The organism is Streptomyces sp. Ac-502, from assembly GCF_045222935.1.
In the GTDB taxonomy this organism is placed as follows: Bacteria; Actinomycetota; Actinomycetes; order Streptomycetales; family Streptomycetaceae; genus Streptomyces; species Streptomyces monomycini.
In genome coordinates this window covers 6,027,533-6,139,994 of sequence record NZ_JBHFFO010000001.1, presented here as the reverse complement: position 1 = coordinate 6,139,994, position 112,462 = coordinate 6,027,533, and the positions used below count along the sequence as shown (strand labels likewise).

106 protein-coding genes, 1 tRNA gene, 11 pseudogenes and 1 riboswitch (2 of these 119 cut by a window edge) are annotated in these 112,462 nt (G+C 71.4%); of the genes and pseudogenes, 73 read left to right on the top strand and 45 right to left on the bottom strand.

Translation table 11 applies throughout. From position 1 onward, the window contains the following. The 20 genes from ACEXOX_RS27975 to ACEXOX_RS27880 all read left to right on the top strand — a co-directional run. Window positions 1–777, top strand: partial view of an AAA family ATPase gene (locus ACEXOX_RS27975; RefSeq protein WP_406523931.1) — the 3' portion only. 336 nt of this gene lie to the left of the window's left edge; only the last 777 of its 1,113 coding nucleotides appear in the window; its start codon lies off the left edge, out of view; the stop codon is at window positions 775–777. Window positions 778–846: 69 nt separating this feature from the next. After that, the gene (locus ACEXOX_RS27970) at window positions 847–1,995 is read left to right on the top strand and encodes a PD-(D/E)XK nuclease family protein (protein WP_406523930.1); all 1,149 of its coding nucleotides are present in this window, start codon (window positions 847–849) and stop codon (window positions 1,993–1,995) included. A gap of 90 nt (window positions 1,996–2,085) precedes the next feature. Beyond that, window positions 2,086–2,652 (top strand): hypothetical protein, encoded by a 567-nt coding sequence (locus ACEXOX_RS27965; protein WP_406523929.1) that lies wholly within the window; start codon window positions 2,086–2,088, stop codon window positions 2,650–2,652. A 487-nt stretch (window positions 2,653–3,139) separates the two neighbouring features. Then, on the top strand, window positions 3,140–3,736 hold the full coding sequence (locus ACEXOX_RS27960; RefSeq protein ID WP_406523928.1) for a hypothetical protein: 597 nt from the start codon (window positions 3,140–3,142) through the stop codon (window positions 3,734–3,736). 17 nt (window positions 3,737–3,753) lie between these two features. After that, window positions 3,754–4,212 carry a hypothetical protein gene (locus tag ACEXOX_RS27955; protein ID WP_406523927.1) on the top strand — a complete coding sequence of 153 codons (459 nt, stop codon included), beginning with the start codon at window positions 3,754–3,756 and terminating at the stop codon, window positions 4,210–4,212. A 128-nt stretch (window positions 4,213–4,340) separates the two neighbouring features. Further along, window positions 4,341–4,685 carry a hypothetical protein gene (locus ACEXOX_RS27950; RefSeq protein ID WP_406523926.1) on the top strand — a complete coding sequence of 115 codons (345 nt, stop codon included), beginning with the start codon at window positions 4,341–4,343 and terminating at the stop codon, window positions 4,683–4,685. A gap of 77 nt (window positions 4,686–4,762) precedes the next feature. Beyond that, a complete protein-coding gene (locus ACEXOX_RS27945; protein WP_406523925.1) occupies window positions 4,763–5,068 on the top strand; it encodes a hypothetical protein in 306 nt (101 codons plus the stop codon). A 66-nt stretch (window positions 5,069–5,134) separates the two neighbouring features. Next, window positions 5,135–5,467 (top strand): hypothetical protein, encoded by a 333-nt coding sequence (locus ACEXOX_RS27940; protein WP_406523924.1) that lies wholly within the window; start codon window positions 5,135–5,137, stop codon window positions 5,465–5,467. Between the two features lie 679 nt (window positions 5,468–6,146). Then, complete coding sequence (locus ACEXOX_RS27935; RefSeq protein WP_406523923.1) at window positions 6,147–6,386, top strand: hypothetical protein; 240 nt, start codon at window positions 6,147–6,149, stop codon at window positions 6,384–6,386. Window positions 6,387–6,584: 198 nt separating this feature from the next. Beyond that, window positions 6,585–7,013, top strand: a complete 429-nt coding sequence (locus ACEXOX_RS27930; RefSeq protein ID WP_406523922.1) for a hypothetical protein — start codon at window positions 6,585–6,587, stop codon at window positions 7,011–7,013. A 20-nt stretch (window positions 7,014–7,033) separates the two neighbouring features. Further along, on the top strand, window positions 7,034–7,510 hold the full coding sequence (locus ACEXOX_RS27925) for a hypothetical protein (protein ID WP_406523921.1): 477 nt from the start codon (window positions 7,034–7,036) through the stop codon (window positions 7,508–7,510). After that, window positions 7,507–8,031, top strand: a complete 525-nt coding sequence (locus tag ACEXOX_RS27920) for a hypothetical protein (RefSeq protein WP_406523920.1) — start codon at window positions 7,507–7,509, stop codon at window positions 8,029–8,031. The genes ACEXOX_RS27925 and ACEXOX_RS27920 overlap by 4 nt, the downstream gene beginning before the upstream one ends. A 620-nt stretch (window positions 8,032–8,651) precedes the next feature. Next, window positions 8,652–8,843 (top strand): hypothetical protein, encoded by a 192-nt coding sequence (locus tag ACEXOX_RS27915; protein ID WP_406523919.1) that lies wholly within the window; start codon window positions 8,652–8,654, stop codon window positions 8,841–8,843. Between the two features lie 141 nt (window positions 8,844–8,984). Continuing rightward, a complete protein-coding gene (locus ACEXOX_RS27910) occupies window positions 8,985–10,082 on the top strand; it encodes an N-6 DNA methylase (protein WP_406523918.1) in 1,098 nt (365 codons plus the stop codon). Beyond that, a complete protein-coding gene (locus ACEXOX_RS27905) occupies window positions 10,079–10,729 on the top strand; it encodes a phosphoadenosine phosphosulfate reductase (RefSeq protein ID WP_406523917.1) in 651 nt (216 codons plus the stop codon). Before ACEXOX_RS27910 ends, ACEXOX_RS27905 begins: the two co-directional genes overlap by 4 nt. After that, complete coding sequence (locus ACEXOX_RS27900) at window positions 10,672–10,869, top strand: hypothetical protein (protein ID WP_406523916.1); 198 nt, start codon at window positions 10,672–10,674, stop codon at window positions 10,867–10,869. Before ACEXOX_RS27905 ends, ACEXOX_RS27900 begins: the two co-directional genes overlap by 58 nt. Before the next feature lie 109 nt (window positions 10,870–10,978). Continuing rightward, window positions 10,979–11,707: a hypothetical protein gene (locus tag ACEXOX_RS27895; RefSeq protein WP_406523915.1), complete on the top strand. Its 729-nt coding sequence runs from the start codon at window positions 10,979–10,981 to the stop codon at window positions 11,705–11,707. Window positions 11,708–11,764: 57 nt separating this feature from the next. Then, a complete protein-coding gene (locus ACEXOX_RS27890) occupies window positions 11,765–12,721 on the top strand; it encodes a ParB/RepB/Spo0J family partition protein (protein ID WP_406523914.1) in 957 nt (318 codons plus the stop codon). Between the two features lie 83 nt (window positions 12,722–12,804). Next, complete coding sequence (locus ACEXOX_RS27885) at window positions 12,805–13,305, top strand: hypothetical protein (protein WP_406523913.1); 501 nt, start codon at window positions 12,805–12,807, stop codon at window positions 13,303–13,305. 117 nt (window positions 13,306–13,422) lie between these two features. Further along, window positions 13,423–14,295, top strand: a complete 873-nt coding sequence (locus tag ACEXOX_RS27880) for a YgjP-like metallopeptidase domain-containing protein (protein ID WP_406523912.1) — start codon at window positions 13,423–13,425, stop codon at window positions 14,293–14,295. Between the two features lie 455 nt (window positions 14,296–14,750). Here ACEXOX_RS27880 and ACEXOX_RS27875 read toward each other — a convergent pair. Continuing rightward, window positions 14,751–14,824, bottom strand: a tRNA-Thr gene (locus ACEXOX_RS27875). 177 nt (window positions 14,825–15,001) lie between these two features. Here ACEXOX_RS27875 and ACEXOX_RS27870 point away from each other — a divergent pair. The 3 genes and pseudogenes from ACEXOX_RS27870 (at window position 15,002) to ACEXOX_RS27860 (ending at window position 17,531) form a co-directional block, all read left to right on the top strand. Beyond that, entirely contained in the window at window positions 15,002–16,138 is a 1,137-nt protein-coding gene (locus ACEXOX_RS27870) for an ABC transporter ATP-binding protein (protein WP_406523911.1), read from the top strand. Window positions 16,139–16,356: 218 nt separating this feature from the next. Next, a complete protein-coding gene (locus ACEXOX_RS27865; protein WP_406523910.1) occupies window positions 16,357–16,776 on the top strand; it encodes a hypothetical protein in 420 nt (139 codons plus the stop codon). A gap of 30 nt (window positions 16,777–16,806) precedes the next feature. Then, window positions 16,807–17,531: pseudogene (locus tag ACEXOX_RS27860) on the top strand (NDP-sugar synthase). A gap of 247 nt (window positions 17,532–17,778) precedes the next feature. On the opposite strand, the pseudogene ACEXOX_RS27855 reads toward ACEXOX_RS27860, so the two are convergent. From ACEXOX_RS27855 to ACEXOX_RS27830, 6 genes and pseudogenes are all read right to left on the bottom strand, one after another. Then, window positions 17,779–19,475 (bottom strand): annotated as a pseudogene (locus tag ACEXOX_RS27855) (DoxX family membrane protein). A 325-nt stretch (window positions 19,476–19,800) separates the two neighbouring features. Then, window positions 19,801–20,757: a 23S rRNA (guanosine(2251)-2'-O)-methyltransferase RlmB gene (gene rlmB / locus ACEXOX_RS27850; RefSeq protein ID WP_030022525.1), complete on the bottom strand. Its 957-nt coding sequence runs from the start codon at window positions 20,755–20,757 to the stop codon at window positions 19,801–19,803. 338 nt (window positions 20,758–21,095) lie between these two features. After that, on the bottom strand, window positions 21,096–22,490 hold the full coding sequence (cysS, locus tag ACEXOX_RS27845; protein ID WP_406523909.1) for a cysteine--tRNA ligase: 1,395 nt from the start codon (window positions 22,488–22,490) through the stop codon (window positions 21,096–21,098). 354 nt (window positions 22,491–22,844) lie between these two features. Continuing rightward, on the bottom strand, window positions 22,845–23,357 hold the full coding sequence (gene ispF / locus ACEXOX_RS27840) for a 2-C-methyl-D-erythritol 2,4-cyclodiphosphate synthase (protein WP_406523908.1): 513 nt from the start codon (window positions 23,355–23,357) through the stop codon (window positions 22,845–22,847). Continuing rightward, window positions 23,344–24,129 (bottom strand): 2-C-methyl-D-erythritol 4-phosphate cytidylyltransferase, encoded by a 786-nt coding sequence (ispD, locus tag ACEXOX_RS27835; protein ID WP_406523907.1) that lies wholly within the window; start codon window positions 24,127–24,129, stop codon window positions 23,344–23,346. The genes ispF and ispD overlap by 14 nt, the downstream gene beginning before the upstream one ends. Before the next feature lie 444 nt (window positions 24,130–24,573). Then, window positions 24,574–25,056 carry a CarD family transcriptional regulator gene (locus ACEXOX_RS27830; RefSeq protein WP_003953493.1) on the bottom strand — a complete coding sequence of 161 codons (483 nt, stop codon included), beginning with the start codon at window positions 25,054–25,056 and terminating at the stop codon, window positions 24,574–24,576. A gap of 839 nt (window positions 25,057–25,895) precedes the next feature. Here ACEXOX_RS27830 and ACEXOX_RS27825 point away from each other — a divergent pair. Beyond that, on the top strand, window positions 25,896–26,579 hold the full coding sequence (locus tag ACEXOX_RS27825) for a DUF461 domain-containing protein (protein ID WP_406523906.1): 684 nt from the start codon (window positions 25,896–25,898) through the stop codon (window positions 26,577–26,579). A 306-nt stretch (window positions 26,580–26,885) separates the two neighbouring features. Here the strand turns inward: ACEXOX_RS27825 and ACEXOX_RS27820 are convergent, their stop codons facing one another. After that, on the bottom strand, window positions 26,886–27,566 hold the full coding sequence (locus ACEXOX_RS27820; protein WP_018540121.1) for a response regulator transcription factor: 681 nt from the start codon (window positions 27,564–27,566) through the stop codon (window positions 26,886–26,888). Further along, window positions 27,563–28,836, bottom strand: a pseudogene (locus ACEXOX_RS27815) (sensor histidine kinase). The gene ACEXOX_RS27820 and the pseudogene ACEXOX_RS27815 overlap by 4 nt, the downstream one beginning before the upstream one ends. A gap of 235 nt (window positions 28,837–29,071) precedes the next feature. On the opposite strand from ACEXOX_RS27815, the gene phoU reads away from it, so the two are divergent. Continuing rightward, on the top strand, window positions 29,072–29,749 hold the full coding sequence (phoU, locus tag ACEXOX_RS27810) for a phosphate signaling complex protein PhoU (RefSeq protein WP_406523905.1): 678 nt from the start codon (window positions 29,072–29,074) through the stop codon (window positions 29,747–29,749). A 600-nt stretch (window positions 29,750–30,349) separates the two neighbouring features. On the opposite strand, the gene ACEXOX_RS27805 is transcribed toward phoU, so the two are convergent. Beyond that, entirely contained in the window at window positions 30,350–31,111 is a 762-nt protein-coding gene (locus tag ACEXOX_RS27805; protein ID WP_406523904.1) for a phosphoglyceromutase, read from the bottom strand. 384 nt (window positions 31,112–31,495) lie between these two features. On the opposite strand from ACEXOX_RS27805, the gene ACEXOX_RS27800 reads away from it, so the two are divergent. Beyond that, window positions 31,496–32,650: an alpha/beta hydrolase family protein gene (locus ACEXOX_RS27800; RefSeq protein WP_406523903.1), complete on the top strand. Its 1,155-nt coding sequence runs from the start codon at window positions 31,496–31,498 to the stop codon at window positions 32,648–32,650. A 15-nt stretch (window positions 32,651–32,665) separates the two neighbouring features. On the opposite strand, the pseudogene ACEXOX_RS27795 reads toward ACEXOX_RS27800, so the two are convergent. Both ACEXOX_RS27795 and mshA read right to left on the bottom strand, forming a co-directional pair. Further along, a pseudogene (locus ACEXOX_RS27795) lies at window positions 32,666–33,162 on the bottom strand (YbjN domain-containing protein). After that, window positions 33,155–34,554, bottom strand: a pseudogene (mshA, locus tag ACEXOX_RS27790) (D-inositol-3-phosphate glycosyltransferase). The pseudogenes ACEXOX_RS27795 and mshA overlap by 8 nt, the downstream one beginning before the upstream one ends. Before the next feature lie 283 nt (window positions 34,555–34,837). Between mshA and ACEXOX_RS27785 the strand changes: the two are divergent. Continuing rightward, on the top strand, window positions 34,838–35,650 hold the full coding sequence (locus tag ACEXOX_RS27785) for a class I SAM-dependent methyltransferase (RefSeq protein ID WP_406523902.1): 813 nt from the start codon (window positions 34,838–34,840) through the stop codon (window positions 35,648–35,650). A 118-nt stretch (window positions 35,651–35,768) separates the two neighbouring features. On the opposite strand, the gene ACEXOX_RS27780 is transcribed toward ACEXOX_RS27785, so the two are convergent. From ACEXOX_RS27780 to mshD, 8 genes are all read right to left on the bottom strand, one after another. Further along, window positions 35,769–36,191: an Hsp20/alpha crystallin family protein gene (locus tag ACEXOX_RS27780; RefSeq protein WP_406526491.1), complete on the bottom strand. Its 423-nt coding sequence runs from the start codon at window positions 36,189–36,191 to the stop codon at window positions 35,769–35,771. A gap of 156 nt (window positions 36,192–36,347) precedes the next feature. Then, window positions 36,348–36,782, bottom strand: a complete 435-nt coding sequence (locus ACEXOX_RS27775; protein WP_406526490.1) for an NUDIX hydrolase — start codon at window positions 36,780–36,782, stop codon at window positions 36,348–36,350. Window positions 36,783–36,790: 8 nt separating this feature from the next. Next, window positions 36,791–37,900 (bottom strand): CHAD domain-containing protein, encoded by a 1,110-nt coding sequence (locus tag ACEXOX_RS27770; protein ID WP_406523901.1) that lies wholly within the window; start codon window positions 37,898–37,900, stop codon window positions 36,791–36,793. A gap of 18 nt (window positions 37,901–37,918) precedes the next feature. After that, window positions 37,919–40,201 carry an RNA degradosome polyphosphate kinase gene (locus ACEXOX_RS27765; RefSeq protein ID WP_406523900.1) on the bottom strand — a complete coding sequence of 761 codons (2,283 nt, stop codon included), beginning with the start codon at window positions 40,199–40,201 and terminating at the stop codon, window positions 37,919–37,921. Between the two features lie 325 nt (window positions 40,202–40,526). Then, a complete protein-coding gene (locus ACEXOX_RS27760; RefSeq protein WP_406523899.1) occupies window positions 40,527–40,721 on the bottom strand; it encodes an ATP-binding protein in 195 nt (64 codons plus the stop codon). 23 nt (window positions 40,722–40,744) lie between these two features. Beyond that, the gene (locus ACEXOX_RS27755) at window positions 40,745–40,933 is read right to left on the bottom strand and encodes a hypothetical protein (protein ID WP_406523898.1); all 189 of its coding nucleotides are present in this window, start codon (window positions 40,931–40,933) and stop codon (window positions 40,745–40,747) included. Window positions 40,934–40,996: 63 nt separating this feature from the next. Then, the gene (locus ACEXOX_RS27750; protein WP_406523897.1) at window positions 40,997–41,878 is read right to left on the bottom strand and encodes an MEDS domain-containing protein; all 882 of its coding nucleotides are present in this window, start codon (window positions 41,876–41,878) and stop codon (window positions 40,997–40,999) included. Between the two features lie 351 nt (window positions 41,879–42,229). Beyond that, window positions 42,230–43,177 carry a mycothiol synthase gene (mshD, locus tag ACEXOX_RS27745; RefSeq protein ID WP_406523896.1) on the bottom strand — a complete coding sequence of 316 codons (948 nt, stop codon included), beginning with the start codon at window positions 43,175–43,177 and terminating at the stop codon, window positions 42,230–42,232. Window positions 43,178–43,311: 134 nt separating this feature from the next. On the opposite strand from mshD, the pseudogene ACEXOX_RS27740 reads away from it, so the two are divergent. Both ACEXOX_RS27740 and ACEXOX_RS27735 read left to right on the top strand, forming a co-directional pair. Beyond that, a pseudogene (locus ACEXOX_RS27740) lies at window positions 43,312–45,164 on the top strand (bifunctional metallophosphatase/5'-nucleotidase). Window positions 45,165–45,344: 180 nt separating this feature from the next. Continuing rightward, window positions 45,345–45,872, top strand: a complete 528-nt coding sequence (locus ACEXOX_RS27735) for a DUF3574 domain-containing protein (protein ID WP_406523895.1) — start codon at window positions 45,345–45,347, stop codon at window positions 45,870–45,872. A gap of 37 nt (window positions 45,873–45,909) precedes the next feature. On the opposite strand, the gene ACEXOX_RS27730 is transcribed toward ACEXOX_RS27735, so the two are convergent. Beyond that, the gene (locus tag ACEXOX_RS27730; RefSeq protein ID WP_406523894.1) at window positions 45,910–46,134 is read right to left on the bottom strand and encodes a DUF4287 domain-containing protein; all 225 of its coding nucleotides are present in this window, start codon (window positions 46,132–46,134) and stop codon (window positions 45,910–45,912) included. A 125-nt stretch (window positions 46,135–46,259) separates the two neighbouring features. After that, the gene (locus ACEXOX_RS27725) at window positions 46,260–47,114 is read right to left on the bottom strand and encodes an NAD(P)H-binding protein (protein ID WP_406523893.1); all 855 of its coding nucleotides are present in this window, start codon (window positions 47,112–47,114) and stop codon (window positions 46,260–46,262) included. Between the two features lie 366 nt (window positions 47,115–47,480). On the opposite strand from ACEXOX_RS27725, the gene ACEXOX_RS27720 reads away from it, so the two are divergent. Next, window positions 47,481–48,839: a DUF2993 domain-containing protein gene (locus tag ACEXOX_RS27720; protein ID WP_406523892.1), complete on the top strand. Its 1,359-nt coding sequence runs from the start codon at window positions 47,481–47,483 to the stop codon at window positions 48,837–48,839. 52 nt (window positions 48,840–48,891) lie between these two features. On the opposite strand, the pseudogene ACEXOX_RS27715 reads toward ACEXOX_RS27720, so the two are convergent. The 6 genes and pseudogenes from ACEXOX_RS27715 to ACEXOX_RS27690 form a co-directional block, all read right to left on the bottom strand. Then, a pseudogene (locus ACEXOX_RS27715) lies at window positions 48,892–50,270 on the bottom strand (sensor histidine kinase). Window positions 50,271–50,389: 119 nt separating this feature from the next. Continuing rightward, window positions 50,390–51,127: a response regulator transcription factor gene (locus tag ACEXOX_RS27710; RefSeq protein ID WP_406523891.1), complete on the bottom strand. Its 738-nt coding sequence runs from the start codon at window positions 51,125–51,127 to the stop codon at window positions 50,390–50,392. 169 nt (window positions 51,128–51,296) lie between these two features. Then, window positions 51,297–51,596: a hypothetical protein gene (locus ACEXOX_RS27705; RefSeq protein ID WP_406523890.1), complete on the bottom strand. Its 300-nt coding sequence runs from the start codon at window positions 51,594–51,596 to the stop codon at window positions 51,297–51,299. A 49-nt stretch (window positions 51,597–51,645) separates the two neighbouring features. Next, window positions 51,646–52,785, bottom strand: coding sequence for a S1C family serine protease (locus tag ACEXOX_RS27700; RefSeq protein ID WP_406523889.1), 1,140 nt, complete (start codon window positions 52,783–52,785; stop codon window positions 51,646–51,648). 88 nt (window positions 52,786–52,873) lie between these two features. After that, window positions 52,874–53,944, bottom strand: a complete 1,071-nt coding sequence (locus tag ACEXOX_RS27695) for a LacI family DNA-binding transcriptional regulator (protein ID WP_406523888.1) — start codon at window positions 53,942–53,944, stop codon at window positions 52,874–52,876. Then, window positions 53,932–54,807, bottom strand: coding sequence for a response regulator transcription factor (locus ACEXOX_RS27690; protein ID WP_406523887.1), 876 nt, complete (start codon window positions 54,805–54,807; stop codon window positions 53,932–53,934). Before ACEXOX_RS27690 ends, ACEXOX_RS27695 begins: the two co-directional genes overlap by 13 nt. Window positions 54,808–55,098: 291 nt before the next feature. Here ACEXOX_RS27690 and ACEXOX_RS27685 point away from each other — a divergent pair, with 291 nt between their 5' ends. Continuing rightward, window positions 55,099–55,956: an alpha/beta hydrolase gene (locus tag ACEXOX_RS27685; protein ID WP_406523886.1), complete on the top strand. Its 858-nt coding sequence runs from the start codon at window positions 55,099–55,101 to the stop codon at window positions 55,954–55,956. A gap of 64 nt (window positions 55,957–56,020) precedes the next feature. Here ACEXOX_RS27685 and ACEXOX_RS27680 read toward each other — a convergent pair whose 3' ends face one another. Both ACEXOX_RS27680 and ACEXOX_RS27675 read right to left on the bottom strand, forming a co-directional pair. Next, the gene (locus tag ACEXOX_RS27680; RefSeq protein ID WP_406526489.1) at window positions 56,021–57,928 is read right to left on the bottom strand and encodes an ABC transporter ATP-binding protein; all 1,908 of its coding nucleotides are present in this window, start codon (window positions 57,926–57,928) and stop codon (window positions 56,021–56,023) included. 59 nt (window positions 57,929–57,987) lie between these two features. Beyond that, window positions 57,988–59,721: an ABC transporter ATP-binding protein gene (locus ACEXOX_RS27675; RefSeq protein ID WP_406523885.1), complete on the bottom strand. Its 1,734-nt coding sequence runs from the start codon at window positions 59,719–59,721 to the stop codon at window positions 57,988–57,990. Window positions 59,722–59,907: 186 nt separating this feature from the next. Between ACEXOX_RS27675 and ACEXOX_RS27670 the strand changes: the two genes are divergently transcribed. The 7 genes from ACEXOX_RS27670 (at window position 59,908) to ACEXOX_RS27640 (ending at window position 65,418) form a co-directional block, all read left to right on the top strand. Beyond that, window positions 59,908–60,171, top strand: a complete 264-nt coding sequence (locus ACEXOX_RS27670) for a MoaD/ThiS family protein (protein WP_242440569.1) — start codon at window positions 59,908–59,910, stop codon at window positions 60,169–60,171. A gap of 8 nt (window positions 60,172–60,179) precedes the next feature. After that, on the top strand, window positions 60,180–61,850 hold the full coding sequence (locus tag ACEXOX_RS27665) for a hypothetical protein (RefSeq protein WP_406523884.1): 1,671 nt from the start codon (window positions 60,180–60,182) through the stop codon (window positions 61,848–61,850). A 737-nt stretch (window positions 61,851–62,587) separates the two neighbouring features. Continuing rightward, a complete protein-coding gene (locus ACEXOX_RS27660) occupies window positions 62,588–63,298 on the top strand; it encodes a DUF2993 domain-containing protein (protein WP_030021042.1) in 711 nt (236 codons plus the stop codon). Window positions 63,299–63,553: 255 nt separating this feature from the next. After that, complete coding sequence (locus ACEXOX_RS27655) at window positions 63,554–63,661, top strand: putative leader peptide (RefSeq protein WP_360125604.1); 108 nt, start codon at window positions 63,554–63,556, stop codon at window positions 63,659–63,661. A gap of 136 nt (window positions 63,662–63,797) precedes the next feature. Beyond that, window positions 63,798–64,643, top strand: coding sequence for a sulfurtransferase (locus ACEXOX_RS27650; protein WP_406523883.1), 846 nt, complete (start codon window positions 63,798–63,800; stop codon window positions 64,641–64,643). 56 nt (window positions 64,644–64,699) lie between these two features. Continuing rightward, on the top strand, window positions 64,700–64,987 hold the full coding sequence (locus ACEXOX_RS27645; RefSeq protein ID WP_030021044.1) for a DUF1416 domain-containing protein: 288 nt from the start codon (window positions 64,700–64,702) through the stop codon (window positions 64,985–64,987). A 119-nt stretch (window positions 64,988–65,106) separates the two neighbouring features. Continuing rightward, on the top strand, window positions 65,107–65,418 hold the full coding sequence (locus tag ACEXOX_RS27640) for a DUF3099 domain-containing protein (RefSeq protein WP_406523882.1): 312 nt from the start codon (window positions 65,107–65,109) through the stop codon (window positions 65,416–65,418). Between the two features lie 45 nt (window positions 65,419–65,463). On the opposite strand, the gene ACEXOX_RS27635 is transcribed toward ACEXOX_RS27640, so the two are convergent. Together ACEXOX_RS27635 and ACEXOX_RS27630 are read right to left on the bottom strand one after the other, a co-directional pair. Beyond that, on the bottom strand, window positions 65,464–65,829 hold the full coding sequence (locus tag ACEXOX_RS27635; protein WP_406523881.1) for a DsrE family protein: 366 nt from the start codon (window positions 65,827–65,829) through the stop codon (window positions 65,464–65,466). A 212-nt stretch (window positions 65,830–66,041) separates the two neighbouring features. Beyond that, a complete protein-coding gene (locus tag ACEXOX_RS27630) occupies window positions 66,042–66,335 on the bottom strand; it encodes a hypothetical protein (RefSeq protein WP_406523880.1) in 294 nt (97 codons plus the stop codon). Here ACEXOX_RS27630 and ACEXOX_RS27625 point away from each other — a divergent pair. From ACEXOX_RS27625 to ACEXOX_RS27590, 8 genes are all read left to right on the top strand, one after another. Further along, the gene (locus ACEXOX_RS27625) at window positions 66,321–67,235 is read left to right on the top strand and encodes a hypothetical protein (RefSeq protein WP_406523879.1); all 915 of its coding nucleotides are present in this window, start codon (window positions 66,321–66,323) and stop codon (window positions 67,233–67,235) included. The two genes, ACEXOX_RS27630 and ACEXOX_RS27625, sit on opposite strands and share 15 nt — an antisense overlap. Before the next feature lie 61 nt (window positions 67,236–67,296). After that, complete coding sequence (locus ACEXOX_RS27620; RefSeq protein WP_406523878.1) at window positions 67,297–68,055, top strand: hypothetical protein; 759 nt, start codon at window positions 67,297–67,299, stop codon at window positions 68,053–68,055. A 286-nt stretch (window positions 68,056–68,341) separates the two neighbouring features. Beyond that, complete coding sequence (locus ACEXOX_RS27615; RefSeq protein ID WP_030021049.1) at window positions 68,342–68,905, top strand: FABP family protein; 564 nt, start codon at window positions 68,342–68,344, stop codon at window positions 68,903–68,905. A 27-nt stretch (window positions 68,906–68,932) separates the two neighbouring features. Then, window positions 68,933–69,057: riboswitch (cobalamin riboswitch) on the top strand. A 101-nt stretch (window positions 69,058–69,158) separates the two neighbouring features. Beyond that, window positions 69,159–70,271, top strand: a complete 1,113-nt coding sequence (locus ACEXOX_RS27610) for a FecCD family ABC transporter permease (RefSeq protein ID WP_406523877.1) — start codon at window positions 69,159–69,161, stop codon at window positions 70,269–70,271. Window positions 70,272–70,356: 85 nt separating this feature from the next. Then, the gene (locus tag ACEXOX_RS27605) at window positions 70,357–71,151 is read left to right on the top strand and encodes an ABC transporter ATP-binding protein (RefSeq protein WP_406523876.1); all 795 of its coding nucleotides are present in this window, start codon (window positions 70,357–70,359) and stop codon (window positions 71,149–71,151) included. Between the two features lie 8 nt (window positions 71,152–71,159). Further along, a complete protein-coding gene (locus ACEXOX_RS27600; RefSeq protein WP_406523875.1) occupies window positions 71,160–72,215 on the top strand; it encodes an ABC transporter substrate-binding protein in 1,056 nt (351 codons plus the stop codon). Between the two features lie 21 nt (window positions 72,216–72,236). Next, entirely contained in the window at window positions 72,237–72,740 is a 504-nt protein-coding gene (locus ACEXOX_RS27595; protein ID WP_406523874.1) for a Fur family transcriptional regulator, read from the top strand. Between the two features lie 19 nt (window positions 72,741–72,759). Next, complete coding sequence (locus ACEXOX_RS27590; RefSeq protein ID WP_406523873.1) at window positions 72,760–73,740, top strand: YgfZ/GcvT domain-containing protein; 981 nt, start codon at window positions 72,760–72,762, stop codon at window positions 73,738–73,740. Between the two features lie 97 nt (window positions 73,741–73,837). Here ACEXOX_RS27590 and dtd read toward each other — a convergent pair whose 3' ends face one another. Then, window positions 73,838–74,263 carry a D-aminoacyl-tRNA deacylase gene (gene dtd / locus ACEXOX_RS27585; protein ID WP_406523872.1) on the bottom strand — a complete coding sequence of 142 codons (426 nt, stop codon included), beginning with the start codon at window positions 74,261–74,263 and terminating at the stop codon, window positions 73,838–73,840. Window positions 74,264–74,446: 183 nt separating this feature from the next. Between dtd and ACEXOX_RS27580 the strand changes: the two genes are divergently transcribed. The 5 genes from ACEXOX_RS27580 to ACEXOX_RS27560 all read left to right on the top strand — a co-directional run bounded on the left by ACEXOX_RS27580 (window position 74,447) and on the right by ACEXOX_RS27560 (window position 78,908). Further along, complete coding sequence (locus ACEXOX_RS27580) at window positions 74,447–75,115, top strand: ABC transporter substrate-binding protein (protein WP_406523871.1); 669 nt, start codon at window positions 74,447–74,449, stop codon at window positions 75,113–75,115. 54 nt (window positions 75,116–75,169) lie between these two features. Next, on the top strand, window positions 75,170–76,150 hold the full coding sequence (locus ACEXOX_RS27575; RefSeq protein WP_406523870.1) for an asparaginase: 981 nt from the start codon (window positions 75,170–75,172) through the stop codon (window positions 76,148–76,150). A gap of 160 nt (window positions 76,151–76,310) precedes the next feature. Continuing rightward, the gene (locus tag ACEXOX_RS27570; RefSeq protein ID WP_406523869.1) at window positions 76,311–77,552 is read left to right on the top strand and encodes a GNAT family N-acetyltransferase; all 1,242 of its coding nucleotides are present in this window, start codon (window positions 76,311–76,313) and stop codon (window positions 77,550–77,552) included. 134 nt (window positions 77,553–77,686) lie between these two features. After that, a complete protein-coding gene (locus tag ACEXOX_RS27565; protein WP_406523868.1) occupies window positions 77,687–78,118 on the top strand; it encodes an ankyrin repeat domain-containing protein in 432 nt (143 codons plus the stop codon). Window positions 78,119–78,341: 223 nt separating this feature from the next. Beyond that, window positions 78,342–78,908, top strand: coding sequence for an NADPH-dependent FMN reductase (locus tag ACEXOX_RS27560; protein ID WP_406523867.1), 567 nt, complete (start codon window positions 78,342–78,344; stop codon window positions 78,906–78,908). Between the two features lie 173 nt (window positions 78,909–79,081). Here the strand turns inward: ACEXOX_RS27560 and ACEXOX_RS27555 are convergent, their stop codons facing one another. Then, complete coding sequence (locus ACEXOX_RS27555) at window positions 79,082–80,443, bottom strand: carotenoid oxygenase family protein (protein ID WP_406523866.1); 1,362 nt, start codon at window positions 80,441–80,443, stop codon at window positions 79,082–79,084. Between the two features lie 377 nt (window positions 80,444–80,820). On the opposite strand from ACEXOX_RS27555, the gene ACEXOX_RS27550 reads away from it, so the two are divergent. Beyond that, on the top strand, window positions 80,821–81,720 hold the full coding sequence (locus ACEXOX_RS27550) for a putative protein N(5)-glutamine methyltransferase (protein ID WP_406523865.1): 900 nt from the start codon (window positions 80,821–80,823) through the stop codon (window positions 81,718–81,720). A gap of 135 nt (window positions 81,721–81,855) precedes the next feature. On the opposite strand, the gene ACEXOX_RS27545 is transcribed toward ACEXOX_RS27550, so the two are convergent. Continuing rightward, window positions 81,856–82,581, bottom strand: coding sequence for a DUF5710 domain-containing protein (locus ACEXOX_RS27545; protein ID WP_406523864.1), 726 nt, complete (start codon window positions 82,579–82,581; stop codon window positions 81,856–81,858). A 405-nt stretch (window positions 82,582–82,986) separates the two neighbouring features. On the opposite strand from ACEXOX_RS27545, the gene ACEXOX_RS27540 reads away from it, so the two are divergent. Further along, entirely contained in the window at window positions 82,987–83,343 is a 357-nt protein-coding gene (locus tag ACEXOX_RS27540) for an SRPBCC family protein (protein WP_406523863.1), read from the top strand. Between the two features lie 108 nt (window positions 83,344–83,451). After that, window positions 83,452–84,378: a phosphotransferase family protein gene (locus tag ACEXOX_RS27535; RefSeq protein WP_406523862.1), complete on the top strand. Its 927-nt coding sequence runs from the start codon at window positions 83,452–83,454 to the stop codon at window positions 84,376–84,378. A gap of 134 nt (window positions 84,379–84,512) precedes the next feature. Here ACEXOX_RS27535 and ACEXOX_RS27530 read toward each other — a convergent pair whose 3' ends face one another. Further along, on the bottom strand, window positions 84,513–85,553 hold the full coding sequence (locus tag ACEXOX_RS27530) for a hypothetical protein (RefSeq protein ID WP_406523861.1): 1,041 nt from the start codon (window positions 85,551–85,553) through the stop codon (window positions 84,513–84,515). Between the two features lie 840 nt (window positions 85,554–86,393). Between ACEXOX_RS27530 and ACEXOX_RS27525 the strand changes: the two genes are divergently transcribed. From ACEXOX_RS27525 to ACEXOX_RS27515, 3 genes are all read left to right on the top strand, one after another. Further along, window positions 86,394–86,828 (top strand): helix-turn-helix domain-containing protein, encoded by a 435-nt coding sequence (locus ACEXOX_RS27525; RefSeq protein ID WP_406523860.1) that lies wholly within the window; start codon window positions 86,394–86,396, stop codon window positions 86,826–86,828. A gap of 34 nt (window positions 86,829–86,862) precedes the next feature. Next, window positions 86,863–87,468, top strand: coding sequence for a hypothetical protein (locus tag ACEXOX_RS27520; protein WP_406523859.1), 606 nt, complete (start codon window positions 86,863–86,865; stop codon window positions 87,466–87,468). Window positions 87,469–87,565: 97 nt separating this feature from the next. After that, complete coding sequence (locus ACEXOX_RS27515; protein WP_030021070.1) at window positions 87,566–87,907, top strand: DUF2516 family protein; 342 nt, start codon at window positions 87,566–87,568, stop codon at window positions 87,905–87,907. 90 nt (window positions 87,908–87,997) lie between these two features. On the opposite strand, the gene ACEXOX_RS27510 is transcribed toward ACEXOX_RS27515, so the two are convergent. Continuing rightward, window positions 87,998–89,425, bottom strand: a complete 1,428-nt coding sequence (locus ACEXOX_RS27510; protein WP_406523858.1) for a PP2C family protein-serine/threonine phosphatase — start codon at window positions 89,423–89,425, stop codon at window positions 87,998–88,000. 415 nt (window positions 89,426–89,840) lie between these two features. Further along, window positions 89,841–90,866: an NlpC/P60 family protein gene (locus ACEXOX_RS27505; RefSeq protein ID WP_406526488.1), complete on the bottom strand. Its 1,026-nt coding sequence runs from the start codon at window positions 90,864–90,866 to the stop codon at window positions 89,841–89,843. 682 nt (window positions 90,867–91,548) lie between these two features. On the opposite strand from ACEXOX_RS27505, the gene pstS reads away from it, so the two are divergent. From pstS to pstB, 4 genes and pseudogenes are all read left to right on the top strand, one after another. Further along, window positions 91,549–92,676 carry a phosphate ABC transporter substrate-binding protein PstS gene (gene pstS, locus ACEXOX_RS27500; RefSeq protein ID WP_406523857.1) on the top strand — a complete coding sequence of 376 codons (1,128 nt, stop codon included), beginning with the start codon at window positions 91,549–91,551 and terminating at the stop codon, window positions 92,674–92,676. Between the two features lie 95 nt (window positions 92,677–92,771). Then, window positions 92,772–93,772: pseudogene (gene pstC, locus ACEXOX_RS27495) on the top strand (phosphate ABC transporter permease subunit PstC). Continuing rightward, window positions 93,769–94,848 (top strand): phosphate ABC transporter permease PstA, encoded by a 1,080-nt coding sequence (gene pstA / locus ACEXOX_RS27490; protein ID WP_406523856.1) that lies wholly within the window; start codon window positions 93,769–93,771, stop codon window positions 94,846–94,848. Before pstC ends, pstA begins: the two are co-directional and overlap by 4 nt. Before the next feature lie 33 nt (window positions 94,849–94,881). Further along, complete coding sequence (gene pstB / locus ACEXOX_RS27485) at window positions 94,882–95,661, top strand: phosphate ABC transporter ATP-binding protein PstB (protein ID WP_030021076.1); 780 nt, start codon at window positions 94,882–94,884, stop codon at window positions 95,659–95,661. Between the two features lie 150 nt (window positions 95,662–95,811). Here pstB and ACEXOX_RS27480 read toward each other — a convergent pair whose 3' ends face one another. Together ACEXOX_RS27480 and ACEXOX_RS27475 are read right to left on the bottom strand one after the other, a co-directional pair. Continuing rightward, window positions 95,812–96,810: an anion permease gene (locus ACEXOX_RS27480; protein WP_406523855.1), complete on the bottom strand. Its 999-nt coding sequence runs from the start codon at window positions 96,808–96,810 to the stop codon at window positions 95,812–95,814. Window positions 96,811–96,816: 6 nt separating this feature from the next. Then, complete coding sequence (locus ACEXOX_RS27475) at window positions 96,817–97,437, bottom strand: DUF47 domain-containing protein (protein WP_030021078.1); 621 nt, start codon at window positions 97,435–97,437, stop codon at window positions 96,817–96,819. Between the two features lie 194 nt (window positions 97,438–97,631). On the opposite strand from ACEXOX_RS27475, the gene ACEXOX_RS27470 reads away from it, so the two are divergent. Further along, window positions 97,632–98,033 carry a metal-sensitive transcriptional regulator gene (locus tag ACEXOX_RS27470; protein ID WP_406523854.1) on the top strand — a complete coding sequence of 134 codons (402 nt, stop codon included), beginning with the start codon at window positions 97,632–97,634 and terminating at the stop codon, window positions 98,031–98,033. 58 nt (window positions 98,034–98,091) lie between these two features. On the opposite strand, the gene ACEXOX_RS27465 is transcribed toward ACEXOX_RS27470, so the two are convergent. Both ACEXOX_RS27465 and ACEXOX_RS27460 read right to left on the bottom strand, forming a co-directional pair. After that, on the bottom strand, window positions 98,092–98,286 hold the full coding sequence (locus tag ACEXOX_RS27465) for a hypothetical protein (RefSeq protein ID WP_406523853.1): 195 nt from the start codon (window positions 98,284–98,286) through the stop codon (window positions 98,092–98,094). 230 nt (window positions 98,287–98,516) lie between these two features. Further along, on the bottom strand, window positions 98,517–99,503 hold the full coding sequence (locus tag ACEXOX_RS27460; protein WP_406523852.1) for a hypothetical protein: 987 nt from the start codon (window positions 99,501–99,503) through the stop codon (window positions 98,517–98,519). A gap of 145 nt (window positions 99,504–99,648) precedes the next feature. Between ACEXOX_RS27460 and ACEXOX_RS27455 the strand changes: the two genes are divergently transcribed. After that, window positions 99,649–99,831 carry a hypothetical protein gene (locus tag ACEXOX_RS27455; protein WP_406523851.1) on the top strand — a complete coding sequence of 61 codons (183 nt, stop codon included), beginning with the start codon at window positions 99,649–99,651 and terminating at the stop codon, window positions 99,829–99,831. 186 nt (window positions 99,832–100,017) lie between these two features. Next, window positions 100,018–101,607, top strand: a complete 1,590-nt coding sequence (locus tag ACEXOX_RS27450; RefSeq protein WP_406523850.1) for an FAD-binding oxidoreductase — start codon at window positions 100,018–100,020, stop codon at window positions 101,605–101,607. Window positions 101,608–101,898: 291 nt separating this feature from the next. On the opposite strand, the gene ACEXOX_RS27445 is transcribed toward ACEXOX_RS27450, so the two are convergent. The 3 genes from ACEXOX_RS27445 to ACEXOX_RS27435 form a co-directional block, all read right to left on the bottom strand. Further along, on the bottom strand, window positions 101,899–102,543 hold the full coding sequence (locus ACEXOX_RS27445) for a phosphatase PAP2 family protein (protein ID WP_406523849.1): 645 nt from the start codon (window positions 102,541–102,543) through the stop codon (window positions 101,899–101,901). Between the two features lie 209 nt (window positions 102,544–102,752). Further along, a complete protein-coding gene (locus ACEXOX_RS27440; protein WP_406523848.1) occupies window positions 102,753–103,757 on the bottom strand; it encodes an NlpC/P60 family protein in 1,005 nt (334 codons plus the stop codon). A gap of 136 nt (window positions 103,758–103,893) precedes the next feature. Beyond that, window positions 103,894–104,325, bottom strand: a complete 432-nt coding sequence (locus tag ACEXOX_RS27435; protein ID WP_406523847.1) for an ATP-binding protein — start codon at window positions 104,323–104,325, stop codon at window positions 103,894–103,896. A 3-nt stretch (window positions 104,326–104,328) separates the two neighbouring features. Between ACEXOX_RS27435 and ACEXOX_RS27430 the strand changes: the two are divergent. The 9 genes and pseudogenes from ACEXOX_RS27430 to ACEXOX_RS27390 form a co-directional block, all read left to right on the top strand. Further along, window positions 104,329–105,212 (top strand): annotated as a pseudogene (locus ACEXOX_RS27430) (helix-turn-helix domain-containing protein). A gap of 9 nt (window positions 105,213–105,221) precedes the next feature. Then, window positions 105,222–105,410: a DUF397 domain-containing protein gene (locus ACEXOX_RS27425; protein WP_406523846.1), complete on the top strand. Its 189-nt coding sequence runs from the start codon at window positions 105,222–105,224 to the stop codon at window positions 105,408–105,410. Beyond that, on the top strand, window positions 105,407–105,682 hold the full coding sequence (locus ACEXOX_RS27420) for a DUF397 domain-containing protein (RefSeq protein WP_406523845.1): 276 nt from the start codon (window positions 105,407–105,409) through the stop codon (window positions 105,680–105,682). Before ACEXOX_RS27425 ends, ACEXOX_RS27420 begins: the two co-directional genes overlap by 4 nt. A gap of 236 nt (window positions 105,683–105,918) precedes the next feature. Continuing rightward, window positions 105,919–106,227 carry a hypothetical protein gene (locus ACEXOX_RS27415; protein ID WP_030021086.1) on the top strand — a complete coding sequence of 103 codons (309 nt, stop codon included), beginning with the start codon at window positions 105,919–105,921 and terminating at the stop codon, window positions 106,225–106,227. 595 nt (window positions 106,228–106,822) lie between these two features. Beyond that, window positions 106,823–107,668, top strand: a complete 846-nt coding sequence (locus ACEXOX_RS27410) for a hypothetical protein (protein ID WP_406523844.1) — start codon at window positions 106,823–106,825, stop codon at window positions 107,666–107,668. Continuing rightward, a pseudogene (locus tag ACEXOX_RS27405) lies at window positions 107,658–109,048 on the top strand (hypothetical protein). Before ACEXOX_RS27410 ends, ACEXOX_RS27405 begins: the two are co-directional and overlap by 11 nt. After that, window positions 109,045–110,606: pseudogene (locus tag ACEXOX_RS27400) on the top strand (SCO6880 family protein). The pseudogenes ACEXOX_RS27405 and ACEXOX_RS27400 overlap by 4 nt, the downstream one beginning before the upstream one ends. A gap of 28 nt (window positions 110,607–110,634) precedes the next feature. Next, window positions 110,635–112,059: an ATP-binding protein gene (locus tag ACEXOX_RS27395; RefSeq protein ID WP_406523843.1), complete on the top strand. Its 1,425-nt coding sequence runs from the start codon at window positions 110,635–110,637 to the stop codon at window positions 112,057–112,059. A gap of 137 nt (window positions 112,060–112,196) precedes the next feature. After that, a protein-coding gene (locus ACEXOX_RS27390; RefSeq protein WP_406526487.1) for a type VI secretion protein crosses the window boundary here: on the top strand, window positions 112,197–112,462 show its 5' portion. It continues 1,351 nt past the right edge of the window; only the first 266 of its 1,617 coding nucleotides appear in the window; its start codon is at window positions 112,197–112,199; its stop codon lies off the right edge, out of view.

Here is a 112,462-nt window from a genome sequence, read left to right as displayed (position 1 = left end):
CTGCTGTGGCGGATGCTCGTGAACTGGACGCAGGACCGCGGCCGGCGCAGCAGGACCGGGCAGAAGAAGCTGCGCTTCGACCCGGACGCGGAGATCAAGCCGGGCATGAACCTGTGGAACGACGCGACGGAGCGGTGGAACCGGGTGATGTACCTGGTGCGCACCATGCCCGGCATCGTGCTCCTGCTGGCGCGCGGCAAGGAAGTGCAGGCCATCGACGGCGCGGGAGAACCTATCCCGAACACGAAGACGTGGCGTGTCGAGGGCCAGAAGTCGCTGGCGTTCGACGCCACCGTCTGGGTGCGGCTGCTGCGCGGGGATGATCACGCCTACGTGGTGGGCGCCCGCTCCCTGAAGTTCCAGGTGCCTCGCGAGGGCAAGCCCAAGGCGGTGCCGCAGTTCTCGGTCGAGTCGCTGGTCTTCGACCTCATGGGCTGCGGCCCCCACTCGGCGCCGCGCCAGGCACCGCAGTTGACCGGAGACCTTGCTCAGCCGTGGATCGCGAGGGTGCAGGAGACGGCTGAGAAGAACGGCATTCCGGGACTCCAGGAGCTGTGGAAGAAGGTCGGGGCGGACAAGTCCCTCAGCCGGGACGAGATCAACGTGGTGCGTCACGCGATCACTCAGCAGGTAGCGGCGTTGAAGAACCCGCCGAAGATCGAGGACCCGACGAGCGATGCGGCCAGACTGCGCGCCGCGGCCCTCGCCGAGCAGGACGAGCAGGGTGAACCGGAGCCGGATCCATTCGATGAGGACCCGTACGCCCCCGCCACCTGACCTTCCCCCTCTCGTACGCGCCAGGCCCGCCGTCGCGGGCGGGCCCGGCGTGCCCTCTTGGAGAACCGCGTGACTGCAACACTGACCGAACCAGCCCCGGTGTCGATCTGGGATGCCGCTACCGCCGTCGACGCCCGGCGCCCCCGGTCACAGCAACAACAGCTCGGCGCATCCGACACCGTGTGCCAGCGTCGTGCCGGATACGTCGTACACCAGGTGCCGCCCACGGACGCACCGGACAAGAAGGCCGCGATCCTCGGCACCTATATCCACGCCGGTCTGCTGGAGTCCGCCCGCACCGAATACGGCTGGCTGGTGGAACGTACGGTCGCCGACGGCCGGATCCGCGGGCACATCGATGTCGTGCAGCTGGATGACGCGACGGCCGCTCGCTTGCCGAAGCGGCACCGGCCTGTCCAGCCGGCGGAGGTGCTGACGGTGGAGGACGTGAAGACGAAGTCGAGCCGTGTGTGGGACCGAGTGGTGCGGTACGGGCCGACGGCTGCTGAGGTGCGGCAGGTCCTGCTGTACGCCGATCTGCTGCGCACGGTCGGTTTCGCTGATGTGCCGGGGCAGCGGTACCTGCACCGAATAGGGCCGGTGGACGTGCAGCGGATCCGCTTTCGCTTCGTGTGCCGGGACACCGGCGAAGAACACATCGACGAGTTCGACTTCGACCCGTGGCTGGCGGACGAGGCCCGGTGGTGGGTGGACCGGGTGCTGGAAGCGGACACTCCCGAGGAACTATCCCGCGATCATGATGGTCCGGGTTTGCCGACGAAGACGCTGTGCGATTACTGCCCGTGGGCGTCGGCGTGCTGGCCGGGGGCGGCTCCGGGCAGCCCGGTGCAGACGGTCTTGGTGCACGATGACGAGGACCGGGCGGCTGCGCTGGCGGAGTACGTCCGCCACCGTGAGCGGGAGAGCACATCGAAGAAGCGCAAGCAAGTGCTGCGGGCGATGCTCGACGACTCACCCGAGGGCTGCTACGGGGACAACGCGCTGAGCTGGGGCGGCGGTAACCCGAAGGAGGAGCCCGACGTTCAGGCGTTGGTCGACACATTCGAGCACGCCGGGCTGACGGTTCCCATGGTTCCGGACGTGGACGGCATGGTGGCCGTGGCCCGTCGTGCCGGCGTGGCGGTGCCGATGCGTAACGCGGCGGGGCAGAAAACTCCGCGCACCATCAACGTCACGCGATCCCGCAAACGCCTCTGACGCCCTCTTGTGCGGCCCCGCACGTGCGGTGCGGGGTCCGCCTCCCCTTCTGATCTTTTCGAGCCTTGCGCTGCCTTGGAGGCATGTTCCGTGACCATTCTGCGCCGCCACCTGAGTTCTGGGTTCACGGTGTTGCCCAACAGCACCCTGAACGATGAGCGGCTGAGTTTTCGGGCGCGGGGCATCTTGGGTTGGCTGATATCGAAGCCGGACAACTGGCAGGTGCGGATCACGGCAATCGCGGCTGCGGGGAAAGAAGGCCGGGAGGCCGTAGCGGAGGCGGTGCGGGAGCTGAAGAGGCTCGGCTACTACCGGGTGGTGACCGATCGGGGGCCGGATGGGCGGTTGTCGCGGTTCACCGAGGTGTACGACACAGCGCAGGACTGGGCGGCTGAGGAATACGAGCGGCTGGAGGCACGCCGGTTGTCCAGGAAGCTGTCCAAGAAGCTGGAGTCCGAGGCGCAGAGCCCGTCGGAGACCGAAGACGGGTTTCCGGGGGTCGGTTCACCGGTGGCCGGTGAACCGGAGGCGGGCGCGTCGGGGGTTCTAAGTAGTAACCACAACCAACACCTTCAGAAAGAAATCCCCCTACCCCCGCGGCTGTCGCCGCAGGGGAGCCATTGCCCGTCGGCGGCGAAGAGCCAGTGCCCGCGGTGAAGCAGGGGCCGGGGCGGGCGTGTGCTGCTCATCCGGATGCTCCGGGGCGTTCGTGTCGAGGGTGCGGGACGAGTCCCCGCGCCCAGCGTGAGGCGGAGAAACGGGCAGAGAGGGAGCGGGTCAAACGGGCTGAGCGGGCGGCGAATGAGGGCACGTTGGCGGAGGTTCGGAGCCGGCCGGGTGGAGACGGCTTGTCGGAGGTGGCTCGGCGCCGGATCGAAGAGATGCGCAGGGCGCGGCAGCGGATGGTGGACCAGGGCTCAGGGGTGGGGGCGACATCGACCAGGAAATAGGTCGCCGCTTATGATGCCGATAGGGCTGCTAGCCACCCGCTTAACCACCTCAGGGCAGTTCGGGCGAACGCCCACAGGCTGCGCGCCCAACACCCATCCCCTACGGCGAGCTCAGCGCGCGCCGAGGGCGCAAGCAACACCACGCACGTCCACTAGGCGCCTTAATAGGCCGCATCATTAGATGAAGGGAAGGCATGGCGAACGCTTCCGTTCCCGCATCGGACGCCCCACGGGAGCGGGCCGAGCCGAAGGCAGGGAACTCCGGGTTCACGGCGGAGCTGCGGGACGAAGACCGGCAGATGGCCGTGCATGGGTTCTTCGCCCCGGCCGAGCTGCTGGAGTTCATCGATCTCGTCGACGCCAGCGCACGCACCGCGTGGGCGGCACACCACTTCGGGCACCCCACCGCTCCTCGCCGGATGCGGCGCGTGGAAGGCGAACCTGACGCTGGGGCCTCCACCTGCTGGACTCCCGGCTCGGGTGGGTTCACGTACGAGGTACAGACACCTTCGGGCACTCGTGCCGGGCACCTGTCGTGGAGAGAAGTGCATGTCCAGGTCACCGAGCGACTGACGCCGGTGCGCTACGGAGCCCTGCGCCAAGCGGTCGAGGCGGAGCAGGCCCACGCGGCCGCATATACGACATGCCCCCTTCCTTACCGGACGGCCGAAGCGTGGAACGACCTCTTCTACCGCTCATGGTCGCGCCGTTCGGCCGCCCTCTCTTTGCGCTCGACGGCCGCGCTGAACGCCATCGTGCCAGCCGCCGTGGCCCACCCGTCCCTCTTCTGACGCCCAAGGAAAATTACGTGATCACCCCCACCAAGCCGTCCACCTGGATCGACCTCGTACCGTGCGCCACCAGGGACGGGTACGTGCCCGACGCTTCGCTGGTCGACTCGCCCGGTGACCTCATCGCCTCAAGCACTCCGCTGATGCAGGACTGCGCGGACTCCTGTCCGTTCATCTCCCGGTGCTACGAGCGGGTACGCCCGGAAGCCGGCCGGTTCGACGGCGTGTGCGCGGCCCGGTTGTGGATCAACGGAAGGGTGGTCGCGAAGGCCGAGGGCGCTCCGGCGCTAGGCAAACTGCCCTCGCGAGCTGGTAGTTGCGGTACGAGCGGCGGGGTGGCCGGTCACGGGCGAGTGGGGGAGCCTTTGTGCGGAAAGTGCCGGGAGGTGGCACTGCGCGCTCAGGTGCGCTCCGCCGGCCCAGCGAGCATTCGCAAGCGGTCGCGGAGCAAGGGTTCCGCCACGGCGGCAGTGTGACCGAAGCGCGCGGCGGGTGACGTCGCTGGGTTCCGACCTGGTCGTCCTCGATTGACACCCCCACAAGGCATAGTAGAATTTAGTTATGACAGGGAGGGAAAACCCACCTGCTGAACGAAAGGCTCCCCGTGAACGCACCCACACCCGACCCGCTGACCGTCCTGGCAACCGCCACCAACTACGGCCTCACCGAGCACCAGGCGGAAGCCGCGCTCCTACTGGCGGCGAACTACTTCGTGGACACCTGGCAGTTGCACGCCAACGCAACCGGCCAGGACCACACCGACGGATCGGCCATGGAGCGGTGGGCGCAGCAATTCTCGCCCTCCCACCGCCGAGCCGTACTGGAGGAATCCATCACCGTCGCCCTCACCGCCAGCACTGAGCCCTTCCCGGAGCCCCGCTGCGCATCCCCCGCCCCTCGACGACTGCGCGTCATGCGCACCAGCCGACCCCGCGTACACATCCGCTGACCGCCACTGACGCACCACGGCCCGCCCCAACCGGAGCGGGCCGCGTCATGCGCCACTCACCCGAAAGAGAAACAGGCATGGGATCCGCCACCTTCTACACCACCGCCTCCGGACCGACCCTCGAAGCCGCCTTCGAGCAGGCGCGCCAGGAAGCTGCCTTCGAGTACGGCCGCGGTGGTTACACCGGAACGATCGCCGAAAAGGACGAGGCCACACTCATCGACACAGCCCTGCTCACCGAAGACGACGCCATGAAGCGCGCGTCCGGCCTGATCGACATCGGCGACCCGCGGGTGGAAGGCAAGTGGGGTCCGGCCGGGGCTTTGCCGATCCGCGCCGACGGTGAAGGCACATGGCTGTTCTCCGGGTGGGCCTCTTGCTGACACACCACCGCCGGCCGCGCACGCCGTCAGCAACCCGCCACTCCTTGGAAGGACTCCCCACCCCTGATGCTGCCTAGACACCTCCCGCTGCTGGCGGTTGCCGACGTGATCAGCAGCCTCGGCCTGAACTCGCGGCAGATCCGCCACGCCGCCACGGCCATGGAACACATCGTGCAGCGGGCCTTTACACGGCGGGCCGGAGCCAAGCGCCCACTCTCTTACGAGGAATTCGCGGACACGGTGCCCGAATGCCACTGGGTCGTGATGTTCGAAGTCTGCGCGCTCATCCACCTCGAACGCTTCGCGGAGGCTTACGCACTGACCAGCGCAGCACGCGCCCTCCACCGCTCCTCCGAGCCGATTGCCGACCCGTCACCAGGACACGCAACCGCCGCGTAGAGAAGGAACGACCCATGACCGACAACACCTCCCTGCAACGCACCCTGATAACCACTTCCCGCATCCTGGCCGACTTCTCTCATCCCGAACCGCACCTCGCACTCGCCAACCACCGCGCACTGCTGCACTTGTGGGGCCAGCTTCCCCCTACCGCCGATGCCGGTTGCTGCTGGTCGCCTCGTGGGCCGCTCGCGATACTGCGGCCGTACGGGGCACGTTCCACGAGGACCGTTTCGCGCACGAATTGATCGACGCCACGCGTAAGTGGGCGGTCACCAACCAGGACGGCTCTCTGGACCAGTTCTGCAACGGCATATACCCCGCTTTCTACGCCTGCACCTGGTTGACCAGTGAGGCGAACAACGAGCTCTCCCTCCTGGTCTTCCTGTCCCTGGCCGTGCTCCTGTCCGCGGGCGACTCCGGGGGAACCTGTGAAATCCGGCGATGCCGTCTGGCTGCGTCACACCGATGGCCGTTACGTCCGCGACGCCGCGGGCCTGCCAGTGACCTTCGGAATCACGGAAGTCGACACCTGCGCTGCCAGCACCTGGTACCGACTGACCACCGACCACCCGACCGCTCACAAGATCTTCAGCGGCTGGTACACCCGCCACCGCATCACCCCTGATCAGGGGCACAGTGCAATGGGTACCGGAGTCACCTGCGAAGGCCGCAAGCGGTGGTCGAGGGGGACTTCCAGCGCGGTGACTTCGCGAAGTACCGCGGCACTTGGTACGAGGTTCTGCGGGTCCACAACACGTCGGTGACGATTCCGCACCTTCACCTCCACATCAGCGGAGGCGTCGTGCGCGCCGGGGATGTCCGGCCCGGCTGGACATGGACGGCGCCGTACGCCGGGCTCGCCGGCCGCATGTCCGAGGAGGAGATGCGGCAGCACCAGGAGTCACCAGTCCCCTGAGTTCGCAACTCTGCGTAGTTGACCTACCCCTCATGCATAGTAGAATTTAGCTAGCGGGTGAGGGGGCGACACCCCCTCACCCTCCACACCATCCAAGGAGACACCGATCGTGCAGCTCGACATACATCCCAGCCAAGCCCGGCGGGACACCCGCGTCCTCGACTCCTACCTGGTGGGCCTCGATCCCACCCCCGCAACTTGGTCTCGGCCATCGTCGCCTTCGCCCGTATCGACGAACTCGGCTGGGCCGCCCGCTCCGGCTACCCCGGCTCCGACGTCCAGTGGCCCGTCCACTGCATGGTCTGCGGCTGGCAGGGCGAACGCTTCTACAGCCACCTGCGGCGCGCCAGGCCCCTCAAGCGCCACCAAAAGTGCGCACCCGTGTCCGACCACGCCCGAGCCCTCAACGCCCTGAACTCGCACTCGACAAGCGACTGTCCCTGCCGCACCCCTCACCCCACCAGGGAAGAAGACGTGGCCAGCCTGATCAAAATCGCCGACCACGCGCGGCGCGACTCCGACGCCCGCCGCCTCCTGGCCGCCCTCAAGCACCTCCTCGACCCATGCCCCGCCACGGCTTCGCGCGCCGCAGCCGCCAAGGCGTACGCCACCACAGCCCAGAAGTGACCAGAATCGGAAGAGAGCACATGACCGACCCCGCCCCCTACAAGCCCGGTGACCGCGTCTGCGCGGCGTACGACGCCCATGACGGCCCCGCCATCGTCTACAACCGCTTCGTGATCGAGGTCGGCCCCCGCGAGGAGTACGGCCACCGAGTATGGATCGATCTGCCGGAGGACGCCGTCGGGGGAACCGTCGGCACCTACCACACCAGCATCGCCAACTTCACCCTGATGGACATCCCACTCCACCTCCAAGCCCCACTTCAGATCGGCGCCAACACCCACTGGCACGCCGACCACGCCGCGCCCGGCTCCACCCGGCCGACCTGGCCACGCGGACGCCACCAGGCCCGCGTGGACGTTCCGCTCACTCGCGACGAGCGGGAAAAGCACGCGGCGTTCGCTGCCCTCTACTCCGAGCACTGGATACGGCACGACCCCGCCGGCTTCGGCCTGTGGCTGTCACGCATGGTGTCCGAAGCATGGGGAGACGACCGGTGAAGCGCACGTCCCAGCAGGCGGAGCCGTTCCTCGGTGCGTGGCGCATCGTCTTCCATGAACCCACCCGCGACAGCGGCACGTCGTCGTACCTGCTGTCCTCCCGTACGGCCAGCACCGAAGCAGCCGCCAGGGCGACCGCGAGCCGGTGGCACCGAACGGCAGCCGCAGGAACAGCCGGGCAGCGCCTCACTCAGATGGTGATCTGCGAGGTGACCTTCAGGCCCAGCACCTCGTGCCGGGGATGCGCTCTGGCCTGGGCAGCCCGCGCGGACGCTGGCACAGTCGAGCCATCGGAACTCCGGCTGCTGATCGAGGGACATGAGGCGAAAGCGGTCGGATTCGGCAATTCCGTGGCTGACGTGATCGCCTCCGCCAGCCCCGAAGGCGCCTGGGACGTGAAGCCCTACCGGGATCCGTTCGGCCGGGTGAACTGGGCGGACGTTCGAGCCGACATCAGCAAGGCGGCAATGAGCACGCTGCGGCAGACGCCCTACGGGCTGCTCTGGCTCGACCAGGGCTGATTTCGGGGCTCGATCGCTTGACCGCGTCGCCATCCATAGTAGAAAACGTTCTACGTGGGTGATGCTGCCACGGCGGCCCGCCTGGTTCGGCGGGCCGCCGCCCGATTGGAGAAACACCATGTCCGACAGCATCAGCAAGCTCCGCACGGAGAAGAATCCGGCCCGTACGACGATCACCGATCCACCCACGCTCGCCCCGCGCACTCCGGCACGGACGGGGCGCGCACGCCTGATCACAGCCGCTGCGGAGGCCCGGCCATCTGCGCGAGGCCGGTACGGGACTTGGCGCATGTGCATTCGCCGGCCCGAGGACAGCCTCGCGGAATGGCACTACCTGTTCTCCACGAAGCGCGCTCACACGTTCGGCCAGGCGCATCGTCTGGCGTACGAGCTGCACTCCGAGCTCATGGAGCGGCAGGGGCGTCCGCCACTCGGCAAGGGGTGGCGCTCGGCGCATGGACGTTCACCCCGGCTGTGCGATCACGTGAGCGCGCGGTGGCGTGGGCTGCCCTCATGGATGCGGCGGAGATGGAGCCGGACTGCGGCTGGCAGCCGACAGCGACGATCCACTGTGGCGTCACCGGCTCCGAGATCTGCACCATTCCCACCGGAAGCAGGTCGTGGCGTTCGGCAATAACTGCACCCAACTCTTCGCCTCGGCGGTCGGTACGCGTGCCGACTGGGACCTGGAGCCGTACCGGGACCGGTGCGGGCGGATCGACTGCTCCACGGTGGCCGCAGTGATTGAGGAGCACGCGGATTTCACCACGCGGGTCACTCCATATGGCGTGCTGTGGGTCGGCCGCGAATAACTCGTCGCAGTCGTACCGCAGTTGACCACCCCCTTAACATAGTAGAATTTAGCTAGAAGGTTGAGGGGGAAGCCTCGACCCTGGCCCGTCCCGCACCCGCGGGGCGGGCCGCCGCATTCTCACCATCCCGACAGGACCCTCATGACGCAGCAGCTCGACCTCTTCGCCGACCTCCAGCCGGCCCCCGCGCGGCCGCAGCCCAAGGCCCCGGTGACCTTCGCCGCCAAGCCCAGCCGCAGCACCGCTCCGTCTTCACCCGCGCCGCGGCCAGCCAAGAAGCAGCCCAGCACACCGGCACGTCCGCGCACCATCAGCGTCTGCCCCGCGAGCGACCCGCATGCCCAGGCCATGCAGGTCGGCGAAGCCGTCGCCGGAGCTTGGCATCGACAGCACGGCGGCAACCACACACACGTACCGATCGGCATCGTGGCCGCCCTCAGCCTGATCGGCCAAAAAGATCCGAACGGGCCCGATCTCGCGACGCAGATCCTCAGCCTGAATGACACAAACCTGATCGGCATGTACCGCGAGATCTGGTCCACCCACTGGATCCGGCGCCCCGACCTCATCGACCGGGCCCGCATCCTCCACGAGTGGCTGAACGACACGGACATCGACAAGAACCGCATATCCGCCGTTCGCGCCGTCACGGAAGCGGCCCTGAAGAATGGCCTGCTCACCCTGACCGGGTACGCCGACCCGTACCTGCGCTCCATGACCGACGTGCTCTCGCCCGTGATGATGCTGCTGCGGAGCCGTGGCGCTCAACAGGGACTCGGCGAGTTCCACACCCCGGCTTCCGTCGCGGGAGCCATGGCTGAAGTCGTGAACTTCAGCGCCGTCGTGGACTTTTTGGTGGCTGCCCCCGAGGCAGGCCGCCCGCGGCCAGGCCAGCACATTCACGACCCGGCCGGCGGCAGCGGCGGCCTGCTGCGTGCCGCAGCACAGAACCTGCGCGAGAAGGGCCTGGACCCCGCCGACTTCCAGTGGTCGATGTGCGATATCGACGAGATCGCTGCCGCCTGCGCAGCCGTCAACGCCATCGTCTGGGGCCTCGGCCCCCGCGTCACCGTGGCCTGCGCCGACACCCTGGCCAACCCCAGGGCCATCGAGGAAGCCGCCCGGCACGCCCGAGCCGTGATCGAACACCGCGACTCCATCCTGGGCAAGGCGAAGATCATTGCCTCGGTCCGGCAGGCGCAGCAGCTCCTCGACCAGGCCCCGGAGTGCGCCGCGTGAACGTGATCAGCTACGGCGGTGGAGTGCAGAGCACTGCCCTCATGGTCCTGGCTGCCCGCCGCGAGATCCCGTACCGCACTCTGCTGTTCGCGAACGTGGGTGACGACAGTGAAGATCCAGCGACGCTGGAGTATGTACGGCATGTCGCGAGACCGTACGCGTCAGCCAGCGGTCTTGACCTGCACGTCCTGCACCGCACACTGCGCGCCGGCGGAACGGAGACGCTGTGGGGGCGGATGATGCGGAAGGGCTCTCGCGCGCTGCCCATACCCGTCCGGATGTCCAACGGCGCGCCTGGCACGCGGGGTTGCACTCGGGATTTCAAGATCCACGTCACGGGCAGGTGGCTCAAGGCGAATGGCGCGGCATCCGGCAATCCGGCGACGGTCGCCGTCGGCATCTCGCTCGATGAGATCGCGCGGGCGGCCAACCGGCGGGTTGAGCCGTACGAGCGGCTGGCCTACCCGCTGCTCGATCTCAAGCTCCGTCGGGTCGACTGCCAGCAGATCATTTCGGATGCGGGCCTGCCGATGCCGCCGAAGAGCGCGTGCTGGTTCTGCCCGCTGAAGTCGCTGGGGGCTGGAAGGAGATGCGTCGCGACCGTCCGGGGCTGTTCCTGCGTGCCTGCTGCCTGGAGGAGTCGCTGAACGAGACGCGGCTGTGGGGCGGCATGGGCGACGCGGTGTTTCTGACCCGTACCGGCCGGCCTCTGCTCGAAGCGGTCGAGGCAGCGCAGGAGGAGCTGCCCTTTGATGTGGGCTGCGACTCCGGCTGGTGCATGACCTAACCCCCGCCTGACGTGCATCTTCGCAGTTGACGCCCCCACTAGCCATAGTAGAATTTAGCTATTGGGTTGAGGGACAACCACAACCCCACACCTCTTGGAGACAGCCACCATGACCACCGAAACCACCCAGAACCCCGACACCGACACCGACACCGACACCGACACCGACACCGACCAGGACACCACCACCATCGAGACCGCCCCCTTCGACATCTCCCTCATCGACCTCTACCTCCTGGCCGACCTGATCATCGAGAAGCTCGGCGACGGCTGGCACAAGGTCGACGACTCCATCGACCCGGAAACGATCCACTTCGCCCACCAGGACGGCCGCACCTTCGGCATCCGCCGCCTGTGGAACGGTTCCGCCGCCCAGACGTTCGCGCGCGGCCCCGAGAAGGCCGGCCCGCACTACAACGCCGCCTGCCACTTCACCACGGCCGAAGCACCCCTCGACACCCTCCTCGACACCCTCCACCTGCGACTCTTCCCCGTCTTCCAAGGCCACCGTGCGAAGCTCCGGTACGACGGCACCCGCATCCCCGTCACCACCGCCGACGAGCCCGCGCCGCAGCAGTCCGCCCAGCCGAAGACACCCGCCGCACCGACCGGCGAGCCGGCCGCGAGGAAGACCACCGTGAAGAAGTCGCCCGCGAAGAAGCCCGCGCCGACCAAGCCCGCGCCCAAGGCCGCCGCTAAGAAGCCCTCCCCGACCGGCACGGGGAAGCCCGCCGCGAAGCGTCCGGCGAAGAAGGCCAGCACAGCTGCACGCCCCAAGGCCGCCGCGGCACAGCCCAAGCGCACGGCCAAGCCGAAGGCCGTACCGGCCGCCGCCTGACCCGCACGCACAGGGGCGGGCGCCACCGCCCGCCCCTCTTCTCACCAGGGACCTCCCATGACAACCACGACCACCCTCACCGCACCGGACAGCGCCGACACCAGCACGGCGCAGCCCGCCTTCGAAGGACGCTTCGCCTGGGTCGACCCCTACGAACTCGTCGTCGACCCGTACAACCACCGCCAGCACCGCTCGGACGACGAGCCGGACGGGACCGAACCTGATCCTGCCCTGATCGCCTCCGTGGAAGAGGTCGGCGTGCAGAGCCTTCTCCTCCTGCGTCCACAGACCGGGGACAACGAAGGCAAGCTCGGCATCATCTTCGGGCAGCGTCGCTGCAAGGCAGCGATCATCGCCGCCGACAAGGCCAAGGACGAGGGCCGCGCCTACATGCTCGTTCCTGCCCTGATCCGCGACGACCTTCGCGGCGTCGATGACGAGGCGCTGACCCTGTCGGTCATCGAGAACAAGCACCGCCGGGACGCGCACGCCCGCGACTACGTCGAAGCCGCCCGGCAACTGTCCCTGATGCCGCTGCCCCAAGCGGTCAAGGAGCGACATGCGCGCGCGCTCGGCCTGTCCGCCGCCGAGCTCACCGCCGCCGACAAGGCGTCGAAGCTGGACGACAAGAATCTCAGCGCCGCGGTCGCTCACGACTTCGACCTGGTGGAGCTGGCCGATTTCCAGGAAGTCGCGCACATCAGCAACGCCCGCAGTCGCCTCGAAGCGGCGAAGGCCCGGGACCGCAACGACGGCGCAGGCACGCGCGGCCACTGGGCCCACGCACTCCAGTGCCTCAAGGACGAGGCGGCCGAGAAGGCCAAGCGCATCCAGCTCAAGCAGGACCTCGCCGCCGCCGGCATCAAGCTAGTGGACTGGGACTGGCGGTGGCACGAGACCCCCATGCGCCCCCTCAAGGATCTGGTAACCCCCTCGGAACAGCCATCACCGCCGACCAGCACGCCCGGTGCCCCGGACACGCCGCCACCCTCAACCCGTTCAAGCCCACGGTGACTTGGCTGTGCACCGACTGGCGAGCCCGCCAGCACAAGCTGAGCCCCGAAGCGTCCGGGACGGCAGCACCGGACGCCGCGGAAATGGCGGAGAAGCGACGCAGAACCATCCGCTACAACGCGGCCTGGCGCCAAGCCCGCCCTGTACGGCAGGAGTTCATCGCGAATCTGTGCACCCGGCCCGGCGACGCGACCGACGAAATTTGGAAGTTCACCCTCAGCACCATCACCGGCACCTCCGCCATGTACTCCCAGTACATCGCACGCCACCGCACCGACCTCATCTCGGCCTTCCTGAAGATCAAAGACCCCAACCACGACAGCGAGCCGTGGCGGCGAGTCGAAGACCCCTTCGGGCCGCTCATCGCCCGTACCGGAGCGACCGGACGCTGGAGGCTGCTCTTCGCCCAGGTCGCCGCGGTGTACGAGCATCAGGCCATGTCCGATCAGGCGTGGCGGAACCCGGTCAGCAAGGACACCACCAACTGGCTGGCCTTCCTCCAGCGCCAGAAGTACGCACTCAGCGACATCGAAGCCGAAGTGCTCGACTCCGCACGCGAACGGCCGTCCAGTTCCGCTGCCTGACCAACTCCAGCGCAGCACATCACCACACCCCGCCCACTGCAAACCCCCGACCCCGCCCTCGCCCATAGTAGAAAACCGCCAAGAAGGCGGGGGGCGCCGGGCCAGCCCGAAAGAACCATGCCTCAGCACCAGCGCACCCTCCTCGTCGGCGGCGCCACCGTAACCGTGCGAACCAGTAACCGCACCACCCTCGGCCTCGACGTCACGAAAGCGGGCGGCATCGTCGTCCGCGGCCCCCACCACACCACCGACGCCGAAGCAACCGCCCTCGTCGAACGCCGCCGCCGATGGATCTACCGACAGCTCAATCACCTCGCCGAGACCTCCCCCCACGCCCCCGTACGGCACCTCGCCGACGGAGAGCAGTTCACCCTCCTCGGCCGCCGGCACCGATTCCGCATCGTCCCCGACGACGCACTGACCACCCCCGCCACACGGCAGGAAGACACCGAATCAGGTGCCACCGTCCTCATGCGCCGCACCACAGCCATAAGCCTGGACAAAGCACGGCGAGAGCTCATCAATCTCCACGTCAAAACCACACAGGAATGGCTAAAAATCTACGGCCCGCATATCACCCGATACGCCAACACAACAGACATGACACTCAGTGCATCCTCCCGCCTCCGCACCACATGGGCCCGACACCACCCCGACCGCGGCCTCACCCTCCACTGGGCCACCGCCCAACTACCTACCCCCTTCTCCGCGAACTCCTCCACCGCACCCTCAACCTCCACACCGTCGCCGACACCCACCAGCTCGACCGCGAGCTGCGCAACCTCTGGCTCGGCGACCTCACCCACCGCCCCCTCCCGCTCCCCCAGTCGGCCCCGAACGCCGCCTGCCCCGCCTGCTCCACACCTCCCGGCGCCCTGCACGCCGACCACTGCGACATCGCCCGCTGCGCCCTCACCGGCCGCCAGCGCGACACCTGTCACCCTGCAAACGTCTGCAACACCACCTGGACCGGCCAGTACCCCGGCATAGCCGAATGCACCGAATACGGCTTCTACTACCGCCACGGCCCCAACGGCTACGAACCCTGCAACGCCGACGCCCCGGACGCTCACCACGACCTCAACCGCCTCTACGCCGAATGCCGCTGGGACATCGCCACCCAGCGCATGGTCCTCCCGGTGTGACCTGACTCCACGAGAGCCCTCACCTGCTCGCCCCTGACCTTGGGGGCGCGCGGCTTTCCTCAGCCGTCCGCGAATGCCCTCAAGAGGCACTGACACGGCGCGACTCTCAAGACCCAGCAGGCTGCCGGACCGCGCTTGCTAGCTCGACAGAGGCCCAGAAGAGCGGGACCACGGCTCCCCCGCACCCGGATTTCGCGCTGTCCACGGTTTGTCCACGGACGGGCTTCAGAGAGCAAAAACGCCCCTCCGGAAGACCTTCCGGAGGGGCGTTCTCAGTGCGTTTTACCTGGTCAACCCTAGAGCCCCCTGTCGGATTCGAACCGACGACCTACGCTTTACAAGAGCGTTGCTCTGACCAGCTGAGCTAAGGAGGCGCGCCTGGTGCAGTGTACCCAGGCTCGCAGCCTACCTGGCGCCGCTGTTTCGTGACCCGCGGGCTACTGACACCGGGCGTCGGCCCGGGTACCGTCACGGGCAGTCCACAGCAGTGGACTACACCACTCCTTTTACTCGGATCGTCCGGCACGTTCCTGCCGGTGAAGGGACACATCATGGCCACGGTCACGTACGACCAGGCGACCCGGATCTACCCGGGTTCCGACAAGCCCGCCGTCGACAAGCTGAACATCGAGATCGAGGACGGCGAGTTCCTCGTCCTGGTCGGCCCCTCCGGGTGCGGCAAGTCCACGTCGCTGCGGATGCTGGCGGGGCTGGAGGACGTCAACGACGGCGCGATCCGGATCGGGGAGCGGGACGTCACCCACCTGCCGCCCAAGGACCGGGACATCGCCATGGTGTTCCAGAACTACGCGCTCTACCCGCACATGTCCGTCGCCGACAACATGGGCTTCGCGCTCAAGATCGCCGGTGTGAACAAGGCGGAGATCCGGCAGAAGGTCGAGGACGCGGCGAAGATCCTGGACCTGACCGAGTACCTGGGGCGCAAGCCGAAGGCGCTCTCCGGTGGTCAGCGGCAGCGTGTCGCGATGGGCCGGGCGATCGTCCGGGAGCCGCAGGTGTTCCTCATGGACGAGCCGCTGTCCAACCTGGACGCCAAGCTGCGCGTGCAGACCCGTACGCAGATCGCCGGCCTGCAGCGCCGTCTCGGGATCACGACGGTCTACGTCACCCACGACCAGGTCGAGGCCATGACGATGGGCGACCGGGTCGCCGTCCTCAAGGACGGGCTGCTCCAGCAGATCGACTCGCCGCGCAACATGTACGACCGGCCCAACAACCTCTTCGTCGCGGGCTTCATCGGCTCACCGGCGATGAACCTGGTCGAGGTGCCGATCACGGACGGCGGTGTGAAGTTCGGCAACAGCGTGGTGCCGGTCAGCCGGGAGGCGCTGGCCGCCGCTGCCGACAGGGGCGACCGTACGGTCACCGTCGGCGTCCGGCCCGAGCACTTCGACATCGTCGAGCAGAACGGCGGTGCCGCGAAGTCCCTCTCCAAGGAGACCGCGGACGCCCCGCCGGGCCTGGCCGTCACCGTGAACGTCGTCGAGGAGCTCGGCGCCGACGGGTACGTGTACGGGTCCGCGGTCGTCGGTGACGAGCACAAGGACCTGGTCGTCCGTGTCAACGGGCGGCAGGTGCCGGAGAAGGGCACCGAGCTGCACGTCGTACCGCGGCCGGGTGAGACGCACGTCTTCTCGACGTCGACGGGTGAGCGGCTGAGCGACTGAGCGTTTGAGCGACTGAGCGGGTACGGCGGTGCCGGTCCTTCGGGGCCGGTGCCGCCGTTTTCCGTACGGGTCACCGTACTCACTGTGTCGACAAATACCCCGGCAGAGCCGTCATTTCGAGCATGTACGTCAACATCGCGCACGCACTTCGGAGGAGAAGGTCCCTCGATTCGGTGACTAAATGTCGCCAAATCATCACTACTCGCTACCATCGCCCCGTGAACTCCGCAGCCCGCCGTATCGGCCGAACCCTCGCCCTTGTCCTTCCCGTCGTGCTCGTCCTGTCCGGGACGCTCGCGGTCACCCGCGTCCCGTGGGCATCGCCGGCTACGGACTCGAAGATGCTGACCGCGTCCTCCGAGAACGCCTCCACCAAGGCGGGCTCCCGGGCGCCGCAGGACGTGCTCCGCGACCGGCTCCTGGTGGAACTCCAGGAGAAGAACCCCGGTGTCGCGCTGACCCACCTCCAGGAGGAGACCACCAAGCGCCCCTCCCTGGCCAAGCACTGCGTGGCCATCGCGCGCGCCCTCGGCCGTGCCGCGGTCGCCAAGTACGGCGGTGCCGCGCACCGTGCGCAGGCCTGGTCCCGGCCGGTCTGTGACACCTCGTTCGCCACCGGCGTCGCCTCTGTCCAGTGAGCCCGGCTCGCACCGCATAGGGTGCGATCCATGACAGCACCGTGCCCGCACCCCACGCAGGCCGTGATCCTGGCCGGAGGCCAGGGTTCGCGACTCCGCCCGTACACCGACGACCGTCCCAAGCCGATGGTCGAGATTCCCGGAACCGGAACCCCGATCATCGGCCACCAGCTCGCCTGGCTGGCCGCCGAGGGCGTCACGGACGCGGTCGTCTCCTGCGGTCACCTCGCCGAGGTGCTCCAGGACTGGCTGTCCCAGGCGCAACTTCCCCTGCGTGTCACCACCGTTGTCGAGACCGAACCCCTCGGTCGCGGTGGCGGTCTCAAGTACGCCGCCGCCTCGCTGCCCCGGCCCGACGAGCCCTGGTACGCGACCAACGGTGACATCTGGACCCGCTTCTCGCTGCGCGAGATGGCGGACTTCCACCATGAGCGCGGCGCCGACGCCACGCTCGCGCTGGCCCGGCCGCGCATCCCGTGGGGCGCCGTGGAGACCGACGAGTTCGGCCACGTCCTCGACTTCATCGAGTCGCCGCCCTCCCCTTATCTGATCAACGCCGGCGTGTACGTCTTCTCCGCCGCCTTCACCGGGCTGCTGCCCGCGCGCGGGGACCACGAGCGCACGACATTCCCCCGTCTGGCCCGGGAACGGCGCCTGGCCGGCTTCCCCTGCCGCACGGCGCGTACTGGCGCGCCATCGACACGGCCAAGGACCTCACCGAAGCCGCCAAGGAGCTGCGGTCTCAGCGGGTTTGAGCAGTACCGGTGAGCTGTCTCCACGGGTGACGCGTTGGAGCTACGCATAGGGACAACGTGTTCGGGCGACGAGTACAGGTGACGCGTCCGGGCAGCGCTCATGAGAGGCGCATCCGAGAAATGCCGCATCCGGTCAGCATCCGACGCGAGGAACCGCCCCCATGGCCGATGCCATGGGGGCGGTCCGTTCGCCTGTGAGGGCCTCACGGGGCTCAAGGGGCCTTGCTGCGCCCCAGGAGCCCCTCCCCTACCCCAAGAGGCCGCCCAGCGTGCCTCCGCGCCCCCTGCCGTTACTGGAGCTGCTCGAACCGCTGTCGCTCGCGCCGCCGTTGGCGCCACCCGCGGTGCCGCCGACGGACGGTGCCTGGGGGGTCGTCGCGGGGGCCCGCGTCGGGGCGGTCTGCCGCGACGGGGTGCCGCTGGAGGAGCGGCCGGTGTCCGGTGCCGATCCGCTCACGCTGCCGGTGGCCCGGGCCGTGCCGGGAGCCGAGGCGGAGGGGGCTTCGACTTCGGGCTGCCCGCCTTGCGCGAGGCGCCCGCCGACGGCTTTCCGGAGTGCTTCGGCGACTTGCCGGGGTGGCCGGGGCCGTGCTGCGCCTTCGGGCCGCCGGGCTGTGACTGCTGCGGCAGCGGCGAGCCGGGGAGGTTGTTCGTCGCGGGCTCGCCGGGCTCCGGTACGGAGGGCACCGAGGCCGACCGTACGGCTCCGCCCAGCAGCGACCCGACCAGCAGCGTCAGCCCGGCGACCACGGCCGTCAGGACCGCGCCGCGACGCAGGACGCGGCGGCGCAGGTCCCACAGCTCGACGCGCGGGCCCAGCCGCCGCCATGCCTCGCCGGCGAGCCGGGCGTCCATCGAGTAGACCGGCGCGCCCGCGATGAGCAGCGGGCTCCAGGCGGCGAGATAGATGATGTCGGGCGCGTCGTACACGGGCACGGTGCGCCAGCTGACCGTCATCAGGAGGGCCGCGGAGAGCAGGGCGCCGAACGAGGCGGCGACCCGCTGCCACAGTCCGCACATGGTGAGCACGCCGACCACGACCTGGAGGAAAGCCACGGTCAGGCCGGCCCCCACGGGGTGCGAGAGCGCGAAGTCGCGCAGCGGGGCGACCAGCGACCAAGGGTGCAGCGACTGGAGCCACTTGACCATCGAGCCGCGTTCGCCGCCGTCGAAGTAGACAGGGTCGCAGAGCTTGCCCATGCCCGCGTACACGCTGATGAAGCCGAGAAAGACGCGCAGCGGCAGCAGGACGACGCCGAGGTTCATCCGGCGGCCGGGGTAGTACGCGTGCCGGACCGCCGGATCGCCGGCGCGCCGCCCGGCCGCGTCACCGTACCGCTCGTACGCCGCCGTCTCCTCGTCCGAGTACGGGGGTTCCTCGTCGTAGTGGTCGTAGGCGCCGGTGGTCGGGCGCACGCCCTTGAGCAGGGTGGTGTCGGCGTCCACGGGGCCGCGCTGCTGGCCGACCACGGCCGGGGCCGGACCGCCGGAACCGGTGACCGTACCCATGCCCGTACCGGTCCCCAGGCCCGTGCTCGTACCGGGCTGCTCCTCGTCGAGCCGGACCCTGGGCAGGACCTGGGTCGTGGTGCCGATCTCGTCGCTCCGGTCGGCGGTGACCGTGGTCCGGCCCGACATCCGTACGGCATGGAGAAGTTGGCTGGTGGCGGCGGTGGTGCCGCCCGGTTCGGTGCGGCCGCTCCACACCACGGGTGCGCGGCGTCTGCCGCCCGCCGGCTCCCGGACCACAGGGATGCGCGCGGTGTCGGCCATGGCGCTGCTGCTCGCGGCGGGCGCGGCGAGCTGCACGCGGAAGCTGGCGTGATTGACAATGACCTGCGCGGGATCGCACGGCACCTTGACCGAGCTCAGCACCGGCTCGTCATCGAAGCCCGGCGAGCGTCCCCCCGTAGGCGTGCGGGGTGTTCTGGTGTCCACGCTCATCTAACCGAGTGACCCGCGTTTAAGACACTGCCTTGACCGCCCCGAACTGTCCGAGACCCGTCAAGGAGACGCGCGATCACCGCCGCCCCGGCGGATGACCTCCACCGGGCCGCCCCGGCACCCTGGCGGCGCCGCTCTCCCGCGGGGCGCCGCACAGCCTTCCGGATGACATTTCGTACATCCGTACGGATGTACTGCGCCTACGGGCGCGTGGCTCCGGGGGCCAGGACGGCGGACGACGCAGGGGCGCACGCGCGGCCCGGAGATCCCGCCCGCGCGCCTTCACCACCTCGCCGTCCGGCCCCCTGCGCCGACGGAGCGGGGCTCACCCGCGCCGCCGCGCCGCCTCCCACAGCACCACGCCCGCCGCGACGCCCGCGTTCAGCGACTCCGCGCCGCCCGGCATCGGAATGCGTACGCGCACGTCGCAGGTCTCGCCGACCAGCCGCGACAGGCCCTTGCCCTCGCTGCCGACGACGATGACGACCGGGCCGTCCAGCACCTCCAGGTCCTGGAGCTCCATCTCGCCGTCCGCCGCCAGGCCCACGACGGTCATGCCCGCCTTCTGGTAACCCTCCAGGGCGCGCGTCAGGTTTGTGGCACGGGCGACCGGCGTACGGGCCGCCGTGCCCGCCGAGGTCTTCCACGCGCCGGCCGTCATACCGGCGGCGCGCCGCTCCGGCACGACCACGCCGTGCCCGCCGAACGCGGCCACGGAGCGCACCACGGCGCCGAGGTTGCGCGGGTCGGTGACGCCGTCGAGCGCGACGATCAGCGGGTCCTCGCCGTCGTCGAAGGCGGCGGCCGCGAGGTCCTCGGGGTGCGCGTACTCGTACGGCGGCACCTGGAGCACCATGCCCTGGTGGTTGAGCCCGTTGGTCATACGGTCGAGCTCGGGGCGCGGCGCCTCCATCAGGTTGATGTTGCCGCGGTCGGCGGCGAGCTGCAGCGCCTCGCGCACCCGCTCGTCGTTCTCGATGAACTGCTGCACGTACAGCGTCGTCGCGGGCACGCCGTCGCGCAGCGCCTCGAAGACCGGGTTACGGCCGACGACCAGCTCCGAGGTGCCCTTGGCGCCGCCGCGCCGCGGGGCCGGGCGCCGGTTGGCCGCCTGCTTGGCCTGGGCGTTGGCGATGCGGTTCTTCACATGCCCCTTGCGCGCGGACGCGGGCGGGGTCGGGCCCTTGCCTTCCAGGCCCCGGCGCCGCTGGCCACCGCTGCCGACCTGCATACCCTTCTTGTTGGACGTGCGGCGGTTCCTGCGCTGGCTGTTGCCGGCCATGGGTCACCTGTCTCTTCACTGCTCTCGACGTCTCGCGACGTGGAGTGGATTCGTACGTACGGATGTGTGTCTGCTGTGTGTCTGCAAGAAGTGTCGCCCGGAGACGACCGGTACGGCCAACCGGGACCCGGCGGGGCGGGTCCCGCTGATGCCGACGCCCGGCGGGACGGGGACTCGCTGATACCGGCGCCCGGCGGCGCGGAAGCCCGCAGGCCGGGTACCGGCGGCCGGGCTCCGGCCGGTCGAGAACCGGCCGGCCGATCAAGATCCGACAGGCCGAGGCCCCACCGGCCCTGCCGACCCGCCCGACCCCGCCGGCCCCGGCGCGCCGCTACCGCTCAGGACAGCGACCACCGCGGTCCCGACGGTGTGTCCTCGATGGCCAGGCCGGACTGCTGGAGCTCGTCGCGGATGGCGTCGGCGGTCGCGTAGTCCTTGCGGCCACGGGCCGCCTGGCGCTGTTCCAGGACCAGCCGGACCAGCGAGTCCACGACGCCGTGCAGGTCCTCGCCGCGGCCCGTGCCGCCGCCCGACCACTGCTCGTCCAGCGGGTCCAGGCCCAGCACGCCGAGCATGGCGCGGACCTCGGCCAGGCGGGCGACGGCCGATTCCTTGTCGTCGGCCGTCAGCGCGGAGTTGCCCTGGCGCACGGTGGTGTGCACGACGGCGAGCGCCTGCGGTACGCCGAGGTCGTCGTCCATCGCGTCGGCGAAGGCCGGCGGCACCTCGGCGGCGGGCTCGACGGTCCCGGCCTTCTCGACCACGCGCTGGACGAAGCCCTCGATCCGCGCGAACGCGGACTCCGCCTCGCGCAGCGCTTCCTCGCTGTACTCGATCATCGAACGGTAGTGCGGAGTGCCCAGGTAGTAGCGCAGCACGATCGGGCGCCAGCGCTTGACCATGTCCGAGACCAGCACCGAGTTGTCCAGCGACTTGGACATCTTCTCGCCGCTCATGGTCACCCAGGCGTTGTGGCACCAGTACGCGGCGAAGTCGTCGCCGTACGCCTTGGCCTGCGCGATCTCGTTGTCGTGGTGCGGGAAGACCAGGTCGATGCCGCCGCCGTGGATGTCGAAGGCGCTGCCCAGGTACTTGTGCGCCATCGCCGAGCACTCCAGGTGCCAGCCGGGACGGCCCCGGCCCCACGGCGTCTCCCAGCTCGGCTCACCCGGCTTGGCCGCCTTCCACATGGCGAAATCACGCGCGTCGCGCTTGCCGGTCTCGCCCTCGGCGGAGGGCTGGAGCAGGTTGTCCAGCTCGTGCTTGGACAGCTCCAGGTAGCCCGGGAAGGAGCGCACGTCGAAGTAGACGTTGCCGTCCGCGGCATAGGCGTGGCCGCGGTCGATCAGGCCCCGCATCATTTCGATCATCTCGGGGATGTGACCGGTGGCGCGCGGCTCGTAGGTGGGACGCAGGCAGCCGAGCGTGTCGTAGGCCGTGTTGAACGCGACCTCGTTCTCGTAGCCGATGGCCCACCACGGACGCCCCTGACCGGCCGCCTTCGTGATGATCTTGTCGTCGATGTCCGTCACGTTCCGGATGAACGTGACGTCGTAGCCGCGGTGCACGAACCAGCGGCGCATGATGTCGAAGTTCAGTCCCGACCGGATGTGCCCGATGTGCGGGGCGGCCTGTACGGTCGCACCGCACAGGTAGATCGAGACACAGCCCGGCGTGAGCGGGGTGAAATCGCGAGTCTGCCGGGCGCTGGTGTCGTACAGCCGAATAGTCACGCGTCAAGGGTAGTCCGAACCGGACAGTGCCCTGCGACCCCCGGGGCCACGGACACAGAAGCGTGACATTTCACCGCGAGCGACCGCGGCGCGGTATGGATGCTCCGGCCATGTCCCCTCCAGTCGCTTCGATCCAGTTGCTACGAGCCAGCTGCTGCGGACGCCGCTGTCACCCGTACAACTCGCTTACGCGCCACGGAGTTCCCGCACCGCACGGCACCAGCAACGAACCGTCGGCCGCCTCACCAGCCACCGGCCACCGCTCGATCGGGGCACCGGGCTCCCGGGTCACCCGACTGCCGATTTCCCGGCCCTCCCCCGCTCCCCACCGACTCCCCCTGCCCCCGGCTCCCCCTACCGCACAGGCAGCACCAACGCCGTGGCCACCGCCGCCAGCCCCTCCGCCCGGCCCGTCAGGCCCAGGCCGTCCGAGGTCGTGCCGGACACCGAGACGGGGGCGCCGGCCGCCTCCGAGAGGACCTTCTGCGCCTCGGCGCGCCGCTTGCCGACCTTCGGGCGTACGCCGATGACCTGCACCGCGATGTTGCCGACCAGGAAGCCTTCGGCCCGTACGATGCCGGCCGCCTCGGACAGCAGGGTCACGCCGGACGCGCCGGAGTACTCCGGGCGGCTCGTGCCGAAGTGCGCTCCGAGGTCGCCGAGCCCGGCGGCCGAGAAGAGCGCGTCGCAGGCGGCGTGCGCGACGACGTCGCCGTCACTGTGCCCGGCGAGCCCGTATCCGTCGCTCGCCGCGTCGTCCCAGAGCAGGCCGGCCACCCACAGTTCGCGCCCCTTCTCGAAGGCGTGCACGTCGGTGCCGATGCCCACCAGCGGCATCATCTGCGGCTGCGCGTCATACATAACCATCGGTGGCCCTCCTACGGGCGAGTACGGCCTCGGCGAGGATCAGATCCAGCGGCCGGGTCACCTTGAACGCTTCCTCGTGGCCCGGCACCACCACGACGGGGACGCCGAGCTGCTCGACCATTCCGGCGTCGTCGGTCGCGCCGTCCCCCTGGAGGACGACGGTCTCGTGCGCCTTGACGAGGGTCGCCCGGTCGAAGCCTTGCGGGGTCTGCACGGCGCGCAGCAGGGCCCGCTCCGGCGTGCCCACCACGGGCTCCGGCTCGCCGGCCTGCCCGCCGGTGCGCGGTTCGACCTGCTTGACGGTGTCCGCGAGCGGCAGCGCCGGCACCACGGCCGGGGCGCCGTCCCGTACGGCGGCGACCACCGAGTCGACCGTTTCGGCGGGGACCAGGGGCCGGGCGGCGTCGTGCACCAGCACGACGTCGATGGCCTCGGGCAGGGCGTCCAGGCCGCGCCGGACGGACTCCTGCCGGGTCCCGCCGCCGGGGACGACCAGCAGGTCGGTGCGTTCGGACAGCGGGTACTGGTCCAGCAGGTTGCGGACCTCGGTGGCGCCGTCCGGCGGGGCGACGACCACGACGACGGAGACGGCACGGGAGGCGGCCATCGCGCGTACGGCGTGGACGAGCATGGGCGTACCGCCGAGCGCACGGAGCGCCTTGGGGGCGCCCGGTCCCAGCCGTACGCCGCGTCCGGCGGCCGGGATCACGGCCGCGGTACGGAGCCGGGGCGTACCGGAGGGGTTGGCGGAATCTGGGGATACGTCTGACATCGGTTGCTCCGAAACCCGGGGAGACCCCGGAATTAGCGCAGACAGGTTTGTTTCCCGAGCCGACATGGGTATGGCCGCAGTGTGCCGGGCGCGACGCCCCGATCCGGACCCTTCCGTGACACCGGTCGGGACAGCTGCCCGAGCCCGGCACGCCACAAGCGGGCGCGACGGCGGATCTTTTCGGGGACGAGCACGGGGGCGGTCACCACGGGGAACGATCACACGGTTCGGTAGTGGTGCACGGCTTCCGCAGATGCGCTTCCGTGCGTGCGGGCCCAGGGAAGCGGGCGCCGTGTACGGATGCGGATACGGGTCCGCCAGTGCGGTTACGAGTACGCGGGTACGAGTACGGGTATGCCGCCGCAGATATGCCGCAGCGCCCGGCAACTGACCGCTCCTGGCCGGAGTCGGCCGCCACTCGGGCGCCGCGGCATTCGCGCGTCGTCAGGACGCGAGGACCTCGTCCAGCAGAGCCTCGGCCTTGTCCTCGTTGGTGTTCTCCGCGAGGGCGAGTTCGCTCACCAGGATCTGGCGTGCCTTGGCGAGCATGCGCTTCTCACCGGCGGAAAGACCGCGCTCCCGCTCACGGCGCCACAGATCACGCACCACTTCGGCGACCTTGATCACGTCACCCGAAGCGAGCTTCTCCAGATTCGCCTTGTAACGACGGGACCAGTTCGTCGGCTCTTCGGCATACGGTGCGCGCAGCACCTCGAAGACCCGGTCCAGCCCGTCCTGGCCGACCACATCGCGTACGCCGACGAACTCCGCATTGTCCGCTGGCACACGAACAGTCAAGTCGCCCTGGGCGACCTTCAGCACCAAGTAGGTCTTGTCCACGCCTTTGATCTGGCGAGTTTCGATGGCCTCGATCAGCGCGGCCCCGTGATGGGGATAGACCACGGTGTCGCCAACCTTGAACGTCATGTGACAGGTACCCCTTCCGTGGCTATCCATGCTAACACGGGAACGGGCCGTTCTGAATGGCGTTTTCGCAGGTCAGGGCATATCTCGGGGCTTGACAACAGCGGCCGGAACGTGCTTCGACAGCCCTCCGGGTGCAGGAATTCGCAGGTCGGAGGCGCTTCGCGCGCAGCCTGAAACACCTACGTCACACACCCGGAAGGGCCCGCGACGGCACCCGTACGTCCCGTTTTGCCGGAATCCGGATGTCGCAGTTCCGCTACTCCGTTCGGTTCCGGAGGACGGGTGTCCGCCGTTTCGCGAATTGATCACCGGATGTCCACCGCGCGAACGCCGGCCGGCCGCCGTGCGCGGTCGTCGTACGTGATCAATTTCGGAGCCCGGCGCATTCCCTGCGAATGCCGATTTACCTGCGGAGAAACCCGCCGGGCTTCATCCGAACGACCGCTTGCCGGATATTCGGTTTTCTTCCCGGCCCGGCTCCGGATCCTGCTTCGGCCCCGGCTTCGTCCCTGCTTCGTCCCGGCTCGCGATCATTCCGTCCGGCGGGTACGAAAACGTCCGCGGCCGCGGACGATGTGCGGCAAACGGACGTACGGCGGAGGGCCACCGAGCCCGTGCGGGAACGGGCCGGAGCAGGATGTGAGGAGGGTGTGATCGTCCTGGGGGCGGGTCGGGTGCGGCGGCCCGGGGACGGCTCGGTAACCTAGCGGCGCTGACACACCCTTAGGGCGGCTTTACGCGGATGCCGGTACGGCGACCGCGCACGGCCGCCCAGCCGCCCATCCGCGACCGGGCTCGAAGTTCGGCCGCCGTAGTTCGTCCAAGGAGATGCCGCCGCCGTGAGCCGCAGCCTTCGACGCGGCGTCCTCGCCGCCACCGTTCTCACGCTCTCGATCGCCACGCTCTCCGCGTGCGGAGCCGGGAACGACGCCCAGACGCTCCAGGTCAAGCCGGACAACGCCGCCACCAGCGTCGGCGACCTCAAGATCCAGAACGCTTCCGTCGTCACCCAGCCCGAGCCGGACGCCGAGGGCCCGGCCGTGGTGACCGCGACCGTGTTCAACAACGGCAGCAAGGACCAGACGCTGGAGTCCATCAAGGTCAACGGTACGAACAAGGAAGCGAAGCTGGCGCCCGCCAAGGGCTCCGGGCCGATCGTGGTCCCGGCCGGCGGCTCGATCGTGATCGGCGGCAAGGACAACGCCTCCGCCGTACTGGACAGCGGCCGCACGTCCGTCAAGAACGGCGACGCGCAGTCCGTGACCTTCGACTTCAGCACCGCGGGGAAGGTCACCCTGCGCGCGTTCGTCGTCCCGGCCAAGAGCTACTTCAAGGACTTCGGCCCGAGCGAGGTCCCGTCGCCGTCCGGCTCGGCCCGCCCGTCCGGCAGCCCCTCCGCGTCCGGCAGCCCGTCGGGGAAGGCCACGCCCAGCGGCGCGGCCGGCGCCAACGGTGACGCCGGAGCCGGGGACAACGCGTCGCCGAACAACGGCACGCCGCAGTCGCCCGAGGCCGGCCGCTGACGCACGTAACAACGCCGCATCGCCGCCGCGGGTGCCGCCGGTACCCGTAGCGGCGATGCCGCCCCGTACGAGCACGAGCGCCGTGCGGACCGGATCTCTCCGGCCCGCACGGCGCTCGCGTATGCCGTACGGCGCAGCACCTGGCCGCGCCGTACCGCGCCGTAGGCGCCTCAGAAGCCCGGCACCCTCCGACGCCCAGCCCCTCAATCACCCGGCACCTCAACCACCCGGCCCCTCAGACACCCGAAGCCTCTGACCTCTGACGCCCGAGACCTCTGACCTCTGCCCTCCGACGCCCGATGCCTCTTACGGCTCGAACTTGTAGCCCAGCCCCCGGACCGTGACCAGGTACCGCGGCGCGCCCGGATCCGGTTCGATCTTGGCGCGCAGGCGCTTCACGTGGACGTCCAGCGTCTTGGTGTCCCCCACGTAGTCGGCGCCCCAGACGCGGTCGATCAGCTGCATACGGGTCAGCACCCGGCCCGCGTTGCGCAGCAGCATCTCCAGGAGGTCGAACTCCTTCAGCGGCAGGTCGACCTTGCCGCCGGAGACCGTGACGACGTGCCGGTCCACGTCCATCCGGACCGGCCCGGCCTCCAGGGCCTGCGGCGTGACCTCCTCTGGCTCCCCGCGGCGGCGCAGCACCGCGCGGATCCGGGCGACCAGCTCACGGGAGGAGAAAGGCTTGGTGACGTAGTCGTCGGCCCCTATTTCCAGGCCGACCACCTTGTCGATCTCACTGTCCTTGGCGGTCACCATGATGACCGGGACGTTGGAGCGGCCGCGCAGCTGACGGCAGACCTCGGTGCCGGGCAGGCCCGGCAGCATCAGATCCAGCAGGACCAGGTCGGCGCCGTTGCGCTCGAACTCGTCCAGGCCGTCGGGGCCGGTCGCCGCGACGGCGACCTCGAAGCCCTCCTTGCGGAGCATGTACGACAGGGCGTCACTGAACGATTCCTCGTCCTCGACGACGAGCACTCGGGTCACGGAAGGACCTCCGGGGCAGGATGAGCAGGGAGCGGATCGTTGAAGGTCTCGTACGGGCGGTCCTCGTCGTCGAGGCCCTCCGCCGACGGGTCGGAGGCGCTGCGTGCGCGATCGCGCACGGCACCGGCCTCCGGGAGACGCAGGGTGAAGGTGGAGCCCTGTCCCTCAGCGCTCCACACCGTGACCTCCCCGCCGTGCGAGGCGGCCACGTGTTTGACGATGGCGAGGCCGAGGCCGGTCCCGCCGGTGGCGCGCGAGCGCGCCGGGTCCACGCGGTAGAACCGCTCGAAGACGCGGTCCCGGTCCTTCTCCGATATCCCGATGCCCTGGTCGGTCACCGCGATCTCGACAAGGTCGCCGCCGTGTGCCTGGACACGGCGGCCCGCGATACCGACCCGGGTACGGGCCGGTGAGTAGTTGACGGCGTTCTCGACGAGGTTGCCGAGGGCGGCGGCGAGCTGGCCGCGGTTGCCCCAGACGTGCAGGTCGGCGGTGCCGGCGGCGGCCATGGTGATCTGTTTGCTGCCGGCCTGCTGGCGGCAGCGGTCGATCGCCTCCGCGACCAGCTCGTCCACCCGGACCGGCTCGGCGTCCTCCAGCGGGTCGTCGTTCTGCACCCGGGAGAGGTCGATCAGTTCCTGGACGAGGTTGGTCAGCCGGGTGGCCTCGTTCTGCATCCGTCCCGCGAACCGCTCGACGGCCTCCGGGTCGTCACTCGCGTCCATGACGGCCTCGGACAGCAGGGACAGGGCGCCGACCGGGGTCTTGAGCTCATGGCTGACGTTGGCGACGAAGTCGCGCCGTACCGCCTCTATGCGCCGGGCCTCGGTCAGGTCCTCGACCAGCAGCAGGACCAGCCGCGACCCTAGAGGCGCGACCCGCGCGGAGACCGCCAGGGCGTCGCCGCCCCGGCCCGTACCCCTGCGCGGCAGGTCCAGCTCGACCTGGCGTATCTCGCCGTCGCGGCGGGTGTCGCGGGCCATCTGGAGCATCGGCTCGACGGCCAGCTTCCCGCCGCGTACCAGCCCCAGCGCGTACGCGGCCGAGCTGGCCTTGACCACGGCGTCGGCCTCGTCCAGGACGACGGCCGAGGAACGCAGCACCGACAGGACCGTGTCCACGCCGGGGGCAGGACGGCGTCGGTGTGCAGGGAGGTACGCGTGGGTTTGGCCTGGTCCCGCTCGCTCCAGCGGAACGCCAGCATGGCGAAGACGCCGGTGCACAGTCCGGCGATCGCTGCCACTGCGGCGACGGCCGCATCCACGTTCATGACTCCAGGTTATGCGTCACCTGTGACATCTCCCCAGCCGTTCGAGGGGCTGATCGAACACACGTCGCCCAGAGTTCACCTTGGTGTCGGCGCCGGTTCATTCCGGAGGTCAGAACCGGTCGCGTTCCGGCCGGAACGTGGGAGCGTGGGGATTTCGGCCCCCACCCCGTCAAGCCGAATGGCACTTCACCACCCCGAGCGACACGTCACCACCCGAACCGAGAGAAGGTCACTGATGCGGGACGCGTACCACGAGGAGCTGGATTCGATCAGCGAGAGCCTCGTCGAGATGGCCAGGCTCGTCGGCTCCGCCATCGGGCGCGCCACCACGGCGATACTCGACGCGGACCTGAAGCTGGCCGAGGCCGTCATCGCCGCCGACGAGAAGGTCGACGATCTCCAGCGTGACCTGGAGGCCCGGGCGATAGCCCTCCTCGCCCGCCAGCAGCCGGTCGCCACCGACCTGCGGATCGTCGTCACCTCCCTGCGCATGAGCGCCGACCTGGAACGCTCCGGCGACCTGGCCCAGCACGTGGCCAAACTGGCCCGGCTGCGCTTCCCGGAGACGGCCGTACCGCGGGACCTGCACGCCACGATCCTCGAAATGGGCCAGCTCGCCCAGCGCCTGATGGCCAAGGCCGCCGAGGTCATCATCACCAAGGACGTCGACCTCGCGCTCCAACTGGAACAGGACGACGACGCGATGGACCTCCTCCACCGCGCCCTCTTCCAGCACCTGATGGACGACCGCTGGAAGCACGGCATCGAGACGGCCGTGGACGTGACACTGCTGGGCCGCTACTACGAGCGCTTCGCCGACCACGCCGTGTCGGTCGCCAAGCGCGTCGTCTACCTGGTCACCGGCGAACACGCGGACGAAATCGCCCCGCCGGCCCCGGTGGAGGGCGCGTAACAGCACCCGCCCGCGCACGGCACGGCACGCACGCCCCGCCCCAGAACCGTACGGCGTCGAGCCGTGCCACCACGCGCCGTTGATGCGCCTCACCGAACGGGCATCCAATGGACACCGAATGGACGACCTCTCCCCGAGGAGGCAAGTCATGACGCGTTCCCCTGCCCCCAACCCGGCCCCCGGCAACTGCGCCTGCGGCCCCGGCTGCTCCTGCGGCTGCCAGTCCGGCGGCCCCTGCCAGTGCGGGGGCGGCTGCGGCTGATTCTCGACCGCGGCCGGCCAACCGACAGCGCTTGCGCCCAAACGTTCCGGCGGCCGCTCGGGCCGCACCCGCGACGGCAGGCATGGACTCCGCTCGGCATGGTGCCGAGCGGAGCTTCTTTCGTACGCGCGCCAACCACCGCCGAAAGTAGGAAGGTGAGGAAACCCGCGCCCGCTGCGATCGGACCCGTTCCGGCGCCGAACGCCGAATCCCGCGAGAACCGAGAACGGGGATGCACGCACCGCACCACTTCTACGCCTCGGTGCTCCTGGCCACAGGACAGCGACAAGCCCCCTACCAGCAGAGAAACCGCAGGCAGGGGCTCGAAAGCGGTGGGCTTACTTCTTCTTGCCCTGGTTCTTGACGGCCTCGATGGCGGCCTTGGCGGCGTCCGGGTCGAGGTAGGTGCCGCCCGGGATGACCGGGTGGAAGTCGGCGTCGAGTTCGTAGGAGAGGGGGATGCCGGTGGGGATGTTCAGGCCGGCGATGTCGGCGTCGGAGATGCCGTCGAGGTGCTTGACCAGGGCGCGGAGCGAGTTGCCGTGGGCGGCGACCAGGACGGTGCGGCCGGTGGCCAGGTCCGGGACGATGCTGTCGTACCAGTACGGCAGCATGCGGACGACGACGTCCTTGAGGCACTCGGTGCGGGGGCGCAGGTCGCTGGGGATGATCGCGTAGCGCGGGTCGTCGATCTGGGAGAACTCGGCGTCGTCGGCGAGGGCCGGCGGCGGGGTGTCGTACGAGCGGCGCCAGAGCATGAACTGCTCCTCGCCGAACTCGGCCAGGGTCTGGGCCTTGTCCTTGCCCTGGAGCGCTCCGTAGTGGCGCTCGTTCAGGCGCCAGCTGCGGTGGACCGGGATCCAGTGGCGGTCGGCGGCCTCCAGGGCCAGCTGCGCGGTGCGGATGGCGCGCTTCTGGACGGAGGTGTGTACGACGTCGGGGAGCAGGCCGGCGTCCTTGAGCAGCTCACCGCCGCGGACCGCCTCCTTCTCGCCCTTCTCGTTCAGGTTGACGTCCACCCAGCCGGTGAACAGGTTCTTCGCGTTCCACTCGCTCTCGCCGTGGCGAAGGAGGATCAGCTTGTACGGTGCGTCGGCCATGTCTTCGAGCGTAATCCACATTCGGCCATGGGCTCGCCGCGGCCCGCGTTGAGGGGGTGGAGGGGAGGGAGCGGGGTGGCGTAGGGGGCGGGTGGCTTCGTGGGGGCCGGGGTGGCGATGGGGGTGGTGGCACGATCGCGCGGCGCGTGCGGGTTCGGGAGGGTGGTCGGAGGCCGACCGTGGGGGAACGGGCGGCTCTGCGAGTGACGGATCCGAACGGGGAGTGACGGGATGGCGACGACGTACACGCGGCGTGCTTGTGTGATGGCGGGAGTGGGGGCGGGGGTGGGGGCCGTTTCAGCTCTGGCCTTCCTCGCGCCGACGGGCGGCGGGAGTGAGGTTGTGGCGAGTGCTGGGGACGCTCGGGGTGGGGTGCCGGTCCGTATGACGTTGCCCGCGCCTGCCGGGCCGTACGGGGTGGGGATCGCGTCCCTCCGCCTGGTGGACGGCGGACGCCGTGATCCCTGGGTGGCGGAGCAGGCGCAGCGGGAGCTGATGGTGAGTGTCCGCTACCCGGCTCGGGCGGTGGGCGGGCATCCGCGTGCGCCGCAGATGCTGCCCGGGGAGGCGGCTGCCTTCGAGGCCTGGAGCAACTTCTCGGCGGACATTCCGAAGGGCACGGCCGACTGGGCCGCCACCCGTACGCATGCGCATCTGGACGCGCCGGTCGCGCCGCACGGTGGGCGGGGCTTCCCGGTGGTGCTCTACTCGCCCGGCGCGGCGGACCCGCGCTCGCTCGGGAGCATGCTCTGTGACGAGCTGGCGTCCCGGGGGTACGTCGTCGTGAGCATCGACCATACGTATGAGGCGCCCGGGGTGCAGTTCCCGGACGGGCGGGTGGCGTACAGCCGGATGCGGGAAGAGGCCGGCAAGGTGCGGGGGCCGGAGCAGATGACCGCGTTGTTGAAGAAACTGACGGCGGTGCGGGTGGCCGATACGCGGTTCGTGCTGGACGAGTTGGGGCGGTCGGTGGTGCTGCCGCGGATGTTGAGAGGGGTGCTGGATCTGCGGGCGGTCGGGATGTTCGGTCAGTCCGGTGGCGGGTTCACGGCTGCGCAGGCGATGCATGACGACCGCCGGATCAGGGCCGCGGTGAATCTGGACGGCGTGATGGGTTACACCCAGCGGGACGATGATCCGTCCCATCCGTCCACGGTCGGTACGGACGGGTTGGACCGTCCACTGCTCCTCATGGGCAAGGAGGGCGACGATCACCACACGGTCGCGTCCTGGAAGGCGGTGTGGGAGAACAGTTCGGGGTGGCACCGGGACCTCACCCTGGTCGGTGCCGCGCATGCGAGTTTCACGGATGCGCAGTGTTTGGTGCCGCAGTTGGCCCAGAAGGGCGGGGGTGGGGGTGGGCTGCCGCGGGCTGTGGTCGAGAAGTTGGTGGGTACGGTCGCGCCGAAACGGTCGGTGGCGGCGCAACGGGCTTATGTGACGGCGTTCTTCGACCGGTGGCTGCGGGGGCGGGAGGAGGACAGTGGGTTGCTGGACGGGCCGTCGGGCCGCTTCCCGGAGGTGCGGTTCGTACGGTGACCGGGGGCGGAGGCGTTACGCCGGCGGGCGCTGGGTCAGGTGGCTGAAGGCTTCGAGGTTGCGGGTGGACTCCCCCGCGCGACCCGCCACTCGTACTCCTTGCGGATGGCGGAGGCGAAGCCCATCTCCAGGAGGGTGTTGAAGCTGCCGTCGGCGTTCTCCAGGACCGTGCCGAGGATGCGGTCGATTTCGTCGGGGGTGACAGCTGCGAGGGGGAGCTTGCCGACGAGGTAGATGTCGCCGAGCTTGTCGATCGCGTAACTCACGCCGTACAGACGGGTGTTGCGCTCCAGGAGCCAGCGGTGCACGGCTTCGTGGTTCTCGTCCGGGTGACGGACGACGAAGGCGTTGATGGACAGGGAGTGCTTGCCGACGATCAGGGAGCAGGTCGTGGAGAGCTTGCGGGTGCCGGGCAGGGTCACCACGTACGTGCCGTCGGTGGGCGATTCCCACGTCAGGCCGGCCTCGTCGAGGGCCGCCTCGATCACCTGTCGTGCCGCGTCGTCAGCCATGGGGTGATCGTAGGTGACGGCGTCGTTCCTGCATCGCGGCGGTGTACACCTCGGCGGTCGCGGCGGCGGCGGTGTCCCAGCCGAAGGACCGGGCGTGCCGGGCGGCGGCCCCGCCCATCCGGCCGGCCAGCGAGGTGTCGCGGGCGAAGCGGCCGAGGGCGCGGGCGTAGTCGGCCGGGTCGTGGCCGGATATGAGGAAGCCGCTGACGCCGTCGTGCACGGCCACCGGCAGGCCGCCGACGGCGGCGGCGATCACCGGGGTGCCGCAGGCCTGCGCCTCGATGGCGACCAGGCCGAAGGATTCGCTGTAGGACGGCATGACCAGGACGGAGGCGGCGCGGTACCAGTCGGCGAGCTGTTCCTGGCCGACCGGCGGGCGGAAGCGGACGACGTCGGCGATGCCCAGGCGGGCGGCCAGCTTCTGCAGCCCTTCGGGTTTGGCCAGGCCGCTGCCGCTGGGCCCGCCGACCACCGGGACGACCAGGCGCGAGCGCAGGGACGGGTCCTCGTCGAGCAGGACGGCGACGGCGCGCAGCAGGATGTCGGGGGCCTTGAGCGGCTGGATGCGGCCGGCGAAGAGGGGGATCAGGGCGTCCTGGGGGAGGCCGAGGCGGGCGCGGGCGGCCGCGCGGGAGGTGGCGGTGTCGGACATGTCCTCGCCGGTCCCCGGGGCGGCCGGTCCCGTGGGGCGGAATCGGTCCAGGTTGACGCCCGGGTGCACCACGGCGACCTTGTCCGGCCCGGCCTCGTAGTGCCGCATCAGCTCGGCGGCTTCCTCGTCCGTGTTGGCGATCAGCCGGTCGGCGGCGCGCACGATCTGCGTCTCGCCGATGACGCGCGCGGCGGGTTCGGGGTGTCGCCCGCGGCGAGGGCGGCGTTCTTGACCTTGGCCATGGTGTGCATGGCGTGGACGAGCGGGACGCCCCAGCGCTCGGCGGCGAGCCAGCCGACGTGTCCGGAGAGCCAGTAGTGGGAGTGCACCAGGTCGTAGTAGCCGGGGCGGTGGCCCGCCCACGCCTGCATCACGCCGTGGGTGAAGGCGCAGAGCTGGGCCGGCAGCTCCTCCTTGGCCAGGCCCTCGTACGGGCCCGCGTCCACGTGCCGGACGAGGACGCCGGGGGCCAGCTCGACGGCGGGCGGCAGGGTGCCGGTCGTGGCCCGGGTGAAGATCTCGACCTCGATGTTGAGGGAGGCGAGTTTCCTGGCCAGCTCGACGATGTAGACGTTCATGCCGCCGGCGTCACCGGTGCCCGGCTGGTGCAGCGGGGAGGTGTGCACGCTCAGCATGGCGACCCGGCGCGGGCGGCGGGCCGCGCCCGGCAGGCGCAGCCCTGAGCGGCCCGGGAACGGACCGTGGGAACGGCTGCGGAGCCTGGACACGTATTGGCTCACTGCGGGCTACCTCCTAGCCGGTACGGCCTGGGCCGGGGCGTGCGGCGCCTCCGAAGCCCGTAACAACGGAGCCCGCGCATCCATTTCCCTGTGAGCCCGCTCTCTTTTCACTTTGCCAAAGCGTGACCTCATGGGGTGGGTGGGGGAGGTGGGGACGTGAGCACCAGGGCGGGCCGGGGCCGGTGGGTACAGAGATGGGGGCAGGGGCGGTGGGTACAGAGGTGGAGACGGGGTCAGTGGGTGTGGAGGCGGGGGCGGGGCCGGTGGCGCATAAGGTCAGGACATGGTCCGCAGCTCGTCCGCCTCTCCCCCGCCCTCCCGTCCCCTCGGGAACGCGACCCGCGGCACCACCAACCCCAACCGGCTGCGCCGCATGGACCGCTGGATCGCCGCCACCCACGCCGCCGTACTGCGCCGCGGTCCCGCCCCGGTCGCCGTGGACCTCGGATACGGCGCCGCGCCCTGGACCGCGGTGGAACTGCTGGCCCGGTTGCGCACGGTCCAGGCCGACGTCCAGGTGGTCGGTGTCGAGATCGATCCGGCGCGGGTCGCCGCCGCGGCACCGTACGCGTGCCCGGGGCTGGCCTTCGCCCACGGCGGGTTCGAGGTGCCGCTGCCGGGGCGGCGGGCGCCGGTGCTGATCCGGGCGGCGAACGTACTGCGCCAGTACGCGGAGGACGAGGTGCCCGCCGTGTGGGAGCGGCTGTGCGCGCGGCTGGCGCCGGACGGCCTGCTCGTGGAGGGCACCTGTGACGAGATCGGGCGGCGGCACGTGTGGGTGGCGCTGGGTCCGGAGGGCCCGCGCACGGTGACCTTCGCGACCCGTCTCAGCGCTCTGGAAACCCCGTCCGACCTGGCCGAACGTCTGCCGAAAGCGCTGATCCACCGCAATGTGCCCGGACAGCCCGTGCATGCGTTCCTGCGCGACTTCGACCGGGCGTGGGCGGCGGCGGCCCCGTACGCCTCACTGGGCGCGCGGCAGCGGTGGATGCGCAGCGTCCTCGCCCTGAGTACGGCGTGGCCGCTGGCCGACGGGCCCCGGCGGTGGCGGCAGGGGGAGGTCACCGTGCGGTGGGAGGCGGTCGCGCCGGCGTGAGGCAGGAGCGTGCTGGACGACTGGCCGTAACCCGCGCCCGCCGCGCCCCGGCCCGGTCTCTCCGTCGCGCCCCGGCCCCGGCCGCCCCGCCGGGGGCAGGCCGGGCCGGACCCGCACCTCAGTGGGAGATCTGCTTGCGCGAGCTCCCGCCCGCGATCTCGATCTTGCGTGGCTTGGCCCGTTCCGCGACCGGGATGCGCAGGGTCAGCACGCCGTTCTCGTACGCCGCGTCCACCCGGTCGCTGTCGAGCGAGTCTCCGAGGAACAGCTGCCGGCTGAACTTGCCCGCCGTGCGTTCGCTCGCGATCAGCTCGGCGCCCTCGGGGGCGGTGGGGGTGCGCTCGGCGCGGACGGTCAGCACGTTGCGCTCGATGTCCAGGTCGATGGTCTCCGGGTCGACGCCCGGCAGATCGAAGTGGATAACGAACTCGTCCCCGGCCCGGTAGGCGTCCATCGGCAGTGCGGCGGGACGGGCTGTCGTCCCGAGCACCTGCTGGGTGAGGCGGTCGAACTCGCGGAACGGATCGGTACGCATGAGCATCACGGGTCATCTCCTTCCGAAGGCAGTGGGTGCGATGCCCTTCTGCCTTCTGTTGTAGCTCGGAGAAGGAAAATTGACAAGCCCCGACTCAGGGTTTCTGAGGCGCGTCGGCAGGGCGGTGTGGGGGCGCGACCGCACCACCCGTAAAAGGCCAGGTCAGAGAGTCGTCCCGGGCCCCCGCTGAAGCGCCCCCAGCAGCGCGTCCACCAGTTGCCGGTCCCGTTCCTGCGTCAGGACGCGGCGGGCCTGGTCCGGCGGTAGCCACAGGATGCGGTCCACCTCGATGCTCGGGGTGAAGCTGCCGTGGGTGGCTTCGGCGGCCCAGTAGCGGACTTCCTTCGGGCGGCCGTTGGCGAGGTAGTGCGTGCTGGGGAGCCGGGCGCCGGGATGGCACTGCCACCCGGTCTCCTCGGCGACCTCGCGGAGGGCGCCGGCCAGCCAGTCCTCGTCGCGTTTGAGTTTGCCTTTCGGGTGCGACCAGTCGTCATATTTCGGGCGGTGGACGAGGGCGATCTCCAGGCCGTCACTCGTGGCGGAACGGCGCCACAGGACGCAGCCGGCCGCGCGGACGGGTTTCGCGGGCACCGACATCTCCTCCGTCACCCCTTCCGTACCGAGGGGCCGGGCTCCGGTACGGGTGCGGGGAGCCAGACCCGGCCGAACACGTAGCGGGCCGCTTCGGCCTCGTGCCGCTGGTCGGCGTGCAGGACGCCGAGCGCGTAGGCGGTGGCGGGGGCGATGCGCGGGGTGCGGGCCGCCGCGGCGGCCGCGGCGGCGGCTTCGGCGGCGTCCCGGTGGTGTTCCAGTGCGCGGCCGGCTTCCGCCAGGCGCGGGTCGGTGTCGTCGGGGTCGGTCACTTCCTGGGCGTACCGGCTGAGGCGGGCCAGCAGCCGTACCTGGTGCCAGAGCGCGTCCTGGCGGGAGTCGGCGGTGAGGGCGTCGCCGTTGTACGCCTGCCCCGCGCGGGCGAGCGGCAGGGCCGCGACGGCCTCGGCGAGGCGCCGGTGGGCCTGTTCGGCCAGCGGGAGCAGGGCGTCCGGCGCGGGCCGGTCGGCCGTGGCGGTGAGCGGCACCTCCGAGGCGAGTACGGCCACGGCGTCGGCGACGGCGTGGAAGCGGGACGAGCCGAGCGCCTGGAGGGCGGCGGAGTGCGCGCGGGTGCGGGCGAGGGTGATCTGCCGTTCCAGCAGGGCGCCGGCGCGCGCGGACCCGGTGGACAGCAGGGATTCGGCCGCGTCGGGGTCCGCCGTGTCCCGGGAGGCAGCGGCGGTGGGACTGCTGGGGTCGGTGTGGGCGGTGAGGCGCTGGAGGGCTCCCAGCAGCCGGTCCAGCCGTGCCGTTCCGGCGTGCTCGCGGGCCAGGGTGCCGGACAGCCAGGCCAGTTCGCCGCGCAGGTGGTCGGCCCACCTCTCGTCCGTGAGCGGGCGGAAGGTGTGCAGCGCGCCGCCGATCCGCCGGGCGGCGGACCGGAGTTGGCGGGCCGCCTCACGGGTGCTCTCCGCGTCCGGGCCGCTCTCGCCGTGGGCGCGCAGGCTGCGCAGGAAGTCCGTCGCCCGGTGGTGCAGGTAGGCGGCGAGGACGTCGCGGGCGGTGCGTCCGGTCAGTGCGGAGCCGTCGGTTCCGTACGGGTGCGGGGCGCTGCCTGGGTACGCAGGCCCGCCGGGCCGCGGAGGCCCGTCGGCCAGGGCGGCAGGCGCGCCGCCGGGCACGTACCGGAGCGGGGGAAGTCATGTCGTTGAGCCACGCCGGCGCCTCCGGGCGTCAATGAGCAGTTCCTGTACGTTGCGCAGCGGCGCGCCGTCCGCGTCGACCGCGTGCCGGGTCCAGTTGCCGTCCGGGCCCAGGTGCCAGGACGAGGTGGCGTCCGACGTGCCGGTCTCCAGGAGCCGGCTGAGGGCGGCGCGGTGGGCCGGGTCGGTGACCCGTACCAGCGCCTCGATCCGCCGGTCGAGGTTGCGGTGCATCATGTCGGCGCTGCCGAGCCAGACCTCGGGTTCACCGCCGTTGCCGAAGGCAAACACCCGGGAGTGTTCGAGGAAGCGGCCGAGCACGCTGCGGACCCGGATGTTCTCGCTGAGCCCTTCGACGCCGGGCCGCAGGGCACAGATGCCGCGTACCCACACATCCACCGGCACACCGGCCTGGGAGGCACGGTACAGCGCGTCGACGACGGCCTCGTCGACCATCGAGTTGACCTTGACGCGGACGTAGGCGGGCCGCCCGGCGCGGTGGTGCGCGATCTCCTTGGTGATGCGCTGCACCAGGCCGTCCCGCAGGGACTTGGGGGCGACCAGCAGCCGCCGGTAGGTCTCCCGGCGTGAGTAGCCGCTGAGCCGGTTGAAGAGGTCGGAGAGGTCCGCGCCGACCTGCGGGTCGGCGGTCAGCAGCCCCAGGTCCTCGTACAGCCGGGCCGTCTTGGGGTGGTAGTTGCCCGTCCCCACGTGGGAGTAGCGGCGCAGCATCTCGCCTTCCTGGCGGACGACGAGCGACAGCTTGCAGTGCGTCTTGAGGCCGACCAGCCCGTAGACGACATGGCAGCCCGACTCCTCCAGTTTGCGGGCCCACTTGATGTTGGCCTGCTCGTCGAAGCGCGCCTTGATCTCGACCAGGACGAGCACCTGCTTGCCGGACTCCGCCGCGTCTATCAGGGCGTCGACGATCGGCGAGTCGCCCGACGTGCGGTACAGGGTCTGCTTGATGGCGAGGACGTCCGGGTCGGCGGCGGCCTGCTCCAGGAACGCCTGGACGGAGGTGGAGAACGAGTCGTACGGGTGGTGCAGCAGGACGTCGCGGGCGCGCAGCGCGGCGAAGATGTCGGGCGCGGACGCCGATTCGACCTCGGCGAGGTCGCGGTGGGTGCCCGCCACGAACTTGGGGTACTTCAGTTCCGGCCGGTCCTGGGCGCCGATGCCGAACAGGCCGGTCAGGTCCAGCGGGCCGGGCAGCGGGTAGACCTCGGAGTCGGAGACCTTCAGCTCCTGTACGAGCAGGTCCAGTACGGCCGGGTCGATGGACTCCTCGACCTCCAGCCGGACCGGCGGCCCGAAGCGGCGCCGCATCAGCTCCTTCTCCAGCGCCTGGAGAAGGTTCTCCGCGTCGTCCTCCTCGACCTCCAGGTCCTCGTTGCGGGTCACCCGGAACATGTGGTGCGCCCGCACCTCCATGCCGGGGAACAGCTCCTCCAGGTGGGCGGCGATGACGTCCTCGATGGGCACGTACCGCTGCGGCGCGGCCTCCAGGAAGCGGGAGAGCAGCGGCGGGACCTTGACCCGCGCGAAGTGATCGTGCCCGCTGACCGGGTTGCGCACGACGACGGCCAGGTTCAGGGAGAGGCCGGAGATGTACGGGAACGGGTGGGCCGGGTCGACGGCGAGCGGGGTGAGCACCGGGAAGATCTGCTGGCGGAACAGGGTGAACAGGCGGGCCTGTTCCTTCTCGGTCAGCTCGGGCCAGCGGATCAGGTGGACGCCCTGGTCGGCCAGCTCGGGGGCGACGTCCTGCTGGTAGCAGGCCGCGTGCCGGGCCATGAGCTCGCGCGAGCGGGTCCAGATGAGGTCCAGCACCTCGCGGGGCTGGAGGCCGGAGGCGGAGCGGGTGGCGACGCCGGTCGCGATGCGCCGCTTGAGGCCCGCGACGCGCACCATGAAGAACTCGTCGAGGTTGCTCGCGAAGATCGCGAGGAAGTTGGCCCGTTCGAGGAGCGGGGTGGCCGGGTCCTCGGCCAGCTCCAGCACCCGCTCGTTGAACGCCAGCCAGCTGCGTTCGCGGTCCAGGAAGCGCCCGGCGGGCAGCTCCGCGCCGTCGGCGCCCGCCGCGCCGGTCTCCTCGTAGTCGTCCAGGTCCGCGTCGAGGTCGGGTTCCAGCTCGGGCACCGGCACGGCGACCGCGTGCGGGCGGTGCGCCGCTATGGAGCCCACCGACGGCTGCGCGGACGGCGGCAGGCGGACCGCCGTCCGGGACGTGGTCGGCTCGGTCCGGTCCGTGTCCTGGGCGCTGGGCTGCTGGTTCATGGCCTTATTCTTCCGCGCCGGGGGCCCCGTCAGCCCGTCGGACGGAGCCGGTACGGGTTCCGGTACGGGGCGCAGGCGGCGGCCGGCGGCATTCGGGACAGCGGGCTGCATCCAGCGATGCTCGCAAGCGACGTTGAATCGCCGGTAACGCGGACGTGGCGGCCAGGCAAGCGGGCCGCTACTCCCCGGTGTTTACATTCCCGTGCCTTGCGTTCCCGGGGGCGCGCCCCCTGGGGCGCGTAAGGGGGCGCGCGGGCGCTCCGGCGTACGCCCCCTGTGCGGCCCTCGCCCCGGGCCCCGGGACACCGGGTCGGCATCCAGGTGCTCACGCCACCCGAACGCAGCACGTGACGACGGCGCCCAGCGGCCGGGGGCCGCTGCCCGGGCCGACCTCCAGCCCGTCCGTCAGCTGCCGTACGGTCCACAGCCCCCAGCCCGTCGGACTGCTCAGCTGCGGCGGCCGCTCGGGGATGACGGACACGTCGAAGCCCGGCCCGCTGTCGGAGACGCAGCAGCACACCAGCGCCCCCCTGCGGTAGAGCTTCAGCAGCCCGCCTCCCCCGCGTGCCGGATCGCGTTGTCGGCCAGTTCGTTGGCGGACAGCAGCAAAGCGTTGCGGCGGCTCCCGGCCAGCCCCAGGCGTGCCGCGTACTCCCCCAGCACGACGCGCAGCCGCGGCAGGTCGGCCGAGGTGAAGTCGGTCTCCAGGCGGTGGTCGGCGGCGAGTCGCACGCGCGGCCCTGGCGGCCTCTGTGGGCCCCCGGCGGGGGAACCCTGGGTCGTCGGTCCCATGCGTCACTCGCCTTCCACGGTCAGCTGCGGGATGTCGAGCGCCCCCAGAAGCAGGAACGTGTGGGCGTGTATGCCGTCGCACCGGATGACGACACGTCTGCCGTCCTCGGCGGCCATCCGCAGTACGGCCCGTGCGCAGTAGACGTCCAGGAAGGACAGCTCGGTGAGGTCCAGGACGACGCGCGGCTCCCGTGACTCGGCGATCCGGCGCAGCGCGTCGTTGAACGGTTCACGGGTGGACAGGTCGGCCTCGCCGACGAGCCGCAGCCCGTACGTGCCGGAACCGGGTTCCGCGATCGGCAGGGCCAGCAGGGTGCCGGGGCGTTTCAGCAGGGCGGTGGGGTGACCGGCCGCCGCCCGGTCCAGGACGTCGCCGCTGAACCGGGTCTCGTCGTACGTGCAGATCTCGGTGTAGTGCGCGTCGGTGAACAGGTAGTGGCAGCCCTTGCTCTCCCGCCACAGGACCCGTTCGACGTCGGCGCCGAAGGCCGCCACCCAGGCCATGTCGATGGCGCTGCGGACCGTCGGATACCCCTCGTGCAGTGCCTCCTCGACCTCCCGCCGCAGCCCGGCCATCTGCCGCTCCACCGAGATCTCCCGCGGCCGCCACATCCGGTCCATGGTCAGCAGCTTCAACTGGCCGCGTTTCAGGGGCGGTCCGACCGGCGGGCCGTACGCCTCCAGGTGCTCCAGCACGGTGGCTTCGGGCACCGCGGGGTCGGCGAAGAGCAGCACCCGTTCCCCGCGGGTGATGCCGGTCTGCGCGAACGAGCCGATCGTGGACCAGCGCGACTCCTCGTCCGCGTAACTCGCGAAGGCGTGGTCCCCCGGCCGCAGGCGCTCCACCGGCACGATCCGGGTGTGCTCTTCGGCATGGAAGGGCAAGGAACTCTCCTACGTCTGCCGCCGTTTCGGCCCGGCCGTACCGGCGCACCCGCATTCGGGCGCGCCGAGTGCGGGCACTCAGCCGGGAGGGTAGCGGGACGTACGGTGCCGCCGGGCCGAAGGACGGAACGGCGGCGCCCATGGATCACTGTACGGCGGAAGACGATCGGTTGCGTTCGTCGTCTGCCTCAACGAGGGTGACGGTACGCCGAGTTCTGTGCGACAGCCGACGATGTGTTCCGTGCGCTCATGTCTCCGCACGCTCCGGGCTCCGTACGTTCCGGAGCCGTGTGCCCCGGAGCCGCACGCTCCGCGGCCACGCGCTCCGGAGCCGCGTGCCCCGGAGCGCGCTCACGTCTCCGTGCGGTACATCAGGTCCGTCTCGTGCGTGGTGAACCCGAGCCGCTCGTAGACGGTCACGGCGGGCACGTTGTCCGCGTCGACGTAGAGCATCGCCGTCGGCACGCCCTGCCCCGCCAGGTGCCGCAGCCCGATCGCGGTGAGCGCCTTGCCGAGCCCGCCGCCCTGCGCGTCCGGCCGCACGCCGACCACGTACACCTCGCCCAGGCCCTCCGACGCATGGATCTTGGTCCAGTGGAAGCCGATCAGCCGGCCGTCCCGCTCCGCGAGGAAGAAGCCCTTGGGGTCGAACCACGGCTCGCCCTTGCGGTCGTCCAGGTCCCGCTGGGTCAGCGAGCCCTGCTCGGGGTGGTGGGCGAAGGCCGCCGCGTTCGTCTCCAGCCACGCCGCGTCGTCGCTGCCCGGCTGGAAGGTCCGTACGGACACCCCTTCCGGAAGAATCGGTTCCGCCAGGTCCAGGCCGCTCAGCGGGCGGCGCATCTGCCGCAGCTCGCGGAAGAGCGTCATGCCGAGGGTCTGGGCCAGGTGGCGGGCCGCAGAGTGGCCGCCGTGCGCCCACACCCGCAGGCGGCGGCCGGACTGCTCCAGCAGCCCGGTGCCCAGCGCACGCCCGTGGCCGTGGCCCCGGTGCGACGGGTGCACCACCAGTTCGGCGGCGGGCGCCTCCACGGGGTCGGTGTCCTCCAGCTGTGCGTACCCGGCGAGCACCCCGGCCTCGTCGTCCGGCCCGCCCGGTACGTACAGCAGCAGGTGCCGTACGCCCTCGCGCCGCCCGCCGCGCAGCTGGAGCCGCCCCTGCTCGGACACGGCGGGCTGCCCGTCCGCCGCCGCGGCCTGCTCGATCAGTGCGAGGGCGGCGGCGGCCGCGTCCGGCGTCAGCTCGTCCGTGACCTCGACCCGCCGGCCCGCCCGGCTCTTGTCCTGTGCTGCGTCAGTCATGCCTCGAAGCGTACGGCCCGGACGCCGGTACACCCGATGGACACCGGCCCGCCTCCTGTCACCCCTGTTCCGCTACGCGCGTTGACCGTAGGCTGCGTCCGCTCGGACACCAGCCCACAAGGGAGACCCTCCTCATGTCACCGAGACCGCAGCGGCGGCGCGCGACGCGCAGACTGACGGCCGGAGCGGCGGTGCTCGCCGCCGCTGTCGGCATCACGGCCGCGGCACCGGCCGGCGCCGAACCCGCCGCCTCCGCCTCCCACGCCCGCCACACCGGACACGGCCACGGACACGGCGGGGGCCACGCCGCCCGCACCGTCGACGTGCAGCTGCTCTCCTTCAACGACTTCCACGGCAACCTGGAGCCCCCGCAGGCTCCGCCGGAACCGTCGAGGAGCAGCAGGCCGACGGCAGCAGGAAGAAGATCGAGGCGGGCGGCGTCGAGTACCTGGCCAACGCGCTCCGGACGGCACGCAAGGGCCACCCGTACTCGGTCACCGCGGCGGCCGGCGACATGGTGGGCGCCAGCCCGCTGCTCTCCGGGCTCTTCCACGACGAGCCGACCGTCGAGGCCATGAACAAGCTGGGCCTGGACGTCACCTCCGTCGGCAACCACGAGTTCGACGAGGGCCGCGCCGAGCTGACCCGCCTCCAGAAGGGCGGCTGCCACCCCACCGACGGCTGCTACCAGAAGGGCAAGCGCTTCAAGGGCGCGGACTTCCCGTACCTCGCCGCGAACGTCACCGACGAGAAGACCGGCCGCCCGATCCTCAAGCCGTACACCGTCTGGAAGCACAAGGGCGTCAAGATCGGCTTCATCGGTGTGACGCTGGAGGACACGCCCGGCGTGGTCAGCGCCAACGGCGTCAAGGGGCTGAAGTTCCACGACGAGGCCGAGACCATCGACCGGTACGCCAAGGAGCTGGACCGGCAGGGCGTGAAGTCGATCGTCGCGCTGATCCACGAGGGCGGGCTGCCCGCCTCCACCGCGTACGACTACGACTGCGACAGCCCCGGTCCGGGCGCCGGCATATCCGGGCCGATCGCGGAGATCGCCAAGAAGGTCACGCCGAAGGTGGACGCGCTGGTCACCGGCCACACCCACCAGGCGTACGCGTGCACGGTCCCGGACCCGTCGGGGATGCCGCGCACCGTCACCTCGGCGGCCTCGTTCGGCAAGCTGTACACGGACACCACGCTCACGTACGACCGCCGTACCAAGGACATCGTCCGTACGTCGGTGAAGTCGGCCACCGCGCGCAACCACGTCGTCCACCGCGACCAGCCCAAGGCCGCGGACATGACCGCGCTCATCCAGCGCTGGAACAAGCTCGCCGGGCCGGTGGCGAACAAGCCGGTCGGCCACATCGCCGCCGACATCCCGGGCCGCGGCGCGGCGTCCCCGGAGTCGCCGCTCGGCGACCTGATCTCCGACGCCCAGCTGGAGGCCACCCGGGCCCCGGACAAGGGCGGTGCGCAGCTCGCCCTGATGAATCCGGGCGGCATCCGCTCCGACCTGGCGTACAAGGCGTCCGGGAGCGAGGGGGACGGCGTCGTCACGTACGGCGAGGCGTTCACCGTGCAGCCCTTCACCAACCTGACCAATGTCGTCACCCTCACCGGAGCGCAGCTGCTGACCACGCTCCAGCAGCAGGTCAGCGGCGCGAACCAGGCCTCGCCGAAGATCCTTCAGGTGTCCGAGGGCCTGACCTACACCCTGGACCTGACCAAGGCGGGCGCCGACCGCGTCGTCAGGGACTCGGTCCGCCTCGACGGCGCGCCGCTCGACCCGGCGAAGAGCTACCGCGTCGCCATCAACGAGTTCCTGGCCGGCGGCGGTGACGGCTTCGCCGCCCTGAAGGAGGGCAAGGACAAGTACGTCGGCCCGTCCGACCTGGACGCCCTGACCGCCTACCTCACCGCGCACTCCTCGGCCGACGTGCCGCTGGCGCCGCCGAAGGCGGACCGGGTCAAGATCGTGGAGTAACGGGCACAGATGGCTTCGCGTACGGCCCGGCGGGGTACCACCGCCGGGCCGTGCACGTCCGTTCGGCGACCCGCCCGCCACGGGATGTCCAGAACGAACAGCGCGCCGGCCCCGGCAACTGGCTACCCTCAGCGATCGCGCATCTCTCCTCCGATCCCCCGACGCTCGAAGGACACGCCCATGCCGACGGACTCCCGCCCCCGCACATCCCCCGCACGTCCGCGCACCTTCCCCGCACGTCCCCGTCTGCGCCTGGCCGCCCTCGCGCTGAGCGCCGCGCTTCTGGGCGCCGGAGCCCCCACCGCGTACGCGGCGCTGACCGACGACGACCGGCCGGCGGCCACGGCCGCCGCGGCGCCCCGGAAGACCGTGGAAGGCCGCCCCTACATCGAGACCAGCCTCCTGTTCGGCACCGCCCGCCCGGACGGCGGCCCGCCGGTCACCGACAAGGAGTTCCACGCCTTCGTCGACCAGTTCGTCACGCCGCGCTTCCCCGACGGCCTCACCGTCCAGGACGGTTACGGCCAGTACCGCGACACGCACGGCACGATCGAGCGCGAACGCTCGTACGAGTTGATCCTCCTCTACCCCACCTCCCAGACCGGCCCCAACAACCCCAAGATCGAGCAGATCCGCGCCGCCTACATGAAGCGCTTCGGCCAGGAGTCGGTCGCCCGCATCGACGACCGCGCCCGAGTCGACTTCTGAGGGAGCGACAGTCCGCGCCCGGACCGGCCTTCGCCCCCTACTCCCCCTTGGCCTCCGCCAGGGTGTGCGCGACCAGCGCGTTGGCGTGCCCGTGCCCCATCCCGTGCTCGCCCTTGAGCCAGCCGACCAGCTCCATGTGCCGGCTCAGCGGCGCAGCACGCAGAAGCTCCTTCCACTCGGCTATCGACCGCCCGTACTTCTGCTCGATCGACGGGAAGTAACTGGCCGGTCCCTTAACTGCCGTGGCTGCGTTGTCAGTCATGAGCGAAGTCTGGCACCGACCACTGACAACACCCTTGGCAGCGCGGAAAGGAGGGCAAGCCGCTCTGGTTCGGGCTTGCCCCCTCCGGCCCGGTTCCCGATACGGATGATCGGCCGCCGGACGGGTCAGCGGAAGTCGGCCGCGTGATCGCGGGCCCACTGCTCGAAGGTGCGGGCCGGGTGGCCGGTGACCTGTTGGACGGTGTCGGTGATCGGCGGGGTGGTGCCGACGGTGGTGGCGAAGAGGCCGAAGAGTTCGAGCAGGGCTTCCTTGGGCAGGACCGGTGTCGCGCGCTCCTCGGCCACCTGTTCGGCGGGGGCCACCTCCAGCCGGGTCGGGCGGCCGAGGACACGGCCGATGTCGGCGACCTGTTCCGCCCTGGTGCGGGCCTCCGGGCCGGTGACCACGTACGCCTGGCCGGTGTGGGCGCCCGTACGGTCCAGGAGGGCCACCGCGGCGACGGCGGCGAGGTCGTCCTCGTGCACGGGCGAGGTGACCGCGTCGGGCAGCGGGTCGCGCACCACGCCGCTCTCCCGGATCTCCTCGGCCCACAGCAGCGCGTTGGCGGCGTACGCGCCGCCGCGCACGAAGGTCCATTCCAGGCCGGAGGCCCGGACCGCGCGCTCGGCGACGCTGTGCATACGGGAGACGAAGTTGGCGTCGTCCTCCGGACCGTCGGTGACGGCTATCGAGGAGTTGAGGACGATACGGCGCACGCCGGCCCGTACCGCCGCCCCGACGATCGCCGGGCCCACGGCACCGCCGCCCGCCGCCAGGTTGAGGAACAGCGCGTCGGCGCCGCGCAGGGCCGGTTCGAGCGCGGCCGGGCCGGTGAGGTCCGCCCGTACCGTCTCGGCTCCGGCCGGCAGCCCGGCCCGCTCGGGGTCGCGGGTCAGGGCCCGTACGGAGGCGCCCTCCGCGAGCAGCCGCCCGACCAGACTCCGGCCGATGTTGCCGGTGGCCCCGGTTACTACGATCATCGCTGCGCCCTTTCAGGAGGCGTGGTACGCGTGGTGACGTCCGCGTGCTGACACAGGGGTGCCGTCACTGGTCAACGCCCCGTCGCGGCGGGAATTCCCGGGCGCCGCGGCGGCGTCGGCGGGTTCCGGCCGAGCGGACGGGACAAGCCCGCGTATATCTCACTTACCGCCAGTAGGACTTGCGTTCGAGGGTTGTCGCCATGGTGGGATGTCCTGATGCGCATCCCCACCCGCATACCCTCACCCTCCTCGAACCCCTCCCCCACACCGGACACATCGGAGCCACGGACGACAGCGCAGACGGCAGCGGCGGACCGGCGGTCCCCCACCGCGGCCGCGCGTGACGAACAGGGCAGCACGGGCGACATGGGCAGTACAACCGGTACGGCCGGTACAAGCGGTACCGGCGGCGCGGGCGGTACCGGCGACGCGGGCGGTACGGGCGGTACGGGCGACACCGCCCGGTTCGAGAAGATCAATCCGTACGCGGATCTGGCCGCCCTCGCCGACCCCGAGCCGGAGCCCGACGAGGGCCCGCCGCCCGGCAGGGAGCCGCTCACCCGGCGTACCTACCTCAACGAGCGCGACGACAGCGACGACCCGCTGGGCCTGGGCCTGCGCTCCGACGAGGACGACCCGCACGCCTGGACGCCGCCGAACCACCGCCGCCGCAAGCGCGGGATCAGGCGCTTCGCGGCGGTGTCGAAGACGGTGAAGCTGCTGATCGCGGTCCTGGTGTGTGTGGCGTTCCTCGCGCTGGCGGACCGGTTCGCCGTGCTGTACGCGCAGAACAAGGCCGAGGAGCAGCTGAAGAACTCGCTGCATCTGAACGCCAACCCGGAAGTGGACATCAAGGGCTTCCCCTTCCTGACGCAGGTGCTCGGCAAGCGCCTCGACCAAGTCGACGTCACCGTGCCCGACCTGGCGGCCGACCGGGTGTCGCTGGCCAAGGTCGAGGCGAGCGCGCGGGACGTACGGCTCGACGGCGACCTGCCCGCCTCCATCACCGGCGCGACGGTCGGCACCGTGCGCGGCACCGTCCTGCTGTCGTTCGACGACATGAACCGGGAACTCGGCGCCTCGCAGGTGCGGTTCAGCGAACTGGGGCCCAACTCCGTGCGGGCGGTCGGGCAGCTGCCCATCGCCGGGCACGAGCTGCGCGTACGGGCGGAGGCGCACATCCGGCAGGCCGGGGACCGCGGGATCTCCACCGACATCGGCAAGATGCGCCTGGACATCGCCGACGTGGCCGTCTACCGGCCCGGCACCGGCAAGGAGGAGGGACTGCGGCTGACCCGCAAGGCCGCGGCCGAGGTGAGCCGGCAGGCCGCCAAGGTCAAGTCGCTGCTGGCGGTGCCGGCCATCGCGGAGCGCCTGGGCATCCCGCAGCAGGCTATCGACGACGCGCTGCGCAACGAGAAGAAGCTGCACGAGCTGACCGGCGCGCCGCGTTTCATCGAACAGCTGATGCAGGTCAACCTGGTCGATGTCGTGGTGGACCACCCGTGGCTGCTCCAGAAGGTCGGCATCGACCCGAAGATCCTGGGCGCGCTGTCCGGGCTGACCAAGCCGCAGCTCGCCGACCGGCTGTCGCTGTCCTTCCGGCTGCCGGACACGCCCGGTGACGTGCGGCTGCGGGACATTTCCGTGGAGAAGGACGGGATCCGGGTGAGGATTTCCGGTTCCGGGCTGCCGATCGGCAGCGCCGCGAAGGGCGAGAAGTAGGCCGTGGCCGCGGGGCGCACGCCCCGCGGCGGCCACCGCCACCGGCCACCGCCTACGGCAGGTCCGGCGGTGGCGAAGCCGCTCCCGGCAGGCTCAGGAGGGCTTCCGTGCCGCCGCCCGCCGCCGCCCGCAGCTCCACCGTGCCGCCCACCTGGTAGGCCGTACGCGCCACGATCGACAGTCCGAGGCCGCTGCCGGGCAGACTGCGGGCGGTCGGCGAGCGCCAGAACCGTTCGAAGACGTGCGGCAGTTCCTCCTCGGGGATGCCGGGGCCGTGGTCGCGTACCCGTAGTTCACCCTTGCGCAGGCCGACCTCGACGGCGCCGTCCGCCGCGCTGAACTTCACCGCGTTGTCCAGCAGGTTGACCACCGCGCGCTCCAGGGCCGCCGGCTCCCCCGTACGTACCAGGGGTCCAGCTCGGCGGTGATGTCCAGCGAGGGGCCGCGCAGCCGGGCACGGCGCAGGGCCGAGTCCACGATGTCGTGCAGCGCGACGACCGGTACGGAGGCCGCGCCGCCCGGCCGGGCTTCCGGTGTGCGGGAGAGCTCCTGGAGGTCGCCGATGAGTGCGGCCAGCTCGCCCACCTGCGCCTTCACCGAGGCCAGCAGCGCCTGCTTGTCCTCGGCGGGGAGCTGGCGGCCGGACTGTTCGCTGCGTACCAGCAGGTCGATGTTGGTGCGCAGCGAGGTCAGCGGCGTCCGCAGCTCGTGCCCGGCGTCCGCGATCAGCTGCTGCTGGAGGTCGCGGGAGGAGGCCAGCGCGGCGGTCATGGAGTTGAAGGACCGCGAGAGACGGGCAATCTCGTCCTCGCCCTCGGCGGGGATGCGGATCGTCAAGTCCTCCGTACGGGCGACATGTTCGACGGCTTCGGTGAGCCGGTCGACGGGTTTCAGGCCCGCACGGGCCACCCACAGGCCCGCGGTCGCGGCGCCCAGCACGCCGATGCCGGTGACGATCAGCAGGATCAGCGCGAGCTGCTGGAGCGGGTCGGTGACCGGCGCCATGGGGGCCGCGATGGAGATCGCGAAGCGGTGCCCGCCCTCATCGGTCAGCGGGCCGCGGAAGGGCCGGGTGAGGACCCGCATCTCCTTGCCGTCGTTGGCCCGGGTGGTGTGCAGCGCCTGCTCGGATGCGCCCTTGGCCACCGCCACGTCGGCCTGCTGCACGGGGATGCGGGTCTTCTCCCACCAGGTGCAGACGTTGCCGGCGGCCGTCACGATCTGAACGGTGTACTGGGTGGGCAGTTTCAGCCGGACGTCGTCCGGCACCGGGTTGTTGCAGCGGGCGCCCAGCGCCTGTACGTACTCGGCGGCCACCTCCTGGCCGCTCAGTGTCTCGTCGAGCTGCTCGGTGAGCCGGTCCCGGGTCACCAGCCAGCAGGCGGCGGCCGAGACGGCCACGGCGATCGCGACGGCGACCGCGGTGAGCATGGCCAGCCGGGAGCGCAGCGGGAGCTGCCGGTAGCGGTGCACGGCGCGGGCCTTCAGGCTGGAGCGCGGCCCGGCACCGTCGTCGGGGGACGTGCCGGTGCCCGGGGCCGGGGCGTCGGTCATTCGGCGCCGCCCTCGGCACGCAGTACGTAGCCGACCCCGCGCACCGTGTGCACCAGCCGCGGCTCGCCGCCCGCCTCCGTCTTGCGGCGCAGGTACATGACGTACACGTCCAGGGAGTTGGAGGTCGGTTCGAAGTCGAAGCCCCAGACGGCCTTCAGGATCTGCTCGCGGGTGAGGACCTGGCGCGGGTGCGCGAGGAACATCTCCAGCAGCGTGAATTCGGTACGGGTCAGCTCGACCAGCCGTCCGCCGCGGGTCACCTCCCGCGTCGCCAGGTCCATCCGCAGGTCGGCGAAGGTCAGCGCGTCGCCCTCGGCGGGCTGCGCGCCGGCCGCCGCCGCGTACGAGCTGCGGCGCAAGAGCGCCCGGATACGGGCCAGCAGCTCGTCCAGCTCGAAGGGCTTGACCAGGTAATCGTCGGCGCCCGCGTCCAGTCCGGTGACCCGGTCGCCGACCGTGTCGCGGGCGGTCAGCATCAGGATCGGTACGGTCACGCCGCTCGCCCGCAGCCGGCGGGCGGCCGTCAGCCCGTCCATCCGGGGCATCAGCACGTCCAGCACGATCAGTTCGGGGTCGTACGAGGCGACCTTCTCGACCGCGTCGAGTCCGTCGACGGCCTGCTCGGTGCCGTAGCCCTCGAAGGCGAGGGAGCGTTGCAGCGCCTCCCGGACGGCCGGTTCGTCGTCGACGATCAGGATGCGGGCGGGCTGGTCACCGTGCTCGGCGGGGCTCATCGCTGTGACTACCTCGGGTGTGGGTGCGGGCGGCTGACCGGGGATGGTGCGGTCCAGCATGTCAGCCTCGCACGCCGGCGGCCGGGGTACGTCGCTCGGCACGGTCTGGTCGGTGGTCCGCGGGGCGCCTGGTGCGCGGGGGACGGCGCCGGGGGCGCGGGCGCGCCGGTCATCTCCGCGCGGCGGCCCGGGGCGGCCGGGCCGTACCCGCCGCGGCGCCCCGCTGGGGACGCGGCCGCGCGGCCGTCGCGACCTCCGTGGGGCGCCCGGCGCGGGCCGGCCGCACCCGGGCGTCGGCCTCGGCCAGGTCGAGGGCCAGGTCCAGGTCGGCGGGGCCGGTACGGGTGTCCGCGCCGTGGTCGACGGTCAGTACGCCGGCGCTGTGCCGCTTCTCGCCCGCGCTCCAGGCGATGACGGCGGCGACGGCACGGCGGGCGCGGTGGACCGGAACGGTGATCTTGCTGGCCATGGGGGTCCTCTCGTGCGTGAGGTTCGGGTCGGGGGCGGGGTCCGCCGGCTCAGCTCTTGTCGCTGCCGCCCGCCCGCAGGTTGGCGAGGTCCGCCTTGACGGTGTTGATGGGGATGGCGAAGCCGAGGCCGACGCTCCCCGCCGAGCTGCTGCCCTGCGCGGAACTGGGCGAGTACATGGCCGAGTTGATGCCGATGACCTGGCCCTTCATGTCGATCAGCGCGCCGCCGGAGTTGCCGGGGTTGAGCGCCGCGTCGGTCTGGATGGCCTTGTACGTGGTCTTCGACTGCCCGGTGTCGCCGTTGTACTGCTCGCCGCCGAACTCGAACGGCCAGCCCGGACCGCCCCGCTGCGGCTGCCGCTCCTGGCCGTCGTCCTTGGGGACCGTCACATCGCGCTTGAGGGCGGAGACGATGCCGCTGGTGACCGATCCGGTGAGCCCTTCGGGGGAGCCGATGGCCACGACCTCGTCGCCGACCGCCAGGTTGTCGGAGTCGCCGAGCGAGGCGGTGGTGAGGTTCTTGGCGCCCTTGACCTTGAGCAGGGCCAGGTCCTTGTCCGGGTCGGTGCCCACCACGTCGGCCTGCTTCTTGCTGCCGTCGCTGAAGGTGACCTCGACCGAGGAGGCGCCGGCCACCACGTGGTTGTTGGTGACGATCTCGCCGTCCGGGGTGATGACCACGCCGGAGCCGGTGGACTCGCCCTTCGCCGTCCGCGCCTTGATCTCGACTATCGCGGGGGTGACGGCCTTGGCCACCGCGGAGACGCTGCCGCTGCTCTTGGCGGAGCCCGCGTTGACGGCCGGGGTGGTGGTACTGGCCTGCGGCCGGTCGGTGGCGCTGCCGATGAGGGCGGCGCTGCCGCCGCCGATCAGACCGGAGGCGAGTGCCACGGCCGCGATCAGCGCGACGGGGCGGCGGGCCCGGCGGCGCGGCGCGGGGGCGCCGGTGCCGGTGCCGTCGGGGCCTCCCGGGCCGCCCGGCCCGCCCGAGCCGCCGAAACCGGCGTCGCCGCCGGGGGCGCCGGGGCCCGCGGGGGCGGCCGCCGCCGGCTGCGGTGCGGCGTACGGCGGGTGGGGCGGCGGTGCCGGGTAGCCCGTCCCGCTCGTCCCGCCCTGCGCCTGCGGCCCGTGGGCGTAACCCTGGTGCTGAGGAGTCTCGTCGCCACTGCGGCGGTAGGTTTCGGTCATGTACCCGACTGTGCGAGCTGACCATGAGAACCGTCTGAGAACGCCCTGAGAGGCCCGACAGAAGTAGGTATGCCCGGTGTAAGGAAGGTCAGCTACGGGCGGCGCGCTCGGCGGCCGGCACCGCGCCGGCGGCGGCCGGGCCGCAGCCGCACGATCCCCGTACCACCAGCCTGGCCGGGAACAGCCGCAGCCGCTCGCGCCGCGACCCGACCACCCGCAGGCCGTCGTCCAGCACCAGGTCGACCGCCGCCCGCGCCATCGCCTCCCGGTCGGAGGCGACCGTGGTCAGCGGCGGGTCGGTCAGCGCGGCTTCCTTGACGTCGTCGAAGCCGGCCACCGCCAGTTCACCCGGTACGTCGATGCGCAGCTCGCGGGCGGCCCGCAGGACGCCGATCGCCTGGTCGTCGGTGGCGCACATGATGGCCGGCGGGCGGTGCGGGCCGGCGAGCAGGTCCAGGGCGACCTGGTACGCGTCGTAGCGGTTGTACGGCGCCTGGAAATAACGCCCTTCGAGCGACTTTCCGGACTCCTCCATCGCCCGGCGCCAGCCCTCCAGGTGGTCGGTCACCGGGTCGCCGGACTTCGGGGTCTCCTCCGTGCCGCCGAGGAAGGCGACGTACGGATGGCCGTGCTCCAGCAGATGCCGGGTCGCCAGCTGCGCGCCGCCGACGTCGTCCGTCATCACGGCCACGTCGTCGATGGCGTCCGGCCGCCGGTGCAGCAGCACCACCCGGGCGTCCCAGGCGTCGATCTCGGCCGCCGCGTGCTCGCTGGGGCCCTGGCTGATCAGGATCAGCCCGGCCACCCGCATCCCCAAAAAAGCGCGCAAATAGTGCACTTCGCGCTCGTCGAGGTAGTCGGCGTTGCCGACCAGGACCATCTTTCCGCGCTCCGCGGCAGCCTGCTCGACGGCGTGCGCCATCTCCGCGAAGAACGGCTGCCGGGTGTCCGGCACGATCAGTCCTATGAGGTCCGTGCGCCGGGACGCCATCGCCTGGGCGACCCGGTCCGGGCGGTACCCCAGCTCCTTGATCGCGGCGAGCACCCGCTCGCGCGTGGCCGGGGCGACCGGCCTCGGTCCGTTGTTGATGACGTAACTCACCACGGCGGTCGAGGTACCCGCCAGTTTTGCCACATCATCCCGCGTCACCTTGGCCACGCGCGGCAGTCTACGCGGGTGGCCTCAGCTCTTGGCAGGCCGAGCCACGGCGGCTTCCTCCCGGCACCGGCGCGCGAGGGTGCGGAAGGGCGCGCGCCCGCGCCCGCGCCGTCCTCGGGACCGCCGCCGTTCGCCGGGGCCCTGCCGCCGCGCCGGTCCTGCGGCGCCTTGTCCTCCGCCGCGCGCTCGGGCTTCTCCGGCGTGACGAAGCGGTAGCCGACGTTGCGTACGGTGCCGATCAGCGACTCGTGCTCGGGGCCCAGCTTCGCCCGCAGCCGCCGTACGTGGACGTCGACCGTGCGCGTACCGCCGAAGTAGTCGTAGCCCCAGACCTCTTGGAGCAGCTGGGCGCGGGTGAAGACCCGGCCCGGGTGCTGCGCCAGGTACTTCAGCAGCTCGAACTCCTTGAAGGTCAGGTCCAGGACCCGGCCCTTGAGCTTGGCGCTGTAGGTCGCCTCGTCCACCGACAGGTCGCCGTTGCGGATCTCCATCGGACTGTCGTCGACGGTGATCTGCTGGCGCCCCATGGCCAGCCGCAGCCGGGCCTCGACCTCGGCGGGGCCCGCGGTGTCGAGCAGCACGTCGTCGATGCCCCAGTCCGCGGTGACGGCGGCCAGACCGCCCTCGGTCACCACCAGCACCAGCGGACAGCCGGGCCCGGTGGACCGCAGCAGCTGGCACAGCGACCGCACGTGCGGCAGGTCGCGCCGGCCGTCGATCAGTATGACGTCGGCCCCGGGGGTGTCCACCAGGGCCGGTCCCTCGGCGGGAGCGACCCGGACGCTGTGCAGCAGCAGGCCGAGCGCGGGGAGCACCTCCGTCGAGGGCTGGAGGGCGTTGGTCAGGAGCAGCAGCGAACTCATCGCCGACCACCCGCCCGGGTCCCGGCCGGCCGTTTACCGCCCTTGTTGTCCTGCACGCTTCGCTCGCCCATTACGTCTGGTTCCTCCTCGGTCCCTGCGAACGGGGCCCCTCCCATGCCCGTCCTGGCCATGGGGGCGTATGCGGCACTGCTTCGTACGGGTGGCTCCCCGGGGCCGTTCAGGGCCCTGTGGAGCGCCGGTGTGCTCATTCGCGCGTGAACGCGGGTGAAAGCACAAAAGGACCCGGGGGCAACGCTGCCCGGATCCTTCTTGCCCAGCAGAATAGCCCACATGACTTCCGGACCCGAGGCGGTTTTTGCGCGATCTTGTGTTCCGTCGATCACAACGAGTGGCCGGCGCACGTCCTTGTTGACGGCGGACGGGGTCCGGATCGACGCCGTTCACACGCCCCGGCGCGCCCCCTCGGACACCCCTGCGGACAGCCTGGCCGTCGTCCTCGCGCACGGCTTCACCGGAGCGCTGGAGCGGCCCGCGCTGCGCCGTGCGGCCGCGGTCTTCGCCCAGCGTGCGGGCGTGATCACATTCTCCTTCCGGGGCCACGGGCGGTCCGGCGGGCGCTCCACGGTCGGCGACCGCGAGGTGCTGGACCTGGCCGCGGCGGTCGGCTGGGCGCGCGCCCTGGGCTACCGCCGGGTCGCGACCGTGGGCTTCTCCATGGGCGGCTCGGTCGTCCTGCGGCACGCCGCGCTCTACGGAGGGGCGCGCGAGGGGCGCACGGATGCGCATACCGACACGGTGGTGTCGGTGAGTGCTCCCGCGCGGTGGTTCTACCGCGGTACGGCTTCGATGCGCAGGCTGCACTGGGTGGTGACGCGGCCCACGGGGCGCCTGGTGTCGCGCCTGGGGCTGCGCACCCGTGTCCACCCGGAGGACTGGGACCCCGTACCGCTGTCCCCTGTGGCGGCCGTCCCGCGGATCACACCCACCCCGCTGCTCGTCGTGCACGGCGACCGGGACCCGTACTTCCCGCTGGACCACCCCCGGATGCTCGCCGCGGCCGCCGACCCGGCGACCAGCGAGCTGTGGCTGGAGCGCGGCTTCGGCCACGCGGAGAACGCGGCCCCCGGGGAACTCCTCGAACGGATCGCGGCCTGGACGGCCGAACGGGTGGCGGAACAGGCGGCATGATCATGACGGCGGCCCGTACCGGTACGGTACGGGCCGCCGCTCACCGTGCCTCAGGCACCGGCCCTCACTCCGACTCCACCTCCGCCAGCGGCTCGGCGAACTGCGCCGCGTACAGCTTCGCGTAGGCGCCGTCCGCCGCCAGCAGCGCGTCGTGCGTGCCCTGCTCCACGATCGCGCCGGACTCCATGACCAGGATCAGGTCCGCGTCGCGGATGGTGGACAGCCGGTGCGCGATCACGAAGCTGGTGCGGCCGGTGCGCAGCTGCGCCATGGCGTGCTGGATGAGCACCTCGGTACGGGTGTCGACCGAGCTGGTGGCCTCGTCCAGGACCAGGATCGCCGGCTCGGCGAGGAACGCCCGGGCGATGGTGATCAGCTGCTTCTCGCCCACCGAGACGTTGTCGCCCTCGTCGTCGATGACGGTGTCGTAACCGTCGGGCAGGGTCCGCACGAAGCGGTCCACGTGGGTGGCCTTCGCCGCCTCGATTATCTTGTCCATCGAGGTGCCCTCGGGGGCGCCGTAGGCGATGTTCTCCGCGATGGTGCCGCCGAAGAGCCAGGTGTCCTGGAGGACCATGCCGATGTGCGAGCGCAGCCCCTCCCGGCTCATCGCCTGGATGTCCACGCCGTCCAGGGTGATCCGGCCGCCGCGCACCTCGTAGAACCGCATCAGCAGGTTGACCAGCGTGGTCTTGCCCGCGCCGGTCGGGCCGACGATCGCCACCGTCTGGCCCGGGTGGACGGCCAGCGACAGGTCGTCGATGAGCGGCTTGTCGTCCTCGTAGCGGAAGGAGACGTCCTCGAAGACGACATGGCCGCTGACGTGCTCGGGGCGCTGCGGCCGGGCGTCGTCCGGCTCCTGCTCCTCGGCGTCCAGCAGCTCGAAGACCCGCTCCGCCGAGGCGACACCGGACTGCACCATGTTCGCCATCGAGGCGACCTGGGTGAGCGGCTGGCTGAACTGCCGGGAGTACTGGATGAACGCCTGCACGTCGCCGATGGACAGCGCGCCGGAGGCGACGCGCAGGCCGCCGACCACCGCCACCAGGACGTAGTTCAGGTTGCCGATGAACATCATCGCGGGCTGGATGATCCCGGAGATGAACTGGGCCTTGAACCCCGCCTCGTACAGCGCGTCGTTCTGCTTGCGGAACAGCTCGGCGGACTCCTTGTGGCGGCCGAAGACCTTGACCAGGGAGTGGCCGGTGTACATCTCCTCGACGTGCGCGTTGAGCTTGCCGGTGGTCTTCCACTGCTCCACGAACTGGGGCTGCGCCCGCTTGCCGACCTTGGTGGCGACGAGCACCGAGACCGGCACCGTGACCAGCGCGACCAGGGCCAGCAACGGCGAGATCCAGAACATCATCGCCAGCACGCCGACGATGGTCAGCAGCGAGGCGACGATCTGGCTCAGGGTCTGCTGGAGCGTCTGCGCGATGTTGTCGATGTCGTTGGTGGCGCGGGAGAGGACCTCGCCGCGCGCCTGCTTGTCGAAGTAGCGCAGCGGCAGCCGGGCCAGCTTCTCCTCGACCTGCTCACGCATCCGGAAGACGGTCCGCTGCACGACACGGGTGGCGATCCGGGCCTGGACGAAGCCGAAGAACGAGGCGCCGAGGTAGATCAGGAAGACCCACAGCAGGACCACGCCGACGGCGTCGAAGTCGATGCCCTGGCCGGGCACGACGGGCATGGTGCCGAGCATGTCGGCCAGCCCGTTCTCGCCCTGCGCCCGCAGGTGCGCGACGGCCTCGGCCCGGCTGATGCCGCCGGGCAGCTGCCGGCCGACGACGCCCGCCATGATCAGGTCGGTGGCGTGGCCGAGGATCTTGGGGGCGATCACGGACAGCGCGACGCTGAGCAGGCCCAGCGCCAGCGCCACCCAGATGACCGCCCGTTCGGGCCTCATCTGCCGCAGCAGCCGCAGACTGGAGCCCTTGAAGTCCATGACCTTCTCGGTGGGCTGGCCGCCCATCATGCGCGCGGGCCCGGCGGCCGGCGCGGGGCCGCGCTGCTGCGGGGCCTTCTGGCTGCTCACGCCGCCTCCTGCTCGGTGAGCTGGGACAGGACGATCTCCCGGTAGGTCTCGTTGTCCGCCATCAGCTCGGTGTGCGTGCCGGTGCCGACCACCCGGCCCTCGTCCAGGACGACGATGCGGTCGGCGCCGCGGATCGTGGAGACGCGCTGGGCGACGATGACGACGGTGGCCCGGCCGGTCTCCCGGGACAGCGCGGCCCGCAGGGCGGCGTCCGTGGCGTAGTCCAGGGCCGAGAAGGAGTCGTCGAAGAGGTAGATCTCCGGTTTGCGCACCAGCGCCCGGGCGATGGCCAGGCGCTGCCGCTGCCCGCCGGAGACGTTGCCGCCGCCCTGGGCGATCGGCGCGTCCAGGCCGCCCTCCATGCGTTCGACGAAGTCCCGGGCCTGCGCGGTCTCCAGCGCGTGCCACAGTTCCTCGTCGGTGGCGTCCGGGTTGCCGTAGCGCAGGTTCGTCGCGACGGTCCCGGAGAAGAGGTACGGCTTCTGGGGTACGAGGCCGATGGCGGTGGCCAGCGTCTCGGGGGCGAGGGTGCGGACGTCCACGCCGTCCACGAGGACCGCGCCGCCCGTCGCGTCGAACAGCCGCGGCACCAGCCCCAGAAGGGTGGACTTGCCGCTGCCGGTCGAGCCGATGACGGCGGTGGTCTCACCGGGGCGGGCGACCAGCGAGACGTCCTTGAGGACCGGCTCCTCGGCACCCGGGAAGCGGAACTCGACGTTCCGAAGTTCCAGTTCGCCGTGCCGGCGCAGCTCGGTGACCGGCTGCTCCGGCGGGGTGACGCTGGTGTCGGTGGCCAGCACCTCCTGGATGCGCTCGGCGCAGACCTCGGCGCGCGGCAGCATCATCACCATGAACGTCGCCATCATGATCGACATGAGGATGTACATCAGATAGCTGAGGAAGGCGGTCAGCGCGCCGATCTGCATCCCGCCGCTGTCGATACGGTGCCCGCCGAACCACACGACGGCCACGCTCGACACGTTCACCACCAGCATGACCAGCGGGAACATCAGCGACATCAGCCGGCCGGCGCGCAGCGACACGTCGTACAGGTCGTGGTTGGCGCCCGCGAAACGCTCGCGCTCGTACCCGTCCCGGACGAAGGCCCGGATGACCCGTATACCGGTGATCTGCTCGCGCAGCACCCGGTTGACGGTGTCGATCCGGTCCTGCACCCCGCGGAACAGCGGACGCATCCGCCGGGTGACCAGCGAGACGAGGATCGCCAGCACCGGGACGATGACCAGGATCAGGCCGGACAGCGGCACGTCCTGGTTGAGCGCCATCACCACGCCGCCGACGCACATGATGGGCGCCGCCACCATCATCGTGAACGTCATCAGGACCAGCATCTGGACCTGCTGCACGTCGTTGGTGGTGCGGGTGATCAGGGACGGCGCGCCGAACCTGCCCACCTCGCGGGAGGAGAAGGACTGCACCCGGTCGAAGACGGCGGCCCGGATGTCACGGCCCAGTGCCATGGCCGTGCGGGCACCGAAGTAGACGGCGCAGACCGAGCAGGCGATCTGCAGCAGGGTCACGGCGATCATGACCCCGCCGAGACGCAGGATGTAGCCCATGTCCCCCTTGACGACACCGTTGTCGATGATGTCGGCGTTCAGGGTGGGCAGGTAGAGGGTGGCCAGCGTCTGGACGAGCTGGAGCAGCACGATCAGGGATATGGGGCGCATATGGGGCCGCAGATGCGCCCGCGCCAATCGGACCAACACCGTTCGAGCCTATGCGAGCCCTTGCCCGCGGCAATCGAATTTCCCCGCACCACTCGAACGAAGCAGGAGGTTTTGCCAGAACTTGTCCGGACAGCCGCCGAACTTGCCCGGAACGGTACCCGCCGCGGCGTACGCCATCATGGAAGCCTCTGACGACGCACGACGAACGACGATGAAGAGGCCGCCGTGACAACAACTGGCACCGTGCGCTACTGGGCCGCGGCGAAGGCCGCCGCCGGCACCGCCGAGGAGCCGTACGCGGCGGCGACACTCGCCGAGGCACTGGCCACGGCACGCGAGCGGCACGCCGCGAACCCCGAGTTCGCCCGCGTCCTGCTGCGCTGCTCGTTCCTGGTGGACGGCGACCCGGTCGGCGGCCGCGACCACGCGGCCGTCCGGCTGGCCGAGGGCGGCACCGTCGAGGTCCTGCCGCCGTTCGCGGGAGGATGAGCGAGACCATGAGCGAGAACCAGCCGCAGAACCCGTACGGGTCCTACGACCCGTACCAGCCGCAGGACCAGCGGCAGCAGCCGCAGCAGCCCGCGCACCCGCAGCAGGCCGCCGCGGATCCGCAGGCGCCGTACGACGCGCACGGGTCCTACGGGTCCGGCGACGCGTACGGGACGCCGGCCCCGCAGTCGTACGGCGGTCACAGCGGTCACGGCGGCGCGTACGGCCAGGCGCCGCAGCAGGGCTACGGACAGCAGCCGCAGCAGCCGTACGAGCACCAGGCGTACGGGACCCCGCCGTACGGCCAGCAGCAGCCCCCGCAGCAACACCCCCAGCAGACCTACGACGCCTACGGACGTCCGCAGCAGAGCGCCTGGCCCGCGGCTGCCGGACAGCAGCAGCAGTCCGGCCAGTACGGACAGCAGGGCCAAACCGGTCAGGCCGGCCAGTACGGACAGCAGAATCAGTACGGGCAGCAAGGCCAAGGCGGCCAGTACGGACAGCAGAGCCAGGGCGGCCAGTACGGACAGCAGGGCCAGGCCGGCCGGTCCGGCCAGTACGCCACTGGGCCGGGCGGCCGTCCCGCCTACGGGCAGACCTCCCCCGGAGCCACCTCGTACGGATCCGACGCTTACGCCACGGGCGACGACCGGGACGGCCCGCAGACCCAGACCTGGACGGCGCCGACCTGGGACACCAGCGTCCAGCTGCCCGTCGTGGGCGGCCCGGACCCGGGTGGCCCCGGCCCGTCCGCACCGGACCCGTCCGCCGCCGAAGAGACCGCGTACCTGCCGAAGCAGATCCCGGAACCGGCCACCGCCCGCGCCCCGCAGCCGCAAACCCAGTCCCGTGCGCAGTCCCGGCACCGGGGCGCGCCGGAGCCCGAGCGGCCCGCGGCCGAGCCGGCGCCCGACCTGTCGCGGCTCGCGCCCAACCAGCGCGCCCGCGCCGAGGGCCGCTCGCCGATCATCCCGCCCGGCCTGCAACCCGCCGCCGTCACCGCCGTACTGGCCCTGCTCCTCGCCTTCGCCGCGCCGCTGCCCCAGGTGGCCCTGGCGGTGCCGGTGGTGCTCCTCCAGGCCGTCACCGCGGCGGGCTGGTTCCGCCTCAACGGCATGTGGCCCGCCCGGCAGGGCATCGCCCTCGCCTTCCTGGCGGGCGTGACCACCGACATCGCGCTGCTGGCCACCGCACGCGACCAGGCGCCCGTGGTCGCCATCGGCACCCTCGGCGTCTGGTGCCTGTTCGTCCTCGTCCTCCAGCTGCGCAACCGCAGCAGCGCGGACGAGCGGATGTACGCGCTGACCGCCGGCCTCACCTCCACCGCCCTGGTGGTCCTGGCCGCCGGGCAGCTGGCCGCCACGAAGAACGCCGTGACGGTGGGCTGCGTCGCGGTAGCGGTGACCGCCCTCGCCCGCGCGCTGCCGCTGCCGTCGGCCGCCTCACTGGTCGTCGCCCTGCTCGGCGGCGCCGGCGCGGGCATCGCGGCCGGCCAGCTCACCGGCCTAGGCGCGTCCGGCGCCCTGCTGGGCCTGGTCGCCGGCGGCTGCGCCCTGATCGGCCTCCGGGTGGCCAGCTACGACTACCCGTCCCGCTTCGTGCACATGACGGCGGGCGTCGCCCTGCCGCTGACGCTGGCGGCCCCGGCGATCTACGTACTGGGGCGGGCGCTGGCCTGAGAGGCGGCTGTCGTGGGCGGGCCCGGTGGTGATCACGGGCCCGCCTTTGGTTGTTCGCCGGGCTGGCGTGGGCTGCGCGTCACTGGGCTGGAGTGGGCCGCGCGTCGCCGGGCGGGCGTCGGCCGCGCATGGCCGGGCGGGCATGGGCCGCGCATCGCCGGGCGGGCATGGGCCGCGCATCGCCGGGCGGGCATGGGCCGCGCATCGCCGGGCTCACGTCGGCGTCGCATCGCCGGGCTCACGTCGGCGTCGCATCGCCGGGCTCACGTCGGCGTCGCATCGCCGGGCTCACGTCGACCGCGCGCCCTACGGGGCGATCGCACACATTCCCCCACCGGGGGTTTACCCAGGCGTAGCCGCGCCGAAGCGCACGCCGTGCGGCCGAACCGAACCGGGGCCAGCCGGCCCGCCCGCCATACGGGACGCTCACCCACATTCCCCCACCGGGGGTTTACCCAGGCGTAGCCCCGCCGAAGCTCACACGGCGAGACACCGCGGGACACCGCGGGACGCCGCGAGACACCGCAGGACCCCGCAGGGCACAGCGGGACGCCACGGGACGCCACGGGGCGCCGCGAGACGCAGCGGGACGCCGCGGGACGCCGCGGGACACCCCGGCCGCCGACCGGAAAAGGCACCGCCCCCCATGGTCCGGTTAGGCTCGCACGCATCCGACCGGGGGCCTGACCCGGAAAAACCGGGCCGATTTCGGCCCCACGCCTGGGGGTAGTGGTTCGATGCGCGCACTGCGAGTGCTGTTGGTGATCGTCGTGATACTCGGCGGCCTGTTCGTGGCCGCCGACCGGATCGCCGTGAACTTCGCCGAGGACAAGGCCGCTGACAAGATCCGCAGCAGCCAGGGCCTGGACCGTACGCCGGAGGTGTCGATCACCGGCTTCCCGTTCCTGACCCAGGTCGCGGGCCGCAGCCTGGACCAGGTGGACGCCAGGATCGACGGTCTGAACGCCACCGCCGAGGGCCACACGCTGCGCATCCAGGAGCTGTCGGCGCAGTTCCACGACGTGAAGCTGACCAGCGACTACACCTCGATCGAGAGCGCCGCGAGCGCCACCGGCGAGGCCCGTATCTCCTACGCGGACCTGACCACCGCCTCGGGCAAGAACGTCAAGGTGAGCTACGGCGGCGAGAAGAACGGCAAGAGCCAGGTGAAGATCTCCCCGAACCTGCCGAACCTGCCGATGCTGAACTCGCTGGAGGTCACCGGCACGGTGAGCGTGGTCAACGGCGACACCGTCCGGCTGCGCGCCGACACCCTCCCGGCCCTCTGCTCCCAGCTGTCCGCCTGCCGGAACCAGGTCCGCGCGCAGACCGACCACGAGTGGAAGCTGGACCGGCTGCCCGGCGGTCTGAAGCTGGACAAGGTGGTCTCGACACGGGAGGGCATCTCGATCTCGGCCAGCGGCAAGGACGTCAAGCTGCCCGGCTGATCCGTCCGGACTCCGCCCGGCCGGGGCGCCCCCACCCCCGGCCACCGGAAACGGTACGAATCGCCACCAATCACCCGCCCGTCCGCACACTGAGACATCCCGTCCCGTACGCCAGACTCCTCCCGGCGCGCAGGCCACGGCAACACGCCCCGCGCGCCCCTCGCACCACCCCTCCGTACCGCCATACGGACGGCCACGTCTCAGCATGCGACACGCCGGTGACACGTACCGCCGCCCCTCCCTACGATCGGTCGCATGCAGAGCTCTCTGAGCGGTTCCCGTTCGCGGGGACAGGCGAACCTCACGAAGCGGCGGGCAGTCGACCTGTGCCGCGTCGCCGCCATGCTCTGTCGCACTGCCTGACGGGCGGCCTCTTTTTCCCCGTCTCCGCCCGGCCCGCTGAGGCCACACCCGCACTTCCCCCACGCAGCGCCGCGTCCCTCGCCCGCAGCGCGCACCGGCGTACGCGTGCCCCGTAACTGCCCCGGAGGAGAACAACATGAGCCGTAGCGACGTCCTGGTGGACGCCGACTGGGTCGAGGCCCACATCGACGACCCGAAGGTGGTCCTCGTCGAGGTCGACGAGGACACCTCGGCCTACGACAAGAACCACATCAAGAACGCCGTCCGCATCGACTGGCAGAAGGACCTCCAGGACCCGGTGCGCCGCGACTTCGTCGACCAGGCGGGCTTCGAGAAGCTGCTCTCCGGGAAGGGCATCGCCAACGACGACACCGTCGTCCTCTACGGCGGCAACAACAACTGGTTCGCCTCGTACGCCTACTGGTACTTCAAGCTCTACGGCCACGACAGCGTCAAGCTGCTCGACGGCGGCCGCAAGAAGTGGGAGCTGGACTCCCGCGACCTGGTCGACGGCTCGCAGGTGCCGAACCGTCCGCGGACCGACTACAAGGCGAAGGCCCAGGACACCTCCATCCGCGCCTTCCGTGACGACGTCGTCGCCGCGATCGACGATCTGAACCTCGTCGACGTGCGCTCCCCCGACGAGTTCAGCGGCAAGCTGCTCGCCCCGGCGCACCTGCCGCAGGAGCAGTCGCAGCGCCCCGGCCACGTGCCCAGCGCCCGCAACATCCCGTGGTCGAAGAACGCCAACGACGACGGCACCTTCAAGTCGGACGACGAGCTCAAGGCGCTCTACGAGACCGAGAACGTGGACCTGGCGAAGGACACCATCGCCTACTGCCGCATCGGCGAGCGCTCGGCGCTCACCTGGTTCGTGCTGCACGAGCTGCTCGGCCAGTCCAACGTCAAGAACTACGACGGCTCCTGGACCGAGTACGGCTCGCTGGTCGGCGTGCCGATCGAGCTCGGCGCCGCCAAGTAGGCGCACCGGCGCAGTACCGCCACCCCGCACCCCTCAACTCACCAAGGACGACTCATATGTGTGGAGCACAGGCCGGCGGCCCGGACGCTTCGACGATCAAGCCGGGCGAGACCACGATCCAGGGCAGCGTGACCCGCGACGGCCAGCCCGTCACCGGTTACGTGCGCCTGCTGGACAGCACCGGCGAGTTCACCGCCGAGGTCCCCACCTCGGCGACCGGGCAGTTCCGCTTCTACGCGGCCGAGGGCACCTGGACGCTGCGCGCCCTGGTGCCGGGCGCGACCAAGGACCGTACCGTCGTCGCGCAGCACGGCGGTCTCGCGGAGGTCACCATCGCCGTCTGACGGCGTACGCACACGTACGCGCGTACGGCCGACGGGCCGCACCCCAGGGGTTGGACGCCTTGGCCGGGGTGCGGCCCGCCGCGCTTCCCAGCCACCGCCGCCGGATCTACGGTGGAACCATGTCCGCGCACCAGCGTCCGCCCGCGCAGCGCCGGCACCGCCGGTACTTCGTCCTGATGGGCGTGTGCATCGCCCTGTTCGTCCTGGCCTGGGGCGTGGTACGGCTGTGGTCCGTGCCGGCGGCCGTGGCGATGTGTGTGATCGCCATGGTCATCCCGCCGTTCGCGGCGATCATCGGCAACCGGCGGGAGCCGGGTGAGCGCTGGTGGGACGAGTCGGGCGATCCGGAGTCGGACCGGTGGTGGCGCGAGATCGACGACCACCGCCCCGGGCCGGGCTCCGGGTCCGGTTCCGGCTCGGGCCGCCGCTGAGCCGCGGCCCGGACCGTCGGCGGCCCGCGCCGCTGAGCCGCGTCCTCAGTAGACGAGCGCCTGCACCCCGTCCGGCATGATCTCGCTCACGAACACCTGGGCCCCGGCGATCCGGGCGCCCTCGATGAGGTCCTTCTCCTCGATGTCCCGGCGGGCCGCGCACTGCGTGCACACGGTGATCGTGCCGCCGCCCGCCACGATCGAGTCGATCAGGTCCGGCAGTGGCGCCGCGTGCGGCAGCTCGAACTCCGCCGCGCGCCCCGGCAGCGCGAACCACGCCGACTCCCCGGTCAGCCACAGCGAGACGTGCACACCGCTGGCCACGGCCACCGCCGCCACCGTGAACGCCTGCGAGCACCGCTCGGGGGCGTCAGCCCCCGCCGTCACCTTGATCACCAGCTTCTTCGCCATACGGCCACTTTAGAGCGCTTGCCAACGCAACCTTTCGGCCCCGCAGTTGGTCAGGTGTCCGACCTACACACGATCTTTGATGGGGGCCGCGTGCAGCCGGATCGTCCTGACCAGCCACCCCGCCCGGGGTTACGCCACCGCTTCGCGGGCCGTACGCGCCCGCTGATCGCCCTGGGCGCCGCGCTCGGCGTCGTCGGCGGCGTGGCCACGGGCTACGCCGTCCAGTACGGGCGGCCGCCCACACCGCTGCCGCCGTTGGCGGCGGGCGTGGCGGCGCAGCCGTCGCAGACGGCCGGGGACGCGGTGGCACGGCCGGCGGCCGCACCGTGGGCCGACGGTGACCTGGAGACGCTGCTGGCGCCGCGGCCGGAGGGGCGACGGCCGAGCGGGACAGCCGTCGTCAGCTGCGCCTGGACGAACTCGCCGAGCTGTACGAGGACGCCACCGGGCCGTTCAAGAGGTTGGCCGAAGGCGGCTTCCGGCGGGCCGTGATGGACGAGTGGCACCGCGGCAGCCTCACCGTCCGCACCATCCTGTACCAGTTCCGCGACACGAACACCGCGATGGCCGCGCGCTACGTGCGGACGGGGGTGGAGGAACAGCGGAAGTGGTTCGGTGTCGACGTGAAACTGTCCGGGACCGCTACCGGGGAACTGCGCGTGCACGACGAAACGGTGGAGAGCCTGGACGGCGAGCCCGTGTACCAGGCCCACGCCCTGGCACGGCGCGGCGGCGTCGTCATGGAAATGATCTTCCAGGACACCGCACGGGTCGACAAGAACACCGCGAAAACGCTGGCCGAGCGGCAGCTCGACCAATTGCGGAAGGCCCCCGCGCGGACATCGCAGCCCACCGCCGAAGGCACGGGCGCCGCCGCACTCCGTGCCGAGATGCTGCCCGCCCGAGGCGGCCCCGGCAACGGTCCCGACACGGGCCGGTTCCGCGACGACGCCCTGTACGGCCCCGCGCGGTCGGTCTTGCTGGCGTCGGAACTGCTCAGAGTGCTCCCCGACGGCCCCAGGAACGCCTTCGCCACCGCATTCCGCCGCCACGGCGCCACGGAGTCGGCCGTACGGACGTACCCGGGCGCCGACCAGATCCGGGAAGTCCAGCTCATCCGCCTCAAGGCAGGCGGGGCGGGGAACGGTCCGGCAGACCTCGCCGCCGCGCTCGTGGGGGACGGCGTCCGCGAGGGGCCCCGGGTCCCGGGCCACCCCGATGCGCGCTGTGTCCTGCCCGAACGGCCGGGCGCCGCATCGACGGCATCGATGCTGTGCGCCGGCCATGCGAAGGGGATCCTGGTCCTCTTGACCGTGTACGGACCGAACGAACTGGACACCACGCAGGGCGCCCGCCAGCTCTCCCGGCAACTCGACCGTCTCGCCGCGCACGGAGGCACCGCATGACCGAGAACAGTGCACCGGCCGAGGAGGGGGCAGACGCCGCCCCGGACTCCTGCCCCGCCTTGTGGCCGCCGTCGCGGTCTGTGCCGTCCTCGGCACCGGCATCGCCTACGGGATCACCTCGGCCGACCGTACCGACCTGCCCGGCCTGGGCACGCCGGACGACGGCCGCTGGACGTACCCGGAGCAGCACCGGCCGCCGCTGCCCCGGGGCGCCTCGGCCCCCTTCGCCGGCCAGGCCCTCTCCGATCGCGGCATCCACCACGCCGAGCTCGGCGCGCTGCGCCTGTCCGCCCCCGAGGACGCCACGGTGGATCTCGACAAGAAGAGCGGGGAGGGCACGCCGGACGCCGCTCCCTTCACCGGGGAGTACGCGGCTCCGTACAACGATCTGCTGCGGCGACACCTGGCCGACTACGCCCCGCGGCGCACCGCCTCGCGAGGCTGGACCATGCCGGACGGCACCCGGTCCCGGGTACACCTGCTCCAGTTCGACAGCGCCGCGGTGGCCGAGTTCTTCCGGCTGACCGTGCTGAGCGACGTGCGCGGCCCGGCCGTCTTCCTACGGGACGCACAGACCGTCGGACGGGACCACGCGTACGAGAAGGCCGTGCCGAAGGTAGCGGGCTCGGCCATCGGCGGCTGGTCCGGGTCCGGGGCGGAGCTCTACAAGGAGACGGGTTCCGAAGGCGCTCTCTCGGTGCGGTACGCCTACCTGTCCGCCGGCGACACCATCGCCCTGGTCGTCCACTCCCGCCCCGGCGGCACCGTACCGACGGCCTTCTACCAGTCCGTCGCCCTCCAGCAGCATCTCCTGAGCTGAACCGGCGGCGCCGGGTCTCCCGGGGGCGTCAGGCACCCGGGCGCCCGGCGGGACCGACCTCACAGCGCCGCCACCGAGCACGCCGACTAGACTCGCTTCCGGTCCGTAACACCTCACTCCGTCCGAGGAGCGCGCTCGTGCTTGAGGCAGTCTTCACCACCCTGCTCGTCCTGGTCGCCGTCGGCGTCGTCGCCTTCGCCGGGCTGACCTGGAAGAAGCTGTACCAGGGCCAGCGCTAGACCCACCGAACACACCAGACTTCCCCCGACACAGATCGCCTGAGCTGATGATCGAGATCCCGTCCGACCTGAACCCGGCCCTCGTGCCCCTCGCCTTCCTGCTCGGCAACTGGGAGGGCGCCGGCGTCGCCGACTTCCCCGGCTCCGAGAAGTGCAACTTCGGCCAGGAGGTCACCTTCACGCACGACGGCCGTGACTTCCTCGAATACACCTCGCACAGCTGGGTGCTCGACGGCGAGGGCAAGAAGGTCGCTCCGCTGGAGACCGAGTCCGGCTACTGGCGCATCGACAAGGACCGCAAGGTCGAGATCGTGATGATCCGCGACGGCGGCGTCGCGGAGGTCTGGTACGGCGAGCTGGCCGACCAGAAGCCGCAGATCGACCTGGCCACCGACGCCGTGGCGCGGACCGCGGCCTCCGGCCCGTACACCGGCGGCAAGCGCCTGTACGGGTACGTGAACAGCGACCTGATGTGGGTCGGCGAGAAGGCCACCCCCGAGGTGCCGCTGCGCCCGTACATGTCGGCGCACCTGAAGAAGGTCGTCGACCCGCGCGAGTGGGCCAAGGACATCAAGGACCTGCCGGACGACGGCATCGCCTTCTTCAAGTAGCCGAGCCGGACCTCCACAGGTCCGCTCATCAGTACAGACAGTCGCAGAGCGCCCCGCGGGGAAGTCCGGTGAGAGTCCGGCGCTGACCCGCAACGGTGTGCGGAACACGCGTTCCGCCAGCCCGATCACCCGCGGGGGCGCCGGTTCCTGATCAACTCGCCGTGGACTGCGAGGGGACACCGCCGCGGGCCTCGCGCCACGCGGCGTCACCCCGGACCGTACGGACGCGGCCCGAGCCGAAGGCGTACGCCCCTTGGCCGCCCCAGCCCGTACCGCCGCCCCCGCCTCCGCCCCCGTCGGGCCCGACGGCGACCGGCCCCGTACCGGCTCGCCGCTGCCCACCGTGCCGCTGGTCGCCGGGCTCGCCCTCGTCCTGCTCGCGTCCCTGGTGTGCGGTGTCGGCCTCGGCGCCTCCGGCGTCGGCTGGGGCGAGGTGCTGCGCCATCTCGGCGCCGGGCTGAGCGGCGGCACCATCACCTCCGACGAGGTCTCCGCCTACACCATCGTGTGGGAGCTGCGCTTCCCGCGCACGCTCCTGGCCGCCGTCGTCGGCGCCGGGCTGTCCGCCATCGGTGTGGCCGTCCAGGCCCTGGTGCGCAACGCCCTCGCCGACCCCTTCGTGCTCGGCATCTCCTCCGGCGCCGCGGTCGGCGCCAACGCCGTCCTGCTCTTCGGCTCGCTCGGCGCGCTCGGCGTCTGGGCCCTGTCCACCGCCGCCTTCGGCTCGGCACTGCTGGCCATGGTGCTGGTCTACGCGGCGGCCCGCAGCGCGCACGGCCTGACCCCGCTGCGCCTGGTCCTGACCGGCTCCGCCATGTACTACGGCTTCTCCGCCCTCTCCACGCTGATGGTCTTCGCCGCCGACCGGGGCGAGGCGGCGCGGTCCGCCATGATGTGGCTGCTCGGCAGCCTCAGCGGGGCGGGCTGGGGCTCGCTGCCGGTCGCCGCGGTGGCGGTGGCCGGGGCGCTGCTGTACCTGATGCTCTCCGCGGGCCGCCTGAACGCGCTGGCCATGGGCGACGAGTCGGCCGCCGCGCTCGGTGTGGACCCCGGGCGGCTGCGCCGGGAGCTGTTCGCGGTCACCGCGGCCGTCACCGGCGCGGTGGTGGCGGTCAGCGGGGCGATCGGTTTCGTCGGGCTGATGGTGCCGCACGTGACGCGGATGCTGGTGGGCGCCGGGCACCGGCGGGTGCTGGCGGTGGCGCCGCTGCTGGGCGCGGTGCTGATGGTGTGGGTGGACATCCTGTCCCGGGTGCTGCTGGCGCCGGTCGAGCTGCCGGTCGGAGTGATCACCGCGGTGCTCGGCGTGCCGGCCTTCGTGCTGCTGATGCGGCGGCGCGGCTACACGTTCGGAGGCGGGGCCTGATGCGAGGTCCGATGCGGTGCCTGATGCGGTGCCTGATGCGGGGTCCGGTGCGGGGTCACGGCGGTACGTACGGAGGCGGGGCCTGATGCGGGTCGACATCGACGCGGTGTCCGTGGACGTGGCCGGCGCGCGGCTCGTGCACGACATCACCCTGCGAGCGGACAGCGGCCGGATCGTCGGGCTGGTCGGGCCCAACGGCAGCGGCAAGTCCACCCTGCTGCGCTGCGCCTACCGCGCGCTGCGCCCGGCCGCCGGGACAGTACGGCTGGACGGCACCGACCTGCACGCCATGGGCGTACGCGAAGGGGCCCGGCGCCTGGCCGCGCTGCCCCAGGAATCGGCGACCGAGTTCGGGTTCACGGCCGCCGAGGTCGTCGCGATGGGGCGGCTGCCGCACCAGCGCGGATCGGGCCGGCCGAGCGCCGCCGACCTGCGGGTGTGCGAGGACGCGCTGGAGCGTACCGGCGCCGCCCACCTCGCCGGCCGGGCCTTCCTGAGCCTGTCCGGCGGCGAGAAGCAGCGGGTGCTGATCGCCCGCGCGCTGGCCCAGGAGCCGCGGGTGCTGGTGCTGGACGAGCCGACGAACCACCTCGACATCGCGCAGCAGCTGGAGCTGCTGGCGCTGGTACGGGACAGCGGGCTGACGGTGCTGACCGCGCTGCACGACCTGAACCTGGCGGCCGGGCACTGCGACGAGCTGTACGTCATCTCCGGCGGGCGCATCGTCGCCTCCGGCGCGCCGCACGACGTGCTGGGCCCGGAGCTGCTGGCCGAGGTGTTCGGGGTGCGCGCGCACCGCGTACCGCATCCGGAGACCGGCGTCGTCCAGCTGCTGTTCGACCGCCTGCCCGCCCGTACCGACGCCCCCACCACTTCATGAGGCCCCCCATGCGCACCCGCCACCGCTCCGCCGCCCTGCTCACCGCCCTCGCACTCGCCGCGCTCACCGGCTGCGGCGCGCACGTCGCCGAGGACGGGAAGGACGGCGCCGCCAAGGCGTCCGGGACGGGCGGCGGCGGATCCGGCCACTACCCGGTCACCATCGAGAACTGCGGGACGAGGACCACGTACGACAAGGCGCCGCGGCGGGTGGTCACCAACGACGTCGGGATCGCCGACATCATGTTCGCGCTCGGCCTGGAGGACCACATGGCCGGGTACGTCATGCCGGGCTACCGGGGCAGGATCGACGCCGTCGCCTGGAAGGACGCGTACGGCAAGGTGCCCTGGCTCTCCAAGAAGGCGATCACCAAGGAGATCGCCCTGGACGCCAGGGCCGACCTGGTCTTCGCGGGCTGGAACTACGGCTTCGGCGAGGACAGCGACGTCACCCCCGCCTCCCTGGCGAAGCTCGGCATCGGCAGCTACGTCCTGACCGAGTCGTGCCGCAACGGGACCGACGGCGGCCAGGGCAGCGCGCGCGGCGTGATGCCGCCGCTGGACGCGCTCTACACCGACCTGAAGACCCTCGGGAAGATCTTCGACGTCGAGGACCGGGCGGACGCGCTGATCGCCACGTACCGCAAGCAGATCGCCGACGCGCAGGCCAAGGTGCCCAAGGACGGCGCACGGCCCACCGTCTTCCTCTACGACGGCGGCCAGGACAAGCCGATGACCTCGGGCCGCTTCGCCGGGCCGCACGACATCATCACCAAGGCCGGCGGTGACCACGTCATGAAGGATCTCCACGACTCCTGGACCACCGTCGGCTGGGAATCGGTGGTCGAACGCGACCCCGACGTGATCGTCATCAACGACTACGGCACGCCGACCGCCGCACAGAAGAAGGCGTTCCTGAAGTCGTACGGGCCGCTGAAGAACGTCTCGGCGATCAAGAACGACCGCATTTTCGTACTGGACTACGCCGACCTGGTGGAGAGCCCGCGCAACCCGGCAGCCGTCGCCGCGCTCTCCGGTTACCTGCGGAACGTAGGCGGCCACTGAACGTCCTCCTACACTGTCGGTGTGGTGAGCAGCGACTGGCAGAGCGACCTCCGCAAGCGCGGGTACCGGCTGACCCCTCAGCGGCAGCTCGTGCTGGAGGCGGTGGACAAGCTGGAACACGCCACACCCGACGCCATCCTCACCGAGGTGCGCAGGACGGCGGGCGGCGTGAACATCTCCACCGTCTACCGGACGCTGGAGCTGCTGGAGGAGCTGAGCCTGGTCAGCCATGCCCACCTCGGGCACGGCGCGCCCACGTACCACCTCGCGTCCCGGCACCACCACATCCACCTGGTGTGCCGGGACTGCTCGGAAGTGATCGAAGCCGATCTGTCGGTGGCCGGACCGTTCACGACGACGCTGCGGGAGACGTTCGGTTTTGACACGGACCTGAAGCACTTCGCGATCTTCGGGCGCTGCGCGGCGTGCACCGGCCCCGGCGCGGGCCCCGGTACCGGCACCGGCACCGCACGGACGCCGGACGGCGGGCCGCCCGCCGAGGGCGGGTCGGGGCCCACCGCCTAGCCGGTCGTACGCTGGGGGTATGCCGCGCCCACGTGAAGCCAGTCCGCTGCTGTCGCTGCCCGGTGCCGTCCCGGCCGAGGCCCCCGACGAAGGCGTCGCCGCACACTACGGCGACCTGTTCCGCGAACAACGCACCCTCGCGGACGGCCGCGGTTTCGTCGACCTCTCGCACCGCGGCGTCGTCGCCGTCAGCGGCCCCGAGCGGCTGAGCTGGCTGCACCTGCTGCTGACCCAGCACGTCACCGACCTCGCCCCGGGCCACGCCACCGAGGCCCTGATCCTCTCCGCCAACGGCCACATCGAGCACGCCCTCTACCTCGTGGACGACGGGGAGACGACCTGGCTGCACACCGAGCCGGGCGACGAGGAGGCGCTGATCGCCTACCTGGAGAGCATGAAGTTCTTCTACCGCGTCGAGGTCGCCGACCGTACGGACGACCACGCGGTCGTCCACCTGCCGGCCGGTTCCATCGCCGAGGCGCCGAAGGACGCGGTCGTCCGGGAGACCCCGCACGGCCGGGACGTCTTCCTGCCCCGCGCGGGCCTGGAAGCCTTCGCCTCGGCCAACGGCCCCGCCGTCGGCACGCTGGCCCTGGAGGCGCTGCGCGTCGAGGCGCACCGGCCGCGCCTGGGCCGCGAGACCGACCACCGCACCATTCCGCACGAGCTGGGCTGGATCGGCACCGCCGTGCACCTCCAGAAGGGCTGCTACCGCGGCCAGGAGACGGTGGCCCGCGTCCACAACCTGGGGAAGCCGCCGCGCCGCCTGGTCTTCCTCCACCTGGACGGCAGCGAGGTGCACCTGCCGCCGCACGGCGCGCCCGTACGCCTGGCCGCCGACGGCGCCGAGGGCCGTCAGCTCGGCTTCGTCACCACCTCGGCCCGCCACCACGAGCTGGGCCCCATCGCGCTGGCCCTGGTCAAGCGCAACGTGCCCGTGGACGCGCCGCTGCTCGTGGAGAGCACGGCGGCGGCGCAGGAGGTCGTGGTCGAGCCGTAGGGCAGTAAGGAGGTCGTCGGCGAGCCGTAGGGCAGGCAGAAGGTCGCGGTCGAGCCGTAAGGCCGCCGGGAAGGAGCCGCGGCCCGGAAGCCGCGGCTCAGACCTCCAGGAGCACCGTGAACGGGCCGTCGTTCGTCAGCGAGACCTTCATGTCCGCGCCGAAGCGGCCCGTCGCGACCTCCGCGCCCAGCGCGCGGAGCCGCGTGACGACCTCGTCGACGAGGGGTTCGGCCACCGGGCCGGGGGCCGCCGCGTTCCAGGTGGGCCGACGGCCCTTGCGGGCGTCACCGTAGAGAGTGAACTGACTGATCACCAGCAGGCCCGCACCCGTGTCCGAGCAGGACTTCTCGCCGTCCAGAATGCGCACTGACCACAGCTTGCGGGCGAGCTGCGCCGCCTTCTCCGGGGTGTCGTCGTGCGTCACTCCGACCAGCACGCACAGCCCTTCACCGACGATCTCCCCGACCGTTTCGCCGTCCACCTCGACGCGTGCGCCGTCGACCCTCTGCACCACAGCTCGCATACCGCCCATGATGCACGGCACGCCCGGGCCCGGGACAGCCGTACCCTCCCGGGGCCGTTCGGGTGCCATGGCCATGGCTGGCCCTGCGGACGGCCCGCCCGCAGTGGCACGATGCGTGCACGCGGTGCGTCGCGCGGACAACGTGCCCGCACGGCCGCACCGGACGAGGGGACGGAACGACTCATGAGCACTGCCGGTCCCGGGCACACCCCCGGACCCGTACCGATCGCCCGTACGGCGCCGACGGCGGCCCGTACGACCCCGCCGGCCCCGGCACCCGCCGGGTCCGCCCGCACGGAGGACGGCCCCATGTTCCAGGCAGGCACGGCGCCGCACCGGCCGCCGCTGCAACGCGACCGCTTCCGCCCGGTCCCGCGGCCCGACCTGCACCGGCTGAGCCTGCCCGACCTGCGTGTCGTGCGGCGCGAGGCGCAGCAGGAGGAGGCCGACCTGAGCTATGTGCGGCGGCTGCTGCAAGGCCGGATCGACATCCTGCGGGCCGAGAGCACCCGCCGTACGGCCCCGCACTCGCCCCTGCTGGACCGGCTGCCGGAGATCCTGACGGACGGGCCGTCGCAGCACCGCTCCTCGGCCCGCCACGTGACGCTCGGGATGCCGCACAGCGAGGAGTACCGCCAGCTCGCGGAGCAGATGCTCGGCGAGGTGGAGTTGTCCGACCTCACCGCCCGTACGGACCAGGAGCTGCACGACGCGATGGGCCGTCTGGTCCGTTACGAGCAGCAGGTCTCCCGGCGGCGCCAGGCGCTGCAGCGGACCGCGGACGATTGCAGTGCGGAGATCGCCCGCAGGTACCGTGAAGGTGAAGCACAAGTAGACGACCTGCTCTCCTGACCCGACGGCGCACCGTTCCGGGGGATCGCGGGTCACTCCCCCGGAAGGCCCCCGATGAGTTCCTCCACCGTTACCGAAGGGTCCGCCCCGTCCGGTATGTCCCCCGTCCTCGCCGAGGTCGTGCGTTCGGGCTTCGTCGAGGGCCGGCACCGCGGCTCCCTGGTGGTCCTGGCGGCGGACGGCAGCGTGCAGAGCGCCCTCGGTGACGTCACCTCCCCGGTCTTCCCGCGCTCCGCCAACAAGCCGATGCAGGCCGCCGCCATCCTGCGGGCGGGCCTGGACCTGTCCGGCGAACGGCTGGCGCTGGCCGCCGCCAGCCACTCCGGCGAAAGCTTTCACCTCGACCTCGTCCAGAAGATGCTCAGCGAGCACGGACTGGCCCCCGAGCTGGTGCAGACCCCGCCCGACCTGCCGCTGGACCCGGCGGAGGCGGAGACGTACCTGGCGTCCGGGCGGGTGCGCGAGCCGCTGACCATGAACTGCTCCGGCAAGCACACCGCCATGCTGGCCGCCTGCGCCGCCAACGGCTGGCCGCTGGACTCCTACCTCCACCCGGACCACCCGCTCCAGCAGCTGGCCCTGGAGACGGTGCGCTCCGCCAGCGGCGAGCGCGTCGAGCACATCGGCACGGACGGCTGCGGCGCGCCGCTGATGGCGATATCGCTGACCGGTCTGGCCCGCTCGTTCCGGCACTTCGTGCTGGCCGACGCCGGTACGCCGGAGCGGCGCGTGGCCGACGCGATGCGCGCCCACCCGGAGTACGTGGCGGGCACCCGCCGCCCCGACACCTGGCTGATGCGGGCGCTGCCCGGCGTGCTGTCCAAGATGGGCGCGGAGGCCGTGCAGGCGGTGGCGCTGCCGGACGGACGGGCGCTGGCGTTCAAGGTCGACGACGGCGCGAGCCGCACGCTCGGCCCGGTGCTCGCCCGGGTGCTGCGCCTGATGGGCGTCGAGTCGCCGGTGCTGGAGCGCATCGCGGAGGCGCCGCTGCTGGGCGGCGCGGAGCGGGTCGGGGAGATACGCGCGGCGTTCTGAGGGGGCGGCGCAGGGCTTCCGGAGGGCGGCGCCGGGCGTTCTGAGGGGCGGCCGCCCGGCCTCCTGGCGACCGGCCTCCGGGCGCCCGGCTTCCCGATGCCCGGCCGCGGCCCGCGAAAATGCCGCGACGGCGGTACAGCACCGTGGCTACCGTACGGCCATGAGCATCGAGCTGCGCAAGGTCGGCGACGCGGACATACCCGACTGGATGCGGGGCCTGAGCGTGGGCTTCCTGCGGCCGCCCGAGGTGTCCAAGGAGGAAATCGAGTTCCGCCGCGGCAACTACCTCCCGGACCGCACCCAGGGCGCGTACGACAACGGCCGCTGGGTCGCCACGTTCCGCAGCTTCCCGCAGGAGCTGACCGTGCCCGGCGGCGCCCGGGTGTCCGCCGACGCCGTCACGTCCGTGACGGTCTCGCCCACCCACCGGCGGCGCGGGCTGCTCACCCGGATGATGACCGGCGACCTGCGGGCCGCCAAGGAGCGCGGTGACGCCCTCGCCACGCTGATCGCCGCGGAGTACCCGATCTACGGGCGGTACGGCTTCGGTCCCGCCGCCTGGAGCACCGAGTGGCAGATCGACGTGGCGCGGGCCGCGCTGGACCCGCGGCACGCGGGCCCGGACGACGGTGGCCGGGTCGACTTCGCCGACGCCGCCGAGGTCCGGGAGCTCGGCCCCGCGCTGCACGAACGGTTCCGCGCCAGGCAGCCCGGCGCGATCGACCTGCCCGCCGTCTGGTGGCAGGTCCAGACGGGCGCCGTCCCGCTGCCGCACGTCCCCGCGAGCCGGCGCTTCCACGCCGTCCACCGGTCCGCGTCCGGCGAGGTCGAGGGCCTGGTCACGTACCGGACGACCAACGTGTGGGAACACCAACAGCCGCAGAACACCCTCACCGTCGACCGCCTGACCGCGACCACCCCGGCCGCCGAGCGGGCCCTGTGGCTGTTCCTGTGCTCGATCGACTGGGTCCTGCACGTCAGGACCGGCCTCCGCCCGCCCGACGACCTGCTGCCGCACCACCTGGGCGACCCGCGCGCGGCGCGCGTCGTGCAGCACTCCGACTACCTGTGGATCCGGCCGCTGGACATTCCCCGGCTGCTGGAGGCGCGTACGTATCCGACGGCCGGCTCCCTCGTCCTGGAGATCCGGGACGAGGCGGAACTGGCCGACGGACGCTACCTCCTGGAGGCCGGGCCGGACGGCGCCACCTGTACGCGTACGGACCGCGGCGCGGACCTCACCCTGGACGTTGGCGCCTTCGCCTCGCTCTACCTGGGCGACGAGTCCGCGCTACGGCTGGCAGCGCTGGGCCGTGTCGACGAGGAACGGCCGGGCGCGCTGGCGACCGCCGACCTCCTGCTGCGCACGGCACGCCGGCCGTGGTGCCCGGACGAGTTCTGACGCGGACCGGGCAGGCCCCTGGCGCGCGCCGGGGCCGCCCGGCAGGTGTGCTGAATAGGGTGGCGGGGACAAGTAGAGGCCCGGGCGGGAGTTGCAGGACACCGCCGCACCACCAGAGCAGGAGGCCGGCGACCATGAGTGACGCGAACACGGAGCCCCAGAGTCCCGACACGACCGAGCACGCGCACGACCCCGAGGTGCTGCAGCTCGCGGCCAAGGTCTTCGACCTGGCACGGCACGGCGACACCGACACCCTCGCCGCGTACGTGGATGCCGGGGTGCCCGCCAACCTCACCAACGACAAGGGCGACACCCTGGTGATGCTCGCCGCCTATCACGGCCACGCCGACGCGGTGACGGCCCTGCTGGAGCGCGGCGCCGACCCGGACCGTCCCAACGACCGGGGCCAGACCCCGCTGGCCGGGGCCGTCTTCAAGGGCGAGGACGCGATCGTCCGCCTCCTGGTGGCGCACGGCGCCGACCCGGCCGCGGGCACCCCCTCCGCGGTGGAGACGGCCCGGATGTTCCAGAAGACGGACCTGCTCACGCTGTTCGGGGCGGAGTGACGCGGGGCGGCCGGTGAACGGACGGCCCCCGGGCGACGCGGGGGCCGCCGGACGGCCCGGGGCCGCCGGAGGGCCCGCGGCCGCCGGAAGGTCCGCGGCCGCCGGGCGCGATGGCGCGGGTGAGCCCAGGGCCAGGCATTGACATCAACTTTGGTTGAGGTTTTAGCGTCGGGTCCCGAAGCCGACCACCGGCTCCGCTCCACCGCCTTCAGGAGGCCCCGCCATGCCCGAGCGCCCCTTCACCCTGGCCGTCATCGTCGGCAGCACCCGCGAGGGCCGGTTCGCGCCCGTCGTCGCGAACTGGTTCACCGCACACGCCGGACGCCGCGACGACGTCGTGGCCGACGTGCTCGACCTCGCCGAGATCGACCCGTACGCCCTGCGGTACGGCAGCGAGGAGATGGCGTCCTACGCCAAGCGCGTCGGCGCCGCGGACGCCTTCGTCGTCATCACCCCCGAGTACAACCACTCCTTCCCCGCCCCGCTCAAGCACGCCGTCGACCTGCTGCGCCAGGAGTGGCAGGCCAAGCCGGTCGGCTTCGTCTCGTACGGCGGAATCTCCGGCGGCCTGCGCGCCGTCGAGCAACTCCGCCTGGTGTTCGCCGAGTTGCACGCGACCACGGTGCGCGAGACGGTCAGCTTCCCGATGGCCGGCAGCCTCTTCGACGACGACGGCAAGCTGCGCGAGCCCCTGGACGCCGACCAGGCCGCCACCGTGCTGCTGGACCAGCTCGCCTGGTGGGCCCAGGCCCTGCGGGAGGCCCGGGAGGCCCGTCCGTACGGAGGGTGAGCCCCGGCCCCGTACGGCGGACACGGCAGCCCCGCCCGGCCTTCGCGCACGACACGGCCCCGCACGGGGGTCGGGTCCGTGTCCCGCGCGACGGCCGGCGGGCTCCCGTCCCCGTACGGCCCGCCCGGCAGCCCCGCTGCCCAGCTCACCCCCGGCTCCTCACTCCCGGCCCCTCACTCCCGGTCCGGAATCCACGCGCCGTGGAACCCGACCGGCACCCGCACCGGCAGGTGCACCCGCGCGACCGGCTCCCCCGTGAAGTCCCGCGCGTCGAGGATGACGAGATCCGTGGCGTCGCGGTCCGGGTCGAAGACGTACGCCATCAGCCAGCCGTCGTCCTCGGCGGCGTCCGGACCGGCGGGCACGAACACGGCCTCCCCCACGCCGCCCTGGGGCGCGAAGCGGCGCACCTCGCTGGTGCCGCGCTCCAGGTCGTACTTGACCAGGCCCACCCCCACCCGCTCTATCCCCGGGAAGTGCGCCACCCGTACGTCCTCGGCTCCGGATTCCAGCACCGCGTACCCGTACCGGTGCGGCAGCGTGAGCCGCCGAGGGTCCACCCGCGGCAGCTCCACCGGCCGGTCGTCCACCCGCGCACGCCGTACCCGGCCCGCCCGGAGGTCCACCGTCCAGCGCTCCAGCGCGGGCGGCGACCCGTCGGGTCCCGTACGGCCCTTCGCGAACAGCCGGTCGTAGCGCACCAGATGGACGACGATCAGGCCGCTGCCGTCCTCCGCCTCGTACGCGTTCATCGGATGGAAGACGAAGCACGGGTCGATCTCCAGCCACCGCACGTCCGACGCCGTCCCCTCCCGCGGCAGCACACCCAGCCGGGCCGGGCGCCCCGGCTCCCACACGTACGGGAAGGACGGGCCGATTCCCACCCCGCCCGGGTTGAAGACCACCGGCAGGTCGTACAGCAGCACATGCCGCTCGGTCAGCGAGAAGTCGTGCATCATCGGCCGCCCGTCGACCGGGACGTCCACGCGCCGCCGGATCCGGCCGTCCGTCCCCGCGACCAGGTACTGCACGTACGGCCAGGCCCAGCAGTACGCCACGCAGTGCAGCTCGTCGGTGTCCGGGTCGACGGTGGTGTGCGCGGCGAGGCCGCCCGGCAGCGTGCCGGCGAAGTCGAAGGGGCCCACCGTCTCCAGGTCGCCGTCCAGCTCGTACGGCAGCGCGCCGCCCTCGACCAGCGCCAGGAGGCGTCCGGCGAAGCGCGTGACGTGGGTGTTCGGGGCGAAGTCCATGTCCAGGTGGCGCGGCCCGTGCAGGATCTTCTCGCCCAGCCGCAGCGCCATCGCGTCCGACCGCACCCAGCGGCTGCGGTACCACTCGGCCCGGCCGCCGCGCAGCCGCAGACCGTGCAGCATCCCGTCACCGCTGAACCAGTGGTACGCCGCCGGGTCGTCCACCCCCAGCGGATTGGGCCCGTTGCGCACATAGCGCCCGTCCAGCTCCTCCGGGATCCGGCCGGTCACGGCCATCTCGTACGCGGTGGTCTCCTCCCGCACCGGGGCGAACAGCCCCCGCATGTAAGGGTTTCCGGCACCCGCCATAGCCGCCCGCCTTCCCGGCCCCGCCCCGTGGTGACCCCCCGGTCACCACCTCCCGCGGTGGCACCCCGCCTCCACCCTCCAACCCCGGAACCGCCACGTCGAGACCGGCGGCAGCCCGACGGGCGCGCAGGACGCCACGCGCGCCCCCGGCAGGCGCACCGCCGCACGCCGCCGCGCCTGCCCTCCGTTCCCGGATTCGGGTAAGGTGACCAGCCCACACACAGTGGACGACCAAGGAGGTGAGACCCATTACCGCTGTTCAAGCCGGGTGCTCTCACCTCACGGCTGTACGGTCCCTCCGAGGCAGGTGACCGCGAGAGCGCCCTTCGGTATCCCGAAAGGCCCCAACGCGCATGTCACTCCCGCTGCCCGCCCCCGCCGCCGCCCCGGCCCCCGCCGGACTCGTCACCAGACTCCGCGCGGCCGGCTGCGTCTTCGCCGAGGACGAGGCCCAGCTCCTCCTCTCCACGGCCCGCACCCCGTCCGACCTCACCGCCATGACGGACCGCCGCGTCGCCGGCCATCCCCTGGAACAGGTCCTCGGCTGGGCCGAGTTCTGCGGCCTGCGGATCGCCGTCGACCCCGGTGTCTTCGTCCCCCGCCGCCGCACCGAATTCCTCGTCGCCCAGGCCGCAGCGCTCCTCCGGGCCCGCGGCACGGCCGGACCACGGCCCGTCGTCGTCGACCTGTGCTGCGGTACGGGCGCGGTCGGCGCGGCACTGGCCGCGGCCGCCGCCCTTTTTCCGGCCTCTCCCGCTCCCCCGTCCCCCACCCCTTCCTCTGCCCCGCCCTCGGCCCCTCCCCGCATCGACCTGCACGCCACCGACATCGAACCCGCCGCCGTACGGTGCGCCCGCCGCAACCTCCGCCCCACGAACGGCCAGGTGTACGAAGGCGACCTCTACGCCCCGCTGCCGCCCGCCCTGCGCGGCCGCGTCGACCTCCTCGTCGTCAACGCCCCCTACGTACCGACCGACGCGATCGGCCTGCTGCCCCCGGAAGCCCGCGACCACGAACCCCGCGTGGCGCTCGACGGCGGCGCGGACGGACTCGACGTACAGCGCCGGGTGGCGGCCGACGCGCTCCGCTGGCTCGCCCCCGGCGGCCATCTGCTGATCGAGACCAGCGGACGCCAGGCGCCGCACACCCTGGCGGCCTTCCGCCGCGGCGGCCTCGTCACCCGGCTGGCGACGGACGACGACCTCAGCGCGACCGTCGCCATCGGCACCAGCCCTTCGACCGGGACGCCGTGACGGCCTGAGACCGGCGCGGACCGTGCGGTCTCGTAGGGGTTGTGCGGGATCGTGCGGGCTCGTACGGACCGTGCGGGCTCGTATGGACCGTGCGGGCTCGTATGGACCGTGCGGGCAGCGCAGCCACCGTGGGCCCTACCTACCCCCGCCCCGCCCCCGCTCCCGCTCCCTCCGGAGCGTCTCCTCGGCGGTACGGGCCCGCGCCTCCGCTCCCGGCGGCGGTGCCAGCGTGATCCCGGCCTTCGTGAGCATGCTCAGATCCAGTTCCCACGCCACCCGGGACCGCCGCTCCCACACGTCGAACGCGTCCCTGACGTGCTGCCGGGCCGCGCCCCGGGTCATACCGGTGACCTGCACCAAATGGGCGAAGGCCTGCGCCTCCAGGCCGCGTACCAGCGCGAACCCGAAGTGGGTGACCGTATGGCAGTCGGTGCACAGGCAGATGAGCCGCTTGAGGGTCTGCACCCGGGCGGTGTCGTCGAAGGCCCACCGCTCGTGCGCCTCCAGCCACCGCCTGGCGTCCCGGTCCTCCGCGGCGCCGCATATCTCGCAGCGGCGCCCGGCCCGGCGGGTGATCGTACGGCGCAGCCGCTCCCAGTCCTTGGCGGCCACGCACGACCGTACGTTGGTGAACCAGCAACTGCGCGGCACCAGGTCGACGAAGAGACCGCTGCCGAGGCCGCGGTCCTCGCCGGGCAGCAGGTCGGGCACGTCCGGCGCCGCCGCCCAACGCCGCAGCTCCGTCATCCCCGCCCTGGGCGCGTACCACCGCTTGGCCGCCGGGTCCCAGCGCGCGCCGCCTTTCTTGGCCTCGTCCTTCTCCGCGAACGGCACGTCCAGCCAGACTCGTTCGTCAGCCATGGAACACCCCCTTGAACACCGGCCACTACGACCAACAGCATCCTGCCCGCGTTGTGAGCCGAACCACACCGCCGGACTGTCACGCTTCTCCGGCGCGACGTGTCTCCATGACATCCGAGGAGAGGAGCCGGACGCCATGCCCAGTGCCACGTCCCGTCCGCCGCCCGGTTCGTGGCGGACGGAGGCCTCGACCGGCTGGTCGCCTTCGCGATCCACGACGGACGATCACCGGCCTCTACGGCGTACGCGATCCGGACAAGCCGCACCACGCCGAAGCGGTGCGCACACTCGACGGAGGAGGACCCCAGCCATGGAAACCATGACCGTGGAACGCGTCATCGACGCCCCGATCGCGACGGTGTTCGCCTGGCTCACCACGACCACCCACTACACCCACTCCCCCTGGTGGTGCGCTGCCGCCTGACCCGGCACGGGGAGGGCGCGCCCTACGGCGTCGGCGCGGTCCGCAGCCACCTGTGGCTGATCGGCTGGTTCCGGGAGCGCATCACCCGCTACGACGCGCCGTACGCCATCGAGTACGTCGTCGAGCGCAGCCTGCCACCGTCCCGGCACGAACTCGGCCGCATGACGTTCACCGAGACCTCCGCCGGCACCCACGTCCGCTGGACCACCCGCGCCGAGATCCCCGTCCCCCTCCTCGGCGGCTTCCTCACCCGCCACGTGGCCCGCCCCATCATCACCCGCACCTTCGGCAACATCCTCGCCGCCGCAGACACGGCCCTGACCGGCGCCCGCCACTGACCGGCCGCAGGACGCCCGCGCACCACCGACGCACCGGGAAACCACTGGCCCGTACCGCCGCCCACATGATGACCTGGCACGGTGACCACGCTCAATGAGCTCTCAACCATGCGCCCGAAGACCCTCGCTTGGGTGACCCTGCACCTGGCACCCGGCGAACAGGTCGTCAGCGCCAAGCCCCTGCACGGCGGCATCACCGCCGAAATGCGGCAGCTGACCATCAGCACAGGAAACGGCGACACCCGCGACCTGGTGCTGCGCACCTTCGTCGACGCGGACCACGCCGAAGACTGGCTGCACAGGGAGTCCGGCGCCCTGACCCAGCTCACCGACACCGACGTCCCGGCCCCCGAACTCGTCGCGGTCGACCCGACCGCCGCGCACTGCGAGCATCCCTCCCTCCTCATGACCCACCTGCCGGGCGGCACAGTCCTCGACAACGACGGGCTGGAGACGCGCCTCCCCCAACTCGCCCGCCAACTCGTGGCGATCCACGGGCTGCGCCCCGCCGTGAGGCCCCGGGAGTACGTGGCGATGACGACGGCCGAAACCGTCGTGACCCCGACGGACGCCGACGCGACGGCATGGGCAGCCGCCATCAACGTGATCCGCAACCCCCCGCCGCCCCACGAAGGACGCTTCCTGCACCGCGACTTCCAGCCCGGCAACGTCCTGTTCGACACCCCATCCTCAAGCCCCGCAAGCGCCCGCCTCACCGGCGTCGTCGACTGGGCGGCCACCTCCTGGGGCCCGGCAGACCTCGACGTGGCGCACTGCTCCGTCGTCCTCGCACTGCTGCACGGACCGGCGTGGGGCCTGCGCTTCACCGACGCGTACGAGGAGGCGGGCGGCACACTGGCCGCGACCGCGAGCGAACGGCGGTACTGGCAGGTACGGGACGCGCTGGCATCCTCGGAAGAACTACCGGCAGTGTCCCGGCCCTGGCAGGAGGCCGGCCGGACAGACCTGACGCCACGGGTGTTGGAGGAGCGACTGGATGCCTATGTCACGGCCCTGATGGATGGGGCGGGGTGATGGGCGGGGCGGTCCGGGGCACCCGAGACGGGGTGAAACGTGTCCTGTCTCAATCGATCCGAGACAGTACTCCTAGGCTGAGCTGTGATGCCCCGCCCCGGGCGGGGGAACCTCTACATGCGTTCAGAATTGGGCTATCTCGCCCCGAAGCAGACGCCGCACAGGCCGAGATCGTCTTCCGCGTCGGACACATACGTGTTCAGACAGTCAACGCATTCAGCAAGGTCGTCAAAGGTCAGACCGCAGGAGAAGCAGAGCGAGCGCCGCTGCTCGGGGGCTTGGACGACTCGCGCCCCGCCGACCAACAACGCGTACTCGGCGCAGTTCGGGCAGGTCTGAAAGTTGCTGTCAAAGTTGACGTCATACGCTTCGACATAGTCGGTCAAAGCATCGTTTGGATCAGTCCATGTTGTGTGGCAGAAGCGGCACGACAGGGGATGCGCTCCCCCGACGACGAGGGCAGCCTCACCGCAGAAGCAGCACTCCAGGGTGCGATCCTTGCAGTCCTTGAGCTCGTCGGCCAGACGCTTGAGGCGGGCCTCGATGAAGGACTTGATGGTGCGCACCTTGTCGCCTACGCGGCCTAGCTCGGACACGACAGTGGCAGCTTCTTCGCCTGGAAGGGCTGGCAGGAGCTCCCCATGCACGAACGCGATGAGGAAGTCGAGCACTTGGGCCGCCCGAGTGTCGACGGCACGGGCGTTGGCCTTGAGCCCGTAGTGCTGAAGGGAGTTGCGCCACCGGGAGAGTATCGCCAGGCTCTTGGCATTCTTGTCTGCGACAACTACGCCAGCGATGTCCTTCAGGCGGACAATGGCTCCGGCGGTCGTGCAACTATCGAAGTCGCCGGCTTCGAACTTCGCGCGGGTGGCCTGGCCAGGGTCCTTGAAGACCAAACTCCAGTGTTCGAGTTGAAGGCGAGCCTTGAGCAGGACCTCTGCCGCGGCCTGGAGATGCAGGACCGCATATTTCAGGTCCCGGGGACGGGGTTGTTCCTCGGCGGTGAGGTGGTCCACGACACTGAGGAGGTAGTCGACACCGTTCTGTACCGGCGGGAAGTTCACCTCGTGAGACAGCGATTCGGCCGGGCCTGCTTCGACGCCCGAACGCGGCACTGGAGCGCCCTCGTCGGCCCCCGGGTTAACTATCAAGGTTGCATCCTTGCCGAGTGTCATGTCCCGATTGAGATGGGCAGAGTAGCGCTTGCGGTCCAGGGCGCAGCAGGAGCGACCGGCCGCCTGGGGCGAGCTGCCCACGGTGCGTCGCCGTCCATGAGACGGTGTGCGTTGCAGAGCAGACCGTTGTGGTGAATGGCCTCCTGGCGCCGGCCATCGTGTGGTGGTACTGCGTGCTCGTCGCCGCTGCCCGTCGACAGTGCCCCAGCGCGGGCCACCTCGCCGTCCCACATCGTCAAGAGCCTCACGGCCGCGCCAGCGACACAGCCGCTCCGGCTCGCGCCTTCCCGCCCAACCTGTTGCTCCGCTGTCGCGGCGGACGGCAAGCACGGTGAGGGTCAGGCCTGCGGTTGAACCGTCTTGAGCATCTGCAGGGCGACACGGATTTCTTCGACCGCACTGCCTGACGCATGGGGGCGGCGGGTCAACGCGCCGGCGAAGTTTCTTGTCTCTGTCGGTAGCAGTCCAGCGGAACCCATCTTGCGTCGGTCGCGAAGTTGTCTCCCGGTCCCGCCGGCCCCGTCCGCCGTACCGCCACGGCAGCCGGAACGGCCGCGAAGCCACTGCCATCACATCCGGCTCGGCATCCAGCCGCATCGGATTCCCCAGCTCTCCCCACGACTCGCCACCCACCAGCTCGGCGCAGGTCGCAGCCCGGTACCAGCCCGAGAAGTTGCGCCGTCCCCTGTACGACGGGAACGTACGCACCTGCCCGGCCGCCTCAGAGCGGACCGGCCACATCACCTCTGGCGGCCCATCAACCGGCGCAGCCGCCCCCGCCAACGCCACTTTTGCTAGCACCCGCTTGCAATAGTTAGCAGGATGGCGCACCATCGGGGCATGGCATCACTCAACGTCGGCAACCTCGGCGAGTTCCTGCGGGAGCAGCGGCGCAGCGCGCAGCTGAGTCTGCGGCAGCTGGCCGATGCCGCCGGGGTGTCCAACCCGTATCTCAGTCAGATCGAGCGCGGGCTGCGCAAGCCGAGCGCGGACATTCTGCAGCAGCTGGCCAAGGCGCTGCGGATCTCCGCCGAGACGCTGTACGTGCAGGCCGGGATCCTCGACGAGCGGAAGGTGGACGGGGTCGAGGTGCACACCGCGGTCCTCACCGACCCCGCGCTGACCGAGAAGCAGAAGCAGGTGCTGCTGCAGATCTACGAGTCCTTCCGCAAGGAGAACGGACACGGGAGCGGGCACGGCGAGAGCGGCGGCGCGACGGCGCACGAGCCCGCTCCGGACGCCCGAGAGGCCGACGGCGACCCGCACGCCACCTGAGCGACCGACCACCGATACCAGGAGGAACCACGCCATGGCCATCACCGACGACGTCCGCAAGGTGCTCACCGACCCGACTCCGCTGTACGCCTTCGCGGGCGGTGTGGACCTCGCCGCCGAGAAGGCCAAGGAGCTGCCGGCCCTGGTCGACAAGCTCCGCGAGGAAGCGCCCAAGCGCGTCGAGGCCCTCCGTAACACCGACCCGAAGACCGTGCAGGACCGCGTCACCAAGGAGGCCAAGGAGGCGCAGGACTGGATCACCCGGCAGCTGGGTCTGCTCGACGCCGACTTCAAGAAGCTGAGCCAGCAGACGCAGGACCTCGTGCTCCAGGGTGTCGGCCGGGCCGCCGAGGCCGCGGTCAAGGCCCGCGAGGGCTACGAGGGGCTGGCCGAGCGCGGTCGCGGCGCGGTGCAGAACTGGCGCAGCGAGACCGCCGAGGCGACCGAGGACCTCGCGGTCGCGATCGAGCCGGAGCCCCGTCAGGAGCCGAAGCAGGAGCCCGCGACGGCGACCGCGGAGACCGCGGAGGACGGTGTCGCGAGCGAGCCGGAGGCCAAGGGCGCCACGGCCAGGAAGGCTCCGGCCGCCAAGAAGACGACGGCGAAGAAGACCGCCGCGCCGGGCGAGAACGGCAAGTAGGCGATCCAGGACGGCGGGCCGGGCACGCCACGCGTGCCCGGCCCGTTCTCCGGGTACGGTGGGCCGACGGCGGACCAGAGTCGAACGGGTGGTGGCAGTGCTGATCTACGGGTTCCAGAACGTGCTGAGCTGGGTGCAGCTGGTACTGGCCGTGTACGCCGCCGCGATGCTCGTCGACGCGGCCGTACGGCGCGAGGACGCCTACCGGGCGGCCGACAAGCAGACCAAAGGCATGTGGCTGGTCTTCCTGGTGATCGCGACCGCGCTGCTGTTCCTGCTGCCGCTGATGTCGTTCCTGCCGATCATCGGCCTGATCGCCGTGATCGTCTACACCGTCGACGTACGGCCCGCGATCAAGGGGATCACCGGCGGCCGGGGACCGCGCCGCGGCGGGTCGAGTTCGGACGGGCCGTACGGGCCGTTCAACGGCGGGCGGTAGGGGCGTTCACCGGCAGGGGGCGAGGGCGTACGAGGGCGGGCGCGGTGGGCGCGTACGACCCGAGAGGCGCGTACGTCGCTCGCGTACGCCTCAGTTCTGTACGCGTCCCCGGTCCAGCAGGAGGACGGCCACGTCGTCCGTCAGTTCCCCGCCGTTGAGGTCCCGCACCTCCGTGACCGCCGCGTCGAGCAGTTCCTCGCCGCGTAGCCCGGCGGCCATCCGGCGCCCCACCAGCTCCGCCATGCCCTCCTGGCCGAGGCGCTGGTTGCCGTTGCCGACGCGGCCTTCGATCAGGCCGTCCGTGTACATCATCAGGCTCCAGGAGCCGCCCAGCGCGACCTGGCGGCGCGGCCAGCGGGCGCCCGGCAGCAGGCCCAGGGCCGGGCCGCCCTCCTCGTACGGGAGCAGCCGCGGCTTCCCGCCGGACCGGGCGAGCAGCGGTGCGGGGTGGCCGGCCAGGCACACCTGGGCGTGCCGGCCGTCCGGCGCGATGTCCACCAGGCACAGCGTCGCGAAGATCTCGTCGTCGGCGCGCTCGTGTTCCAGGACCTTCTGGAGGGTGGACAGCAGGGCGTCGCCGCACAGCCCGGCGAACGTCAACGCGCGCCAGGCGATGCGCAGTTCCACGCCGAGCGCGGCCTCGTCGGGGCCGTGGCCGCAGACGTCGCCGATCATCGCGTGCACGGTGCCGTCGGCCGTCCGTACGGTGTCGTAGAAGTCGCCGCCGAGCAGCGCGCGGCTGCGTCCGGGGCGGTAACGGGCCGCGAAGCGCAGGTCGGAGCCGTCCAGGAGCGGGGTGGGCAGCAGGCCGCGCTCCAGTCGGCGGTTCTCCTGGGCCAGCATCCGCGACTCGGTGAGCTGGCGCTGTGCGAGGTCGGCGCGTTTGCGCTCGACGGCGTACCGCACCGCCCGGCTGAGGACGGCGCCGTCGAGTTCGTCGTGGAAGAGGTAGTCCTGCGCGCCGACGCGGACGGCCTCGGCGGCCCGCTCGGCGTCGGCCTCGGAAGTCAGCGCGAGGACGGCGTGGGAGGGGGCCATCCGCAGCACCGCGCGCAGGGCGCCGAGCTCGTCGTGGCCGCCGTCCTCCTCCGGCGGGTGCCCGTCCCGGTCCGTGCGGTCGGTGCGGTCGATGCGGTCACTGACGCCCGCGGGTGTCAGGTCCAGCAGGATGCAGTGCACGTCGTCGGTGAGCAGCCGCTCCGCCTCGGTGAGGTTGCGGGCCGTACGGACGCGGGCCCTGCGCCCTTCCCCGTCCCGCATCTCGGGTATGGCGCTGCTGGGGTCGTCGCCTATGAGGAGCAGGGTCAGCCCGCCCTCGCCGGAGCGGGAGGGAGAGGAAGAGGGGGGCGGGGAGGGAGAGGGGGCGGGGGCAGACGTCCCGGAGAGGGGCGAGGGGCCTGTGGTGTCCGCCGACGGCCCGGGCCCGGGCCCGGGCGCCGCGCCGTCGCGCGCGCCGTCCGCCGGCGCTGCCTCCTGCGGCAGTACGGCCGTCCGCTGGCGCGGAATGGGTACGGACATGCTCTGCTTCCTTCCCTCCCCCGAGGGTGCGCAGTGGCCCGCCGAACCGCGCGCCACTGTGCCCGGTTCCGCCGCCGCCCAACGGTCGGTCCGGGCGGTGCGCCACCGGGCACCGAGAGGCGACCATAGCGGTAGCGCGGAGGCTTACGGAATGGCCGACGGCACCCGGCACTTGTCATATGCCGTGCCCCACACACCCGGTGACCTGGGCGGGGAGGGCCGCGGAATGACGAACATCACCTCTACGGCGTCAGGTTGGCCGGCAGCGCTCCGTGACGAAACGCACGTGCTCCTCACGCTGTGTGCGGGGGCGCGAACTCCCCCGCGTACGGCAGCACGACCCGCGCCAGGCCCTGCGCCGCACGCCGGGGCGCCACCGCTCGCGCCCCCGCACACCTCACCCGCCCCGAAACCCCTACTTGTCGGGCCGCACCACCCCGAGGATCGGCATCGCCCCGGCCCCGGCGACCGTGATCTGCCGGCCCGGTCGCGGCGCGTGCACCATCGCGCCGTCCCCGATGTACATGCCGACGTGGCTCGCGTCGGGGAAATAGATGATCAGGTCGCCGGGGCGCATGTCCTTCAGATCGATGCGCGGCAGCTGCCGCCACTGCTCCTGCGAGGTCCGCGGGACCGGCCGGCCGGCCGCCTGCCAGGCCCGCATCGTCAGTCCCGAGCAGTCGAAGGTGTCCGGGCCCTCCGCGCCCCACACGTAGTCCTTGCCGATCTGCGAAGTCGCGTACGCCACCGCCTTCTTGCCGGCCTCCGAGGCGTGCGCGCCGATGTCCTTCAGCACGCCGGAGTCCAGCCACTTCTGCTGCTCCTGGAGCGCCCGCGCGTCCTCCAGCTTCTTCAGCCGCTCCTTCTCCTCCGCGGCCAGCCGCGACTCCACCTGCTGCGCGGCCTCGATCCTCTTGCGGACGTCGAGCTGCGCGGTCTCCGTCTTCCTGCGGTTCTCCTCCAGCCGCTCCCAGCGGTCGGTGGCGTCCTGCGCGTACCCCTCCAACGCGTTCTTCGTGCGGGCGAGTTCGTCGCCCAGGTCCTTCGCGGCGTGCTGGCCCTTGCGGACGAGCGTGGCGTTGTCGAGGAAGCGCTCGGGGTCCTTGTTGAGCATGAGCCGGGCCTCGGGCGGGATGCCGCCGCCCCGGTACTGCGCGCTGGCCAGCGCGCCCGCCTGGCGTCTGAGTTCGTCCATCTGCTTCTGCGTCCGGTCGATCGTCTGCGCCAGCTTGACGATCTCCTTCTGCTGGAGGGCGACCTGCTCCTTCGCCGCGTTGTACGCCTCGGTGGCCTGCTCCGCCTTGCGGTAGAGGCCCTCCAGCTCCTTGCGCACCTCTTCGAGGCGCTTTTCGGACACGGCGGGGCCGGGGTCGGCGTACGCGGCCGGAGCCGTCCCGCCGAGGATCCCGGTCACGCCCAGGACCACCGCCGTGGCGGCCACCACGGCACCGCGCAGCCCCCGTACGCCCCGCCGGCGCTCCACGCCCGCCCGGCCCCGTACATCCGCCGTGCTCCGCCCGCCCGCCCGGTTCCCCGCACCCACCAGGTTCCGTACACCCGCCCGGCTCCCCGCGCCCGCCACGTTCCGTACGCCCGTCAGACCCCCCGCGCCCACCCGCCGCGGCTCGTCCGCCGCACCCGCGCCGTCCCGTACGTCACGTTTGCCGTACGCATCGGGATCGCCCCGCCCTGCCCCCTGCCGCCCCACCAGCCACCTCCGGTCGTTCCGCACCGATTCGTGCACGTCCACAGGCGCGGATGCTGCCATACCGGCGGGTAATCCGACAGAGCGCCGCACAGGTTTCCGGGCCGCCCGCGCGCCGCCCCCAGCCGACGGCCGAGGTTCACCCGGCGTTCACTCTCCTCCATCGGCGGCTTCACCTGATCTGCCTAATTTCGGCCGTACCGAGCGGCGCGCCACTCCTGCGGAGCGAACGCGGCACGGCATTGCTGAACCAACCGACCACCCGCTCCGGCGACCCTTGCCCGGCCGCTGCGGCCGCCGCACAGTGACCTCGCGGTCACCATCCGGGTGACCACCCGGTCGCCACGCCGGTGACCACCACGTCCGCACCCCGCACGCCGAACGAGAAGCGGCGCGCCCCAGGAAGGAACTCACGACAGTGAAGCAGCTGCAGCGCAAGAACCGGGTTCGCGCCCTCGCCGTCGGCGCTCTCGCCGTCACCGGTGCCCTGACCCTGTCGGCGTGCGGCTCCGACGACACCAGTGGTGGCGGCGGGGCGGCTTCCGCGGCGAAGACCGGCAACGTCAAGTGCGAGGGCAAGGGCAAGCTGCTCGCCTCCGGCTCGTCCGCGCAGAAGAACGCCATGGACGCCTGGGTGCAGGCCTACTCGGGCGCCTGCAAGGACACCAGCATCAACTACCAGCCCACCGGCTCCGGCGCGGGCATCACCACCTTCCTCCAGGGCCAGACCGCCTTCGCGGGCTCCGACTCGGCGCTCAAGCCCGAGGAGGTCGAGAAGTCCAAGCAGGTCTGCAAGGGCGGCCAGGCGATCAACCTGCCGATGGTGGGCGGCCCGATCGCGGTCGGCTACAACGTGCCGGGCGTGGACAGCCTCGTGCTGGACGCGCCGACCCTCGCCAAGATCTTCGACTCGGAGATCACCAAGTGGAACGACGAGGCGGTCAAGAAGCTCAACCCGGACGCCAGCCTGCCGGACCTCAAGATCCAGGCGTTCCACCGCTCCGACGACTCCGGCACCACCGACAACTTCACCAAGTACCTCAAGGGCGCGGCCCCCGGCGCCTGGAAGCACGAGCCCGGCAAGACCTGGGAAGGCAAGGGCGGCCAGGCCGCGTCCGGCTCGGCAGGGGTGTCCTCACAGGTCAAGCAGACCAGCGGGGCGATCTCCTACTTCGAGCTGTCGTACGCCACGGCCAGCAAGATCAACACGGTCAAGCTGAACACCGGCGCCAAGGACCCGGTCGAGGCCACCGTCGACAACGCCTCCAAGGCCATCGCCGAGGCCAAGCAGGTCGGCACGGGCAGCGACCTGGCCCTGAAGCTCAACTACACCACCAAGGCCGAGGGCGCCTACCCGATCACCCTGGTCACGTACGAGATCGCCTGCGACAAGGGCAACAAGGCGGAGACCCTGCCCGCCACCAAGTCCTTCCTGACCTACATCGCCGGCAAGGACGGCCAGAACGCCCTCAAGGAGCTGGGCTACGCGCCGCTGCCCGCCGAGATCGCCGACAAGGTCCGCTCGGCCGTCGCCTCGCTCTCCTGACCCACCGGGCGGCGGCCCGCGCCCCGCAGGCCGCCGCCCGTCCGGTGCACCGCCGCGCCAGGAGCCCCCGCCGGGCTCCGCAGACCGGAGAAACCATGAACTCAGCACCCTCGATATCCAGCGCACCACCGCCACCGCCCGCGCCGCCCGCCGCCTCCCCGGTGTCCGGCAGCGCGGTCCGCCCCGGAGACCGGATCTTCCTCGGCCTGTCCCGCGGCTCGGGCATCGCCCTCCTGGTGATCATGGCGGCCATCGCGGCCTTCCTGACCGTCCGCTCCGTGATCGCCGTCTCCGGGGACCACGCGAACTTCCTGACCTACTTCGAGTGGACCGCCTCCGGCACCGAGCCGAAGTTCGGCATCGCCGTCCTCGCCTTCGGCACCGTGGTCAGCTCGGTGATCGCGATGGCCGTCGCGGTCCCGGTCGCGGTCGGCATCGCGCTGTTCATCTCGCACTACGCGCCGCGCAAGCTGGCCTCGCTGCTCGGTTACGTCGTCGACCTGCTCGCCGCGGTGCCCAGCATCATCTACGGCCTGTGGGGCGCGCTGTTCCTCGTACCGCACCTGACCGGCCTCTACAGCTGGCTGGACGACTACCTCGGCTGGACCGGGATCTTCTCCTACGCCGACGAGGCCCCCGCTCGCTGTTCACCGTCGGCATCCTGCTCGCGATCATGATCCTGCCGATCGTGACCAGCGTCAGCCGCGAGGTCTTCCTCCAGGCGCCGAAGATGCACGAGGAGGCCGCGCTCGCGCTCGGCGCGACCCGCTGGGAAGTCATCCGGATGTCCGTCCTGCCGTTCGGCCGCTCCGGCGTCATCAGCGCCTCGATGCTGGGCCTGGGCCGCGCGCTCGGCGAGACGATGGCGGTGGCCACCGTCCTGTCCCCCAGCTTCCTGATCAACACCAGCCTGCTGGACGGGGGCGGCGGCACCTTCGCCCAGAACATCGCCAGCAAGTTCAGCGAGGCCGACGAGTTCGGGCAGGACGCCCTGATCGCCTCCGGCCTCGTCCTCTTCGTCATCACGCTGCTCGTCAACGGCGCGGCCCGCCTGATCATCGCCCGCCGCAAGGAGTATTCGGGGGCCAACGCATGAGTAACACGGTCACCGCGCGACGGCCCGTCGCCGACAGCGCGCCCCTCCCCGTCTCGCTCAAACAGCCCCGGCTGCCCCGCTGGGCCCCCGCCGGGCTCGCCGCGGCCGCGGCCGCCGTGGGCTGCGGCATCGGCCTGGCAGCGGGCCTGGAGAGCCGTATCCAGTGGGGCCTGATCGCCGCCCTGCTGTTCGTCCTCGGTACGTTCCTGCTCGCCGCAGCCGTCGAAGGCACCCGGCAGGCCAAGGACCGCCTCGCCACCAGCCTGGTGTGGATCTGCTTCCTGCTGGCCGTGGTCCCGCTCGTCTCCCTCATCTGGGAGACCGTCGCCCGCGGCATCAAGGTCGTCGACGGCTACTTCCTCAGCCACTCGATGGGCACCCTGCCGGACGCGATGGCCGGCGGCGGCATCTACCACGCCCTCGTCGGCACCCTCCAGCAGGTCGGCCTGGCCGCGCTGATCGCCGCGCCGGTCGGCCTGCTCACCGCGATCTACCTGGTCGAGTACGGGCGCGGCAAGCTGGCCAAGGCCGTCACCTTCTTCGTCGACGTGATGACCGGCATCCCCTCGATCGTGGCCGGCCTGTTCGTCCTGTCGGTGTGGATCCTGATCCTCGGCTTCGGCCCGTCCGGCTTCGCCGGCGCGATGGCGCTGGCCATCCTGATGACGCCGGTGGTCGTGCGCTCCACCGAGGAGATGCTCAAGCTGGTCCCCAACGAGCTGCGCGAGGCGTCCCTGGCCCTCGGCGTGCCGAAGTGGCGCACCATCCTCAAGGTGGTGCTGCCCACCTCGGTCGGCGGCATCGCCACCGGCGTGATGCTGGCCATCGCCCGTATCACCGGTGAGACCGCGCCCGTACTGCTGCTGGTCTGGGGCGCCAAGACGATCAACAACAACCCCTTCGAAGGCGCCCAGCAGTCGCTGCCGCTGTACGTGTTCCAGCAGTGGCAGCAGGGCTCCGACGCCTCGTACGACCGTGCGTGGGGCGCGGCGCTCGTCCTGATCGCCTTCGTCATGATCCTCAACCTGGTGGCCCGCGGCATCGCCCGCTGGAAAGCCCCCAAGACCGGCCGCTGACCCTCCAGCGTCACGAAAGAAGCAGTGATCCCCATGGCCAAGCGAATCGACGTCAGCGGCCTCTCCGCCTACTACGGCAGCCACCGGGCCATCGACGACATCTCCATGACCGTCGAGCCCCGCTCGGTGACCGCCTTCATCGGCCCCTCGGGCTGCGGCAAGTCGACGTTCCTGCGCACCCTGAACCGGATGCACGAGGTCACCCCGGGCGGCCGCGTCGAGGGCAAGGTGATGCTGGACGACGAGAACCTGTACGGCAGCGGCGTGGACCCGGTGGCGGTACGCCGTACCGTCGGCATGGTCTTCCAGCGCCCGAACCCGTTCCCCACCATGTCGATCTTCGACAATGTCGCGGCGGGCCTGCGCCTGAACGGCACGGTGAAGAAGAAGTCCGAGCTGAACGACGTCGTCGAGAAGTCCCTCAAGGGCGCCAACCTCTGGAACGAGGTCAAGGACCGGCTGAACAAGCCCGGCTCCGGCCTGTCCGGCGGCCAGCAGCAGCGGCTGTGCATCGCCCGCGCCATCGCGGTCGAGCCGCAGGTGCTGCTGATGGACGAGCCGTGCTCGGCCCTCGACCCGATCTCCACCCTCGCCATCGAGGACCTGATCGGCGAGCTGAAGGAACGGTTCACGATCGTCATCGTGACGCACAACATGCAGCAGGCGGCGCGCGTCTCGGACCGTACGGCCTTCTTCAACCTGGCCGCGGTCGGGCAGCCCGGCAAGCTGGTCGAGATCGACGACACCGAGCGGATCTTCTCCAACCCGTCGGTCCAGGCCACCGAGGACTACATCTCCGGCCGCTTCGGCTGAGCGCCCGTCCGGGTCCCGCGCGGGCCCGGACCCGGGCCCGCCCCGTACGTCCTGCGGTGCTGCATGGCGGTGCCACCGCAAGGACGAGGCCCGCCCTCCGGAAGCGGAGGGCGGGCCCACAAGAACGTGCGGCTCAGCGGCCGCGCGGCGTCACGCGAACACCAGATGGACGCACCAGTAACACAGGGCGGCCACCGCCGCGCCGGCGGGCATGGTGATGAACCAGCCCATGACGATGTTCTTGGCGACGCCCCAGCGCACCGCGCGGGTGCCCTTGGTCGAGCCCACACCCATGATCGCCGAGGTGATGACGTGGGTGGTGGAGATCGGCGCGTGGAACATGAACGAGGCGGTGTACATGACGGACGCCGCGGTCGTCTCCGCCGCGAAGCCCTGCGGCGGGTCCAGCTCGATGATCCGCCGGCCGAGCGTGCGCATGATGCGCCAGCCGCCCGCGTACGTGCCCAGCGACAGGGTCAGCGCACAGGCGATCTTCACCCAGACCGGAATGGCGTCGCCGGAACCCTGGACGTCCGCGATGACCAGCGCCATCACCACGATGCCCATGGTCTTCTGGGCGTCCTGGAGGCCATGTCCGAGCGCCATGCCGGCCGCCGAGACCGTCTGCGCGATGCGGAAGCCCCGCTTCGCCTTGTGCGGGTTGGACTTCCGGAACAGCCACATGATCGCGACCATCACCAGATAGCCGAGGACCAGGCCGATCACGGGCGAGACGAACATCGGGACGACGACCTTCTCTATGACGCCCGACCAGTAGACGGTCGTGCCGCCCGCCAGCGCCGCGCCGACCATGCCGCCGAAGAGCGCGTGCGAGGACGACGACGGCAGCCCGAAGTACCAGGTGACCAGGTTCCAGACCACCGCTCCGACCAGGGCGGCGAAGAGGATGCCCATCCCCTTGGAGCCCTCGGGCGTGGAGATCAGCCCTTCACTGACCGTCTTGGCGACCCCGCTGCCCAGGAAGGCACCGGCGAGGTTCATCACCGCGGCCATCGCGAGCGCCGCCCGCGGGGTCAGGGCCCGGGTGGAGACCGAGGTCGCGATGGCGTTCGCGGAGTCGTGGAAGCCGTTGGTGTACGTAAATCCGAGCGCGACCCCGATGGTCACGATGAGCGCGAAGGTGTCCACCGGAGGTCAGGACTCCTTGACCGCGATCGTCTCGACCGTATTGGCGACATGCTCGAAGGCGTCGGCCGCCTCTTCCAGGATGTCCACGATCTGCTTGAGCTTGAGCACCTCGATGGCGTCGTACTTGCCGTTGAACAGGTGCGCGAGCAGCTTGCGGTGGATCTGGTCGGCCTGGTTCTCCAGGCGGTTGACCTCGATCCAGTACTCGGTGAGGTTGGACATCGTGCGCAGGTTCGGCATCGCCTCGGCGGTCAGTTCCGCCGCCCGCGCCAGCACCTCGATCTGCTGCTCGACGCCCTTGGGCAGTTCCTCGATGTTGTAGAGGACGACCAGATCGACGGCCTCCTCCATGAAGTCCATGATGTCGTCGAGCTTCGAGGCGAGGTTGTAGATGTCCTCGCGGTCGAACGGCGTGATGAACGAGGAGTTCAGCTGGTGGAAGATCGCGTGGGTCGCGTCGTCCCCCGCGTGCTCCGCCGCCCGCATCCTCTCGGCGATCTCTGTCCGCGCGGAGGCGTCCGCCCCGAGCAGTTCCATCAGGAGCTTGGAGCCTGTGACGATGTTGTCCGCGGACGCCGCGAACATGTCGTAGAAGCTCGTCTCCCTGGGGGTCAGACGAAAGCGCACGTGAAATCCTCGGGGTGCATCGGATTCGGTCGAGATGATGCTAGGCGCATCATCCAGCCACAGCTAACCGGCATTCCTTCAGTGTCGCCCATCGGGCAGCATGCTCTGCACGGGGTACCGCCCGCGCCTGCGAATTTCTGTACCATATACCCGCTAGGGGTATATGGAATGCCTACGTACCACGGGAGATGGCCATGACGACCACGGACGCCGACACCAACGGCACCACCGCAGCCGCCGCGGCCCACCACGCCGGCGGACCGGAAACCGCCCTCGGCACCGGCCCCGACGCCGTCACCGCTCACGATCTGGGCATCCACGGTTACGCGCAGCACAAGGACGCGCACCTCAAGAGGCTGCGCCGGATCGAGGGCCAGATCCGCGGCCTCCAGCGGATGCTGGAAGAAGATGTGTACTGCATCGACATACTCACCCAGGTGTCGGCGAGCACTAAGGGCCTGCAGTCCTTCGGCCTCCAGCTCCTGGAGGAGCACCTGCGGCACTGCGTCGCCGACGCCGCCGTCAAGGGCCCCGAGGCCATCGACGAGAAGGTCAAGGAAGCCACCAAGGCCATCGAGCGGATGCTGCGCACCTGAGCGCGGAGGCCGGACGTACGGTTGCCGCGCAACCGTCACGCCCGGCGCCGCCGCCCACTCACCCGGGGGTCCCGGGTCCGTGCCCCGGTCGCGCGCGGTCCGCGTCCACGTCCAGCACCTCGTCGATACGGTCCGAGCTGAGCCGATCCTCGCTCGCGGCAGCCGCCGCGATCATCAACTCACCAGTCAGGTCGATCTCGACGAGGGCTACGTGGTCCTGAACCGTCGAGTTGCGGTGTGCGGCCACGTACAACACCTCCTCCTTCGAGCGCCTCCCCACTCTTCTGGTGGTTACCGCCCAGAGTAGGTACGGGCGCACGCTCCGCGCATGGCACGGATGGACCATTTCCGCCAGTTCGCACACGCCGTGGACTCGTACCCCGGACACCGCCGCCCGGGACCGGGCCGGACCCGCCGGCCGCGCCGCCCGGACGCCCGCGACGACCGCTCCCGGCCGCGCCCGGACGCCCGCGGCGAGCATGGTCAGCCGCCCGCGGCGGCGACCTTGCCCGTGTAGATGTCGGCCCGGTCGGGCAGCCGGACCGGGACCGGCGCCCCGAAGCCGTACAGCGTGGTGGTGGAGGTCACCGACGTCCCGCCCGTCGTGCCGTTGGCGAAGCGGAAGCGCTGGCGCACCTTGCGCAGCCGTCCGGTGTCGTCCAGGTACGCGTCAAAGGGCACCACGTCGGTGGTGAAGCCTTTCTCCGCCGCGGTCAGCGCGGGCCGCACCGCCGCGGACGCCGCGCGCGCCGCGGCGCCGATGTCCGTCGTCCCGCTGAAGTGCCGCACCGGGACGCCGTCCAGCCGCTCCCGCCCCTCGTACGTCACCTCCCGCACACCCCGCAGCAGCTCGGCGGCGGCCATCGGATCGGTCGCGCCGCCGGTGACGAGATTGCCGTCGGCCAGCGAGGCGGTGTCCACCCGCACCCACTTGCCGGCCGGCACGCCCGCCCCGCGGTTCTTCATGTACAGCGCGGACGGCGTGAGGATCTCGGTGATCGTGCGCTGCGCGCCGCTCCCGTCGCCGGTGTCCGGAAGCCGTACGTTCAGCTGCCCGGTCCGCTTGCGGTAGTCGTGACCGCCGGTCCCCCGGATGGCGACGCGGGTGCCGCCGCTGACGGTCTCCATCTCCGTACGCACCCGGGAGGAGCCGGCCCGGACCAGCGCGTCGGCACTGCCGCGCAGGGCCGCGGCGTAGTCCGTACGGCCGGCAGGGGAGCCGGCGTCCGCCGGGCCGGCGGGGTCCCGCGGCCCGGCGGACGGACGGTCGCCCGGTGGGCGGGCACGGTCGGTGAAGGGCGGCCCGGCCGCGGACCCGCCCACCGGGCCGTCTGCGGAGCGGCGGGCCGAGGTGTGGTCGTCGGCCGCCGCCCCGTTGGGGGAGCAGCCCGTGGTGAGCAGCCCGGCCACCAGGCCCACCCCGCACACGGCGGCCGCGACGGCGCCGCCTCGCCTGTCCTGCACCACCATCGCGTACGAGCCCCCTCGGCCGCTCTGCTCGGGTAGTAGCGGACCGGGATGTTCCGGTTGTCCGGACCACCACGACCCGTTCCGTTCAACGACTGTTCAGCCCGCTTCGTCACGCCCGTACACCTCGGGCGCGTAGCGTGGCGCCGTGCAGGACCGAGCAGCACAGGAGCCGACAGCGCCGCTCTCCGGGGCGCCCGACCACCGGACCACCACCACCGAACGGGGTTCGTTCTGCCTGGCCCGCTGCATCTGCGGCTGGCACGGCCCGGCGCGCCGGGCCCGCTCCCAGGCGCGGACGGACGCGGAGCAGCACCACCGGGCGGAGTGAGCACCGGCCCCGCCGACCGACTGCGGGCGGACGCGCCACACCCGCCCGGCAGGCCCCACGCCCATAACCGCACGTAGCGCCCCATCGCCACGCCCCTGGAACCTCCCCGGGCCCCCGCCCCATCTGGGTAGGGGAAGCATCCACGGCGCGCGGACCCGCAAAGGGTCCCAAAAGGGGCAGTTCACAATGAAGCGGCGCACGATACTGGCAGCCGGCGGCGGACTCGCGGCGGCTACCGCCGGCTTGACCACCGCCTGCAGCACCGACAGCGGCCACGCGAACACCCCCGGCGGCGCCGCGTCCGGCGGCGTCGGCCTCAACACCAGCTCGCAGGCGGGCAGGCCCCCGGCCGCCAAGGCGTCGTGGGACGCGCTGCGCAAGAGCCTCGACGGCAAGCTCGTACGCGCCGGCGAAGCCTCGTACGACGCGGCCCGCCGCCTGTACAACACCCGTTATGACAACCTGAAGCCCGCGGCCGTCGCCTACGTCCGCCACCCGGCCGACATAGCCGAGTGCCTGTCCTTCGCCCGCCGCTACAACGCCCCCGTCGCGATACGCAACGGGGGTCATTCATATGCCGGTTGGTCCAGCGGCAACGGCAAGCTCGTCATCGACGTGTCCGCCCTGAACTCGGTCTCCGCCCCCTCCGGCGGCATCACCCGCATCGGCGCCGGCGCCAAGCTCATCGAGGTCTACGAAGGCCTCGGCAAGCACGACGTCACGATCCCCGGCGGCTCCTGCCCGACCGTCGGCATATCGGGCCTCACCCTCGGCGGCGGCCACGGTGTCGCGTCCCGCGCCTACGGCCTGACCTGCGACAGCCTCGTCGGCGCCACCGTCGTCACCGCCGACGGCAAGACCGTCGAGTGCGACGCCAAGCGCAACGGCGACCTCTTCTGGGCGCTGCGCGGCGCCGGCAACGGCAACTTCGGCGTGGTCACCGAACTCCGCTTCCGCACCCACGCCGCGCCCCGCTCGGTCATGGCCTACCTGACCTGGCCCTGGGCCAAGGCCACCGCCCTGCTGCGCTCCTGGCAGGAGTGGGGCCCCACCCAGCCCGACGAAATATGGTCGTCCCTGCACCTGGACGCCCACCCCGGCGGCACCCCGACCGTCTCCGTCGCCGCCTTCTCCCTCGGCTCCTACGGCGACCTCCAGAACGCCGTCGACAAACTGGCCGACCGCGCGGGCGGCCCCGGGCCCGCGAAGTCCGTACGGCTGACGCCCAGCTCGTACCTCGACGCGATGGAGTCCTACGCGGGCTGCTCCTCGAAGACCACCGAGCAGTGCCACCTGCCGGGCGCCCTCCCCGGCCGCGACGCCGCCGGCAAGCTCGCCCGCGAGACGTACGCCGCCCGCTCCGACTTCTACGACCGCTCGCTGGACGCGGCCGGCCTCCGCGCCCTGCTCGGCCAGATCGAGGCCGCGAGCCGCAAGGGCGTCGCCGGCAACGCGTCGCTGACCGCGCTGGGCGGCGCGATCAACCGGGTCCGCCCCACCGACACCGCCTTCGTGCACCGCCGCTCGCGCTTCCTCGCGCAGTACCTGGCGTCCTGGAAGGCGGGCGGCACGGGCGCCGCCCAGAGCGCCTGGCTGGACGGCATCCACGGCGCGATGCGGCGCTACGCCTCGGGCGCCGCCTACCAGAACTACACGGACGCGGCCCTGACCGACTGGAAGAAGGCCTACTACGGCCCGGCCGCCGGCCGCCTCACCGAGCTGAAGCGGCAGTACGACCCGAACGGGCTGTTCAGGACGTTCCCGCAGGCCCTGTGACGGTGCGTCCGTCCCATGCGGTGGGGCGGCGGCACGTCCGTCCCGTATGGCGGGGGTAGCGGCACGTCCGTCCCGTATGACGGAGGTGACGGCCCGCCCGGCCCCCGTACGACGCGGGTGACGACGTGTCCGTCCCCCTGCGACGAGAGTGACGGCGCGCCCGTCCCCCATGCGACGAGGGAGGACCGGGCTGTCGGCCCCGGTCCTCCCTCGTCGTCCGTCCGTTCCGTCTCCCCGGCTACGCCGCCAGGTCCTCGTCCCGCTCCTCGCGCGCCACCGGCGGTACGGCCGTCACCGGCCCGGAGACCGCACGGGGCGCGGGGCCGCCGCCCGGACGAGCCACCAGGCGGGCGAGCGCCCCACGGCCGTCGTCACCGGGATCAGCATCGCCTGCGCCACCGGCGCCAGCAGCAGCGCCACCGCCGTGCCGAGCGCGAAGCCGCCGATGACGTCCGTCGGGTAGTGGACGCCCATGTAGACCCGGCAGAAGCCCTCCAGCAGCGCCAGGCCGATACCGATCAGCCCGTACTTGCGGTGGGCGATGAACAGGCCCACGCCGACCGCCATGGTCAGCGTCGCGTGGTCGCTCACGAAGGAGAAATCCGTCTTGCCGGGCACGAGGACTTCCAGCCCGGCGTGGACCCGGAACGGCCGGGGCCGCTCCACCACCGCCCGGATCGGGATGTTGGCCAGCAGCGCCACCCCGGCGGCCAGCGGCGCCCACACCAGGCCCGCCACCCTGCCCGGCGCGTCCGGCCGCCTGCGCGCGCCCCACCAGGCGATCAGACAGAGCACGGCGAGCGCGGCGATCAGGCCGTACTCCCCCACGAACTTCGTGGCGCGGTTGAGCCACTCCGGTGCGTCCTTCGCGAGGCCGTTGATGCCGTCGAGCACGTTCACATCGGGGTTCGACCCGTCCACTGCGAGTCCAGCCATCTGCCGCGGCCCCTTACCTTTCGCGCGCGCGAGCGCCGTGTGAGTGCTGCCAACCCCCGTGGTCGTCGGGCGTGGCCGGAATTCCACGGCCTCGCCATGTCTCCATGCCCAGGAAACGCGATGGACAGCCGAGCCGTTCCAGCTTCCACCGGATGATCACCAGGACGTTATCGAAGAGAGACTGATGTCCGCAGTTCAGGGCCCCATGTTCACGCAGCGTTCGGCCGGGGCAGTGCTTTCGCGCCATCTTCGGTGACCCGGGTCGCACCGATGTAGTCCGGTGTGTCGATCTTGTCGAACCGGATCACCGCGCCCGTGTACGGAGCATTGATCATGTAACCGCCGCCCACGTAGATCCCGACGTGGTGGATGGACCGCGGATCGTTCAGATCGTGCGCGAAGAACACCAGGTCCCCGGGGAGCAGCTCGTCCCGCTTCGGATGCGGCCCGGCGTTCCACTGGTCGTTGGCCACCCGCGGCAGCTCGATGTCCACCGCGTGGTACGCCGCCTTCGTCAGCCCCGAGCAGTCGAACCGCCCGTCCTGGTCCGGCGTGCCGTTCCCGCCCCACAGGTACGGCTTGCCCAGCTGCTCCTGCGCGAAGGAGATCGCGGCGGCCGCCTGCCGGGAGGCCGGCACCCGCCCGACCGGCGCCTCGAAGCTCTTGGCGAGGGTCGTGATGATCTTCACGTAGTTCTGCGTCTCGCTGATCGCCGGGACCCCGCCCGCCTTGATCACCCGGTACGCGCCCGCGTTGTACGCCGCCAGCATGTTGTGCGCCGGGTCACCGGGCACGTCCTTCACGTACTTCGCCAGCTCGCAGTCGTACGACGCCGCCGACGGGATCGCGTCCGCCGGGTCCCACACGTCCCGCCGGCCGTCCCCGTTGCCGTCGATGCCGTGCGAAGCCCACGTACCGGGGATGAACTGGGCGATTCCCTGCGCCGCCGCCGGGCTCTGCGCCCTCGGGTTCCAGCCGCTCTCCTGGTACAGCTGCGCGGCGAGCAGCGCCGGGTTGATGGCGGGGCACAGATTGCCCCACTTCTGCACCAGCGGCTGGTACGAGGCCGGCACCGCGCCCTTCGCCAGCCCCACCGCCCGGCCCGCACCACCCGCCAGGCCCGCGGCGGCCGTGTACGTGCCCACCACGAGCAGCGCGAGGAAGCAGAGCACCAGCCCGACCCCGACCCCACCGGCCACCCAGTATTTGCGCACCCCACAACCCTCCCCCAAACGGGCGCGTTTCACCGCCGTTTTCGTCATGTACCTCACCACACGACGGCGGTACGGGCCGCCTCCCGCGCTCCCGGCAGACCGCCCCGGGCGCGCGGCTCCACCCCGCGCCCGCCCCTCACTCCCCCAGCTCGGACCAGACCGACTTCCCGTCACCCGGCCCGTGCCGGCACACACCCGACTCGTCGGCACAGACCCCGACCAGGTACAGCCCGCGCCCGCCCGTCGCGTCGTCCGCGTGCCACCGCCGTACCGGCAGCCCCGGCGCCCCGTCGTGCACCAGCACCCGCAACGAGCCCGGTCCCGGCCACTCCCCGTACAGCGTCACCGGCTCCGAACAGCCACTGCGGCGGCAGGCGTTGACAGCGTTCGTCACCACCTCGGACGTCAACAGCAGCGCGGTGTCCGCCGGCCCGTCCCGCCCGGCCGAGCGCACCGCCGTACCGACCGCGTCCCTGGCCGCACGCACCCACCCCGGATCCGGCGGAAAGACGAGCGCGAAGTCACCGGCCGTGAGCGGCCGGGGCACGGCCTCGGTGGTGGGGCGCATGACGTGGCCTCCTGGCCCAGCGAGCGGCACCGCCGCCTCGGCGCCGAGCTGCGCAAACTGCGCCGGAGCGCCGGGCTCTCGGGCGACCGGGCCGCCGCACTGATCGACGCCGACCGCGGCCGCGTGAGCAACATCGAGGCGGGCCGGGTCGATGTCCCCCGCAACGGCCTCCACAAGTTGCTCCGGGCCTACGGCTGCACGGAGGGCCCGCTCTTCGAGGGGCTGATGGCGATGGCCCAGGACCGGGGGAAGGGGTGGTGGGGCGAGTACCGGGACGTGATGCGGCGCCCGGCCCTCGACCTCGCCGAGCTGGAGGCCGGAGCCACCAGCGTCCGCATGCACGAGTCGTCGACCGTACCCGGCATGCTCCAGACCGCCGACTACGCCCGGTCCATGTGCGCCATGGCGGCGGACGAGAGCAAGGACGAGCCCGTCGACCGATACGTGGAATTCCGCCTCGCCCGCCAGCGCGTCATCGAACAGAGCCCCGGGACCCCTACCACGCGGTGATCCACGAGAGCGCTCTGCACACACTGATCGGCGACGCGGAGATCATGCGCGGACAACTGCGCCGGCTGATCGAAGCAGCCCGCCTGCCGCACGTGACCGTGCAGGTGTTCCCCTTCGCCGCCGGGGGATTCTCCGCCTACAGCCGACCGTTCGCGCTGTTCGGCGGCCCGGCCCCGGAGCTCGACACCGTCCGGCTGGAGCAGCCGCTCGGCTCCGCGCTCCTGCACGACCGGCAGCACGTCGACAGGTATTCGAAGATCTTCACGAAGCTGTCCGAACTGGCGCTGCCGCCGGTTGCCCCCGATGCCAAGCCCGAGTCTCATGAGGGCCGGGACTCCCCGGCCTTGATCCACCACCTCATGTACGCCATGCAGTAAGGAACCGTCATGCCGCAGGTCGCCTGGCAGAAGTCGTCGTACGGCACCCACGGCAACGACGACTGCGTAGAGGTGACCGCGAACTCCGGCGGACCGGTCCGCTACCGCGAGAGCGACCACCCCGGGGAGGTCGCCCAGGTCACCAGCCACGCCTGGGCCGCGTTCCTCCGGGCCGTAAAGTCCTCAGCGTACGAGTGAGTGCACGAGGTCACCGCCCACCGCGGGCCCGACGGAGGAACTTATGCCGACCACCCCGACTCCCCCACTCCCCCGAGAACCTCACCTGGCAGAAGGCCACGGACGACGAGAGCGCGCCCGAGTACATCGAGGTCGCCTTCGGGGACGACGACCACGTCCACCTGCGCACGAACACCGAGCCGGACAACATCGTCACCACGACGCGCGTCAAGTGGGACGCGTTCGTCCTCGGAGTGAAGGCCGGGGAGTTCGACCACTTCGTGGGGCTTTGAGGCCACTCACGCCCCTCTGTCCGTACATTGCCCGGCGTGTTCGACCGTGATACACACGGTGATGCCGACGGGTCGTCAGGCGCCGCGCGCCCCTGCCCGCACGCAATCCCCACGGGATCCGTCAAAGAAAGCCGCCAAGTCGACATCTGGTGGCGGTTTTGTCGGCGAAGATAGATGCTGGCTCGTACCGTGAGGCGCGGGTACACAACAACCCATAAGGGGCGGTGAGTTCATTCATGCACTTGGCGGCCGAAAAGGGCGACATCACCACCATCATTGGCGGAATCGCCCCGGACTGGGGTCCGTTCGGGACACTGGGCAACGAAGCACGCGTCATGATCGAGGTGGTCATGGCAGTGGCGATTCTGCTCTGCCTCGGCATCGCGATCTGGGGCGCGGCCAAACAGCGCATCGGCGCCACCGCGCTGCGCGACACGTTCAGCGCCGAACAGGGCAAGGGCCTCATCGTGGCCGGCCTGACCGGTGTGTTCATCATCGGGTCGCTCGGCACGCTCTTCACGATCGTGTACGGGATGGCCGTGTAGCCGGGGCGGCCGGGGACGGCCGCCCCGGTGCCCGGGAAGCGGCCCGGCCGACCTGTACGGACCGGCGGGCCGGACCGGCCGCCCGGCCGACCGGCCCTCCGTGCCGCAGCCCCCGTCGCACCACCGCCCCCTCCCCTCACCCCGAATCCCCTCACCCACGCCCCCGCACGCCCCCGGCGCAGCGCACCACGGACCGCCTCCTCCCGTACGCCCCGCCGGACGCCCGCACCACAGCCCCTCCTCACCTCCCCCACCACCGGCCACACCCTTCGCCGAGAGCACCCGCCGATGCCCGCTCATTCCGCCCCGAACCGTTCCGCTTTGCGCCACTCCGGCGAGCAACGGGCCGATTGGGCCGCGTACCGGGCGGGGACACAAGGGCTTGGCGGGGACCGAGCGGCGGCCGCGGCCCACGGGGTGGACGCACCCGCCGCAGAGTCCCCCATTCGCCTCTTCCGCCCGACACCTGAGGTCCCGTCACGGTGAGATCTACTCGTACCACTGCGCCCGAGCCGCTGCCCGCGCGGCTACGGTCATATACGGGCGGCAAAAGGACAGCAGCGACGGCCAGGTCGGTTGAGGGGGCACAGGCACGATGAGTCTCAGCGATGGCGGTGGATACGGCGGTGGCGAGCCGGGCGGCCCGGACACGGGCGGCCAGACCCGCACCAGACTCCCCGACGGCGGCGACGACCCGTACGGGGCGGGCCGCCGCACCCGTACCGGCCCCTCCAGCCGGAACCTGATCACGATCGTCGGCGTGGTGGTCCTCCTGATCGCGGCCATCGCCTTCGCGAACCGCGGCGGAGACGGGCAGGGGCCCGGCGACAACAGCGCCAAGGAAGCGGACGCCCGCTCCACCGCGCCGACCGGCACCAAGCCGGTCGAGGGCAAGAACGACGGCATCGCGTCGGGCTTCGCGAAGACGGAGCAGGGGGCGCAGTCGGCGGCGGCGAATTATGCGGTGGCACTGGTCTCCGCCGACATACTGAAACCCGCCGAGCGGCGCGCGATCGTGCAGAAGGTGTTCGTACCGGCCAGGGTCGGCGAGATGCAGGGCAAGCTGGACCAGGCGTACTCCGCCGAGTTCCTCCACAAGCTGGGCCTGGACACCAACGGCAACGCCGCCAAAGGCATGACGTACGTCTCGCGCACCGTCCCCGTCGGCACCAAGGTCGCCGCCTTCCAGGGTGACACCGCGAAGCTGGAGGTCTGGTGCACCGGGCTCTTCGGTACGGCCGGCCCGAGCTCGACGACACCGGTGACGAGTGACTGGTTCACCATGCAGCTTGAGCTCCGCTGGGCGGACAACGACTGGAAGGTGCAGAGCTTCGTGCAGAAGGACGGCCCTGCCCCTGTGAACGGCGACAACAAGACGTCCGGAGCCGACCAGATCGCCGAGGCGGTCAACCAGTACGGAGGCTTCACCTATGCCCGGTAACCGGCGGAGCCGCGCCCTCTCGATCACCGCTGCGCTGGCGACCGTACAGACCGCGGTGTTCATGCTGGCCACTCGCGCACTGGCCGCACCGTCGCCGACGCCCACACCGACGCCGGGTGCGTCCTCCCCAGGCGCCACCGTCAGCCCGTCGCCCAGCGCCTCCGCCAAGGAGGACTGCGACCTGATCGTCGGCATGGCCAAGGAATACTGCCAAGAAGGCGACAAAGCCAACACCACCCCCAAATCCCCCGGCGGCCTCACCGACAACAACCCCCTCGACCCCCTCACCTCCCTCGCCAAGGGCTGTGCCGACGCCGCCGCCTGGATCGTCAACAAGCTGTCCGACGCCGTGAAGGCGACCTCCCAGGTCGACTTCACCAACGCGGCCTTCCTGAAGCAGTACGCCGTCGTCTTCGCCGCCTCGACCGTGCTGACCCTCGTACTGTGGCTGCTCGCCGTCGCCAAGCGCGCCGTGCGCGGCGTGCGGCTGACGGAGGCGATCAGCGAGGCGATCGGCTTCCTCTGGCTGACCGTGCTCGCCTCCGCGTTCACGCCGCTGATCCTCTACACCGTCGTCTCCGCGACGGACGGCATCACCGAGATCATCGCGAAGGGTACGGGCGCGCAGACCGACACCTTCTTCGGGGCCTTCGCGGGGGCGCTGAAGAAGGACACGGACATCGGCGGCGGCCCGATCATGCTGATCGTGGTCTCGCTGGTCTCGGTGCTGGCGGCCGGTGTGCTCTGGCTGGAGCTGGTGATCCGGGCGGCCCTGCTGTACGTGGGCGCGCTGCTCGGTACGGTCGTCTACGCGGGCCTGGTCGACAAGAACATGTGGGGGCACGTCCGCCGCTGGGCGGGCATCATGATCGCGGTGATCATGGTGAAACCGGTCATCGTGATCGTCCTGGGCATCGCCGGCGCGCTCACCACCGGCGACGGCCCGAACGCCATCTCGGCCGTCGTCTCCGGCCTCGCGATCATCCTGCTGGCCATCTTCGCCAGCGCCGTGATCTACCGTTTCGTCCCCGGTTTCGGCGACGAGATGGTCTCGGCCCGTACGAACAAGAAGCAGGCCACCGAGGGCTCGCAGGCCGCCGCCGTGATCTCCTCGCCCGCCGCGCTGGTGTCCCAGGGCATCAAGACGCACAGTTCCCGCAAGTCCGGCGGGGGCGGCCAGGAGCAGGGCGGCGGCCAGGCCCGGCCGGCCGACGCGGTCTCCGGCGGTGTGGCCGCCCACGGCAGCCGCGGCGGCGGCTCCGGCGGCCGCGTCCCGGCCCCCGCCTCGCCCGCCCCCGCGCACATCCGTCCCCCGGTTCCAGCTCCGGCTCCACCGGCAACGCCCGCTCCGGCAAGACTCCAGGAGGTGACGGGCGTTGACGACCCAGTCCCACCCGATCACGCCCCGCCGCACCTACCTGATCGGCCGCGCCCGCCCGAACGCGATCGTCGGCAAGAACCGCGAGACCGGCGAGATCGCGCTGATCATCGCGGGCGCGTTCATCGGCATGGTGTGCGGTCTGCTGGTGCCGGTGCTGTCGCTGCGCATCGTCACCCTGACCGGTTTCCCGCTGCTGGCGATCGCCGCGGTCTACTTCCCGTACCGCGGCCGTACGTTCTACAAGTGGTTCGAGATCAACCGCAGCTACCGGCGTACGGTCCGCCGCGGCACGACGTACCGTTCCGGCGCCGCCGAGGCCGGGGTCCGCCTGGACGGACGCGAGGTGGAGATCGGCCCGCCGCCCGGCATCGGCCGCATCAACTGGCTGACCGCCCCGTTCGGCCCGGACGAGATCGCCGTCCTGCTGCACGCCGACCGCCGCACCGTCACGGCCGCCATCGAGATCGAGGGCCCGGGCGTCGGCCTGCGCGACAGCGAGGACCAGGAGGCCCTCGTCGAGCGGTTCGGCACGCTGCTCAAGCACGTCGCCAACGGGGACGGCTTCGTCACCCGCCTCCAGATGCTGGCCCGTACCCTCCCCGCCGATCCCGACGCCCACGCCAAGGACGTCGCCCAGCGCGGCAACCCGGACTCCCCGACTGGCTCCAGGACTCCTACGACCAGCTCCAGTCCATGGTCTCCACCTCCTCCGAACAGCACCGCGCCTACCTGGTCGCCTGCATGCACTACACCCGCGAACTGGCCGCCGAGGCGCACACCATGGCGCGCGCCGCGCACCTGCACAACGGCGGACTGATCCGCAAGAAGCTGGACCGGGACGCGGGCCTGGCCGTCGTCATGGCCCGCGAGCTGACCGACATCTGCGCGCGGCTGGCCGAGGCCGACATCCGCGTACGCCAGCCGCTCGGGCAGAGCCGGCTGTCGTCCCTGGTGCACTCCATGTACGACCCGGACCACCCCATCGACCACATCCAGGCGATGGGCCGGCGCAACGCCTGGCCGGCCGAGCTGGACGCGATGGAACCGACGTACCTCCAGGCCAAGACCCGTGAGTCGGCCACCCGCGCGCCCTGGTGCCACGCCACGGCCTGGGTCAAGGAATGGCCGCTGACCCCGGTCGGCGTCAACTTCCTGGCCCCGTTGCTGGTGCACACTCCCGACGTCATCCGTACGGTGGCGGTCTGCATGGACCTGGAGCCCACCGAGATCGCGATCGAGCGGATGCTGACGGAGAAGACCAACGACGACGCGGAGGCCAGCCGGGCCGCCAAGATGAACCGGGTGGTCGACCCGCGCGACGTGGCCCACCACGGCCGTGTCGACCAGCGCGGCGAGGACCTGGCCTCGGGTGCGGCAGGCGTCAACCTCGTCGGCTACATCACCGTCTCCTCCCGCTCCCCGGAGGCGCTGGCCCGCGACAAACGCACCATCCGCGCCTCGGCGGGCAAGAGTTACCTCAAACTGGAGTGGTGCGACCGGGAACACCACCGCGCCTTTGTGAACACGCTGCCGTTCGCGACCGGGATCCGCCGCTAAGCCGCTGGGAGGCGCGTACGTCATGGCCATGCTCGATCCGCTCGCAGCGCTCACCGAGGCGTTCACCAGCTTCCTGTTCGGGAAGGTGGAGACGACGCGGCTTCCCGTACGGACCTCCACCGGCCAGGCCCAGGCCGTCTACCTGCCGACCGCCGCACCGGGCCTGGGCGACTCCGGCGTGATCATCGGCCGCGAGGTCTACAGCGGCAAGGGCTACATCTACGACCCCTTCCAGCTGTACGGACAGCAGCTGCCCGCCCCGCACTGGCTGGTCCTCGGCGAGTCCGGCAACGGCAAGTCGGCGCTGGAGAAGACGTACGTCCTGCGCCAGCTGCGCTTCCGCGACCGGCAGGTCGTCGTCCTGGACGCCCAGGGCGAGGACGGCGTCGGCGAGTGGAACCTGATCGCCGAACAGCTCGGCATCACCCCCGTCCGCCTGGACCCCACCGCCGCCCTCAACGGCGGCATCCGCCTCAACCCCCTCGACCCGTCGATCACCACGACCGGCCAGCTCGCGCTGCTCCGTACGATCATCGAGGTCGCCATGGGCCGCGGCCTGGACGAGCGCTCCGGCTTCGCGCTCAAGGTGGCCCACGCGTACGTCAACGAGACGATCACCAACCGCCAGCCCGTACTGACCGACATCGTCGAGCAGCTGCGCCACCCGGAGGAGGAGTCGGCGGAGGCCATGAACGTCGACATAGACGACGTACGGGCCTGGGGCCTGGACGTCGCGCTGGTCCTCGACCGGCTGGTCGACGGCGACCTGCGCGGCATGTTCGACGGCCCGACCACCGCCGGCATCGACCTTGACGCGCCGCTGATCGTCTTCGACCTCTCGCACATCGACCGCAACTCGATCGCGATGCCGATCCTGATGGCCATCGTCGGCGTGTGGCTGGAGCACACGTGGATCCGGCCCGACCGGAAGAAACGGATCTTCCTGGTCGAGGAGGCCTGGCACATCATCAACTCGCCGTTCGTCGCCCAGCTCTTCCAGCGGCTGCTGAAGTTCGGCCGCCGCCTCGGCCTGTCCTTCGTCGCCGTCGTCCACCACCTCAGTGACGTGGTCGACGGGGCGGCCGCCAAGGAAGCCGCCGCGATCCTGAAGATGGCCTCCACCCGCACGATCTACGCCCAGAAGAGCGACGAGGCCCGGGCCACCGGTGCCGTCCTGGGCCTGCCGCGCTGGGCCGTCGAGATCATTCCGACGCTCACCCCCGGCATCGCGGTGTGGGACGTCAACGGCAACGTCCAGGTCGTCAAACACCTGATCACCGAGGCGGAACGGCCGCTGGTCTACACCGACCGGGCGATGACCGAGAGCTCCGCGATGCTGACGGAGGAAGCGCTCGCGATCGGGCGGGCGGCGGACGCGGAGGCCGAACGGCGGGCCGAAGAGCTGGCGCTGCGGCGGCAGTTCCGGGACGAGTCGAGCGAGACGGTGGCGTGACGCGGGGATACGGGAACGGTCAGGGGAACGGGCACGGCGGTACGGGCCTCCAGGGCGGCGCAGGGGGCCCTGCCGAACCCGGTGGCCCGGGCGGCCCGGGTGGCGGGCGGGGGCGCGGCGTCCCCGACTCCCTGCTGATCGGCGTGCTCGTCTTCCTCCTCGGCCTCACCGTCCTGGCCTGGACGGCGACCGGCCTGGCCGGACTCTTCACGCACGGCGCCTGGCCGGACGGCGTGACCTTCACCCGTACGCCCCTGGCCCTGCGCAGCCTCATAGGCGCCCCGCACGACCTCGCCGCCGCCTGGCCCGACACCCCGGCCGCACAGCTCTCCGGGTACGGGCTGTTCTGGGGCATCCTCATCAGCGAACTGCTGGTCCTGGTCGTCCTGACGGTCTTCACCCT

What these genes read in the sequence shown, in the direction of transcription:
- ACEXOX_RS27960 (WP_406523928.1), top strand. Translation starts at nt 3,140, where the DNA reads ATGGCGAACGCTTCCGTTCCCGCATCGGACGCCCCACGGGAGCGGGCC.
- ACEXOX_RS27945 (WP_406523925.1), top strand. Translation starts at nt 4,763, where the DNA reads ATGGGATCCGCCACCTTCTACACCACCGCCTCCGGACCGACCCTCGAA.
- ACEXOX_RS27940 (WP_406523924.1), top strand. Translation starts at nt 5,135, where the DNA reads ATGCTGCCTAGACACCTCCCGCTGCTGGCGGTTGCCGACGTGATCAGC.
- ACEXOX_RS27925 (WP_406523921.1), top strand. Translation starts at nt 7,034, where the DNA reads ATGACCGACCCCGCCCCCTACAAGCCCGGTGACCGCGTCTGCGCGGCG.
- ACEXOX_RS27910 (WP_406523918.1), top strand. Translation starts at nt 8,985, where the DNA reads ATGACGCAGCAGCTCGACCTCTTCGCCGACCTCCAGCCGGCCCCCGCG.
- ACEXOX_RS27900 (WP_406523916.1), top strand. Translation starts at nt 10,672, where the DNA reads ATGCGTCGCGACCGTCCGGGGCTGTTCCTGCGTGCCTGCTGCCTGGAG.
- ACEXOX_RS27895 (WP_406523915.1), top strand. Translation starts at nt 10,979, where the DNA reads ATGACCACCGAAACCACCCAGAACCCCGACACCGACACCGACACCGAC.
- ACEXOX_RS27890 (WP_406523914.1), top strand. Translation starts at nt 11,765, where the DNA reads ATGACAACCACGACCACCCTCACCGCACCGGACAGCGCCGACACCAGC.
- ACEXOX_RS27885 (WP_406523913.1), top strand. Translation starts at nt 12,805, where the DNA reads ATGGCGGAGAAGCGACGCAGAACCATCCGCTACAACGCGGCCTGGCGC.
- ACEXOX_RS27880 (WP_406523912.1), top strand. Translation starts at nt 13,423, where the DNA reads ATGCCTCAGCACCAGCGCACCCTCCTCGTCGGCGGCGCCACCGTAACC.
- ACEXOX_RS27870 (WP_406523911.1), top strand. Translation starts at nt 15,002, where the DNA reads ATGGCCACGGTCACGTACGACCAGGCGACCCGGATCTACCCGGGTTCC.
- rlmB (WP_030022525.1), bottom strand. Translation starts at nt 20,757, where the DNA reads ATGGCCGGCAACAGCCAGCGCAGGAACCGCCGCACGTCCAACAAGAAG.
- ispF (WP_406523908.1), bottom strand. Translation starts at nt 23,357, where the DNA reads ATGGTTATGTATGACGCGCAGCCGCAGATGATGCCGCTGGTGGGCATC.
- ispD (WP_406523907.1), bottom strand. Translation starts at nt 24,129, where the DNA reads ATGTCAGACGTATCCCCAGATTCCGCCAACCCCTCCGGTACGCCCCGG.
- ACEXOX_RS27830 (WP_003953493.1), bottom strand. Translation starts at nt 25,056, where the DNA reads ATGACGTTCAAGGTTGGCGACACCGTGGTCTATCCCCATCACGGGGCC.
- phoU (WP_406523905.1), top strand. Translation starts at nt 29,072, where the DNA reads ATGCGGGACGCGTACCACGAGGAGCTGGATTCGATCAGCGAGAGCCTC.
- ACEXOX_RS27805 (WP_406523904.1), bottom strand. Translation starts at nt 31,111, where the DNA reads ATGGCCGACGCACCGTACAAGCTGATCCTCCTTCGCCACGGCGAGAGC.
- ACEXOX_RS27800 (WP_406523903.1), top strand. Translation starts at nt 31,496, where the DNA reads ATGACGTTGCCCGCGCCTGCCGGGCCGTACGGGGTGGGGATCGCGTCC.
- ACEXOX_RS27785 (WP_406523902.1), top strand. Translation starts at nt 34,838, where the DNA reads ATGGTCCGCAGCTCGTCCGCCTCTCCCCCGCCCTCCCGTCCCCTCGGG.
- ACEXOX_RS27780 (WP_406526491.1), bottom strand. Translation starts at nt 36,191, where the DNA reads ATGCTCATGCGTACCGATCCGTTCCGCGAGTTCGACCGCCTCACCCAG.
- ACEXOX_RS27775 (WP_406526490.1), bottom strand. Translation starts at nt 36,782, where the DNA reads ATGTCGGTGCCCGCGAAACCCGTCCGCGCGGCCGGCTGCGTCCTGTGG.
- ACEXOX_RS27765 (WP_406523900.1), bottom strand. Translation starts at nt 40,201, where the DNA reads ATGAACCAGCAGCCCAGCGCCCAGGACACGGACCGGACCGAGCCGACC.
- mshD (WP_406523896.1), bottom strand. Translation starts at nt 43,177, where the DNA reads ATGACTGACGCAGCACAGGACAAGAGCCGGGCGGGCCGGCGGGTCGAG.
- ACEXOX_RS27735 (WP_406523895.1), top strand. Translation starts at nt 45,345, where the DNA reads ATGCCGACGGACTCCCGCCCCCGCACATCCCCCGCACGTCCGCGCACC.
- ACEXOX_RS27730 (WP_406523894.1), bottom strand. Translation starts at nt 46,134, where the DNA reads ATGACTGACAACGCAGCCACGGCAGTTAAGGGACCGGCCAGTTACTTC.
- ACEXOX_RS27725 (WP_406523893.1), bottom strand. Translation starts at nt 47,114, where the DNA reads ATGATCGTAGTAACCGGGGCCACCGGCAACATCGGCCGGAGTCTGGTC.
- ACEXOX_RS27720 (WP_406523892.1), top strand. Translation starts at nt 47,481, where the DNA reads ATGGGCAGTACAACCGGTACGGCCGGTACAAGCGGTACCGGCGGCGCG.
- ACEXOX_RS27710 (WP_406523891.1), bottom strand. Translation starts at nt 51,127, where the DNA reads ATGAGCCCCGCCGAGCACGGTGACCAGCCCGCCCGCATCCTGATCGTC.
- ACEXOX_RS27705 (WP_406523890.1), bottom strand. Translation starts at nt 51,596, where the DNA reads ATGGCCAGCAAGATCACCGTTCCGGTCCACCGCGCCCGCCGTGCCGTC.
- ACEXOX_RS27700 (WP_406523889.1), bottom strand. Translation starts at nt 52,785, where the DNA reads ATGACCGAAACCTACCGCCGCAGTGGCGACGAGACTCCTCAGCACCAG.
- ACEXOX_RS27690 (WP_406523887.1), bottom strand. Translation starts at nt 54,807, where the DNA reads ATGAGTTCGCTGCTGCTCCTGACCAACGCCCTCCAGCCCTCGACGGAG.
- ACEXOX_RS27685 (WP_406523886.1), top strand. Translation starts at nt 55,099, where the DNA reads ATGACTTCCGGACCCGAGGCGGTTTTTGCGCGATCTTGTGTTCCGTCG.
- ACEXOX_RS27680 (WP_406526489.1), bottom strand. Translation starts at nt 57,928, where the DNA reads ATGGGCGGCCAGCCCACCGAGAAGGTCATGGACTTCAAGGGCTCCAGT.
- ACEXOX_RS27665 (WP_406523884.1), top strand. Translation starts at nt 60,180, where the DNA reads ATGAGCGAGAACCAGCCGCAGAACCCGTACGGGTCCTACGACCCGTAC.
- ACEXOX_RS27660 (WP_030021042.1), top strand. Translation starts at nt 62,588, where the DNA reads ATGCGCGCACTGCGAGTGCTGTTGGTGATCGTCGTGATACTCGGCGGC.
- ACEXOX_RS27655 (WP_360125604.1), top strand. Translation starts at nt 63,554, where the DNA reads ATGCAGAGCTCTCTGAGCGGTTCCCGTTCGCGGGGACAGGCGAACCTC.
- ACEXOX_RS27650 (WP_406523883.1), top strand. Translation starts at nt 63,798, where the DNA reads ATGAGCCGTAGCGACGTCCTGGTGGACGCCGACTGGGTCGAGGCCCAC.
- ACEXOX_RS27645 (WP_030021044.1), top strand. Translation starts at nt 64,700, where the DNA reads ATGTGTGGAGCACAGGCCGGCGGCCCGGACGCTTCGACGATCAAGCCG.
- ACEXOX_RS27640 (WP_406523882.1), top strand. Translation starts at nt 65,107, where the DNA reads ATGTCCGCGCACCAGCGTCCGCCCGCGCAGCGCCGGCACCGCCGGTAC.
- ACEXOX_RS27635 (WP_406523881.1), bottom strand. Translation starts at nt 65,829, where the DNA reads ATGGCGAAGAAGCTGGTGATCAAGGTGACGGCGGGGGCTGACGCCCCC.
- ACEXOX_RS27625 (WP_406523879.1), top strand. Translation starts at nt 66,321, where the DNA reads ATGGACGAGTGGCACCGCGGCAGCCTCACCGTCCGCACCATCCTGTAC.
- ACEXOX_RS27615 (WP_030021049.1), top strand. Translation starts at nt 68,342, where the DNA reads ATGATCGAGATCCCGTCCGACCTGAACCCGGCCCTCGTGCCCCTCGCC.
- ACEXOX_RS27605 (WP_406523876.1), top strand. Translation starts at nt 70,357, where the DNA reads ATGCGGGTCGACATCGACGCGGTGTCCGTGGACGTGGCCGGCGCGCGG.
- ACEXOX_RS27600 (WP_406523875.1), top strand. Translation starts at nt 71,160, where the DNA reads ATGCGCACCCGCCACCGCTCCGCCGCCCTGCTCACCGCCCTCGCACTC.
- ACEXOX_RS27590 (WP_406523873.1), top strand. Translation starts at nt 72,760, where the DNA reads ATGCCGCGCCCACGTGAAGCCAGTCCGCTGCTGTCGCTGCCCGGTGCC.
- dtd (WP_406523872.1), bottom strand. Translation starts at nt 74,263, where the DNA reads ATGCGAGCTGTGGTGCAGAGGGTCGACGGCGCACGCGTCGAGGTGGAC.
- ACEXOX_RS27580 (WP_406523871.1), top strand. Translation starts at nt 74,447, where the DNA reads ATGAGCACTGCCGGTCCCGGGCACACCCCCGGACCCGTACCGATCGCC.
- ACEXOX_RS27575 (WP_406523870.1), top strand. Translation starts at nt 75,170, where the DNA reads ATGAGTTCCTCCACCGTTACCGAAGGGTCCGCCCCGTCCGGTATGTCC.
- ACEXOX_RS27570 (WP_406523869.1), top strand. Translation starts at nt 76,311, where the DNA reads ATGAGCATCGAGCTGCGCAAGGTCGGCGACGCGGACATACCCGACTGG.
- ACEXOX_RS27565 (WP_406523868.1), top strand. Translation starts at nt 77,687, where the DNA reads ATGAGTGACGCGAACACGGAGCCCCAGAGTCCCGACACGACCGAGCAC.
- ACEXOX_RS27560 (WP_406523867.1), top strand. Translation starts at nt 78,342, where the DNA reads ATGCCCGAGCGCCCCTTCACCCTGGCCGTCATCGTCGGCAGCACCCGC.
- ACEXOX_RS27555 (WP_406523866.1), bottom strand. Translation starts at nt 80,443, where the DNA reads ATGCGGGGGCTGTTCGCCCCGGTGCGGGAGGAGACCACCGCGTACGAG.
- ACEXOX_RS27550 (WP_406523865.1), top strand. Translation starts at nt 80,821, where the DNA reads ATGTCACTCCCGCTGCCCGCCCCCGCCGCCGCCCCGGCCCCCGCCGGA.
- ACEXOX_RS27545 (WP_406523864.1), bottom strand. Translation starts at nt 82,581, where the DNA reads ATGGCTGACGAACGAGTCTGGCTGGACGTGCCGTTCGCGGAGAAGGAC.
- ACEXOX_RS27535 (WP_406523862.1), top strand. Translation starts at nt 83,452, where the DNA reads ATGCGCCCGAAGACCCTCGCTTGGGTGACCCTGCACCTGGCACCCGGC.
- ACEXOX_RS27530 (WP_406523861.1), bottom strand. Translation starts at nt 85,553, where the DNA reads ATGACACTCGGCAAGGATGCAACCTTGATAGTTAACCCGGGGGCCGAC.
- ACEXOX_RS27525 (WP_406523860.1), top strand. Translation starts at nt 86,394, where the DNA reads ATGGCATCACTCAACGTCGGCAACCTCGGCGAGTTCCTGCGGGAGCAG.
- ACEXOX_RS27520 (WP_406523859.1), top strand. Translation starts at nt 86,863, where the DNA reads ATGGCCATCACCGACGACGTCCGCAAGGTGCTCACCGACCCGACTCCG.
- ACEXOX_RS27510 (WP_406523858.1), bottom strand. Translation starts at nt 89,425, where the DNA reads ATGTCCGTACCCATTCCGCGCCAGCGGACGGCCGTACTGCCGCAGGAG.
- pstA (WP_406523856.1), top strand. Translation starts at nt 93,769, where the DNA reads ATGAGTAACACGGTCACCGCGCGACGGCCCGTCGCCGACAGCGCGCCC.
- pstB (WP_030021076.1), top strand. Translation starts at nt 94,882, where the DNA reads ATGGCCAAGCGAATCGACGTCAGCGGCCTCTCCGCCTACTACGGCAGC.
- ACEXOX_RS27470 (WP_406523854.1), top strand. Translation starts at nt 97,632, where the DNA reads ATGACGACCACGGACGCCGACACCAACGGCACCACCGCAGCCGCCGCG.
- ACEXOX_RS27460 (WP_406523852.1), bottom strand. Translation starts at nt 99,503, where the DNA reads ATGGTGGTGCAGGACAGGCGAGGCGGCGCCGTCGCGGCCGCCGTGTGC.
- ACEXOX_RS27450 (WP_406523850.1), top strand. Translation starts at nt 100,018, where the DNA reads ATGAAGCGGCGCACGATACTGGCAGCCGGCGGCGGACTCGCGGCGGCT.
- ACEXOX_RS27445 (WP_406523849.1), bottom strand. Translation starts at nt 102,543, where the DNA reads ATGGCTGGACTCGCAGTGGACGGGTCGAACCCCGATGTGAACGTGCTC.
- ACEXOX_RS27435 (WP_406523847.1), bottom strand. Translation starts at nt 104,325, where the DNA reads ATGCGCCCCACCACCGAGGCCGTGCCCCGGCCGCTCACGGCCGGTGAC.
- ACEXOX_RS27425 (WP_406523846.1), top strand. Translation starts at nt 105,222, where the DNA reads ATGCCGCAGGTCGCCTGGCAGAAGTCGTCGTACGGCACCCACGGCAAC.
- ACEXOX_RS27415 (WP_030021086.1), top strand. Translation starts at nt 105,919, where the DNA reads ATGCACTTGGCGGCCGAAAAGGGCGACATCACCACCATCATTGGCGGA.
- ACEXOX_RS27410 (WP_406523844.1), top strand. Translation starts at nt 106,823, where the DNA reads ATGAGTCTCAGCGATGGCGGTGGATACGGCGGTGGCGAGCCGGGCGGC.
- ACEXOX_RS27395 (WP_406523843.1), top strand. Translation starts at nt 110,635, where the DNA reads ATGCTCGATCCGCTCGCAGCGCTCACCGAGGCGTTCACCAGCTTCCTG.